Source organism: Acinetobacter sp. ANC 4470 (assembly GCF_002135335.1).
In the GTDB taxonomy this organism is placed as follows: Bacteria; Pseudomonadota; Gammaproteobacteria; order Pseudomonadales; family Moraxellaceae; genus Acinetobacter.
The window spans coordinates 1-115,343 of sequence record NZ_NEGC01000006.1; the positions used below are offsets into that span (position 1 = coordinate 1).

The following is a 115,343-nucleotide window of genomic DNA, read 5'->3' on the forward strand; positions in this document are numbered from 1 at the left end:
AGTGACTGCACTTAAATACAAAGATCGTGCAACGGATGTCGAACATAGCATTGAGCTTGCTGGAATCTTTGTACAAATTGGTTTGTTACCGAATACGGATTTCTTAAAAGCATCCAATGTTGAACTTTCCAACCGTGGTGAGATTGTGATTAATGATCGTAATGAAACCAATGTGAAAGGTGTATTTGCAGCAGGTGACTGTACCACAGTGCCATATAAACAAATCATCATTGCTACTGGTGAAGGCGCGAAAGCATCACTCTCAGCTTTTGATTACATCATCCGTTCGGGGATGTAATCGAATAAATTAAACCACTTCTATTGAATGATGATACAGAGGCTTCTATCTATTTGTAGATATAAGCCTCTTTTTTCAATCAGATTTTTTATCAAAGATTACATTTTATTAACAATTTTTTGATCTTTATTTAGGCTGTTTTCGATTATATTCGCACATATCCCATTTATGTGGATAAAACAATTAAAAGGAAATATGACAATGAATAAATTACTTGTTGCTTTAGGTCTTGCTGCTACCGTTGCTTTAGTTGGCTGTAATAAAGAAAAAGCGCCTGAAACGGGTGCAACAACTGGTGAACATCTTGAGAATGCTGCGACTCAGGCAAGTGAAGATATTAAAAATGCAACTGAAAATGCGGCTAATGCAACTGCTACTGCTGTAGATAATGCAGCGGATGCCACTGCTCAAGCAGCAGACAATGCTGCGGTACATGCCGAAAATGCAGCGCATGATGCTAAAGAGGCAGCTAAAGATGCCACAGCGGCAACAGCAGGTGCAGTTGAGCAAGGTGCTGCCGACGTAAAACAGAAAGCTCAGTAATCATCCGTTTTGAAAAAAGCTCCTAATTTGGAGCTTTTTTTATTTTGATCAACCTTGCTTTTTACGTTTCATTCCTTATATGTTTAAAGTGTTAAAACCCTCTAAGGGCATGTTTATATGTCATATTCCCAGCATAGTGAAAAACATTTTATCCACCGAACAGGATGGCTTCGTGCCGCAGTACTCGGTGCTAATGATGGGATCATTTCTGTCACCAGTCTAATAATAGGGATGGCTGCAAGTGGAGCATCAAGCCATACTTTACTCATTACCTGTATTGCAGGTCTTATCTCGGGTGCAAGTTCAATGGCAGCGGGTGAATATATTTCAGTAAAATCTCAAGTGGATATTGAACAAGCAGATTTAAAATTTGAAGCAAATGAACTAGAAAAGAACCCACATTTAGAACTCAAAGAATTAACACAGATCTATATTCTACGAGGTCTTTCCCCTGACCTTGCACAAGAAGTTGCCATTCAGTTAACAGCTAAAAATGCTTTAGATGCTCATGCACGTGATGAAATTGGTATTCATGAAAACACTTCAGCCAATCCATTACAGGCAGCGGGATCTTCTGCTTTGGCCTTTTCGCTAGGCGCTTTGTTTCCTATGGTTTCTATTTTGATTAGTCCAGATCAATATGTTCCAACAGTCGTCATGATTGTCGGGGTTTTATCCTTAGCTGGACTAGGTGCTTTATCTAGTTATTTTGCAGGTACATCTATGCTTAAAGGAAGTTTAAGAGTCACTGTTTGGGGAGTTATTGCGATGATTTTTTCTGCATGGATTGGTTCAATGTTTAACATCTAGCCCATGTAAATTTATTTATTTTTACTCATATAAAGAACCCTTGTTCTCACTTACACATACCCTATAGCTCATCTTTTCCTTTATCGGTAGCAACAGTAAAATATCAAAGGAAAAGCTTATCCGATCTTCTTCCCAAGTAAACACCCACAACCTAAAAACAAACAGGCTGTTTAGCAGACATTTTCAGTGATAGAACGCCCCTTAAAATAAGGAACTTTTTTGACTTATCACCTTAAATCTAATTTAAAGCTTCTTTTAAATTACAGCCAAAGCCCATAATTTCTTGTGCCTGACGGTACGATGTATAACGATTTAAAATAAAATCATAAAATTGATCTGCATTTGCAAAACTTTTTGCTAAATCTTCATTCTGTGCATAAGGTAATTGAAGTTGTCCTATCAAACTCAGATTTTGATATCCCAAATGATACATTTCAGTAAAATAACCATTCATCATTGCACAATAGGCTGTTTTAACAGGCTTTAAAGACGTTCGACTGACTGCATGTAAGTTCAAAGTCTTAAGCTGATGACTATCAAATACAGACTGATCTGAAAAGGCAATATTATGCATCTGCTTAAAAGTCTGATAATTGGCAGTTAACTGTTGGTTTAAAACATCAAAGCGCTGTTGCAAGCTTGCAACATCCTGAACTTGATACTTTTTAGGATCAATCTGTGTCGAATTTTGCTTAGATGATGAACAAGCTGAAAGCACTAAAGTTGAAATCAAAGTCGCTAAAATTAACGGCTTCAGCATAAATCGTCCAATAATCACTAAATACAGCGCAGTATTATGCCTGAAATATCCAGCTAAATTGATTTTTCATTTCATCGAATAGGTTGATTAAACTTATACAATTCCATATGAAATGTTATTTCAAGTTTCTTTATTCAAGAAAATCAAAAAACAATCAGTTTATTTCGTAAAGAAATAACGAATATTATTTGCTTAATTTTTAGGGCTTGGGCAAAGTACTTTGTACTCGTAGGAGCTAAATATGACTTTATTAGAACAACTTGATATTAAACATCCTATTTTCCTTGCCCCAATGGCTGGTGTTTCTACACCTCAATTGGCGGCAGAAGTCTCTAATCAAGGTGGTTTAGGTTCACTTGGCTTGGGTGCAAGTTCTGTTGCTGCAGCACGCCAACAGATTGTAGAGACTCAAGCGCTGACTCAACAACCCTTTCAAGTCAATTTCTTTTGCCACCAAAGCTCAGCTCTAGACCATAATGTTGCAAAGCAGTGGATTGAATATTTAACACCTCAATTTGAAAAATATAATGCAGTTCCCCCAACCGAATTAAAGTGTATCTATCCTAGTTTTTTAGATCATGATGATTATTTAAATTTAGTTTTAGAAACTAAACCTAAAGCGGTCAGTTTCCACTTCGGCATTCCATACCCACATCAAATTCAAGCATTAAAACAAGCTGGCATTGTGACCATGGTTTCAGCAACGAATCTAGCTGAAGCGCTTGAAATTGAAGCTGCTGGTATTGATATTATTATCGCTCAAGGTATTGAAGCTGGCGGGCATCGAGGCATTTTTAATCAAACCTTTGACAGTGCAGTACAAACCTCTGACTTAGTTCAATTACTAAAACAGTATTGCCGCTTACCTGTTATTGCGGCTGGTGGCATTATGAATGGACATCAAGCTCAGCGACTCATACAGTTAGGTGCAGAAGCGGTTCAACTGGGGACTGCTTTTGTACAATGTAAAAGTTCAAGTGCCAATGCTGCTTATCGAAAAGCGCTATTTAATACCCCTATTACTCAAATTACCGCAAGTATTTCAGGTCGTCCTGCACGAGGTTTAATTAATCATTGGCATACCCAAATTGATCGACCTGAACGACCTGATGTCGCTACCTATCCTTATTGCTATGACTTGGGTAAACAACTTAATACTGCGGCGTCTGCACAAGGGGATTATGGTTTTGCTGCATTTTGGGCAGGAACCAATGTCGCTCAAATTCGTGAGATAGAAGCTGCTGATTTAGTCAATCAACTGGTTCTGGAAATGAGTGAGACTTAAAACATAAGTTATAAAAAGCCTCTCAATTGAGTAATGCCAGTCAGTTAAGAAATTGACTGGCTTTTTTATTTTAAATTCATAATGTTATTCGATACGCGGAAACATCATCCGCAACTGTTCGAGGCAAAACTACTTTGAAAAAGTAAGGTTTCTGCGATGAATTAATCAATAAAAGGGATTTGACGAGTTTTGCGGATGACAAATGCTTTTGGTTCTTTTGACATATGAGAAACATTGTTTCGCAAGGAACAAATGAGCTCCAAGCATTTGATTTAAGACAATAAAAATCCGTTGTGAGTAACCAAAAAGCTAAGGAGTTAATTGTAAAACCCCTTAACTGATCAGCATTATCTCAATTGAGAGGGTTTTATTCGATACGCTTTATTTTGTTTCAAGTAAATTGATCTGTTCAACTTGAACATCACTCATGATTTCGCCTTGCGCCAAAAGATCATCAAAATAAGCTTCAACTACTTTGTACTGATCTGCGGTACTTTCGACTTTATACATATTTTGACGAAATTCATTACTTGAACGTAAACCTTTGGTATACCAAGCAATATGTTTACGTGAAATACGGCAACCCGAGTATTCACCGTAGAACTCATAGAGTTCAGATAAGTGCCCTAAAAGTACATCTTTAACTTCTTGAATATTTGGTGCAGCTAAATGTTGACCTGTTGCTAAATAGTGAGAAATTTCACGAAAAATCCACGGACGACCCTGTGCAGCCCGCCCAATCATAATGGCATCAGCGCCTGTGTAATCGAGCACATATTTTGCTTTTTCAGGACTGTCGATATCACCATTGGCAATCACAGGAATACTCAACATTTGTTTGACTTCTTTGATCAAACGATAACGTGCCGTATTTAAATACATGTCCTCACGAGTACGACCATGTAATGCCAATGCAGCTATACCTGCTTCTTCTGCACGTTTTGCAACACGCATAATGTTTTCATGGCCATTTAAATAACCCAATCGAGTTTTTAAGGTCACTGGAACATCAACCGCAGCAACAACTGTATCTAAAATACGGGCAACTAGATCTTCATCTTTTAACAAGGCTGAACCAGCCAATTTACTACATACTTTTTTAGCAGGACAGCCCATGTTGATATCAACAATTTGCGCGCCATTTGCCACTTGGAAACGTGCTGCCTCAGCAAGCTCAAACGGATCTGAACCTGCAATCTGTGCCGATATCGGAGCAAGCTCACCATCAAAATTAGCACGATATAAACTTTTTTTACTCATGCGTAAGGTCTGGTCTGATGTCATCATTTCACTGACTGCATGCCCAGCACCAAAATATTTACACAACGTCCGAAATGGACGGTCTGTAACCCCTGCCATCGGAGCGACAATCAAATTGTTTGACAGTTGATACGGACCAATATACATATAAATTCATCACTTTTTCGACCAACATAGTATACTGCATCTGCTGTATTGGCTCATCCTCTTGGAATATGTTTTCACCCCTATGAAGAAAAATATTTTTATCCCATCTCAACTTAAATCTTTGAGTGTACTTGTTTTATCACTTAGCTTAGCTGCATGTGGAGATAGTTCTTGGTGGTCAAAAAATAATGAACCAACCCTAGAATCAGACCAAATCACCCCTCTTATTCCACCACGTGTGAACAATCGTAGTTCGTGGGCTAAAGATATTTTTAGTATCACCGATCAGCTTGGCATCCCTCAAACCAAAAAAAATATTTGTAGTATTGTAGCCGTCGTAGATCAAGAATCTAACTTTGTAGCTGATCCACAAGTTCCCGGTTTAGGTGAAAAAGCAGTTAAAGAAGTTCAAGACCGTTTAGATGAAAAATTTAAAGATAAATTAGGCGATGGCTTAGGTGGAACAGTTGCCGGTTATTTTCAAGAAGTTTTAAAAAATCAACCGAGCCCTGAAGATAACTATTTAAGTCAAATGCGTCGGGTAAAAACTGAACGTGAACTGGATGAATTATATCGCGAAATTTTTGCTTATATGTCCAAGCATTATCATGTCAGTGCATTAACAGGTGCAGCAAAATTAGTTGGGCAAGACATTGGTGAAAAGTTAAATCCAATTACCACATTAGGTTCAATGCAAGTTCATATTGGGTACGCTAAAGAACATAAACGCCAAGGTGGCAATATTGCCGAACTACGGACTGACTTATATAGTCAATATGGCGGTTTATATTATGGTATTCATCGTTTAATGATGTACTCAGCAGAGTATGATAAAGCGATTTATCGTTTTGCAGACTATAACTCTGGTATGTATTCAAGTCGTAATGCAGCATTCCAAAGTATGCTCAATGATCTCACAGTCGCTGAATTAGACTTAGATGGAGACCTCTTGCTTTACAACAAAGAGGGTTCAATTCGCTCTGTCAGCAGTCAATCTGAACGTGAACTCATCAGTGTTTTCACAGCCAATAACATCTTGGTCACACCACGACAAATCCGTACTGACTTAAAAAAAGAAAAAGAGAAAAATTTTGAAAATACAGCGACCTATCGTGCTATAAGCAAGCTCTATCAAGAGAAAACGGGTAAAGAACCGTTTTATGCTATCATGCCTGAAGTTGTCATTTCTGGCCCTAAACTTAGCCGTGACTATAATACCAACTGGTTTGCAACACGCGTAAATGGAAGATATCAATCATGTATGCAACGAGCAAAAAGAATAAAAATTTAGCGCTCTTCGATTTTGATGGAACCCTGTGTGCAAAGGATAGTTTCACTGGGTTTATATTTTATGCGCTATCTAAACGGCATATCGTTAAACAAGGCATTAAGATCCTACCGTGGATCCAAGCTTATTATTTAAATGTCTACCCTGCATATGCCATGCGTTCTAAATTGTTTCGTGCAATGTTTACCCATGCGGATGCTCCAGAGTTACAACAACTTGCTCTAGAATATGCGACAAGCTTAATGTCTCAACTAAACCCATCCTTACTTAAACAACTTAAGCAGCATCAAGCTTTAGGTCATGATGTTGTGCTGGTTTCAGCATCGGTAGATATCTATCTCGAACCTATCTGTCGCTTATTAAATATTGATTTAATTTGTACCCAGACTGAACAAGTAAATAATCTATATACGGGACAATATACAACAGCAGATTGTAGTTCAGAACAAAAAAGACAACGTATTTTAGACAATTACCCTTTAGAGGATTACACAGTGGTTTATGCCTATGGCAATAGCCATGAAGATAAAGAAATGCTTGCTCTTGCAGATCATGCTTATATGATCGGTGTCAATAAAACGCTTCCGCTTTTACCGAACCGTATTCAAATTGCAATTTAACCTCAAAATATTCAATAGATTTCACTCTTTAATCTAAACAATGAATCAAACTATAAAAATTAAACAGAAATTCAAATTAAACTAATGTTTTATTGATAAAAAATATCATTCAATTAAAAAAATGCTGTGATATTATTCACACAAATAACAGATTTAGCGCATAACAAATAATAATTAAAGGTAAATGTATGATGAATTTATTTAATCCTCCAAAGCGCGTAAAAGATCTATCTATTCATTTTGGTGAAAATCCATTTGTATTGCTATCCTTGTTTTTCCGTCAGGCTAAAAATCAAAATTGGAATCAACAAGACATTACACACGTATTGGATAAAGCAAAAAAAGGCAATTACGCACATCTGGTTAAAACACTTCAGGCACATATTCACCATTAAGAAACCACTTCATTTAAAGTGGTTTCTTAGTTCAATATTTTATTTATTTCTTAAATGGAAATGCAAATTTTACAATCCGTTTAAGTACACTACCATACTGTTTCAATAGGCTGGCATTATTGTAGTTCAATCCATATTTTTCACATACAGCCTGTACCTTCGGAGCCATTTTACGATAGCGACGCGCTGGAATATCAGGATATAAATGATGTTCAATTTGATGACTTAAATGCCCCGTCAAAATATGAAATGCTTCTGAGCCCGTTAAGTTCGATGAACCACGAATCTGACGCATATACCAATGACCGCGACTTTCATTTTCCAGTACTGTTTTTGGGAACACTTCAACGTCTTTGGTAAAGTGACCACAAAAAATAATGCTAAATGTCCAAATATTACGCATACCATTCGCAACTAAGTTACCCGCTAAAACAGGCAAAGCCGCTGGACCTGCAATTAAGGGAAAAAACACATAATCTTTAAACAATTGCTTGGTTATTTTAGTCTGTAAGGGTTTCCACTCTTCTTTCAGTTCCTGTTTCGTTTTACGACCAAACCACACTTTACCAATTTCAAGGTTTTGAATTGCAACCCCCCATTGGAATAGCAAACAAAATGGAATGGCATAAATAGGTTGTAAAAGAAAGCCAGGTTTCCAACGCTGTTCAGGGAAAAGACGTAATAATCCATAACCAATGTCGTCATCCATACCTTTAATGTTGGTATAGGTATGATGTTTATAGTTATGGGTTTGACGCCAATTATCCGCTGTACCCACAATATCCCACTCATAAGTTGGACCATGAAATTTTGGATCATTCATCCAGTCATATTGACCATGCATAACATTATGACCCAACTCCATGTTTTCCATGATTTTAGAAAAACCAAGTAAAGCCGTACCTAAAAGCCATGCTGGCGGAAACCAACCTGCAAATAAACAGGCACGACCCGCGATTGATGAATAACGTACGGTTGAATAAACACGGCGAATATATTGAGCATCTTTTTCACCAATATCGTCCAAAACTTCTTGTTTAATTTCATCCAGCTCACGTGCTAAAGCATCTAATTGAGATTGAGTAAGCTCGCCATTTTTAGGATTTTTAAAATATTGCATTTTAACGGGCATATTCATAATATTTGACTCACTTATAAATCAATTACAAGATCAGACTGAGCTGAATTGATACATATTTTCAATACATTACCAGGTTCTGCATTTTGACTGCCATTCACCATATTTTTGGTTGAACCTTCAACTTTATTGCAGACACATTTATTACAAATACCCATACGACAACCATGGGTGGGTTTGATATTTTGCTGTTCTAAACTGGTTAAAATGGACTGACCTTTTGGAATGGCAATGACTTTTTTAGATTTCAACAAAGTCACATTTACAAAGCCAATATCAGAACTCTCTAACGGTGTCATACTAAAAGCTTCACTTTTAAAACTTTGAGCATGTACAAATAGTTGTTCGGCTTGAGTCACAAATCCAGATGGACCACAAGCATAGACCACGCTATTTTCGATATTTGAAATTAGTGCGGTATGCGTTACATTTAAACGCTCACCTGCACAATTTTCCTGAGTATAAAAAACTTGAAATGTGAAATTAGGATAATGTCTAGCAAGCTTCTCAAAATGTGCTTTAAAAGCAACATCGGTATATTCTCTGACCCAATACAATAATTTTATCGGTGCTTGAGCCATTCGATTGGTCTTTGATAATGCTTTGAGTAAACTGAACATTGGCGTAATACCACTACCCGCAGCCAGCAATACCATCGCTTGAGCCTGTACAGGTAACAGCATATCGCCATAAGGCTGACCGAATTCAAGCACATCGCCTACTTTCGATTGGTCAACTAACCAAGAACTGACTTTACCCTGATCGACTTTTTTAACAGTTAATAAAACATGTTGTGCATCTAATTGCATCAAACTGTAGCTACGTTCATAGCGAGTACCATTGACACTCACAAAGATTGGATGATGCTGCCCAGCTTGCCCTACATCGAAATGACGATTGAACTGAATGGTTAAACTCACTATATTTTGAGCAGAATTTTCTTTTTGCACAATTTTTCCCAATGCTTGATTGAGAGACCAAAGCGAGTTAAGTTTTTGCAACCAAAAATTAGCTGCATGCTGATCAATAACACTTTCAGCAAGTGAACCAAAGGGAGATTTCGTTTTTTCTAAAACATGCATAGTCAAATACCACGCGATTGAATTTGTATTATTATACACGTGTATATATATTTGTATATATACTCGTATTGTTTCTATTCGTTTCCCATGTGACCAAGCAACAGCTATAATGCCTGAGTGTCTCTAATCTCTTGAAAAATATGAACCAGTCTTCAATTAAAAAAAATGTTACTGCAATAATTGATGCACAAAATTTTACGCATGAGCCAGTTGTTGTCCGCACAGTCGGTCGAAAAGCAACCATTACTAAAGAAGAACTGTTTCAAGCTGCACTCAATTTAATTGGTCCGCAAAAAAGTATTTCATCCCTAAGCCTGCGTGAAGTTGCCCGAGAGGCTGGCATTGCGCCAAACAGTTTTTATCGACATTTCAAAGATATAGATGAACTTGCAATTGAATTGATTGATCGTTCAGGCAATGTATTACGCCAAATTTTACTTGAAGCTCGCTTAAAAGCCTCTAAACAAAACAGTATTATTCGCAGTTCTGTTGAAGTTTTTATTGAACAATTGGATGCAGATGAAGGCAATTTAAGCTTATTACTTCGCGAAGCCTATACGGGTTCAACCTCATATAAATTAGCCGTTGAACGCCAGTTAAATTATTTTCAACAAGAACTTAAAGATGATTTGATTCTGCTAGAACGCTTAAACAACAGTAAACTCTGCCACCCTGACTTGGTGGCAAAAGCAATTACTCAATTGGTGTTTAATATGGGCGCTAAACTCATCGATATCCCAATCAATGAGCGTAAAGAAATGGCAGAGCAAACCATGATCATGATTCGTATGATTTTAGAAGGTGCACGTCATTTGGATGAGGCCAAAATAAACTAATGACTTTATGCTTCAGGAGTTGTCATTTATTGAGTATCTTCCCTACTCCCTCAGCATAATTTTTCATTACTGTTTTTGCTGAGCAATGATCTGTTTAACCAATTCTGCGGTCTTTTCAGGCTGTTCGAGTGGAAACATATGCCCGCCTTGCATCAAACTATAATTAATCTGATAAGTCTTTTGTATGCCTTGTGGAAAACCTTGCTTGTAAAATGGACTCTTGTTTGCACTGATTAAATGTACAGGTACAACAGGTGCTTTTCTTGGCGTACGCCACCACCATGCCGGCACGGTTCGAAAAATTTCAGCTTCAATGACTTTGGGTACAGCTAAAGTTAAACCCCCACGCTCAGTATCTTCTTGTAAGCCATGGTTTAGAAAATCTTGAAAACAGGTTTCATCAAAATGTCGAAATAATTGATTATGCCGCATTGAGGTATATGCATGCGCATGATCTTTCCAATGATCTGTGCGTTTCAAGGTAATTCCTGCTGGTGTAAATTGATCAATGGCTTTTAGTTTTAATTTTTGTGCAACCTCAAACATGGCAGATTTAGAACCAATCACAAAAGGCGGATCCATAATCACCAATTGTGAAAATAGATCAGGACGTTTATAAGCGCTCATTAATGTTAATAATGAACCAAAGGAATGCCCAAGACCAACCACCTTTCTGCCCTGAAATAGTTGTTCAACATCATCAATAATTTGATTGACCAAATAACGCCAATCATGAGTAATCAGGTATTGTGGATTCATTCCAATCATGGGGATAGACTTTAAATCAAATTCATCCTGAAAATAAGTAAAGAATTTTTGATAACTTTGCGCAGGAATTCCATTGGCATGAGTAAAATGAATTTCTGTTTTCATAAATAATTCATCAGCCATTCAGCTGTGCTCTTTTTTAATAAAGTGATTCACCTAATTACTAGCTTACGTAAAAGTATGCGCAGATTAAATCAATAAATCATAAATAGGCTGACTTCAAAGTCAATTTTTCTCTCAATACATTATGCTTATAAAATGATTATTTTTGTGAAATAACCAAAGCTTGATTGGCTAGAAAAGTTGCACCACAGGTAGTTTTATCTCCAGCAAGTACAATTCCTCGCCTTCTTACCAGTGTTGACTGATCTGCGGCAATGGCAGACACCACAACTTGGCATTTAGGACAATAATGTTTCATGCCATGCAAATGTACTGCAACACCATTGATAATAAATGTGTTCTCACATTCAAATACAATGCCGCCATGCGTCGTTGAAGACCCCATGGTCACTAAAGATTTAGCCATAATTTTTCTTATATGTTTTAAAATTTATGTACTATTTTAACATAAGCTGAATTCTAAACTCTAGATACGCCTATGTTTGATGCAAAATATAAGACTATAAAAAAAGCACCCGAAGGTGCTTTTTCTTGCATTCAAACCTTAAGGTTTAACCACCACAAGCACTTGAATTGCTTCAGGTGTGACAGACAAGCCATCAAGCAAACTAATACCTTCTTTTTGTAATTTCTGTAAACGTGCAATTTCATCTTCACGAATACTTGGATTAAATTGCTTAAGGTAAGTTAAACGGTCAATTTCATATTGCCATTTATTGCCATACACTTCTTTGGCTTGTTGTTTAAAGCTTGGCAACGCGGCTTTGGCGATATCTAAAGCTTGTACATAACGCTGTTCAATCACATCACGACGCGCTTTCACCACTTGACGGCAGCTATTACTGTCCAAGTGATGTAAATAAGGCTTCAAAATATCGGGTGCAATCTTATTCGATAAATCCTGACCTTTTTCACTCAACAGAACACGAATAAGTTGTTGCGGTAAGCTTGAAGGTAAGTTCAAGGCTTTCGGTGCAACCACATCAACCTTAAACCACACTTCTAACAACACAGAACCTTGCGGTAATGCGGCAGATTTCAACACAGAAACGTTGGTACTACCAAAACCTTGTGTATTGATCATTTCCATCACGCTTTCCGTGAATGGATGCTCTAGGGTTAGATACTCTGCATCTTCACGAGTTTGTGCTTGGTCACGGTAGAAAGTGGCTGTCATGCCTTCTTCATCGAGCGTTAAACCTTGAACCTGCATTTGGTCGGTTGGTTTAATGATCACAGTACCATTACTTTGTTCATCAAAGTCAATATTGGTCGATGCCATGAAGCGCTTCATAAACATTGGCAACGTGGTGTTGTCATCATAATCTTCGAGCGCTTTCACAATTTCTTGTGCCACAATCGGACGGCAAGAGTTGTATTCCAGCAAACGGTCACGACCTTCTTGCAATTCAATTTCTAAAGCTTCGCGCTGAACACAGACTTCCTCTAGTAAATCTTCAAACTGTTGACCCAAATCAGTCAATAAACAATCTTTTAATTTAAGAATAAAGTTTTCTTGCAGCGTTTGCGCAGTCGGTGAAATATTGCTGAAAATATTTAAACCTTCGTTGTACCAACGGAACATACGCTCTTGCGCTGTACCGACTAAATATGGTACATGAATTTGAATACGGTTTTCTTGACCAATACGGTCTAAACGGCCAATACGTTGTTCTAAAATGTCTGGATTTGCAGGTAAGTCAAACAAAATCAGGTCAGAAGCAAACTGGAAGTTACGTCCTTCAGAACCAATTTCAGAACACAGTAAAATTTGTGCACCGTAAGAATCTTCAGCGAAATAAGCAGCAGCTTGGTCACGCTCAAGTAAGCTCATGCCTTCATGGAACATGGCTGTACGAATACCGGCATGTAAGCGCAGTACATTTTCTAAAGCTTCAACCACAGGTCCAGTACGAGCAATAAGCAATACTTTTTTGTGTTTCAGCCCAGTGCGGAGCATTTCCATCAACCACATAACACGTGGATCATGTTCCATCCAAGCACCATCAAGCTGTGCTTCTTCAGGCCACATTTGTTCACGTAGCTTACCATCTTTAGACCAGTGTGCTGGTGTAGGTAACGCAGCAGGTTGACAGTCACGACCAGGGAAACCCTGAATTGCTTCACGCGTATTACGGAATAAAATACGACCTGTACCATGACGGTCTAATAATTCGTGAATAGCACGGAAGCGTTGTTCTGGTTCATCCTGAATACTATGACCAAGCAAGCCTTCAATAGCAGATAAATGACCTTGTTCTAAAGGCATATCTGACATCAACACTTCTGCAATTTTTGCAGTGTGATGATATTGTGCTTCTTCATCCAAGAAACGCTCAAGTGAGCTAAAACGCTGTGGATCAAGTAAACGTAACCGTGCAAAATGGCTTTCTACACCTAATTGTTCAGGTGTTGCTGTGAGCAATAAAACACCCGGGGTTTTTTCAGCAAGTTCTTCAACAAGGTCGTAACGGTCATTACCACCTTCTTCTTCACTCCACATCAAATGATGTGCTTCATCGACCACAAGCAGGTCAAAACCAGCTTCTAGTGCCTGTTCACGTAAGTCATCGTGATCGACCATTAAATCTACACTGGCAATAATGCATTGCTCAGTCAAAAATGGATTTAAATCAGGATCATGTTCTTTAATCGATGCTGTACGGGTTAAATCAAACAAAGAGAACTGTAGATTAAAACGACGGCGCATTTCAATCATCCACTGATATTGCAGTGAATCTGGCACTAAAATCAGGATACGTTCTGAGCGACCTGTTTTAAGCTGCTGATGAATAATCAAGCCCGCTTCAATGGTTTTACCTAAACCTACTTCATCGGCAAGTAAAACACGGGGTGCAAAACGCTGCCCGACTTCATGGGCAATATAAAGTTGATGTGGAATTAGACCGACACGCGCACCGACCATGCCACGTAATGGACTTGCTTTCATATTGGCTTGCATAAGCAAAGCTTCAATACGAAGGTCATACCACTCTTTATAATCAATTTGACTGGCAAGCAAACGATCAAGTGGTTTAGACAGCTGAATATGAGCGCCCACACGGGTTTCATTTAATGATTTACGTTCTTCAGTACCATCTTCTAAAGTACGAATCACGTTATAACGAACCACACCATGACGATCTTCAAAAGACTCAACCAGCCACTTGGTGCCTTCTTGATCTTGTAATTCATCTTTAATGTTAAAAACAATACGCGATAAAGGTGCATTATTACGTGCGTACACACGCGTCTCATCACTTTTCGGGAATAAGATGCTAACCGATCGTTCATCTACATCAATAAGAACCCCTAAACCAAGCTCTGTTTCTGTATCTGATAACCAACGCTGACCAATAGCAAACTGATGCAATTTTTCCACCTTTATCTAAAAATGAGGACACTAATTTTAAGCTCAAATCCTGATTAGTATTTGAGCAAAAAAATAGGTCTTTAAGCAATATATTTTGACATAAAGCCCACTAAAAAGTGAGCAAATTTGATGACGATTAAAAAGTTTTCATCTTAAAAAGGAACAGGGTAATAAAACTCCACAAGTTCCTCTGTTTGAGGATGGTAAAAACCCAAGTGTTCAGCATGTAAGCACAGACGAGGAATCAACTGTTGCTGTTCCAGTGTCGCGTATAAAGTGTCACCCACGATAGGATGACCCAGATACTGCATATGTACACGAAGTTGATGTGAACGACCAGTAATTGGAGTCAGTTTGACACGCGTGACCGCCTGCCCTTGAATTTCAAAATTTTCAATAACTTGCCAATGCGTTAAGGCAGGCTTGTTATGATTCAGATCGGCAATATGTAATGGCGGATGTTCAGGGTCGTAAATCACGGGCACATCAACAGTACCTTCACCAACCAAATGACCAGCAACGACGGCTTGATATGTTTTTGATGTTTGACGTTCTTGGAACTGACGGGAAATGGTTTTTTGTCCCCATTTGGTCAAACCAAAAACCAAGATACCCGAGGTATCACGATCTAAACGGTGAATCAATAAGGTTTTAGGTTCTATTTTTAATAATCGGTTGATCACGCAATCTTGTAAATCTTCAGTTTTGCCGGGAACGGTGAGTACACCCGCAGGCTTATGGATCACCATAAAATCTTCATCACGATGTATCAGGTGTTCGGTTAGAAAATTACTCAATGTTCAATTCCAAGCTGATCGCGAAAACAAGGCAGCAATAATAGAAAGCTTGGCACAGAATTACAATGCTCAATGCTAGAATTGACGACGGTTTTTCCGATTTTGACTCAAAATTATTTCAATTGGCTGAAAAATAAAAACTCCCTGCTCAATTCAATTGTAAAAATCTGAATACCTCCTCATAAGAGAAACAATCAAGAAATCTTTACAATTGATATCTACACCCTCATCGTGTCCATGCTCAATATATCCATTACTCAGGCATATTCGCCAAAAAAGCCTGAATAGTATGTTGTGCAATTTCTGCATCTTGAAATGATTTCACTCCAGACACACCAACAGCTCCAACCAAGTGCCCTTCATACAAAATTGGTTCTCCGCCTTCCAACATTCCAGAAAAACTATCCATAGTCAAAAAACCCATCTGACCATTTTTAATAATATCTTCAAACAATTTTGATGGACGACGGCTTATCGCTGAACATTTGGCTTTTTCTAAACACAAGTTTGCTGTCATTGGCGATGCACCATCCATACGCTTCATGGCTAATAAAGTGCCTGTTTCGTCAACAATCGCAATACTGACATTAAATGCATGTGCGATTGCATATTGATGGGCTTGATTTAATAACAACTCTGCATCAACCAATGTTAAATAATGTTTAGTTTTCACACCTATCTCCTTATAAATAATATGAAAACAAAAAAGCCCTTAGCTTTTAAAAACTACAGGCTCATTTTAACGAACTTAACTTTATTTTCACTTCATTTCAGCAAAAGTTTCACGTGCTGCTTGAAGAGTAAATTCAATATCTTCATCAGAATGTGCACTTGAGATAAAACCTGCTTCAAATGCTGATGGTGCAAGATTTACCCCACGTTTCAACATACCATGGAAGAATTTACGGAACGCATTAACATCACATTTCAACATGGAATCAAAACTAGTGATGTCTGTCTGATCAGTAAAATACAAACCAAACATTCCACCCACTTGTTGAGTCTTAAATGGTATGCCTGCTTCATCCGCAGCAACTTGTAAACCAGCCAGTAGTTTTGCTAATTGCGCTGTTAAGTTTTCATAGAAACCTTCGGCACGTAAATGTTTAAACATTTCAATACCAGCACGCATCGCCAATGGATTACCTGACAATGTCCCCGCTTGATAAACTTTACCCAGTGGTGCAATGCATTCCATGACTGCACGTTTACCACCGAATGCACCGACAGGTAAGCCTGCACCAATAATTTTACCTAAAGTCGTCAGGTCAGGTGTTACGCCATAATGTGCCTGAGCACCACCTAGACCAACACGGAAACCCGTCATCACTTCATCAATAATAAACACAGAACCATGCTCATCACAGACATCACGAATCGCTTGTAAGAAGCCATCAATCGGTTTCACCAAATTCATGTTGCCTGCTACAGGTTCAACAATCACCCCCGCAATTTCATGACCAAATTTAGCAAAACATTCTTTAAGTGTCGCAATGTCATTGTATGGAAGTGTGAGCGTATGCTTAGCAAAATCAGCAGGAACACCAGCAGAAGTCGCTTCACCTTCACCACTGGTTAACATACCTGAACCCGCTTTGACCAAAAGTGAGTCTGAGTGACCGTGGTAACAACCTTCAAATTTTACAATCTTGTCACGACCGGTATAACCACGTGCGAGGCGAATGGCAGTCATGGTTGCTTCAGTCCCTGAATTGGTCATACGCACCAATTCAATCGACGGCATAATTTCACAAATAATATCTGCTAAAGTGGTTTCATGAACCGTTGGCGCACCAAAACTTAAACCGTCCACAGCAGCATCTTGAACTGCTTTAATGATCGCAGGATGTGCATGCCCTAAAATCATCGGTCCCCATGAACCGACGTAATCGACATAACGCTTACCATCAACATCGTATAAATACGCGCCTTTGGCTTTTTCGATAAATACAGGCGTACCACCCACCCCATTAAAAGCACGTACCGGTGAATTTACACCACCTGGGATATGTTTACTGGCTTGTTTAAACAATTGTTCTTGCTTTGGAGATAAGCTCATCAATCTACTCAACTTAAATTAAAACGATCAAAATCAAAAAAATTATGCAGTTTCTGCAAAAAGATGTGCCCAAGCTGCGACACGTGCAGGAATATCTTCAACTGATTGTCCCAATATATCACTAATGACTGCACATAAGTCTGCACCTGCCGCGATGACAGCATCAGAGTTTTCAACCGTCAATCCACCAATGGCACATATCGGTAAGTCAAACGCTTCAGAGGCTTGTTTTAAAGTTGCTAAGCCAATATGACCTGCTTCAGGTTTTGTTTCTGTGGCGTAAATTGCCCCAAATGCCACATATGTTGCACCGTCGGCAATGGCTTTTTGAGCCAGTTCAATTGAGTTTAAGCAAGTCCGACCAATAATCGCACCTTTCGGCAATCGTGCTGCAGCATCGACAATTTCACCATCCGACTGCCCCAAATGCACACCTAAACCAAATTGTTCTGCAAGCGCAAGATCATCATTAATCACAAATGGCACTGTATATTTTTCACATATTTTTTTAATTTGTTGTACTTCATTTGCTTGATCGACTTGCGCTACTTTTTTACGACGATATTGCAAAATAGCAACTTGATATGTTGCCAATGCGACTTCCAATTTTTCAAGGAGAATGTTTAAAGGATCATCATTGGTAATAAGATATAAACCGCGCATAAAAAAACTGCCAAAATTAAAACTGCCCTATTATATGCATAAGATTAACCAGATTCAGTGCATTTCAGGCAAATACCCATTGATTGCTAACGATATACTGATTAAAAACTTAGAGAGTTGTAATTAATCTCACATTTTCTATCATTCAGCGAAAAATACCTATTTTCAGGGATAGATCAAATACAAATCAAACGATTTAATACAACTACAGAACAACTATAAACAAAAAATAGTAACTTAAAACAACGGATTGACTTTCTAATTCTTTCTTGTAAAACGCGCTTGGGGTAGCGAATAAAGAATTAGAGAGTCAACTATTTTAGCTAGAACCTATTTCAATTCAATCTATTAACCCAATAAAAATATATTTTCCAACGATCAAACGCTGTAAATTTCCTATATAAACTCATCCATAAAAAAAGCCCAGAGAAAGGTCGCTCTAGGCTTGGAAAGCTTTAAAATTACATTTTTGTTTAATCTAAAAGATCAACAACTCAATATATAACCATTAATAGAATATTCATTCTATTTTTGCAAGCCCTAACCGGTTTAAATTTTTGATCAAAGTACTATTTGTATTTTCATATCATTATTATGCATGGCTAGATAATGATTTCACTCTCTCATTAGCTTGAAATTTTATCCAATGAGCGATCTTTTAAACTTAAATTTCCTCGTAACACATCGGAAAACATACGCCAATCCGAAATAAAACTATAGATCGGTTGTTTAAAACTAGCAGGTTTATTTTTCTCAAAAACGAAATGTCCTACCCATGCACAAGCATAGCCCGACAATAGACCATAAATAAAATATTTTGGCTTTCTTTGACGAATCGCTTTACTCAAAAAATATACACCAACACTACTTCCAAATACGTGTAAACGGCGACTCATGATATTTCGATGTTCGGTTAAATAAAATCGATAAAATTCATGATAATTTTGAATAGGCAGCTGAAATTCTGGTTGTGGATTAAATTCAAACTTGGGTTCTACCGGTGCATTCATTTTTATCATCCTGATTATTTTTCTTTACGTTAGCGTATTTCTTATACAAACAAAAGTATTACTAGTGATAACTTTTTGTTCATTTCAAATGCAATGACTAAAGAATCGCTTCGTCAAGTCTTACATGAAAAATCATTTTCGCTACAATTGAAAGCTTAAAATAAAGAATACAATTCAAGCGCTATTAAGAATCATTTTTCATAACGCATTTGTACCGTAAAGATGACGCTTTTTATATCTAACATAGCGTCAAAAAATTAGGATGAAAGATCATGGTCGAAGTTGAATTAAAATTTCAAATTCCGGAAGCACGACGTAATGCTTTACTCAAAGCATTAGATCCTAAAAAATCAGAAACCATTCAACTGAAAGCAAAATATTATGACACTGAAGATCGCTTGCTATCACAACATGGCGTTGCCTTAAGACAACGACTAGAAGGTACGCGTTGGATTCAAACCTTAAAGGCTGCTGGCAAAAGCCATTTACACCGCTTTGAGCACAATTATGACCTTGGTGAACTTGAACAAGCACCAGAGCTTGATTTAACTCTTTATAATAACGATGCTGAAGCACAGCAAATCCTCAGCCATGCATTAGGTAACTCACAAGCGCAACTTAAATTACAATTTGAGACGGACATTCAGCGCACTTTTCGCGTGCTTCAATTTGAAGAAACTGACATTGAGGTCAGTTTAGATATCGGTGAAGTACGCACTAATACTGAGCAGCGTGAAGTACATGAAGTTGAATTTGAGCTTAAAGTAGGTTCAATCCAATCACTCCTAGCCTTTAGTTTTGAATGGGTGAAAAAATACCAACTTTGGCTCGATGTTCGCAGTAAAGCTGAAATAGGCAATCTTTTAGCAACCCATCAGAAAGTCAGTCCAGCACAATCAGCAAAAGAATTTACTTTAAGTAAAAAAGACCCTGCCAATAAAAACTTACGACTGCTGATTGCACAACAATTACAACATTTACTGCCGAATATTGCGGCTATTTCAGCTATCGTGTCGGAAAAAGAACATGTGCAACAAGCCCAAATTGCCTTAGACCATTTGAATTTAACGTTATCTTTGTTTAAAGATTGGAATGAAGCTGTTTCAGATAAATGGGCTATGCAACTTGGTGCATTTAAACAGCAGTTTGATCATTTACAGCATTTGGAACATATGCAAACAACATTGGGAGCTTTCTTACAGAACCCCAACACCGCATCCAATCTCACTAAAGACATTTTGTATGCCAAAGAAAAATTGTCCAATTTAGTTCGCTCAACGCGAAACGTACATCATTATTTGGAACTTTTGATGTTCAGTTTAGAGCACGATGAAAAGCATCAAGCCCATGATTTAAAATGGTTTGCTCAAAATACATTGCAAAATCAATATAAGCAATTACAAGACAGTTTAGCCAGTGCCGATATTGCTGACTTTGAAAGTCTAGATAAATTATCCACTAAAATTCATGAGTTAAAATTTAGCTTCCCTATTTTAACCTCGATTTATGATGTTAAAAATTTGCAAAAATACAGCAAAGCGTTAAATGATGCTCAACTCGCCGCCAGTGAATATCAAATTTTGGCTTCTTCCGCAGCTTATATTCAACAAACTGAACTTGAAGCCAGTGACTGGTTTGTTTTGGGTTGGCTCACCGCGAAACAAGAGGTTTATGCGCAGCATTTACTTGAAGCTACCGAACAATTTCTCGTCAGTCGAAAATTCATTAAGTAAGCGATCAAAATCGTAAAATTAAAGCGTATTACCCCCTATTCGAATAATCCTCGATATTTGGGGCTATACGCTTGATCCACTTTTCAGCATAACACTACTACTATTTTCTTCAGTCTGACTTACAATCAAGATAGAACAACGTCGATGATAAAATGTCAGGAGTTTTGACATGCTAGAAATAGAATTAAAATTTCAGATTCCTTCGCAACATCAAAAAAAACTATACCAACTGTTTTTGGCTAAAAATGCGCAGCCACGCTCGCTATATGCACAATACTACGACACGCCCGAACGACATTTAGCCCAACAGCATATTTCACTGCGACAACGCCTTGAAGGCACACACTGGATACAAACCTTAAAAGCGTCGAGTGATCATCATTTAGAACGCTTTGAATTAGAAATTGATTTAGGAGCACTAAAACATCCAGTTTTAAATCTTGAAATTTATCAATCTCATCCACAGGCAAAAAAAGTGCTAGAGCATGCTTTAAGCAAACAAGCGAAAAACTTAAACATGCAATTTGAAACAGATGTAAATCGCCTTGTTTATATTGTGCATTATAATCATGCAGAAATTGAAGTCAGTTTGGATCGGGGTGAGATTCGTCACGATAAGCAAAAATTAGCCATTTATGAGCTTGAATTTGAACTTAAAAAAGGTGCTATATCAGACTTCATTCAATTTATCCAACCTTGGGTGAAACAATATGATTTATGGTTAGATGTAAGAAGTAAAGCACAGCGTGGTGATTTTCTAATCCAAAACTTAAAAACCACAACGGTGCAATTCGCAGCTCCACTTCAACTTAATTGGCAAGATTCTACCGATGCCGCATTAAAACAGATGGTAAATAATGCCTTACAACATCTATTACCGAATGCCACAGCCATTGCTTCTGAACACTATACCCATGAGCATGTGCACCAGACGCGCGTCGCAATTCGCCGCTTAAGAAGTGCTTTACGCATTTTTGGCGATTGGTCAAATGATGTTGATCCAAACTGGCAACAACAACTTGCGACGCTGTTTCGTCAACTGGGTTCAACGAGAGACCGTGATGCCTTAAATGAAGGACTCATCCCACAGTTACAACAAGCAGGTGCGCCGTTCACTCAGCTTCCACCTCTCACAGAAGAAAATAGTATTGCTATTGATGCGTCTTTACGTGCTTTAGATACTGTTCAGTTAATGTTAGCGTTACTGCAATTTGTTCATCAACCTGCTAAAAAGCAAAAAAAGACAGTCTTAAAAAAAGATATCGCAAAAAAACTCCAGAAATTGCATCAGAAAATTTGCAAAGATGCTAATCAATTTCTAGAGCTAGATATTCCGTCACGGCATCGTACCCGTAAACGAACCAAACGCTTACGTTACTGTGTCGAATTTATTGCTTCGCTCTATCCAAACAAAGCCGTTAAAAAATATCTCAAGGACTTAAAACCGCTACAAGAAAGCTTGGGACAATATAACGATTTAATTGTGGCTGAAACGATGTTTCAAAGTATTGTTAAACAAAAGCAAAAAGTGTGGTTTGTACTGGGTTGGATTGCCAATGAAAAAAAATACATCCTGCAACAAGCAGAGCAGCATTTAGCAATATTTTCCAAAACGGACACTTTTTGGTGATAAAGGAAAATTGAATATCACCATAATTTAGCGATATTTACCAAAAATTTTCCACGTATTATTATCAGCCAATGGGTCACTATAGCTATCATTACGCTGTTTACGTGGCTTATCTCGTGCATCGACCAATTCAAAATGAGGCTCTGTACTGAGTACAATTCCATTCACATAAAAACGAGTCCGTGTATATTCACTTTGCCCATGCTGAAACACATAGGTACGCAAGTCAATAAACTCACGGTGTGCAACTAATGCAGCGCTATCATCACTTTCTAACCAAGTGTGCATAGCCTGAATCTGTTCAGCTTCATATTGTCCACATTTATCTATCAAACTGGCAACACCACGAAAAGTCTTCGATTCTTTTGCACGGGTTTTATTAATCCGAATCCGATCTACATGGAAATAAAATAAAGGCAAGTTCAAATGACTGGGTAAATGAATCGCATCCACCAGCTCATCTTGCATAAAAGGTTGAAATAAATCCTGTGCCCTTTCAATGAGTCCTGTCCATGGTCGATAATATTCTTCGACTTCTGCCTTAGAACCATAATAAATAGGCAAGCCTTCAACATTGGCTAAATTTGCAGGTGGCCAAATATTTTGACGCAATAAGGCAATGTCACTTTTTAAACTTTGTACCGCAATGGCATCTTGCATTGAATCATCCATTTTTATACTTAGGCTATTTTTAGATTAAGCCAAAGGTTTAGTTTCTGCAAGCCTTTGCCTATAATATGGCATTAGATCGTTTTTGCAGGAAAAGTTCATGGTTCAAAAGATTGAAGCAACAGATGTAACCGAAGAAGAGGCATTAAATGCTGCTTTTTTTGAACGTGCTGATGAATTTATTAAACAAGCCAATGACTTTTGCCGTATTGAAAAAGGTTCGCAAGTCAAACCACCTGCAATACGTGGGCAAGTCAGTGCTGCAATGTTATTTGGTACGGCACGTTTTAATACGTGGGTCGCAGCCAATAACTTTAAAGATGGCAATGAAATGCGTGATGCCAAAGATCAAGTCATGTCTTACGTCATGCAACAGTTTCAAATGATGCTTGAAGATAACTATGATGAATATTGCGAACAGTTTGAAAACTATCTTCGCTTCCGTCATAACGAAGAATTTCATGCCAATAAGCATGACCATGATCATAAACATTGATCCTATGATTAAAAAGCCCGTCAGGGCTTTTTTTAGGTCTGTATTTTTTGGATAAAAGGTCATTCAAAGCGACCACACTTTACAGTATGTTAAATAGTAGAGACATGCTGAATTGGGGATAGAGATGCAACAACTGGATTTTGCAATAATTGACGCGCATATTCACCAATGGGATCCTTATAACACACCCCATTCAGCCGCTTTGGCGGTTAAGTTATTGGGTAAATATCCGTACTTACTGGATAAACTTGTCCGTTTGGTTAAATCGGATGACCTCATTGAAACGGTCGGGTTAACCCATCATATTACCGCACCTTACTTACCTGAAAATTATCTACAGGATATTGGGCATTACCCAGTCGAACAAGTCGTGCATGTTGAAGCCAGTTGGCATAAAAACAAAGGCAAAGGTGTTGTTGGCGAAACAAAATTCATTGAGTCTCTACCCTTTAACCCAGAAACAGTAAAATTGGGTGGCATTGTTGCAACAGCAGACCCACGAGACCGTAATTTTAAAAAGATATTACAATTACACCGCAAAGCCTCCCCACGCTTTAAAGGCATTCGTAAAATGGCCGCGGTGCATGAAGATAAAGACATCCATGCTTGGGCAGATGAACCACACTTATATCGTAATAAAAAATTTCTAAAAGGTTTCGAAGCCTTAGCACACTACAACTTAACATTTGATGCTTGGGTCTATTCAACCCAATTGAATGATGTGATTGCTTTAGCCAAACAATTTCCTGAAACATCCATTGTGCTTGACCATTTTGGTACGCCTACGGGACTTTTTGGTCAAGTCGGTACACTTACAGGACTGACCAAAATTGCTCGTAAAAATATTTTATTTCGTTGGCAGGAAGATATGGCTGAGCTTGCCTTATGTCCAAATGTCTATACCAAAATGTCAGGTTTATTTATGCCTGTATTAGGTCATCAATTTCATAAGCAAGGTCGCGTAGCCAGCAAACAAGAAGTTTATGATTTGGCTATGCCACTCATCACGCATGTGCTAAAAAGCTTTGGTACATATCGGGTCATGTTTGCGTCTAATTTTCCGATGGATCGGGTGAGTACATCCTTGGTGAATATTATTGATGCGTTTAGTGATGCCGTCATCGCCTATGATCCCAATGCGTTGCAACAAGTCTTTCATCACAATGCCAAACAGTTCTATCATTTATAAAAAAACCTCCCTTTGATAAAGAGAGGCTTAGAAGGATAAAGACCACACACTTTTAAAGTTTGATGGTCTTAACACAAAGGAAAGATGTAATTACTTTTGTGCTTTGCCATATTGGTCAGCCATGACTTCAACGAATTGATCTAGCTTCATATATTTTTTAATAACAGAATCTACATCAGCTTTAGTCAATTTTGCCAACGCTTGATCACGTTTTTCACGGAACAATAGATCTCGATGATGTTCGAGTTGTGGCATTAACATACGATGAATATTGCGTTCATCTTCTAAGGCGGTGACCCGTTTTTTAAGGATATTCGCTTTGGCAGCTTCCAACTCTTGCTCGGTTACGCCTTTGCTAAGCAAATCATTCAAAACTTTATGCACACCCTGTGAAACTTGCGCCGATTTGCCTGCTGTGTAATTGGCTTCAATGGTTAAAGCCCCTGAATCTATCCAACCATCTAAGTCTAAAGCACTGCCAAAACTATAAACCAAGGCATTTTTTTCACGTAATTCTTGTGCAAGGCGCGAAGAAAGTTGTGAGTCGCCCAAAATATAACCAAACACCATTAAGGCGGGCGTATCAGGATGATCCGCACCGACAGGGAAAGTCAAAATAGATTGATAATTACCAAATTCACGTTGTTCAGATAAAGTATGCACCTTCTGTGCAGGATAAGCTTGATAATCGGAACTAAGTCGTTGATATGGCAATTGTGCTTTCCAACCTCCAAATTCCTTTTGCAATATCCTGAGCATCACTTTGGCTTGGTAATCGCCAGTAATTGCAATTTGTGCATGATTACTGACAAAGAAGCTTTGATACAACTTCCTCACTTGCTCAACCGTCGCAGCTTTAATCTGTTGCTTAGAAAATTCAAGTTCAAAATGGTAACGCAAATCCCCAGGTTGATAGGTCTCTAACAAGCGTGTCATAGTCAGTGCAGCAACTGTTTCTGGCTCGGTATAGGGACGATCTAACACCGATAAACTTTGCGATTTAATCAAATCAAATTGTGATTGTTCAAATGTCGGATTTTTCAAAACTTCCAACATAAATTTGAAGTAATCCTCAAACTTTTCTTTTTTCGCAACAATTTGAATGGTAATACTATTGCCTGATGCATTTGCAGTCGCACCACCACCCGCTTCAATCGATTTATCGGCAATATCTTGCAAGCTATATTGATCTGAACCACGTAATAATAAATACGCCATCAAATCTAAAACTTCACCTTGATTGAACAATGATTTTTCAGTACCAAAATCAATCGAAATCGTGGCGTAGGTTTTATCATCACGTGTCGATGTCGGATATAAAGCGTACTGAATACCATTCTTCAATGTGCCACGTTGAATTTTCTTTTCCGTATTGACCAAGTACTGCTTAGAGGTTTTTACATATTCTGCAACTTCTTGTTGATAGACACGACTATCTTTCAAAGGTTCTGCTTGAATATCGGTTGGCGCTAAAGTTTTAGCGGGTTCAGATACTTGCTTTTGCTTTAAGGCTTTTTTCTGATCTTCCGGTGTTGGTTGAATATCACCAGAAATACGATGTTGTGGGACTAAAAACTGGGTTAAGGTTTGATTCACATCGGTCAGTTTAAGTTTTTTGATATTTTCCAAATCGGTAAAATACTGTGACCAATCGCCCTGATAAGACACATAATAATCACTCAAACGCCCACCCAATGCTGCGGCATTACTTAATACACTGTCTGACTGATTTTGAATCAGGTTTTTTACCCGATTAAGTTCAGTTTCATTGAAGGGTTGATTTTTTTCTATCCCCGAAATTAGCGCAGATTCAACTTTTTTAGCATCATGATTAGGTGCATAAATTGCACCCATAAAAACTAAATTAAAGTCTTGATCTAACCATGTGGTTGATTGAACTGCTGTACTTAAACCCGTTTCCACCATACTTTGGTAAAGGTGTCCACTCGGCTGCATGCTATATAAATAAGGTACTAAAACCAGTTCAGGTTTGATCTTTTCATTTTTACCATTCAAATAAATATTGAATTTCGCTAGATCACTGCCCTTTTGCACCAGAAAATTGCGCTGTTTGATTTTAGATGAATCAAGTACTGGAATTTTCGTCTGTGCTGGAACTTGTCGTGCTGCAATTGGACTAAAGTTTTGATCGATCTGTTTTAAAACTTCAGCTTTATCAAATTTACCTGAAACCACCATCACTGCATTGTTCGGTGCATACCATGTACGATAGAACTTATTCAACTCATCCATTTTAATCGATTGTAATTCGTTTAAATCACCAATCGGTAAACGTCCTAAATATTGATTGCCATAAGCTGACTTCCACATTTGATCCATCATCACAGAAAAAGGTTGATCCATACGAACTTCACGTTCACGTTTCACAATCGCAATCTCTGAAGGGACAAACTTTTCTTGCAGAACCAATTTATCCATCCGTTCAGCTTCAAGATGAATCACTTCATTAATCACATTCTGTTCTGGACGAATCACATTGGTATATTTGGTCGAATAATAGTCCGTACTGGCATTGGTCATTAAAGTGTATTGATCAAGACGGCGTTGAAATTCTTCACCTTGAATATTCTGTGTCCCTTTAAACGCTAAGTGTTCCAATAAATGAGCCAAACCACCTTTACCCTGCGGATCATTCAATGAACCGGTCAAATAAACCGTATTCATGAACACTTTATTTTCTTTATCATTTTGTGCAAGGATCACAAGAAAACCATTCTCTAATTTATATTCCTCAATCTTCTGTTGAGATTTAACCAAAATCGGTTGTGACCAAGCGGTGGCACCCAAGCCGACTAATAATAAGGAGATGGTAAGTTGCTTAAACCGCATTAACATAATTATTCCAATTTATTCAGTAATATGAATTTTTATACCCCTGCCATCTTAGGAAATGATTTTTAGTTTTAATAGTGGTGTTTTGAAAAAATAGCCGTTTATTTCAACGGCTTTGTCGTCAATATTTTAAAGATACAATTCTGCCTGCATATACAATTTTGCATAACCTGAAATTTCAATACGCTCATTTTCAAGCACGACACAATGCAACTCGCCTCCGCGCTGTGAAGCTTGATACGCTAAGATTTCATTCTTAGCTAGTTTTTCAGCCCAAAGTGGTGCAATTGCGGTGTGAATTGAACCTGTGACTGGATCTTCATTAATACCATTTGCTGGGGCAAAATAACGAGAAATGCAATCATATTTTCCAGCTTGCGCAGTTAAAGCCAAATCAACGGATGTTCCTTGCGCGGTAATGGCTGTTCGAATTTTTCCCAACTGTTTTAATAATTCTAAATTTGGGGTTTCATCCAAAACATCTTGTGGATTTTCATATTCCACAATATAAGCTTGACTATTCAAATACACATTTTTAAATGGCTTGCTTAAAGCTTGATCGAGTATTTCAGGATAGTCTGTGACTTTCTCTGCACGGCGAATTGGAAAATTCATTTTAATTTTGCCATCTTCTTCTTGGCTGACCACAAAAATGCCCAAATTTTTCACATGAAATTGAATCATTTTGGCCGAGGTAAAATCTTTAAATAACACAAAACTACTGGCCAAAGTCGCATGTCCACAAAAATCGACTTCTGTTGTTGGGGTAAACCAACGAATTTCATAATTTTCTGTATCAATGACTTTTACAAATGCCGTTTCAGACAAATTATTTTCCAAAGCCAAATTTTGCATCAATGCTTCATCTAACCATTGTTCGGTCACAATCACCGCTGCTGGATTGCCTTTAAATAACGCATTAGTAAAAGCATCGACCTGATACATTTTCATATTCATTTAACTCACTTTATTTTCTCATCATTTTACGCAACTCATCACCTCAAAATAGTGACAGATTTTAAAAAATAATTGATACAGATCCTTTTTTAATAAAAAAAGCCAATCACAATGTATCGGCTTTGCATAAATCCATTATATGGATAAGCTTATAAAAATTAATGATTTAAATTTCTTTTAAATCAGCTGAATCTTGTTCAAATATTGCTTTGTTTGTTTGACCTAACAACTGACTCGTGACCATACCTGCCGTCATAGATCCATCCACATTCAATGCCGTACGCCCCATATCAATTAACGGTTCAATTGAAATCAGCAATGCCACCAATGTGACGGGTAAACCAAGCATAGGCAACACAATCAGTGCCGCAAATGTTGCACCACCACCGACACCCGCAACGCCAACGGAACTTAAAGTCACCACACAAACTAAGGTAATCATCCAGATAGGATCAAAAGGATTAATCCCCACTGTTGGAGCAACCATCACCGCCAACATGGCAGGATATAAGCCTGCACAACCATTTTGCCCAATCGTTGTCCCAAAAGATGCGGAGAAACTCGCTATCGACTCTGGTACACCTAGGCGTCTGGTTTGAGCTTCAATATTTAAAGGAATACTTGCAGCACTTGAACGACTGGTAAATGCAAAGCTCAGCACTGGCCAAACCTTTTTAAAGAACTGAATCGGATTCACACCTGTAATCAATAGAATCACAGCATGTACCGTAAACATAATGGCTAAGCCAACATAGGATGCAACTAAGAAACCGCCTAAATTGAGAATATCTGCCATTTTAGAACTAACCACGACTTTTGCCATCAGTGCAAAAACACCATAAGGTGTCAAGGTCATAATTAAACGCACCAACTTCATGACCCAAGCTTGTAGGACCTGTATCGCAGCCAGCACTTTTTGACCTTTTTCAGGATCGGTTTTAATTAGGTTTAAACCTGCCATCCCTAAAAGCACTGCAAAAATAACCACACTAATAATTGAGGTCGGATGAGCACCTGTCAGCTCAGCAAATGGATTACTCGGAATAAAGGATAAAAATAAATCAGGTATATTTAAACCCGATACTTTATCTGCATAGTCCGTTTGAATCGTATTGAGTCGCTCTGTTTCAGCAGTCCCTTGAACCAAGCCAATCGCACTTAATCCAAATAGATGTGTCACCAAAATACCTACTGAAGCCGCAATTGCCGTGGTAAACAAGAGCGTTCCAATGGTGAAGAAACTAATTTTCCCCAATGATCCTGCATCATGTAATCGAATGACTGCCCCCAAAATAGAGACGAAAACCAAAGGCATAACGACCATTTGTAAAAGTTTTACATAACCATTACCAATCAAATTAAACCATTGAACAGTGTCCTTCAATACAGCAGAGTTTTCACCATAAATCAGGTGTAAAACCAAACCAAAAGCGACACCTAAACACAAAGCCACTAAAACTTTTTTCGCCAAGCTCCAGTCTGTTTTTCGTGTTCGGGTTAATAAAAGCAATAAGACAAAAAATGCGATAACATTCAATATCAAGGGTATATTCATATTTCTTCCCTTAGGATAATCTGCCTCTATTATAAAGCAAAACTTAATGCTGCTTTTAACACCTTAATGTTCTTCGTACATTTATTCTTCTCAATGAATTAAAAATTCAGCTTTTATGATGACATCTATTGCCTATACAGAGAATCAAACCAATTATGCTGCATCATGTATAACAATTAAAGCCATACGACTTTATACAGTTTGCATCGGATTATGAATGGACATCTTCAGTAGCCGAACTGAAATTTCACAGCTTTTATCCAGCTCTAAGCACGCTACTCAAACTGAGAAATTGGCTTAAATATTATGTTTTTGCACTCTACGACTAGAAAAAAATCGACTTTAGCGATAGCTTATTCATATCTATCTTACGGGTCTCGTTTCTCATGACTTTTCAAATTCATATGATTGATGTCAAAAATCAACTGCAAAACTATATTTGGTTATTAGAACATCGACCAAGTAAGGAAGTTATTGTAGTTGACCCAACCGAGGCGCATTTAGTAGAAGCTTACTGTGCTGAAAATGAATTAAAATTGACTCAAATTTGGCTCACGCATTGGCATAAAGACCATACTGCTGGCGTACCTGAGCTTTTACTTAATCGTAATATTCCAGTTTATGGCCCACGTGAAGAATTAAGTAAGGTTCCTTTCATTACTCATCCACTACAAGATCAAGCGCAAATTACATTCCATGATTTAGATATTGAAATCATTGCCGTACCCGGGCATACACTCGGTCATATTGTCTATTTTATTGAGGCTTTAGAGCTGGTTTTTTGCGGTGACACACTTTTCGCTATGGGATGTGGTCGTGTCTTTGAAGGCACATATGAGCAAATGTATCATTCGCTCAATCGTTTGGCTGCGCTACCTGCGCGCACAAAAGTTTACTGCACTCATGAATATACCCTTTCAAATGCAAAATTTGCACTACAAGTAGAACCAGACAATTTGGCTATTCAGCAGCGCTTTGATGAGGTTGAAGCTAAGCGTATGCTTGGTCAATGCACACTCCCCAGTACGATTGAATTAGAACTAGAAACCAATCCATTTTTAAGAGTCGAAAGTGTTGAAGAGTTCCAATGCATAAGACAGCAAAAAGATAACTTTTAATATTTGGTTTATAAAATTAGATGATAAGCACCTAGCTCAATTTGAATCAGCAATCTTGATGTCACAGCATGACAGCAATAAGAATTAAATCTTGTTGCTGTATCTTTTTGAATTTGATTCAATACATTTTGTTCAATGATTTCTGTGATCATCTCATCACCTAACAAAGGTATAAGCATTAAGCCAGCGATATCCTGTTCAAAACTTCATTTAAGATAGTTTAAGTTGCATCTAAGCCATGCACACAGCGACTCTATCAGGATAGTTTTTAGTACTTCTGCTGCAATTTAAAACAATGCTCAACTAAAGTCTGATAAAAACTTACTGAGTAGCGCTTTTAAAATTGTGTATAAATATTTCAAATTTTTAATAATACCTATATTCACAAATAAAATATTATAAATCAATAAAATACAACCAAACAAGCCAACTAAAAACACATTTTACATTCAAACTTCTCTGCACATTTTAGCGACTATTTGCTCTATTTTTGTACAAAAAACCAACCAAATAATATTTTTATAAAAAACAGTACAAATCTCCCCTTTAAAAAAAACCACTTCATCCCTATTAATTATGAAGTGCATACAGGGTATTTAATATATACAAGGAGTTCTCTCGTGAAGAAAGTTGTTAAAGCAAAAAATTTAATTGCATTTCGTATTTGGTTAGAAAAATTAGGCTATTCGGTAAAATCATTAACCGACAATCGCGGATTTACGTTTAGCTTTAAAAAAGAATATGGTCTTGTAACGTGTGACTTAGCGGGTAATTCACTTGCAATGCAACTGGGTGAAGAATTTGAGGACCACTTAAAAGCTTAAGGACTATTTCACTTTTAGATCGAGACAAAAAGAATAACGTATTGCAATATATTGAAAGCCCTGTTTAGGGCTTTTTATTCAACTTTTCATTATATACAGACAATAAAAAAGCAAGGTTATTTACCTTGCTTCCATATGATGGTGGGGACGGAGAGACTCGAACTCTCACACCTTGCGGCGCTGGAACCTAAATCCAGTGCGTCTACCAATTTCGCCACGTCCCCATCAGGGTACCAACTTATTTGTTGGATTTTAAAAAACTTGGCAGAGGATCAAGGACTCGAACCTTGACGAACGGTTTTGGAGACCGTCATGCTACCATTACACCAATCCTCTATAGCCTTATTATCAAACAAGTTTGATAATAATTGGTGGGGACGGAGAGACTCGAACTCTCACACCTTGCGGCGCTGGAACCTAAATCCAGTGCGTCTACCAATTTCGCCACGTCCCCAATGGCTGTGTATATTATAGAGATCGATTCCTCATGACAAGACCTTTTTATGAAAAATCCATTTGTTTGTTTAAATAAAAAACAAAAATAGTTTTTCTGTATTTTTCTTAAACAATTTCAGTCATTAAGCACTGTTTTATACTGTAAATATTGGCAAATCTATATTCTTTTTGTTTAGCCAACATTCCGCTCAAAAGCTTTTTAAAGAGTAAAAAATGTTTTGGAAGTTCAACCGTTAACCTTTGGCAGTGTAAATAAGCCCACTCTTGATAATTTTTTGCAGTCAGGCGCTGCCCTGTAAGCCATTCATAAATAATGATGCCGAGTGCATAAATATCTGTTTGAACGGTTTTTGCTTCACCATGAAACAGCTCAGGCGCCATATAACGTGGCGTTGCGGTTAAACTTTGCAATGCGATCTGTGAATTAATTTTTTGTACCTGTTCAAAATCAATCAAGCATACCCGCTGTTGCTCATGAACAAAATGCTCTCTTTTTAAATCAGCATGAATCCAACCCAATTGATGTAATTGATCAACAGCATCTAGTAACTGTAATAGTATTTTTTGGATCTCTTTAATTGACAGCCCCGAACAATCACGAAGCAACAAATCTGCATGTCTCACAATTAAGGCAGCTCTCCCCGACACTTGTTGCTCAGCCAAAATGTTAACGTCAGGCATAATTTGAAAGGGTAATAAAAAATCTGCAAAGCTTTGTTGTTCTATACATTGTTGATAAAAAGCCAATTCATTTAAAAATCCAGCTTCATAATATTGATTCACATTAGGTGTTTGTATTTTCAACCAATAATGTTGCTGCTCATATTCAAATGTATATAAGGCACGCCCAAAAGTTAAACTTTTAGGCTTGGTCTTTAAAATTAGATTCGAGCGATGAATATCTTCAACATTAAACTGCAATAAATTCTGCGGCTTTTTGCTCTGGATATTGTTGATAATTTAAAAGCTCCAAACAATGCTGAATGGTTTTACCTATGCGGGCATGCGTTTCAATGGATGACATTTTAGGCCATGTCGCCTGCTCACCCTCACGCTGTAATAATTTAAATAAATATGGCCGTGGGTTTTGCAACATATAAGTATAGTGTCGCGAACTATAATTACCCACAATATTCAAATCACCATAATAGCCTTGATCCACCACGCCATAGCCATGATCGAGCAAGCGTCGTATTGGTGGAATTCTTCCAACTCGACCACGCGCAAAGTCCATAATTCCTTTGGTAATGACCTTCCCCTGACGGCGAATAATCCGTTCTGGCCAACTTAACATATCTTTGCGATAGCGCTCTGCATCACTTTGCATAAACGGCACAATATGTGGATTCACCTGACTGGCAATGGTGTAATTTAAATTATACAAGCGTGCCATTTTCTCTTGAGGAAAATCACTGCGTACACTGCCATCTACCCAACGCGTGGATGCCATATATGGCGTTAATTCGCCATCGTAGCGTTTACTGGTGAGTCTAACTGGCGGAAATAATATCGGGACTGCACAGGAAGCTAAAACCGCACTCCAGACCAACAAATCTGGTGATGTATAGGCATTCATAATTCGCGCTTCTTGTGAAGCATCATAAGGTGCTACAGCCACATTGATATGCAAGCCAGAAATTTTAAATGCTTCCTCAAAGGTAATATCACCTAAATTTTCCACAAGGAATTTCTTTAGGTATTTCACATCGGCAAGACCACCATTACCTTTTAAAAGTTCACTAAATTTACGAAAATGAAAAGCTTCACTAAAAAAATTTTCACCATTTAGACGGGCAGAAACTTCTGAAGGTTTTGAAGTCCCTAGCATTGCCGTCATAATAGCCCCTGCACTTGAGCCCGATAATACCTTGGGCATTAAATCTTGCTCAAGCAAAGCCTTACATACGCCAGTATGGAACAAACCTAAGGTTGCTCCTCCTGAGAACATCAAGGCAGGTTGCCCATATGCTTTTTTACAATGCTGAAAAAAATCAATTTTTTCTGACGTTGACAAACACTGACAAGCACTTGAAGCAATATAAGCCAGACTTTCACTGACTTCTTCCACATAATCTTCAATAATTTTTTTAGTTCCCATATATGTCGCAGTAAACAACATGGGATGAGCAATATTCGCGATATCATAGGTTAAACCTTCACGTAATATATACATGAGATCACGGGTACGTTTTTGGCAACGATAGCGTTTTAATAAACTTAAGCGATGAGCAATAATTTCAGCATCAAAATAAGGTGAACAATTATCAAGCTTCCACTCTTGAGCGCCAGATTCTTCATCTATTTTTAGCGCAATACTTTTCCATTCTTCATATGATTCAACTGTTCCAAGCTGGCTTTTTAATTTTTTGATTCGATACGCTTGATGTGGATTAATATCTTGGGTGAAATCTTTAAATAACATACCTATCCCTCAAACACTTTCATTTTTATTCACTATCCATGATAGGGCATCAAGCATTACATTGACAGAAAACTCAATGGATTATCATGACAATAAGTGCCTATTCCATTGGCAAATCACAACTAATTGATATACAGTTCTTAAGCAAAACTATCTTTTTATCTTTCAAACGTACAAGCTGAACAATCATGGCAACAATTGATTTACCTGACCATATACTACAAGCTCTTTCTGCTGTACTCCAACAACTACAGCAGAATTTACCAGAACTGAAACAAGACACTGACTTTTCAGCATCTGCTTATAAATGGCAAGACAAACAATTGAAAGCCATTCAACAACCGAAGAAAATTTATTTAGATGATTTAAAAGGTATTGAAAAGCAAAAAGAAAAAGTAATCCAAAATACGTTACAATTTTTAAACGGCTTTCCTGCCAATGATGTTCTACTTACAGGCTCACGTGGTACAGGAAAATCATCGATTGTTCGTGCTTTACTGACCCAATATGAGTCTGAAGGTTTACGTTTAATTGAAATAGAACGTGATGATTTGTCTGATTTACCTGAAATTCAAAAACTGATTGCAGATCGTCCTGAAAAATTTATTGTCTATTGTGATGACTTGGCTTTTAACGCAGAAGATGAAAATTATCGCAGTTTAAAAAGTGTGCTAGATGGCTCCTTACAGTCAGGCTCAAGCAATTTCATCATTTATGCAACCAGTAACCGTCGTCATTTATTACCTGAATTTATGCACGAAAATACGCCTGTTACGCGTGTCGATGTTCCGCAATATACAGAGCTACATCCTCAAGAAGCAATTGAAGAAAAAATTTCATTGTCAGACCGTTTTGGTTTGTGGCTATCCTTTTATCCTATGGATCAAAATTTATATTTAGAGATTGTAGAAAGCTATCTCGCAAAAAATAATATTGCGTTAACCGAGGATATTCGCGCTGAAGCTTTAAGATGGAGTCAAGGTCGCGGTCAGCGCTCTGGACGTGCTGCGTATCAGTTTTCTAAACATTGGATTGGCTCGCAACGATTAGTAGCCTTTTAATTTCGCATGATTTCTGAAATAATGATCTAAAATCAAATATACAATCATTTTTAGATTGTTGTTTCAGTGTTCCTATTTGCAAAAATTCTAGATTTTTTATTGTTTAATTTTTTCTCTCTCAAAACATTGAATCCTTTTATTTGAGCGATATAAACCGCTATATATATTGCAATTTTGACATATCACAATGCTTTAAACTTTAGCTAACCTCTTTATGAATAGTGTTCATTATTCAGAGCAATCACACATTTTAAGGAATACCCCATGACCGATAATGAACAAGTTTCATTAACGCCTAAGTCTGATGCCAAACCATTTTCACGCAGCTTTGACTTTTCACTCGACTTTGAAAAAATTAATTTTAGAAAGCGTCCAACTTTATATCGCATTGGTCGTGGTGAAGAAGGTGTTTTATTGGTTGAACCATATAAATCTGAAATTTTACCCTTTTGGCAATTTGAAGATGAAGCACAAGCCACTGAAAGTAGTACAAAAATCTTTGCATTATTCTTAGATTATTTAGAGAAAAATGATTTTGTTGGCGCAGACATGGCAAGAAAGTTTTTGCTAATGGGTTATACGCGTGCGCGTCGTTATGCAAATCATAAAAAAGGCACGTTTAAAACCAGCCGAAAACAGAAAGGTGCGACACCCAAAGTTAAAGTATTACTCAATGATGCTGTTACAACTGAAAAACATCCACGTAACCATGCGGATGAAGTCAAAGCGACTGTGGCGAAAATTTTTAAAGATAAAAGTGATCAAGCAAAATTAAATCCAAAATATATTGAGCTTAAAGAACAATTCAATGCGTTGATCCGTCAAGACTAATTAAAGCATTCACTAAGCTCATTATTTAAAAAGAGTAATTTCTTATTTAGAAATTACTCTTTTTTATTGGACTGCTGTCATAAGTCATTTTTTGATCGACACAAATAGTTCGTAAAGCCAAAATTAAGAATAAATTTTAGCAGGCGTTGGATTCATGGGTGTGGCATGAATCCAACGCGTTTCCCATCCTTACACTACATTTTAAAGCAGTACTTAAAACTAGCTAGGGATGTCGTGTATGGGAAACTAAAGGTTTTTCTTGCGAACTCAAAATATATTTTGAGGCCCTCATTTTGACCTTTCAAAAGTAAAGATAACGCCTATATAAAGACATAAAAACTGAATCAATAAAATGAGGCAGTTCGGATTTAAAAAGTCGAATATTGAACATTTTTGATTTTAGATAGATAAAGATAAAAAAAGAGGCTTTCGCCTCTTTTCAAAATCCAAGATTTATCCCTGCTCAGGATTACTCAATTCCGTCATCGGCCAGCGCGGTGTCGTTGTTACCGACAAACCATCACATTGCCCTGCTTTTAAACGCTGATAACCTGCAAAGGCAATCATTGCCCCATTGTCGGTACATAATGCAGGCTCTGCATAGTAAACCGTCGCTTTAATTTTCGCTAAATCGGCTTCTAAACGTTCACGTAAACGCGAGTTGGCACTTACACCACCCGCAATCACCAAGCGTTTTAAACCCGTTTGCTTCAAAGCTTTAACCGATTTTTTAACCAAGGTATCAACCAAAGCTTCTTGAAAAGAAGCAGCAATATCTGCTTCGCGGTTTTGACCGGCAACTTTTTTCAATTGAATTGAAACCGCAGTTTTTAAACCACTAAATGAAAAATCCAGTCCTTGATGCAACATCGGACGTGGAAAAGCAAAAGCTGTCGCACTGCCTTGTAAGGCTAATTTAGAAATATTTGGTCCGCCTGGATATGCTAAGCCCATCATTTTTGCAACTTTGTCAAAAGCTTCGCCCGCAGCATCATCAATCGACTCACCAAGGAGTTCATATTGACCAATACCATGTGCTGCCATAAGCTGGGTATGCCCGCCAGAGACCAATAAAGCGACAAATGGAAATTCTGGTGGTGTTGCAGATAATAAAGGCGCCAACATATGACCTTCCATATGATGTACACCAATTGCGGGTTTATTTAATGCAAATGCTAAGGTACGACCAAATAATGCACCGGTCATTAATGCGCCCATTAAACCAGGACCACGAGTATAAGCAATCGCGTCAATGTCTGATTTTTGAATTTTACTTTCTTCAAGCAATTGATTAATCAAAGGAATAAGCTTGCGCACATGGTCACGTGAAGCCAACTCTGGCACAACCCCTCCATATTCTGCATGCAGTTTAATCTGGCTATATAGCACCTGTGCTCTTAAACCAACTTCACTGTCATAAAGTGCTAAACCTGTTTCATCACATGAAGTTTCTAAGCCAAGAACGATCATTAAACTGCCTTTTACCCATATCTAAATATTGCTAACGCTATTATAGACTTGTGATATGAGATGTAAATGAGTAAAATACTGTCCTTCACTTGTGATCTAGACAATCCAGTCTAGATCTTATCCATAACTTAATGAGGATTCTTCATGCCACAAGTTAAATTGAAAGAAGGCGAACCAGTAGACGTAGCTATCCGTCGTTTCAAACGTTCATGCGAAAAAGCGGGCGTTTTAGCTGATGTTCGTAAACGCGAATTCTATGAAAAACCAACTCAAGAACGTAAACGCAAAAAAGCTGCTGCAGTTAAACGCTACCAAAAGAAATTGGCGCGTGAATCTATACGTACTACTCGCCTTTACTAAAATTAATTTGTGATTGACTGCCTGGACTAAATAAATGACGACTTTAAAAAACCAAATAACTGAAGTTTTGAAAGCAACTATGCGTGCTAAAGAAATGTCTAAGTTAACGGTAATTCGTGGTCTACAGGCGGCAATTAAGCAAATTGAAATCGATGAACGTGTAGAGCTTGATGATAATCGGGTTCTTACGGTCATTGAAAAGCAAATCAAACAACGTAAAGAATCGATTAAAGCCTTTGAAGGTGCTAATCGACAAGACTTAGCTAGTAAAGAACAAGCCGAAATTGAGATTATTTCTCAATTTCTACCAGCAGCTATGACTGAGGAAGAACTTGATTCAATCATTGCACAGACTATTACTGCGCAAGAAGCTACTAGCATGAAAGATATGGGTAAGGTGATGAATTCTCTACGTCCGATCATAGCCGGACGTGCCGATCCTGCACAAGTTTCTGCAAAAATTAAAGCAAAACTTGCATAATCCCGCGCTTATCAAATTTATTCTTTAACGTTGAACTGCCTTTTCTGCAAAGACAGTTCAAAAGTTGTTATTTTCTATTTCAGATCACACTGAATATTATATTTTTTCAAAATTAACATCTCTTTCGATGACATTACCTGATCAATTACATCTTGCTTAGTCATTTGTCTAAATTGACGATCCAAAGATGCTCTATTTTGATCTGCTGCTTGATATAACTGCTCAATATAATTCCCAACAATTCCACAGAATTGTAGCTGTTGCTGCGGTGTGAAATTGCTCTGTCGAGCATCTAAACCACCAAAAAAACTCCTCGTTTCCTGCTTATATTGATTAGAAATTTTTTCCACCGTTTCTACATATTGCTCTACGCTTGCAAAGACACCACCAGATACAGAACACCCCAGCATAAATAAGCAAAATAATATTTTTTTCATAAATCAATCAATACGGTTAATCGTTAAAATAGAAACTCAAACTAAGATTATCATATACCTAGCAATTTTAGCGGTAGATTTCATTCATCTATATGCAAAAAAGAAGGCTTGTATTCTAAGTAAGCCTGCTCCACTGGTGCTGGCAACTGACCCTTCGTTACCGTTCCCAAGCGCAAACGTATAATATCAGGCAAATCTAGCCGATAAGAATAAATAGGACTACCACAATTTTGGCAAAACACGCGTGCCTTATTAGGACTATGAAAATATTCTTTTAGAAATTTAATACCACTGCTAATCTCGAATTTAGATTTATGCAATGGAGCATTCCAGCCAAATAGCGAACCTTGAGCACGTTGACAGTGCTTACAATAACAGATGATTGTTTTTTCAATATCTGCATGATAACGGTACGTCACTAGCCCACATAAGCATTGTCCTTCTATCATATCCAACCTCCTTATTTTTATTATCAGAACTGTAAAATAATGAGCTTGAATTAGATTTTTAACTGTCGCTCTTTTTGCATTTCATTAATTCGCATTTTTAATTTTGCAGACAATACTTCATTATTTTTAACCAAGCGCTGTGCATGCAATAATGACTTAATTGCATTTTCTTCCCAACCCGACCAATACTCAACTTCTGCACGATAACGTAATACATTCACTGTTCTAAAAGGTGACTGTTGATCAATATTTGCAGCTTGCTGCATCAAACGCCAAGCAGCAATGTCTCGCGGGTTCTTATTGTTAAAACGCTGAATTAAGCTTAAAGCCTGCCCAGATTCCTTTTGACGAATTAACACCTCAGCCAGTTTAAACGCTAAAGCCCTATTCTCAGGCATAATTCGTGCGGTTGATTGAATCGCTTTATATGCTTCATCTACTTTATTCTGCCCTAAATAAATATCCGTTTGAATAAGAATCATCAAATTATTTAAACGCTGATGCATCTTTGCCTGATCTAAAGCTTGCTGAGCTAAAACATAGTCGCCCTGTTTTAAATAAAATGTAGATAAGGCCAACTGCCCTGCAAAATTTTTACGACTTGCCAAAATCTGTAATTGTTGTTCCGTTGCCTGATTAGAGATCACCATACTGTACCATTTCAGTATTTCAAAATCTTCATCATGCAAATTCAATTTCACTTGAGGCAATTGATTTGCCCGTAAGCGTGCTTCACTCATACGCTCCGTACTCAGTGGGTGCGTTAACCAAAAATCAGGTAAGAAAGATACTTTACTCGTCGCACGATGCATCACCTCGAAAAAGTCAGCCATACTTTGTGGGTTATAACCCGCCGAATACATATATTGCATACCAATACGATCGGCTTCACGCTCTTGGTTACGACTATAATTCAGTTGCTTATCCATTAATGCAGCTTGTGTTCCCAACATCACGGCTGTACCAACATCACCATCCGCTTGCGAAGCAACCAAAGCCCCCACTAAAAGCCCAGCTAAAGTCAATAAACCTTGCCCCTTAAATGCTTCCTGTGATCGACTGTAATGACGTTGTGACACATGTGCCACCTCGTGTGCCATTACACCAGCCACTTCATCCATATTTCGAGCAGAGGTAATTAAGCCTGCATTAAGGGCAAATAACCCACCAGGAACAGCAAAAGCATTAATTTGAGCATCGTTAATGATCACCAAGCCGATGGGCTGCCCCAGCTGCGTTTGACTTAAAATATGTGAAAACACATTGAATAACTGGTCTTCCAACCAAGGGTTTTGCATCACTGGCATTTGTTTTTGCACTTCGCGAAAGACTTTTTCCCCAATCATTTTTTCTTTTTGCTGGTCAATTAAACCGATCCCACTGCCAATTTCAGGAACACTAAACTGTGGCATGGAATTTACATTAGCACTGTGAGTTGCCCCCATTGCTGAAATCAAAACTGTACTACAAGCCAATAAAAACCGTTTCAATGTATATTCTCAAACTGCTTTTTTTCAATTTATCAGACTATAGCATTGAAAATTGGAGGCATTTGCAATGAAGTGTTATCAAATTTTAAGAAAATAAAGGATTCACGATATAAGGCGGGATTCGCCCTTCAAGTGCATCCACCACATTACGATAGGCCAACTCAGCCATTTCTTTACGCGTCTCTGCGGTGGCAGAACCGACATGAGGTAAAGTCACCACATTATCTAAATTAAAAAGCTCTGATTCTTGTAAAGGCTCTTTCAAATAGACATCAAGTCCCGCAGCAAAAATTTTACCTGCCTTTAAAGTATCAATAAGCGCCTGTTGATCCACCACAGAACCACGAGCAATATTGACAAAAACAGCATGTGGTTGCATTTTATCAAACTCAGATTGACCGATTAATGCTTTAGATTCTGCATTTAAATCAACAGCCACAACCACAAAATCAGACTGTTGCAATAACTCATTCAAACCGCAATATTTTGCATTTAAGGGCTGTGCTAATTCTAATTTTTCACGACGATTATGGTAAAGAATATTCATATTAAAACCATAAAAACCACGACGTGCGACAGCAACACCAATATTACCTAGACCAATAATACCTAATGTTTTACCAAAAATATCTCGTCCAAATTGGGCTTCACCTACAGTACGTTTCCAACACCCTTGTTTGGTCCATTGATCTAAATGCGGCACTTTTCGAGCAGCACTCATCAGTAATGTAAATGCTAAATCAGCCGTGGTTTCGGTCAACACATCTGGTGTATTGGCTAACCAAATTTTTTTCTGATTCAGATAATCCAAATCATAATTGTCATAACCAACACTGACACTGGAAATAATTTTAAGCTGTTGTGCCATCGCCAAATTACTTTCATTCAGTAAACGCCCCGCACCAATCATAGCATCCGCATCTTTAACTTGTTCGCGTATTTGCTCATTCACATCACCCTGTTTCGGGTTAATCACCACCACACGATACTGAGCTTGTAAGCGTTGAAGTACAACTTCATCTAACTGGCTAAAAACAACAACTTTTTTATTCATGTTCCATCCGTGCTTTGATTACTTTTTTTGCATAAATTGCCATAGCCGTTTTTTCAATAATGGCTGATCTAGCATTTCTTGCAAGCCAGCCAAATTTATACTTTTAGCGTCAGTCAAATAAGGGAATTGTCCGATTAAAATAATATTTTTATCTGTACTAATCGCATCTAAAAAGCCTTGCACATAACTGCCTACACCATGACTATCTTGAAAATTCATCAAAGGAAATGGCCACTGTAACTCATAATATTCAGCCTGAAGTGCCTGCTGAATATTATTCCAAAGCTGCTGTTGTTCAGCTATCATTTCCGTGGCATCAACGACAATGATACAATCAGGCAAACCCAAAGCTTGTAATTGAAAAGGCGCTATCGGTAGGGTCGAACGTTCTTCAATAGCCAAAGGTGTAACTTCAGCTGGCACTTCTTTGAGCACCGAAGTTGGTATGATTAAAGGCTCTGTCCGCCCAAGTACTTTAACCTGCTCAACCAGAGGCTCGATTGGTATTTTAGGCTGAGATTTCGCAATGACAATTTCGGTCAAATATTCAGGTGTAGCCTGATCTCGCCAAATCGATGAAGATGGCATATTCTGACATACAGCATCCCTAGGAATCCAAATATCAATTCCTAATGTTGCCAGTGTGTCACGCTGATGCCCTATCATCTTTTTTCATCACCAATTTAATGCTTGGTATTCTAACGATAATATCTATATTTTGCTGTGCTTTTATTGAATCATTTATAATTTTATCTCACTCTACTTATACAATCATCAAACTATTCTTCTTCTGCATTTGTTCAACAATCTCACTGGTTCCGAAGCCAAAACGCCAATACAGTAATTGTAATACGTCTAATTCGTCTTGGGTAATAATACGATCATTCCACAAACAGAGCTCCGCAATCCCCAAGATACTTAAACGATCACGCAATAACAAACCAGCGATATCATTCAAAGTTTCAGCCAAATCAATTGGCTCATCTGAAATTTCTGTATACATTTCCAATTCTTTCGCATTAAGCACACGCTTTAGAATTTTTTCACGCACATCGAGTTGATTGAGGCTATTAATCTGCTGCACATGCAATAAGGCATCAATCAAACGAACAATATCGGGCTTTACCTCTCCCAAAGACGTTGGCATATGCAATGGTAGAAGATTCAATTCAAATTTTACATATTCAAGTAGCAATTCATCCAATAGCCCAATTTCACCATCTTCTTGAATAATTCGAGCCAATTTCGTTAAAAATTGCCGCGCAATTGTGGCTGGCATACTACCAATATTTTTACACGCATCATAAAAAATAGAAATATGCACACGCCCATCTAAATTCAGCAAAGAATCAACAATTGCACGACTCACCTCTGCTTCTGCTGGAATAAATTCACGATATTGACGAATCATTAAAATCGCCACCATGACTTCGCGCGAACCCGTTGCAGTCTGTAAAGCTCTTAATATCAACTCTGGACGCTGCATATTATTTCTTATTTCTGGATTTAAAGGCTTAATGGCATCCTTAATAGCAAAACTGATCGGTGATAAACGCAATAGTGGCAATGGTTGTGGCGAACTCCATGGCAGATATATTTCACTATTCATTTCCTCTAAGGATCGAAATAAACTGAATAATGGCTGATTACGTAGTTTCTTTAAATTTTCCAGTTGTAAATCTTGCACTAAACCTGGATTCAGCTCATAAATACGCTGTTCAATCGCTGGATGAATATTCATCCAATTTTGTGGGCTTAGAGAGTTTGCAAAACACATATGTGAAATAGATTCAGCATATTCGCTATGAATTTGCGAGCCTGAATGATGCACATAAATTCTTAATAGCGTCTGAACATTGGCATCATTTTGAATAAGACGCTTGGTTTTTTGATCATTCTTAAAGGTTCGACCACCCAAAGATATGTATTTGATAAAACGGGTAATCAAAATCCCAAGACTACCAATCAACCAAATAACACCACCCATTGCAACAAAGAAAGTCGCAAATTCATGTGTGTGGGCTTGACCATGTTTAGTAAAACCCAGTTTGGCAATTTTACTGCCCCACTGGCTAAAAGTCGTTAAACTGCTGTAGAGAATTTTTAATCGTGTATTTTCTGCGGTTTCACCCGATAAAATTTTATTAAATTCATGGCTTAATAACCCATAAAGTTCTAATTCATCTAAATTTTGTAAAGCGCCCCAAGTCAAAATAATGACAATATCTCGCGGATAAAATCCAGCAGTCAGTGCATTTACACCAACTTCATCAGGCAGCACATAAATAGTCGGTGTCTCAATTAAAAAGGTATTTGCCAATTGCTCCGTTATTCTTAAAGCAACACTTTCTTCAGGAATACTTTCAATTAAACTGAGCCGACGAGCACCCAACTGTTTTGCAAGCGAATGCCCACCTGAACGAAATACATAAAACTCGTAAAGCACAGAAATGGTCATTACGCTAAGCAACAACACAATTAAATAAGGACTTAAAGCATGCCAAAAGATGGACTGAGTTGAATCAAGATAAAATACCAACAAGCCCAAAATCGTATTTAAAATAAATAGCGTTAGCAGTACCGCAAGGATACAAATACTTGCAGACCAAACCATATTTTTATTTTTAATGAAAGAATAACCCACGCTCTTCAGTGTAAAGATCCTTTATTACATTATCTTTATTGAACCATCATAGATGAAAAAAGCGGGAATTTCCCGCTTTTCATAGAATTAAAGAAAAATTTTATTCCTCTTTAATTCCAGTCAGGTCAACTGATGCGGCATCGATATTGACATCAATATAGCCACCTACAACTTTTTTAGCAGAATCATTGCGCTTACGCTCAAGCTCATCTAAATAAGCCTCATCGATTCCACCCGCAACATAGACACCATCAAATACAGAGCAATCAAATTCCTGTAATGCTGGCACTTTACTGGTACGTACTGCACCTTTTAAATCTTCCAAATCTTGGAAAATCAAACGGTCAGCACCAATAATTTCGCGAATTTCTTCAACGCTACGACCAGATGCAATCAACTCATCTTTCGCAGGCATATCAATACCATATACGTTTGGATATTTCACCATAGGCGCAGCTGAAGCAAAGAATACTTTTTTCGCACCAGCATCACGTGCCATTTGAATAATTTCATTACAAGTCGTACCACGAACAATCGAGTCATCTACCAGCAATACATTTTTGCCTTTAAACTCAAGTTCAACTGGGTTTAATTTTTGACGGACTGATTTTTCACGCTGCTTCTGACCCGGCATAATGAAGGTACGCCCGATATAACGGTTCTTCATAAAGCCTTCACGGAACTTCACACCAAGAATATTGGCAAGCTCTAGCGCTGAAGTACGCGATGTATCTGGAATTGGAATCACAACATCAATATCGTGTTCCTCACCCCATTCACGTGAAATTTTATAGGCAAGTTTTTCACCCATTTTTAAACGTGCTTTGTACACCGAAATACCGTCAATTATCGCATCTGGACGCGCAAAATAAACGTATTCAAAAATACACGGACGATATTCTGGATTTATCGCACATTGCTGGGTAAACATTTCACCTTCTGATGAAATAAAGATTGCTTCACCCGGCTCAATATCACGTTCAACTTTAAAACCCAAAGCCGTAATTGCAACAGATTCAGAGGCAATAATGTATTCCATGCCCTGTTCAGTTTCGCGTGAACCATAAATCAATGGACGAATACCATTTGGGTCACGAAAGCCAACCAAGCCATGTCCAGTGATCATTGCCACAACACCATAAGCACCTTTACAGCGATCATGGACACGTGAAACCGCTTCAAAAATATCTTCTGGCGTTGGATTTAGCTTGCCATTTTTTTGCATTTCATGTGCAAATACATTTAACAATACTTCTGAGTCTGAGTCCGTATTCATATGACGAAGATCTGTTTTAAACAAATCATCGTGAATTTCTTCGGCATTGGTCAAGTTACCATTGTGTGCCAAAGTAATCCCATAAGGTGAGTTCACATAAAATGGCTGTGCCTCTGCACTGCTTGATGAACCTGCTGTTGGATAACGCACATGACCAATACCATAATTACCTAGCAATGCACGCATATGACGCGTATGAAAGACATCTCGCACCATACCGTTGTCTTTACGTAAGAACAACCGCCCTTCATGACAAGTTACTATTCCGGCTGCATCCTGACCACGATGCTGTAACATCGTTAATGCATCAAACAACATTTGGTTAACAGGTGACTTACCAGCTATACCAACTACTCCACACATAGCAACCTCGCAAAAAAGCTAGGATTAATAAAAAGGATTATTTGTTGATTCATCTGTACGCGCTGCATGCTTCTGCGTTTTATCAGATGATAAGCCTGAAGATTTTACTGCATCTTCAGACTGGATATGATCAAGCGCGTCATGTGCCGCTTCTTTTGAAATTTTGGTTGCCCATGGTGCATAAGGCATAAGGAGTTGTACAAGTTTAGATTGTTTCCAATGTGGAGAACTTTCCACCCAAGGACCAATCCCCTGCATAGTAATCAGTACAACCAATAAACCTTTTAAAGAACCAAAAGCACCACCAGCCAAACGGTTTAATGGTCCTAGTTTCAGGCTCTTTAATATTTTGTTCAGTAATGCAGTCATAATCCAAGTTAAAACCACAATCACCAATACAATAAATGCAAATGCTGCTATTTTTTGTACCACTGGATCTTGACTCAATGAGACCATCGAAGGTGCTAGGATGACTGCATATTTTGCACCAATAATAAGTGCAAAAATCCATCCTACCAAGTTCGCAAAGGCTGTAACCAATCCTTGTCGCAAACCGTTTAGCCCTCCAATGAGCAAAATAATGAGTACAAAGATATCCAGTGCATTCATGATGGTTTTAGAGCATCAACACAATCTTTAATCAATGCTGGACCTGTATATATGAGACCACTATAAATTTGTACAAGGTTTGCACCTGCATTTTGTTTAGCCAAAGCTTGTTCGCCCGACAAAATACCACCAACACCAATCAATGGAATTTGACCATCTAAAGCTTTTGCAAATGCTGCCAAACATGCAGTACTTTTCTCAAACACTGGCGCGCCAGATAAGCCACCTGCCTCGTCCGCATATTTAAGATTTTCCACGCCTTCACGTGACAAAGTCGTATTGGTCACAATCAAACCATCAATTTTAAATTGCAGCAGTTGCTTTGCAATAAATTCGATATCTTCAGAGGTTAAATCTGGGGCAACCTTAAGAACAAGTGGTACGTAATGTTGATGCTCTTCTGCCAATTCAAGCTGACGCTTTCTTAGCGTCTCTAACAATTCTGTCAGTGCATCACCACTTTGCAAGCTACGCAAATTTTTGGTATTTGGTGATGAAATATTCACTGTTATATAAGAGGCGTAGTTATAAACTTTTTCAAGACAAATAAGATAATCATCGACTGCATTTTCAACTGGGGTATCGGCATTTTTACCAATATTAATTCCCAAAATTCCTTTGAATTTCGCAGCTTTGACATTTTCAACCAGTTTATCCACCCCATCATTATTAAACCCCATACGGTTAATAATAGCTTTGGCTTCAACTAAACGGAATAAACGAGGATGCGGATTACCCGCTTGTGGACGTGGTGTAATGGTTCCAATTTCAATAAAACCAAAGCCTAGTCCAGCTAAGGCATCAATATAAGCGCCATTTTTGTCTAAACCTGCCGCCAAACCAACTGGATTCGGAAATTGAATTCCCATACAAGTAACTGGTTTAGAGGCTATGCTTTGACGCATCATGCCCATACGATGAGCTGATTTCAATAACGATAGTGTTAGCTCATGTGCACGCTCTGGTGCTAAAGAAAACAACAAAGGGCGAGCAAGAGAATATAACATATCTGTAAAAGTCTACTGCTTTTTAAGTCGCCATATTATAGGCATAGCCTATAGAAAACACCATGCTTAACGAGTCTTTATTTTCACCCATTATTGCACTGTCGCTGTTAATTTAATCTGCCCCGCCTCTGAAATTAACTCTAGTTTTTCAAGACTTAGTCCCATTTGTGCCAATTGTGTTAAAAAATTGGCTAAGATTGCGTAATTTGCATGTGTGGCTACAATCTGAATTTGCTCACCTGCCTGTTGTGATGCAACCGATAGCCCTTGCTGCTGAGCAACACGCTGAACCTTATCTGATGCGCTTAATTGAAAATCATCGGCAGGCTTCATGGTCACTGCATTACTTTGCATCCAAACCATCATGTCTTTTAAATCATCGACACGGTTTTGCTGTTTTTCTGCGGCTGCATGCATATACCAAAGTGCAGAACCCACCGCTGCAATTACCACCACAATGGTGGTAAAAACCACCATATAGCGTTCACGCACAGACAGGCGTTCGAGATAATCGTTGATTTTTTCCATTGATTGTTCAATGGAGTTATGTATTTTTTCTGCTGTTTTCATTATTGTATTTTCACCAATCCAATGACACCTGTGCCATTCGGCTGAATATTCCCTAATTCAACCTTAAAGCCTTGTTGGTTGAGCTGTTGAGTCAAACCTTGCAATGTGGCAGTAGAATTGGCTTTCAATTCCATATTTAAAATAGAGGTCTCATAGTTGACACGATTAGCAACAATTTGATTTTGCATGAGGACTGGACCAACACGGCTTAATAACTGTAAGGATTGCGTATTTGCACCTTTGTTTAAGCGCACATGACTTTCAAACTGACTTTTTAAGTTTTGCTCAGTCACACGGCTACTTTGCCCAAACCAGTTTTTATATTGATCAATGGCTTGCAGCGCAGTCTGATCTGCAACTTTTTTATACTTATACCAACGTGTCGCATCATAGCCAAACTGAACCACCAGTGCAGCAATCAATACAGCCGCACATGCCTTCCAATAGCCCGATATACCTACCGCATTTTTTGCTTTAGGCAGAATATTAAAGGGATGACTCTTGGTTTTTTTTAATATCGGCACTTCATAATGAAAAGCTTCAATCTGATCAGAGGTAACCACAGCTTCAAGGCTCTGCATTTGCTCAGCTGTAAAATTACTAATCTTATAATGCTGCCCTTGAGCCTGATAATCTAAAAATAAAGCCAAATCATCAATTGAATTTCCCATAAATTCATTTTCACGTGCCAGCAAACGCCCTGATACATTGGCAATGACTGTTTGTCCTACGTCAGGGATCGGCAAAATCAAAAAGTCTGGCAATAAGGAAGTAACCTTAACCGGAATTAAGGTCAAAGCATGTTGTAGCGTCTCAACCGTCGTATTTGCAACACCCAAAATAATAAGCTGATCTGGATTTTGAAAATGATGCAATACTTTCATTGAATCAATCGACAAAACCACAAATTCTTCAAGTAAATACTTAACCCCATCCACACCTATTTTTTTATATTGTGGCTTGGCAAAAGTTTGTTGCAACATTTGCACATCACGGCTTGGAAAAAACGCGACCGCTTCTTCGCCATGATAGGCTTGAGTCTCTTGAATTAAATGCTCAAGACTAGAGGCTTGATACCAGCGCTCTCCAGTTGACCATTGCCAAACCCCATTGGCTTCAGGCATCCATAAATACAACATTAATATTTTTCTGCCGTTTTAATTAATATTTTACGTGTTTGGAATAAAACTTTTTAACTGTGTAGATAACCCCGTTGCAATGACTGCTTGCTCATAAATACGCGCTTCAGCCAAAGCATAGGGATGAAAAGGCTCCGCGGTCAATAATGATGAAATATGCGCCACCACATTCATATGACAAACCACAACAATAGACTCATAAGGCAATTGAGACAACCATTCAACCGCCAATTTTGCATCATCTTCAGGCTTAATTTTATCGCACAGCATTACAGGCACATGATTAAAATACTGTTGCAGATGTGCCAAGGTTTCTTGTGCACGCAATAAAGGACTGACCACAAATACATCGGGCTGAACCACATCCTTTAAATACTCTGCAACTTGCTGTGCTTGTCTGCGCCCTCGCTCAGTTAATGGACGTTTATCATCATTCCCATTGACCGCTGGAGAGGCTTCACCATGACGGACTAAAGTGAGTTGCATTAAAATTTCCTTATTTTCAATATGCAGCGATTATACCTAAGCTTTATGACAGCGCGAATTTATTCAATTATATTGAAAATTACACTTCATTATGCGGTAAAACAAATTCTACATCGCTACGATGCCCATTTTTCATTAATGACAGCGCAATAGTTAAAGGTGGCGCACCTTCAAAAATCACATTATACAAAGCACTGGTAATGGGCATGTAAACATCTAATTCTTCCGAACGGCTTCGCACCTGCACAATGGTATTAATGCCCTCTGCCGTTTGACCCAATTCAGTGGTTGCTTGTTCCAATGTTTTACCCGAACCCAGCGCAAAACCTACTTGATAGTTACGACTTAAAGGACTGCTACAGGTCGCAAATAAGTCACCGACACCTGATAAACCTAGGAATGTCAGCGGATTGGCACCCAATTTAACCGCAAAACGACTCATTTCAGCCAGTGCTCGAGTTAAAATCATACTTTTAGTGTTTTCACCGACTTTATAAGCAGCTGCCATGCCCATTGCAACAGCATAGATATTCTTTAAAGCACCGCCAAGTTCCACACCATGCACATCATCACTTGCAAACACACGGAATAATGCACTGTGTAAAGCTTGTTGCACTGCATAACGAACCAGTTCCGACTGACTTGCAATCACAGTTCCTGCTGGCTGTCCCGCCATAATTTCTTTGGCTAAATTTGGTCCCGAAAGCACACCATACGGCACTTCAGGTAATTCTTCACGAATGATGTCACTCATAAAGCTGAAAGTTTTAGCCTCAATCCCTTTGGTTAAAGATATAACGGCCTGAGAAGTAATGAATGGTTTAATTTGTTTAAGTACATTACGAAAAGAATGACTTGGAATCGCCACTAAAATAATATCGCGATTACAAATTGCCGTTTCTAAATCTGTCACCGCTTTCAAACTAGACTCTAACGTAAAATCGGCTAAATAGCGTGTATTCACATGAGTTTGGTTAATTTCTGCCGCTGCCGCTTCATCCCGAATCCAGATCATGGTGTCGCAACCATTTCGAGCTGCAGTATTGGCCATTGCAGTACCGAAACTACCACCACCCAAAACCGTTACACGTAACGCAGTTTTTTGATCGACTGAAACAGGCTCAACAAGATCTGAAAATTTTAACTCTGACATTATTTTTATATCTCAACTCATTATTCAATAAAGTTATTTATTCCAATAACTAACATAATCTTGTGTATCTATTTCTGCACGTGCTGGAATAGCTTTGACTGCTGTTCCAATATAAATAATGCCAGAAATTAAATCATCTTTAGCAAGACCTAAAAATTGCTTAAATAAATCCGACTCAACCACAGCACCACTACGCCAAATTGTTGAAAAACCTTGAACTTGCAGCGACAATAAAAAGTTTTGTACCGCCGCACCCGTACTTAAGGTTTGTTCAAAATCAGGAACTTTTGGATGCGGCTGAAACTGAGTCAACGCCAAAACCAAAAGTGGTGCACGAAATGGATGATTTTTAACACGCTCTAACTGCGTCTGATCGGCCTCACCCAAATCTGCCAAAGCTTTAGATAACAACTCACCAAAAGCGCCTCGCTGATCACTAGAGATAACTATGAAACGAGTCGGCTTTAGACGATGATGATCTGGCGCTGTGAATGCCGCTTGAAAAGCTTGCTCTAACTGCTCTGCATTCGGTGCAGGTTCGACCAAATGACCAATCGACTGACGTTGATGAATATTATGATGAACCGTATCTACCACTGAATCCGTCATTGGTTTCTATATCTATGTACTAAAATATTTCAATAAGATTAGCATACTCTGATTCAGATTCTCTAGAGTGATGCGTCAATGTGCTGCACTCAATTCCAATCTTGCCGATCAATCAGTCACAGAGTGACCATATAAAACTGCATATTTCATACAAGTCTTTCAAAAACCATCTAAAAAGTTATGCTCAAATAGCTGTTATTCTTTTGAAAACAAATAAAGGGGAAAAAGATGAATAAACTTTTCGCGCTATGCTCTACAGTTACCACCACTCTTGTATTAACAGCCTGCGCATCAAACCCAACCACATCATTAGCAATTCAAAAAGAAAATAATCAATATGAAGTCACCGGTGTAGGGAAAAGTAATTTAATTGCCAAAAACAATGCGATTGCTGCCGCAAATAAGACCTGTGGTAAAAAAGCTACAACTGTCATTATTGATGAAAAAACTGAATATAACGGTGCGTTAAAAGGTATTGTCGATGAACAAACAGGACAAATGATTCAAGCAGCAGCAAGCGTGATTGGTACTTTAGCGGGGAAAAATGGCAATCTTGCTCGAGATGAGGATTATCAAACTACGCTCACCTTTAACTGTCGAGCAAACTAAATAATTTGGTGATCATTTAATCACAGCAATAAATTTATGATATTTAACTTATTTCAAAAAAACCGCTCTAAATAAGCGGTTTTTTTACAGTTTATGTGATTTGGTTTTTAAATTAACAATAACCATCTAAACGTGTTAAAGGTAATTTTTGACCAATGGCTTTCTCAATTTCTGGAAGATAGAACGCATCATCTTCAGATAAGAAACTAATACTCACACCACTTGAACCCGCACGACCTGTACGACCGATACGGTGTACATAATCATCAGACTGTTCTGGCAAAGTAAAGTTAATTACATGTGAAACGCCGTCTACATGAATACCACGACCCGCAACATCTGTTGCAATCATAATATTATGCTGACCATTTTTAAATTGATCTAACATTTTCAAACGTTTGTCTTGGGCAATTTCGCCAGACAACATTACTACCTTATAACCATCTCTTTTCAAATGATCATAAAGTTTACGCACTTGATCACGACGATTAGCGAAAATCATCACTTTTTCAATCGGCTCATCGCGCAAAATTTCTTGCAATAATTTGTACTTGTCTGTTTTTGCAACCATATAAACGCGCTGTTCAACATCCGCATTAGTTTTCTTTTCTGGCTCAATTTCCACAGTCACTGGTTCACATAACCATTGTTGTGCCAAATTTAAAACATCATAACTAAAGGTTGCCGAAAACATCAGCGTTTGACGCTGTTCTTTACGTGGTGAATAACGAACAATTCGTTTTACCGACGGGATGAAACCCATATCCAATAAACGGTCTGCTTCATCAATGACTAAAAATTCAATTTGGTCCAACCAAACTTCTTTTTGCTCAACGAAATCAATTAAACGGCCTGGTGTTGCCACAATAATATCGACAAATTGCTTATTAAGTTGTGCTTTTTGCTTATCAAAATCTACACCACCCAACAAAGTGACTAAATGTAAATCTGTAAATTTGGTTAAATCTTTAGCATCACTTTCAATTTGCAAAGCCAACTCACGCGTTGGTGCAAGAATGAGTGCACGTGCCTCACCGCGAAAACGCTGTTCTTTAATCGGATTATTAAGTAAATCATTAATTACACTGACGAGAAAAGCAGCTGTTTTACCTGTACCCGTCTGCGCACGACCAATCGCATCATGTCCAGCCAAAGTGAATTTTAAAACCTTTTCCTGAATGGGCGTCATTTCTTTAAAACCTAAAGCATCAATAGCTTGTTTAAGTTTTGGATGTAAATTTAAGGTTTCAAAACCAGATGACATAAAAATGTGCTCTAACTTAATAATCAGGAAAAATAGAAGCCTATTATAAACAAAAACGCCCCAAATTACATTGGGGCGTTCTCATGAATAATCAGGCGATTAGTCTAAAGGTTGTACTTCTTCAGCTTGGAAGCCTTTTTGACCTTTAACTACGCTGAATTCAACGCGTTGACCGTCACGAAGTGAACGGTGACCATCACCTTGGATAGCGCGGAAATGAACGAATACGTCGTCGCCGCCGTTACGTTGAATAAAGCCGAAGCCTTTAGTGTCGTTGAACCATTTAACTACGCCTTGTTCACGAGCTGTCATAAGTTAATCCTCATTGTATTTATAGAAGGACCACCCGGTGTTGCAAACAGCAGAGTAAACAAGGTTTAAAAATAATTATTATTTCTAAGCTTGTAATCATTCTGTATTACTATTAACAAAATCCCGGTTACATCCATTACTGTGTTCAATTTTAAGACAAATTTAAGTGTTGTCATTATTTTGAATACGCAAAGAGCTTAACACGGGTTTCTAACAATTCATACTGTTTTTTTGATTAATCTGCGTTATTAATTTAGCTATTTTTTTACTCATTATTTCCTGCTTTTATAAAAGTATCTTTATGTTGTGATTCAATAATTTTATTTTTGTTTGCAGGTAAATTTGCTAACATTTCAGAAATGTTTTACCGGATATAAATAAGATGAATGATCTAGCGAATCCAGCGATGATTATAGATGCAATGGGGAAACCCTGCCCCATGCCATTATTGATGCTTAAACGGGCACTTAAGCATCAATCAGATCATCTATTTTTGCTAAAATCTTCAGATCCACATAGTCAACAAGATGTCATACGCTACTGTCAGATGCATCAACTTAAATGCGGCATGACAAAAATTTCTGATTCTGAGTACCACTACTTAATTGAATCTTAATTATTTTCAATTAAACTATAGCTTTTCAAATTTGTATAAAAAATTACATTTTTCTACCCAATTTTCATTAATTCAAGTAAATATTGGATTAAAATAAAATTTAAATGGTTATGTCATCCAGCTCTAAAGGAGAACACATGAGTGACAGCAGCAATCAATTGATGCCCCTGTCATTATCGGCGCCAGGGGTAAATCTCGGTGCTTATATCAGTACTGTCAATCAGATTCCTATTTTAACGGCTGAACAAGAAAAAGCGTTAGCTGAACGATATTATTACGAGCAAGATTTAGACGCGGCAAAAATGCTGGTGATGTCTCACTTACGTTTTGTCGTTCATATTGCGCGTAGTTATGCAGGCTATGGCTTGCCTCAGGGCGACTTAATTCAAGAAGGTAACCTAGGCTTAATGAAAGCAGTTAAACGCTTTGACCCTAATATGGGTGTCCGTTTAGTCTCTTTTGCCGTGCATTGGATTAAAGCTGAAATTCATGAATATGTGATTCGTAACTGGCGTATTGTTAAAATTGCAACGACCAAAGCTCAGCGCAAACTTTTCTTCAATTTGCGCAGCTTAAAAAAATCAACCAAAAAGCTTACCCTTGAAGAAGCAAAATCTATTGCCAATGAGCTGAATGTAACACCAGAACAAGTCTTGGAAATGGAAGGTCGGCTCACTGCCTATGATGCTGCATTTGAAGCACAAGGTGATGATGACGATGAAGGTTCAACACATGTTGCGCCAGCATTGTATTTAGAAGATAACCGCTACGATCCTGCGCGTCTTGCCGAAGAGGAAGATTACGAAGAACAAAGTAGCTCTGCCCTTCATAGTGCAATGGATCAACTTGATGATCGTTCGCGCAATATTTTACAGCGTCGTTGGTTAGATGATGAAAAATCGACCTTACATGAATTGGCCGCTGAATATAATGTCTCTGCTGAACGCATTCGTCAGTTAGAAAAAAATGCAATGGAAAAAATTAAAGTCGCAATGTCTTCTAATTAAGCGTTTGGGCTGATTTTATTCCATTATTAAAGAAAGGGCTGCGTGCCCTTTTTTTATATTGAGCGATGAGCATTGTTGCTTTTCGCCTTTCGTGTAAAGCCGAAAATATGTTAAGATTAGGCGCAAATTTACTCATATGACAATTGCTTATGTGGATTGCAATTTCAGCCCTTAACTTAGCACTTGCTGTCATGCTTGGCGCATTTGGTGCTCATGGCCTAAAAGCACACGCTAATGAAGCTCAGCTTGCATGGTGGCACACAGCAACGGATTATTTTTTCTATCATGCGCTTGGGCTTTTGGCACTTGCCATTTTAACCAAAGTTACTCCTCAGCTTCCTATTAAAGCCAGCTTCTTCCTCATTCAGATTGGTATTATATTTTTCTGTGGTTCTTTATATGTCATGGCGTTAGGCTTACCTCGTATTTTAGGTGCCATTACACCAATTGGTGGTGCATTCATGATTGCAGGTTGGCTTTTACTTGCTTGGAATGCATTTAAATACGCAAAATAGAGTAAAAAATAGGGAAATCAGTATGCATATTTATTTAAATGGCGAATCAAAAAATACGTCATGTACCAATTTATTAGAATTGGTTCAAGAATTAGCATTGGAAGGCAAACGCTTTGCTGTAGAACAGAATGAAATGATCATCTCTAAAAGTAAATTGGCACAAACGCTGATTTGTGCTGAAGATCATATCGAAATTATTCATGCCGTCGGTGGCGGCTAATTCGGAGCTCCCATGGAAGATACCCCACTTATAATTGGTTCGCGTACATTTAATTCGCGCTTATTGGTCGGTACAGGAAAATATAAAGATTTGACTGAAACTGGTCTAGCGATTCAAGCCAGTGGCGCAGAGATTGTCACTGTTGCAATTCGCCGAGTGAACATTGGACAGCATCCTGATCAACCGAATTTACTTTCTGTTGTCCCTCCTGAAAAATATACCATTCTGCCGAATACAGCAGGTTGTTTTGATGCTAATAGTGCCGTGCGTACCTGCATGCTCGCACGTGAGTTATTAGATGGTCATAATCTGGTTAAACTTGAGGTATTAGGTGATGAAAAAACCTTATACCCGAATATCACAGAAACCTTAAAAGCAGCGCGTACGTTGATTGATGATGGTTTCGAGATTATGGTCTATACCTCTGACGACCCGATTGTGGCACAAGAACTTGAAAGTATGGGTTGTGTAGCCATTATGCCTTTAGGGAGCTTAATTGGTTCTGGGTTAGGCATTTTAAATCCACACACCATTTCAATCATCAAAGAAAATGCCAAAGTCCCTGTACTGGTTGATGCAGGTGTAGGTACAGCCAGTGATGCAGCGATTGCGATGGAACTGGGTTGTGACGGCGTACTGATGAACACTGCTATTGCCGCAGCACAAAATCCAATTTTAATGGCATCTGCGATGAAAAAAGCAGTTGAAGCAGGTCGTGAAGCTTATCTAGCAGGTCGTATGCCTCGTAAACGTATGGCAAATGCCAGTTCGCCAGAAACAGGCTATTTCTTTAAATAATGACCTGATCTGTTCTAAGCAATAAAAAGGATTCTTCGGAGTCCTTTTTATTAATTTCAATATTTGGATTCGCTCGATCAACACATTTAAATAAACTCAGCAATCTTTACATTTTACCATCTATAACCATATAAAAATAAGAGGAATTTAACCCCATGCTAAAACGCATCAAACCTTTACTCATACTCAACACCCTATTTTTCATAACACTAACAAGCAATGCTTGGGCAAAAGCAGAGACAGAAACTACCCTCAAAGTAAGTTATCAGTCCTTTATTCCAAAAAACTGGAAAATTTTGGAAAAAGTACGAGGCGATTTAAACCAAGATGATCAAGCGGATATTGCTCTGATTATTGAAGACACCAATCCAGACAATTTCGTTGCAAATGCAGGCTTAGGCAGTGATGTACTGAATGTAAACGAACGGAAACTTTTGGTTTTATTTAAACAGCCAAGTGGCTATCAGCTCATTGCGAGTAATCATTCACTGCCGACTGAAGGTGATGCAGAATCCCCTTGTCTTGCTGACCCGCTCGGTGAATCTGAAGTTTTGAGCATACAAAAAGGTGTGCTCAAAATTCATCTGCACTATTGGCTAAGCTGCGGTTCGTTGTATGTGACCAATCATATTTATGCCTTTCGATACCAAGAGCACGCATTTAAGCTGATTGGCTATGATATGAATAATTTCCATCGTGCATCAGGCGACATCACGGCGCGAAGTCTTAACTTTATGACAGACAAAGTGAAAACCACAACAGGTGAAAATGAGTTTGCTGAAAGCACTCAACCTGTCAAAGCTCAATGGTCGACATTAAAACATCGCTATGCATTGAAACTCGAACAGGTTCAATTTAATGAGCCACATGAGTTTGAATAAATGAGTCATTTAAGACCACTTCAAACCGACATATGAAACTTAGAGTGCTTCTAAAATACGAATTTGAACACTAGCAACTGCACCTTCGGTTGCTTTGGCATGTTGTTGCATATTGACACTGTGCATATGCGTCTCTAAGTGCGGCATGCTCTCCCACTTCTCATACATCATGATTGAAAATGGCACTTTGGTCTGCAATGCACTATCAATTGCAGAGTGATCAATATGCACATCATAGAGATGGCAACCCGGCTCTTGTAATACCTGTTCACGGATGTTGTGAAATGAATCAAGTACCGTTTTGAAATCTTGTTCAGTATGACAAATAATTTCAGCAATCACAGTTAACATGGTCACGTCTCCCAATTAAGCAAAAACTTGCGTTAAATGTTCACGGTACTGCGCCATATAGGCTTCAACTTCAGGTGCTTTAATCACATCATTGACAATAAAAGTTTCTAAGCTCCGCATACCCAGAAACTGATTTGCCTTATGAAAGGGTAAATAAACTCCATCTACGCCAACGCCATGAAAAAATTGATCTTCTTCATTAAATGCTTCCATAGGTGCGTTCCATGTGAGAGATAACATATATTTTTTATCGTGAATGAGACCACCAGAACCATATTTTTTTGATGCATCTGTACGTGATCTGCCATCACTTGCATATAAAGTTCCATGCCCTTCTGTAAAGATATCATCGATATATTTTTTCACCGTCCAAGGTGCGCCCATCCACCAACCAGGCATTTGATAAATCACCACATCTGCCCATACATATTTTTGTATTTCTGCCTGAATCTCATAGTCACTATCTGCACGTGAAATTTGAACGGTATGACCAAGTTCGCAAAGTACCTTATTTGCTAACTCCGTCAAAGTGTCATTTAACTCTCCATTAGAATGTGCAAATTGTTTAGCGCCATTGATAATCAGGATATTACTCATTACTTAACCTTGAAGGATTCATTTTCAGCAGCCAATATACTTGAGATTTTTATTGATAAAAATTCATCAAATTGCAAAATATTATTGATAAAAAATCAATAATAAGGAAAATTTATTTTTAAAATTATTCTTGGTTAATCTAAAATTCCACCTCAATAAGCGGAAATAGTTTTGCAAGATACAGTACACATCACAATCCAATTCAATAGACATAAAAAAAGCACCCGCAGGCACTTTTAAATGGAATCTAGTTCACTCAAGCAATCAAACCTTCATCACGCATTGCAATTTGTACTGATTGGCGTTGAGCCACTTTATTACGTAATGCAATAATATTTGTATAAGGCGTTAAATCGTGTTTGATGCCATTTGACCAATTTGTCAGTACAAATAAATAGGCATCTGCTGGGCCAAAATTATCATCCACCAAATAATCGTTATCAGATTCACCCATTGTTTTATCAATATACGTTAATAAACGATCAATTTCCGCATATGCTTTTTCTTTCGCTTCAGTAGATAACGGCGCTCCAAAGAATACGGCGTAAGCATCGTGTAATTCAGAATTTAAATAACCAAGCCATTCAAGTACTTTGGCACGCCCTAAACCAGATGGCGGAATTAAATCTTGCTTTGGATCATGCTGAGCTAGGAAAGGTAAAATTGCCACATTTTCAGTTAGAATTAAGCCTGGATTAATTTCTAAAGCAGGAACATAGCCCTTAGCGTTAATGGCGTAATAATCAGCACCTTTTTCTGTTTTATGTGTTTTTAAATCTACCCGCTCTAAATCAAAATCGACATTAATTTCATTTAAAATAATATGAGCAGCCAAAGAGCATGCACCCGGAGAATAATAAAGCTTCATATCTAATCCTTGTTATTTAACTATTAACTGTTTTAAATCTCTTATAACAAACTTTCAAGTGATCGAACCTGTAAATTGCAAAAAAGCATAAATGAATAAAAAATATTTACCTTTTGAATATTGTCCAAAATCAAGCTTTTTTCAAGTCAATCTAATGTGCTTTTTTTTATAAAGATGTTTTAACATACCCAACTTTAAAGTTTGATGAAAATTAACATTGTGATTAGCCTGAAAAAAGAAGAATGGTTTTCCAATATCCGTACCGATGTTTTAGCAGGCTTAGTGGTTGGCTTAGCGCTGATTCCTGAATCAATCGCTTTTTCAGCCATAGCTGGGGTTGATCCACAAGTCGGTTTGTATGCCTCATTTTGTATAGCTGTCACCATTGCATTTTTTGGTGGACGATCTGCCATGATTTCTGCTGCCACTGGTGCTATGGCTTTACTGATGATCACCCTTGTGAAAGATCATGGTCTGCAATATTTATTAGCAGCTACAGTGCTTACAGGAATTATTCAGGTCATTGCAGGTTACTTTAAAGTCGCAAAGTTGATGCGCTTTATTTCTCAATCCGTAGTTTATGGCTTTGTGAATGCCCTCGCGATTTTGATTTTTGCAGCTCAACTTCCTGAGCTAAATAAAATGGATAGCTTAGGCTATTTATTTGTTGGGCTAGGTTTAGCTGTCGTTTATTTATTTCCTTATATTCCCAAAATTGGTAAATTAATTCCCTCACCGCTGATTTGTATTATTGTTTTAAGTCTCGTTGCACTTTTTTTAGGTGCAGATATGCGTACAGTCAGTGATTTAGGTCACTTCCCAGACACCTTACCTATTTTCCTGATTCCTGACATTCCACTGAACTTTGAAACGCTAAGTATTATTTTCCCTTATTCTATGACTTTAGCCACGGTTGGTTTACTGGAAACCATGATGACCACGACCATTGTGAATGAAGTTACAGGAACTGAAGGTGATCGTCACCAAGAATGTCGTGGTCAGGGTTATGCCAATATTGTCAGCGGTTTTATGGGCGGTATGGCAGGTTGTGCCATGATTGGTCAATCGATTATTAATGTCTCGTCAGGTGCACGTACTCGGTTATCCACCTTAACTGCTGGGGTATTTTTACTCTGTCTGGTGGTTTTTCTTAAAGATTGGTTGGCATACATCCCAATGGCTGCTTTGGTGGCTATTATGATTATGGTGGCATTTACCACATTTAACTGGAATTCAGTGCGCAATTTTAGTAAGCATCCCAAACAAAGTAATCTTGTTATGCTTACTGTGGTGATTGTGGTTTTAGCAACACATAACCTTGCGCTTGGCGTATTACTTGGTGTGTTACTTTCAGCACTATTTTTAATCAACAAATTAGAGCGTGAAGTCAAAGTTCAATCTGAGCTGATCAACAATACTCGTCACTACAGCATTTCAGGGCAAATTTTCTTTAGCAGTTCTGATAAATTTTTCCAGTTTTTTGACTTTAAAGAAAATATTTCTAAAGTTGAAATTGATTTAACCCATGCACATATCTGGGATATTACTTCAGTCAATATGCTTAATAATGTGGTGCAAAAATTTAAAGAGCACAATATTGAAGTTAATATTATTGGCTTAAATGAAGCCAGTAGCACATTGGTAGATCGTTATAGTTCTAATTAATTTTAAATGTTCTTCAAAGCGCCTAATTAGGCGCTTTTTTATTTATTCACTATTTATTTATCAATTAAATTGAATTGAACCCAGTAAAAAATTTGACTTACACCCCTTAAGACTTAAAATACCGCATTCAATTTTTTACATTTGCCAAAGTTATGTCGAACGATCAATTAGACCAGCAAGTCGTAGAGCTGGATAACCTGAATGAACATCGTGAAATTGTTACTTTTATGCGTCGTTCATCTCCGCTGAATACCTCTCAACGTACTGCGCTTGAACAATATGGTCACTTAATTTTGGAATACCCTGTTGGCGATTTACGTCAACATTTTGAACACCCAGAACGCCCTTTAACTGTTGAAATTGGCTTTGGTATGGGACGTTCTTTGGTACTTATGGCAAAAGCTAATCCTGAACGTAACTATGTCGGTATTGAAGTTCATATCCCTGGTATCGCGCAATGTGTATACGAAGCAAGCGTGGCAGAATTAACCAACTTACGTTTACTGGATGCAGATGCGATTCAAGTACTTCGTGAAATGCCAGACAATAGCATTAATGCAGTACAGCTTTATTTTCCAGATCCTTGGCAAAAGAAACGTCATTTCAAACGTCGTTTTGTTTCTCATGATCGTATGCCATTGGTTGAACAAAAACTGGAAATGGGCGGTACATTCCACTCTGCCACAGATTGGGAACCGTATGCTGAATGGATGCTAGACGTTTTAGACAATCGTCCAAATCTTGAAAATATGGCAGGTCAAGGCAATAGCTACCCTCGCCCTGACTGGCGTCCACAAACCAAATTTGAACGTCGTGGTTTAGAGGAAGGTCATAAAATTAATGATTTTCTATTTAAGAAAATAAAGTAAATTTAAAATATAAATTAAAAATGGCTCATTCAGATATGAGCCATTTTTAATTTAAGGTCTTAAATTTTCAATGCCATAAAACCTTGATAAGATAAAATTTGGGTAAAACGCTGTACAGAAGCAAAACCAGCCAAGCTAAGCTGTGCAAATGTTTCTTGTTCCAATAGCGGATAAAAGTCATCTGCTAAACGACTTAACATTGCTGCCGATTGCACTGTATTCAAACCATTTCCTTCACAGACATTTTTTAGTGTTTCACGCTCTTTATCGGTATTCATTTCAGTCAAATCAAATCCAATAAATACCCCCTGCTGCTTTAAACGCGAATAAATTGCTTTTAAGAAATCGGGTTTATGAGCATAGGGAACAAAATGTGTAACAAGAATGGAAAGTGCTGCATCATAAATTGGATCTGTTTTTAACTGATCAACATCCGCTAATGCAAACTCAACCCGATGCAGTGCATCTAACGGCTGAATATATTGTTTGGCTTTATCCAACATGGTAGCTGATAAATCAGTCGCAGTAAAAGTCCAACTCGGAAACAATTGCAGTAAATAACCCAGTTCGTAACCTGTGCCACATCCCACAATCAGCACATGAGCATGTTCACTGACATAGGTTTTTAGCAATGCTTGAATCTGTTGATGCACCACTTCGTAGCCTGGGATGAGCTTACGAATGTGTACATCATAGCCATCGACCACATATTGACTGTTAAAATCCTTTGCCATTACTTTGTGATCCCTTTTCTATCAATTATTTCAATATATTCTTCTGAGTTAAAATTAAGATTTTGATTGATGTGATTGTAAAATTTGCTGACTCATTAAGGTATAAATACTTTTTAAATCATCACGCTGTCTATCATGTAACATCTGTTCGTGCATCTTTAGAATATTTTGATCGCCACGCATGGCTGGCCCTGTTTGCATTAATTTTGGATCATTATGTAAGGCTTTATTGGCGGTTTCTAAAATCAGCGGATACAGTAATGAAAAATCTACTTGCTGCGCATCCACAATTTGTTTCGCCATGTCGTAACAATAATTGGTAAAATTACAGGCAAATACAGCAGCCAAATGTAAGCTTAAACGTTGAGCTGAAGTATATGAATAAACACGTGTACTTAACTGATTGGCTAGTTCCTCTAATAACGCCAAATCATCTTCAAACTTTGCTTCTACAAAAATAGGCGTATCTAACCATGGAATGTCCCGATCCAAACTAAAAGTTTGCAACGGATAAAATACACCTGCTCGTACATGGATACATGCCAAGACCTCAATATCTGTACTGCCTGAAGTATGCACAATCAGAATATTAGGTAATTGTTGATGAATATTTGCAATAACCGAAGCAATCGCTTGATCACTTACCGCAATAATCACTAAATCAATTTCTGGATTAAGTTCTTCAATATTTATTGTTGCAGTTGCATTCACTTGCGCTGCTAAAGTTTGTGCAGTTGCTAAAGTTCGACTATAAATTTGAACGATTCTATGATGTTGGTTTAATACATGAGCAAGATGATGCGCAACTCGCCCTGCACCAATAAAACTAATTCGCATATGCTTTCACACTTTACTATTCACCACAGCATGCCAATAAAAAAAGAACGAATCAATTCGTCCTTTTAATTAATAGCATGTGTATCGGTCAGTTTTAATTAAAAACGTTATTTAAATAGACAATACGTTCTGTGGTTTTTTGATTAAAACATTTGGTGTATTGATGTATTGCATAACCCAAAAGTTATCAATTTAGCGATAGTTCTAATAAAAATCTCTGCTTTTACACAGAAATTTTTATTAGATTCATAGATGATTACTGTTTTTTAATTCCATTTTCATTCACTTCACGTACCACACCTGTTTCAGTATTTAATACGTCAAATTCAATACGGCGATTTTTGAACTGACCATCAGGTGTTGAATTATCCGCGACTGGCTGTTCTTGACCATAACCGACCGCTTGTAACTGTGCAGGATCAACACCCTGTTTCACTAAATAATCTACAACAGATTGTGCACGTTTTTGTGATAAGGCCTTATTCGTTGCAGCATTACCTACAGCATCAGTAAAACCTTTAACTGTTAATTTTACATGTGATGCACGTTTCATCAACCCAGCAGCCTGATCCAAAATTGTTTTATTTGCGTCAGGAATATTGGCACTTGCTGTGTCAAAATTAATAATTTGCATATTGAGTGCTGTTGCAACATCTAAGGCACGAATATTGTCTGGATTAATTCCTGCCAAAGCTTTTTCTGCATTGCTATTGCCAGAAGAGATCGCTGCACTTGTATCTACTGGCGTAGTCATAGCTGCTTGTGCCACCACAGTCATATTTTTAACAAGAGGCTGGATTTTAGCCACTAGTTGCTGTGCATCAGCAGGATTCGCTGTTTGAATTGAAAGTTGATTGCCTATCCATGTTAATGAAGCATTAGGTACTCCTTTTACTAATTTTAGTACACTTGGAATGGCATCCTGATCAATAAATTCCGTATGGTAATTAGCATTGGTTTCTACTCCGCACCCCGTATTATGATTAAAAATTTGTTTAATATTTTTTTGTAATATATCTATATAACTCGCATTACCAGAATACAGCTGGCAAGTGGTTAAATCTCCTGTTGAACCTGTACTAAGTTGCAATTTAGCTGGTTCACTGGCGGCTTGTGTAGAAACAGGAGTAGATACTGGTTCTTTTTTAGTAGAGCAAGCTTTAAACATTAGTGCAAGTAAAGCCGCCAATATAATAAAAGCAATTAATGGTAAAAGGAAACCTGATTTTTTTTTCTCTTCAACCGCTCTGTAGGGTTCAATTTTGGGTGTTTGATGTAGAGAATGTCCAGATGCTGCTGCTGTACTTATTCCTAAAGCACTCAGTAATGCCCCCGCCCAATGAGGTAAGACACTCGATATAGCTGGCCAATGTGTTTCTATAAGATGTGTAATGGCGCTTGGTTCAGCAGAACCCGCTTGCGTTTCTAATACTCCAAGCGTTGGAGCAATGGAACGGTTTAAAGTAGATTCAATCGTTTCGGTGGGTACTACTCCTGAAATTTGTTCTAAAAATTCATATTTTAAAGCAGGGCTGTTTGTAAAAATGTCTGATAATCTTGGATTTAATTGACTTTGTAAATTCGCAATAAGATCAGGTTTAGATTTTAAAATAGACAATAAAATTGGAAAAAAACTACTTAATGCCTGACTTTTTTCACTGAGATGTTCTGTTTCACCTTCAAGGACAACCGCAGATACCTTCTGCTTGAGTAAATCAATTAAATTAATATTCATTCATTATTCCTCTTATTCTCGTTTTATCATATGCGCTTTTTAGTTTATCTGTTCGTTTTTTAAACAATGTAAATAATTGTATTATTTGGAATACAATTGTTTTTCAACAACAAAAAAAAGCCAGCCGAAGCTGACTTTTATAATTTTTGGAAAAAAATAAACTCAATTAAGCAGCAAAAGTTTTAATCACTTTACCTACAACTTTTTTGTTAATGAGCGGTGTATTTTTCCCTTGTGAAAGGATCGATTCTTTAGAAACTGTCCATTCAAGCTGCGGATCAATTAAAACCCAACCTGATTCTTCAACCCAGCGATCGACCATATCGGCAACTTTTGCGGGTGCAAGGGTAACTTTTTCTACCCATTCTAAAGGCTCAAATAAACCTTCATTAATTAGCTGAATACCAAAAGCAACATAGGTATCAAAAGCAGTCATACCCGGCTCTGTTTCAGCAAATGGTGCTAATTTTGCCGAACTACTGAGTGGTTCATGATGAGTACAAATCGCATCGATTACCCCCTCTTTCACACCTTGACGTAATAACTGCTTATCTTTTTCCGCACGTAATGGTGGGCGTACATGAGCCAAAGAATTGAAACCATCGGTTAAACTTTCGGTTAAATGCAGTTGGTGCATTGCAACATCAGCAGTGACTGGTAGGCCTTTGGCTTTGGCAATTTTAATTAATTCGACCGATGCACCACATGACAACAAACCAAAATGAGCACGAACTTTAGTAACCTCAATCATCAATAGGTACTTTGCAATCGCCACTGTTTCAGCCAAGGCTGGAATCATGGGTAAACCTTGACGTGACGCAACAAAGCCCTCATGCACACAACCATCTTTGGCAATTTGGTGTTCTTCTGCATAGAACACCACCGTCATACCTAAACCAGCTGCGTATTCAAGCGTTCGAATCACGACATCATCATCCGCAAAGGGAGCATTGGCATTAGACACGGCGGTACAACCACCTTTTTTCAAGCCAGCCATATTTGCAGGTTGTTTACCATTTAACCCCTGCGTCTGTGCACCAATGACTTGTAAATAAATCCCACCATCTAACATGGCTTTTTCCACTAAGCCATGAATCAACGCACCATTATCTTGTACGATTGGTTTTGAATCTGGTGGGGTAAAGATATGTAAAATACCATTTTTACGTGCTGCATTACCTTCAGACTTTAACGTACCGTGCTGTTGCTGACCCGGTTCACGCATACGCGCACACAAATCCACCATAGTTGGCATTAACCACTTGCCTTGTCCATCAATGCTTTCGCTCACATTATCTGTTGCCGTAATGCGTTTACCATGTTCTAAATAAACTGTTTCTACACTATCCGTTTGCTTGATTGGATCGAGGACACGGACATTTTCAATTTTTACAATACTCATGACTTTTCCTTATCCCACAATCGCTTCAATTAAACCTTTTTCCTGCAACTGACCTTGCATAGACAGCGCAAGTACCGCCATACGTACAGCAATACCATTGGTCACCTGCTGTAAAATAACCGCTTGTGGCCCATCCGCAATACTGGAATCAATTTCTACACCACGGTTCATTGGCCCTGGATGCATCACGATGCAATCCGGTTTCGCCATTGCCAGACGTTCTTTATTCAAGCCATACATTTTATAAAATTCAGCTTGCGAAGCGAGTGCAGGTGAATCAATACGTTCATTTTGAATACGTAACGTAATAATCACATCGCAATCTTTAATGCCATCTTCCATTTTATTAAATAGACGGACATCCTCACCATATTCATCAAAACCATATGGAAGCAAAGTATTTGGTGCAATCACGCGAATGTCTTTACAACCCAAAGTTTGCAATGCCACCACATCTGAACGCGCTACACGTGAATGTTTAATGTCGCCAATAATGGCAACACTTAAAGCTTCGAATGGCTTTTTCGTTTCACGGCGAATCGTCAACATATCCAACATGGCTTGAGTTGGATGCGCATGACGACCATCCCCCGCATTAATAATGGCAACATGTGGCGAGACCGTTTGTGCAATAAAATGTGCCGCACCTGAAGACGAATGACGAACCACGAAAATATCCGCCGCCATCGCCTCTAAATTCCACAGCGTATCGCGTAAAGTTTCACCCTTAGATGTACTTGAGCGAGCAATATCAATATTCAAAACGTTTGCCGACAAACGCTTTGCTGCTGCTTCAAAAGTTGTACGTGTACGTGTTGAATTTTCAAAAAATAGGTTCATGACTGTACGACCTTCCAAAAGAGGAGTCGTAATCAATTGATTTTGTTCATTGAAAAAAGCATTAGCGGTATCTAGAATTTTTGTCAGGGTTTCTTTGGAAAGACCTTCAATGGTCAAGAAATGCTTAAGATTACCCTGTTGATTGAGTTGAATCTGGCTCGGAGTATGCAATGCTGCCAAGTGCATGAGAGATTCCCTTGCGGTTAAGTTGAACTATTATACAGATATTATTCTTCATAATCCGAGACCAATGCGCACGATCAAGAAATTTTTAGTCAATTTAAATTTTTGATCTCACTTCTATTATTAAGCAAAATGCTTTCAACATCGCTCAAATGAACTTTCTATTAAGTACCAATCACATCAAAACATTAAAAATTTTAAACTGTGTATTTGAGCTCTCCTTTGAATCATTTTGCTCTAGCTATGCAGAGAAATTACGATTGTTCAAGCAATCACGGCTTCTCATCTAAAAAACAGGCTCTAAATTAATGCGATGATTTAGAGCCTGTTTCATTAGCGCAATGCACCAATATAATGATGTGAAACTTGTGCTTTATAAATTTCGTCTTCTGTAACTTCAACTTCATTTTGAACAATTTTAGCTATTTCTTCCTGAATGACCGCAAAACTAGGCTCACGTTCAGCAATAATTAAAGCATTTAAACGTGCTGCATGTCGGCCTAACTCAGCATCATTTTCAGCCTGTGCCAGCTCCACAACATATTGTGCATAATCCTTATTCTGTACCAGATACATGACATCAATGATCCGCCCAGCCACACGTCTCAATCGAGCATAAATGAGTGTTGCAACTGAAAATGCATCGCCATTTTCCTTAAAACCTTTGTAAACCAAATCTGTCATGAATGCCCCCATCAAATCAATTTTAAACAACGATTTCAGCCAAAATACCAGACTGATCACCAATCAATATATTGTTTAGCAAAATGCATACCAAATATGAGCTCTTAATAGATAAAAAGTCGACATTTTTGCCTCAGACTCAGGCTTTACCATAATTTAAAAACTTTTAAGCCCTAAAATACGTTAAAATATTAGATTGCTTAGCTGCTTTTGGAAATTTGCATGAATTCGAAACTACGTCTTTCTACATACTGGGTTACCTGTGCAGATGGACTTGAAACCTTACTCCAAGAAGAATTGGAAGGTTTAGGTGTTCAAAATATTGAACGCTTTCCAGGACGTTTAGTTTTCCAAGGCACGCTAGAAAATGCATATCGTATTTGTATCTGGTCGCGTTTAGCGTCTCGTGTACTCACACCTATTCATACCCATGAATTGGACTTCACGCATGATGCACGTGATGTGGCAGAAGAGCTGTATGAAGGTGCAATGAACTTTGACTGGTCACTCATTTTTGCACCACAAAGTACATTTGCCATTCGTTTACACGTAGAACGCGACATTAAAGTCAATAGTCAATTCGCGACCTTACGTGTAAAAGACGGTGTGGTCGATTCCTTTATGGAAGCTGTGGGCAAACGCCCAAGTGTTGATATTAAACAGCCAGAAATCACCTTGTACGTGCTTGCGGGTAAAACTGAGCACACTTACTGCCTAGATTTATCAGGTGATTCTTTACATAAACGTGGCTATCGTCACTTTATGACCGATGCACCAATTAAAGAAAACCTTGCAGCAGCAATTTTACAAAAAGCCAAATTACTCCAATGTAATCCAGACATTATTTTAGACCCAATGTGTGGTTCAGGCACATTCATCATTGAAGCACTGATGATGTTGACTGATCGTGCACCCGGTTTAGTACGTCGCTTTGGCTTCAATGGTTGGAATGGTCATAACCATGATTTATGGATGTCGATTAAAGCTGAAGCAACAGAACGTCACCAAGCTGCATTAGAAAAACCTCTACCTCAGTTCTATGCTTATGATGCTGACTGGGAAGCGGTAAAAGCGACCAAGCAAAATATTATTGCCGCAGGTTTTGAGTCATTACTTGATCACATCAAAATTGAAGAACGCACCCTGTCTGACTGGCCTGATTTTGCGGCAATAGGTAAAAAAGCATTTATCGTGACTAACCCTCCTTATGGCGAGCGTTTAGGCGAAAAAGCTTCAAATCGTGCTTTGTACCTAGGTCTATCTGCCCTATTGCAAAAACACTTCCCAAATCAAACAGCAGCCGTGATTGCCTCTCAAATTGAGCAAGCTGACGTTTTAGCCTTTAATGATCCGCAAACCTTACGTTTAATGAATGGTAAATTGCCAATTTACATTCGCTCAGGTCAAATTAAACCCGCTACGGCAACTCAACCTTTCCTTGCTGTTTGGCAGCCACAACAATTTGAAAAAATTGAAGGTGCTGAAGACTTTACCAATCGTTTGCAAAAAAATATACAAGCATTGAAAAAGTGGGCAGTCAAAGAAAATATCTATTGCTTACGTTTATATGATGCCGATCTACCTGACTTTAATGTTGCAGTGGATTTATACGGTGATCGTTTACACGTCCAAGAATATGCACCACCAAAAATCATTGATCCTGAAAAAGCAAAAAAACGTTTTAATTTAGCGCTTGCTTCTATTCGTGCAGTAACAGGTTTAGGTCGCGATGCGATCTTCATTAAAACCCGCGCGCGTCAGGAAGGTAAAACACAGTATGAAAAACAAAGTACTGCATCTAAGCGTTTTATTGTGCAAGAAGGCAAAGCAAAATTCTTAATCAACTTAACGGATTATTTAGATACAGGCTTATTCCTTGATCATCGTCAAATGCGTTTACGTATTGCGGCTGAAGCAAAAGGCAAGCATTTCTTAAACCTGTATAGCTACACCTCTACTGCCAGTGTTCATGCTGCTTTAGGTGGTGCTGCAAGTACCACAAGTGTCGATTTATCGAATACTTATTTGAATTGGTCTAAAGAAAACTTTGTACTCAATGGCTTAACTGTTGATCATGCCGATCAACAACATCAGTTTTTCTCGAGTGACTGTTTTGAATGGTTAAAAGAAGGTCATGAACAATATGACTTGATCTTCATTGACCCACCAACTTTCTCTAACTCGAAAAAGTTCCACGGTACTTTTGACGTGCAACGTGACCATCTGTCATTACTCAAACGCGCAATGAATCGTTTAACGACTGAAGGTACTTTATACTTTTCAAACAACTATCGTGGTTTTGAAATGGATGATGAAATTTTGGCATTCTTTGATGTTGAAGAAATTACCAGTGAAACCATTGGTACTGACTTCAAACGAAATACCAAAATTCACCGTGCATGGAAAATTACACATCCAAAAAGCTAATGCACTGGAGATGAAATATGACCTAGCATTTCATCTCTGCTGAGATTTACTTTGGAAAGTTTTCAGTCATAAAAATGGGACGTATATCGTCCCATTTTTAATGCGCTACATCATCACACAACATTATTCAGTCAGGAACGTTTTCTGCCCATATTTGTATTCAACTGACATTTTCAAAATATCGCCATCACGTTTTAACTGCCCAGATTGCTGCATAGTAGACAACATATTTTCGATATTTTGATCAGACATTGCAGCCCCTCCCTTTTGCATATAATTATTCATTACACTCGACATCATATTTTTATCAAACTGAACATCTGCTTTGTATTCCATTAAACTTGGCATTATTTTTACCATACCCATCATGGTAGATTGATGACTCGGCATAATACGTCCCGTCATACTCGCCTGAGCAACCCCTTCCCCTATAGCAAACTGATTATCTTTTGATTCAAAACGGAAACCTTCATTGATCACAGCCAATAAAGCAGGTTCTATATCTTTCACCAGTGATTCTTTGGCCAAACAACTGTTTTCACTTTTCGCCAAGATATCAAAAAAATTCTGTAATTTTTGTCGATTCAAATCAATCACATTAAAATTCAACTGTACTTTCTGCATTGCTGGCACAAAAGGCATTTTCATTTCATCTAGCCGCAGCAACATTTCAGTGTTTAGAACCCGATCCGTCAACTCGCTTTGAGTTTCTATACTAAAATTCTTAAGTTCAGCATTAGTTGGTTTATTTACATCTCGATCTGACATTTTCAGCAAATCCATCTGAATTTTGGTTTTCCCCGCCTCTAGATACTCACCATTTAGTCCTTGGTTGGTTTCTAGCTTTAACCCAGCCATTTGGAAATGCGAGTTTGTATCTGTTACGGTCAAATTTGGAATTTCAAGTTGTAAATCCAGTATCTTCAACTGTTGGTCTATAGGTTTTGCACGAAATTTTAATTTTATCGGATCTAATCTAGACTGTATTTGGGCTTCATTACGTGTAATTACTGGCGTAGTCAACGTTGCATTCATGTTTCCTAACCAATTGACTGTCGTTTGTACTTTAAGAGGTTCCTTCAACAATGACTGAAGTGCCCCCGGCGCTTGAGTAATTTTAATATCTGAATGAATCGCGTATCCATTCCAACTGCGTTTAATATTATCCTGACCACTCAATTGGATCACTTCTTTCGGTTTACATGGATCAAGTATTAATTCGGCGGTCCAGTTAGCACTACCTTTTAAAGACCCCATGTGAAATTGTTGATATTCTAAACTTAAATTATTTGATTGCTTGCTGCCCTGCTGATAATAAGTTTTCAAACTTTTATCCGCATAAAGATTACCTGCTACTGCGACCACAGTAAGCGTAAGTACGCTCCCAATACCCCACTTTAATTTAGTCATTTTTTCTATCTCAAGTTGCTTATTTGTTATTAAAATTAATTATAAAGAGAACCCTCAAATAAAGATAATCATTTTGCAAATAAAGCACTTAAGTGATATTTTCATCACAAAAATGTGAAAACTTACGTCACATTTTGACTTTAAAATGTCATTTCTAACATTTCTATTCCTCAATAAAAAACCTAGCCGAAGCTAGGTTTTTTATTTTGCGATTGAAAATCGGGTTAAATTTTTAACTCAATTTCATTTTCTCAAACTCAAGATGACCATTTTCACCTTTAATCAAAATAGTATCGCCTGGAAGAAACTCACCACTCAATATTTTTTGTGCCAATGAGTTTTCAACTCGTTGTTGAATTGCACGTTTCAGTGGTCGAGCACCATAGATCGGGTCAAAACCAGCATCTATTAATTGATCAAAAGCACTATCATCTATAGAAAGACTCATGTCTTTTTCGCTTAAACGTGCACGTAAACGATCCAACTGAATATCTGCAATACCTCGAATTTGCTCTTTTTTCAATGAATGGAAAACAACCAATTCATCAATACGGTTAATGAATTCTGGACGGAAATGTTGCGATACTGCATTCATCACCACCGTACGAACTTCTTCCTCCGTAGCACCACCACCTAACTCACGCACATCTTGTGAACCTAGGTTCGAGGTCAACACGATGACTGTATTTTTAAAATCAACGACACGCCCCTGAGAGTCCGTTAAACGGCCATCATCAAGCACCTGTAATAAGATGTTAAATACGTCAGGATGTGCTTTTTCCACTTCATCAAATAGCACTACACTATAGGGTTTACGTCGCACAGCTTCGGTTAAAATACCACCTTCTTCATATCCGACATAGCCAGGAGGTGCACCGACCAAGCGGCTCACAGAATGTTTTTCCATGAATTCACTCATATCGATACGAACCATAGCATCGTCACTATCAAACAAAAAGTTAGCCAAAGCTTTGGTCAATTCAGTTTTACCGACACCTGTTGGTCCAAGGAATAAAAATGAACCACTAGGTCGATTCGGGTCAGATAAGCCTGCACGTGAACGACGAACTGCATTCGATACAGCAACAACCGCTTCATCTTGTCCAACCACACGGTTATGTAAAAAATCTTCCATATGCAAAAGTTTCTCACGTTCACCTTGCAACATTTTTGTGACAGGAATACCCGTTGCAGCGCTGACCACTTCTGCAATTTCATTCTCGGTCACTTTGGTACGAATCAATTTCGGCTCTTCACTACTTTCTTCAGCCACTTCTTCCGCTGCAAGGCGTTTTTGCAATTCAGGAATCACACCATATTGCAAACGGCTTGCTTCAGCCAAATCACCTTCACGCTGTGCTTTTTCAAAAGCAGTTCTGGCTTTATCTAACTCAACTTGAGCTTGATTCGTCCCTTCGACTAAGGTTTTTTCAGCACGCCACACTTCTTCTAAATTGTTATATTCTCGTTGAACTTCTTCAATTTGCTTTTCCAAATATTCAACTTCAACTTTACTGACTGAATCTGCATCTTGTTTCACCGCTTCCAATTGCATTTTCAACTGAATCAGACGTCGATCTAAACGGTCTAATGGCTCAGGTTTCGAGTCAATTTCCATTTTAATCCGTGATGCAGCTTCATCAATCAAATCAATGGCTTTATCTGGTAATTGGCGGTCTGTAATATAACGATGCGACATTTTAGCAGCAGCAATAATCGCCGAATCGAGAATCTGCACACCATGATGTGTTGCATATTTCTCTTTTAAACCACGTAAAATTGCGATGGTGTCTTCAACACTTGGTTCATCGACCAAGACTTTTTGGAAACGACGTTCCAGTGCTGCATCTTTTTCAATATATTGGCGATATTCATCTAAAGTGGTTGCACCGACACAGCGAAGCTCACCACGCGCCAATGCGGGTTTTAACATATTACCTGCATCCATCGCGCCATCGCCCTTACCAGCACCAACAAGCGTATGTAACTCATCAATAAATAAGATGATCTCACCATCATATTTAGCGAGGTCTTTTAGAAGCGCTTTTAAGCGCTCTTCAAACTCACCACGATATTTCGCACCTGCCAGTAACGAACCTAAATCTAAAGATAAAACACGTTTACCTTTCAAGCCCTCAGGCACCTCACCATTAACTATACGTTGTGCCAAGCCTTCTACAATCGCAGTTTTACCAACCCCTGGTTCACCAATAAGCACAGGGTTATTTTTAGTACGACGTGACAAAACTTGAATCGTGCGACGAATTTCTTCGTCTCGCCCAATGACAGGATCAAGTTTGCCAGACATGGCACGCTCAGTTAAATCAATCGTATATTTATTCAAAGAATCTCGTTGATCTTCGTGGTTATTTGCCATAACTTTGTCACCACCTCGTATATTTTCAATTGCTTTACGCAGCTTATCTATCGTTACACCAACACTATGCAGCAGTGTTTTCGTTGCACCTGTTTCAGCGAGCGCCAAAATCACCCAATCTGTAGATAAAAATTCATCCCCTGCTTTTTGTGCAAAACTATCTGCTAGATTCAATGCACGTACAGCTTCTGGATTTAAATTGATATCACCCGTTGGGTTCGCAATCGTTGCTGCATCCTTTAATGCCTGCTGTAACTTTGTTTGAAGGTCGCGTAAATTTGCACCTGCCTGTTGCAGCAAACTGATGTTCGCTGGTTCTTCCAACAAGGCGGATAAAATGTGAATACCTTCAATAGCAGTGTGATCTTTACCCATAGCTAAAGATTGGGCATCTGATAAGGCTTGCTGTAAGCGATTGGTAAATTTTTCAAAACGCATTCTTATTTTCCTCACAACAGATTTTGTACTTGGATAATAGATGGGAATGGTTTGATATTTTTCAACAATTTTATTAAAAAATATTTTTAATTTTCAATAATTAAAGTAATTAAGACAAAAAATAAAACTCAGTTATAATATGGGTCTATATCGCAGGTTTTTCAAGTTCAATTTAATATCTTATGTATCAAATTCTATTCAAAATATATTATCTGACTACGTTTTTAGCCACTGCATAAAACACCATGCATTTGTGCTTGATGGTTTAAAAATTTTATACATCAGATTTATTTGAGCAATGATAATTTTAGTGCAGTTTCAGACAAGAAATTTGATGCATAACAAGTAAATGAGGCTGCTTAACTTTGTTTTTTAAGTTCTGAATTTGGATTGAACTAGGACAATTTTATCAATTTATTGTAAATTTTTAATTTAAAAAAGGTACAACTTATATAATTCTTAGATTTATAAAATGGCAACTCACCTATGAATTGCCATCAATTTTTCATTACTTATTCAGCTTCAATAATTTCAAAATCATGAGTAATTTCAACACCACCATCTGATAACATTTTACTTGCTGAACAGTATTTTTCAGCAGAAAGTTCAACCGCTTTAGCCACCTGTTTTTCTTTTACCGCCTTACCCGTTACGACAAAATGTAAATGGATTTTGGTAAAGACAGCAGGAATACTATCCGCACGATCCGCTTTCAACTGACATACAACCCCTGTCACATCTTGGCGTGATTTCTTTAAGATAGTCACAATATCAAAGGAAGCACACCCACCAAGTCCCATTAATATAAGCTCCATAGGACGTGGACCACGGTTTTCACCACCATATGCCTCAGCCCCATCCATGACAACTTGGTGACCACTCTCTGATTTGGCTTCAAAAGCAACATTCTCTAGCCAATGAACACTTGTTTGCATTGCAACTACCCGAAAAAAGCTATAAATTTACGACGTACCTGTACACTAACATAAATTGAGTTGATACGGAATTTCATCTCTTCTATGTGACAAGTTCAATTTAGGTCTTGTGCGATCTATTTCTTATCCATATTCGGAACCGTTAGGCATGACTGCAAACTTTTCACAACTTAGCACTGATGCGCTTTCTCCTGGTCAGTTACCAGAGTCAGTAAAAGCATTATTAAAACGTGCATATATTAACCGCTATCCAAAACGTACTGCGATTATCGATGCAGGCACTGAATCCAAATCTCTTTATTTGATTTTAAAAGGTTCGGTATCCATTATTTTACGCGAAGATGATGAACGTGAAATTGTAGTTGCGTATTTGAATGCCGGTGACTTTTTTGGGGAAATGGGTTTATTTGAAGCAAATCCACAACGTACTGCAGAAGTTCGTACACGCGACGTATGTGAAATTGCTGAAATTACCTATGAAAATTTTCATGAATTAAGCAAACAATATCCAGACCTTAGCTACGCTGTATTTGCTCAATTGGTGCGCCGTTTAAAAAACACCACACGTAAAGTCACTGACCTTGCATTTATCGATGTATCGGGTCGTATTGCACGTTGTTTGATTGATCTTTCTTCACAACCTGAAGCCATGATTCTCCCAAATGGTCGCCAGATCCGCATTACCCGTCAAGAAATTGGCCGTATTGTGGGTTGTTCGCGTGAAATGGTTGGACGTGTTTTAAAAACACTTGAAGAACAAGGCATGATCGAAACAGATGGTAAAGCCATTCTTATTTTTGATGTTGTACCTGAGGAAGCTAATACTTCTTTAGATAAGGATGATGACGAAGAATAAGTTTTTTTGTTCTGCTACATTCAATAAAAAAGCAAATCTTATGGTTTGCTTTTTTTATGCTTTAATTTTTTATTCTTTTGTAAATATTATGACAAATTTAAAACTATTCATGATTTAACGCTTATCGCTAAATCAGTTAGCCTGATCCCCGATTTCAAATTTCATGCTAAAAATTAAAGGATAAACCTTGATGCAACTTAAACCTTTAGCCAATACAGGCATTTTAGTTCCTGAAATCTGTTTGGGAACCATGACTTTTGGTGAGCAAAATACACAAGCAGAAGCCTTCCAACAACTTGAGTATGCTTTAGATCAAGGTCTCTTTTTTTGGGATACCGCTGAAATGTATCCCGTGCCACCAAAACCCGAAACCCAAGGGGCAACTGAAACAATATTGGGCAATTGGATTGCACAACGCGGTAATCGAGATCAACTATTTATTGCCTCAAAAATAGCAGGTCCCTCACAAGGGGGTAGCCACATCCGTGATGGGCAAACGCGCTTTACAGCAGCAGAAATTGCTTCTGCTATTGATGGCTCGCTACAACGCCTGCAAAGCGATTATATCGACCTCTATCAACTGCATTGGCCACAACGACCAACCAACTTCTTTGGTAAACTCGGTTATGGCAATAGTGAAGCACAGCAAAATAACGAAATTACAGCTTTAGAAGAAACCCTAGTTGCTTTAAGTGATGAAATTAAAAAAGGGCGTATCCGTTATATTGGACTGTCCAATGAAACTCCATGGGGAACCATGAAACTTTTAAACTTGGCAGAAAAGTTAGGTTTACAAAAGTTTGTCAGTGTACAAAATCCTTATAGCCTATTAAACCGTAGCTATGAAATTGGCATGTCAGAAATTGCCCATTATGAAAATGTAGGATTACTAGCCTACTCTCCTTTGGCTTTTGGCTATTTGACGGGTAAATTCCGTCATGGCGCGCGTCCTGCCAATGCACGAGTCACACTATTCTCTCGTTTTAGCCGCTATAGCAACTCAGAAAGTGAATGGGCAACTGAACAATATGCTCAACTTGCAGAGCAACATGACTTAACACTCACACAACTTGCACTGGCATTTATCAAGCAACAGTTCTTTGTGACTAGTACTATTATCGATGCAACAAATTTAGAGCAACTAAAAGAAAATATCCAAGCTTTTAACATTGATTTATCGGCAGAAATTTTGCAAGGCATTGAGGAGATCCATCGTCAACAGCCCAATCCTGCGCCATAAGCATAAATCTCCTTCTCCCTGTGGGATGAGGAATATATTCCGTAAGGGGATGAGGATATAAAAATTAAAAAAGGATGCTTATCGCATCCTTTTTTGAACCTAACAACTTATCTTAACGCTTGTTATAAAGCGCTTGAGCAGCAGGTATATTTTTACGCATTACCTCAATACGTTGGCTATTTGAAGGATGAGTAGACAAGAAGGATGAACCACCTGCACCATCCAATTTATTCATTTTTTCCCAAAGGCTAATTGCTGCCTGTGGGTTATAACCTGCACGTGCCATAAGCATCAATCCACCTTGGTCAGCACGGCTTTCAAGACTACGCGAATAAGGTAAACCTACGCCCACTTGCGCGCCTAACTGAGCAGCAGCAGCCCCCAATTGACCAACATTACTACCCGCAGCACTTAAACCAATGTTTAGCGCTAAATCAGTTAGGGCTTGCGCGCCAATTTTATTTTTAGAATGTTCCTCTAAAGCATGCACCATCTCATGCCCCATAACTGCCGCAATTTCTGCATCGGTAAGGTTTAGCTTATTGACAATACCGGTATAGAACACGACTTTACCACCTGGTGCTACATACGCATTTACCTGATCAGATTTTAAAACTGCCAATTGCCAATTAAACTTCTGACCCGTTTGGTTAATTTGATCTGCATACGGTTTTAAACGCAAAAATACAGTATTAATACGTTTATACGTTGTTGATGAAGTGTCTAAGGTTTTATTTGTGCTTGCTTCTTGCACTGTTTTATTAAAGCCTTGTGCCGCAGTCACATTTAATGTAGATGAATCCGCCCCTGCCATTTCTGCTACCGTCGTACAACCTGACAAAGTGATCACACTTGCTGCACACAAACTTAAAATAAACTTGCTATTCATTATAATAATCTCCGCCTTAAAATAGATATCCGTTTTAACGCGATTATATGGAATTATGGATCAGCTTTAAATTATTATTCAATCCATATTCATATCATTTATGTAACCGTACTTATTTAAGAAATTGAAAACTAAGCCAATAAATCAGACACAAAGCATTCAAAACCAAATACACTTGGCAAAGTGGTTTGATTTTTTGCTCAAGCTGATCATTTTTTCTTTTAAAAAATAAAAATGCGTTTTGAATTAAAATTAGTGGTACTAAAATACAAGCAATAATAACGCTTAAACCAATAAATACCCCATAAATAATATTAGGATCTTGAGTCTGTACTTGAATAATCAGCATCGCAATGGTCGGCGCTCCACCCATTGCAAAAAGTAAGGAATAAAAAATCGTTCCTGAAATATTTTTATGCATCCGTACAACCTGCTATTCATCTTATGTTTTGTATTTTAGCAACTGCTAATGATTTAAACAGTATTCTCTGATGCAACTTTAGTCTTGCAGAGATTTATGCAAATATATATCCACTTATCACCTTGTTAAAAATAGTGAATATAAAAAAGCCTTACATATTGCAAGGCTTTTTTACCATCGTCCTATTTGCTTAAATTAAGCAGTAAAAGGATGACGTAATACGATGGTTTCTTCGCGATCTGGACCCGTTGAAACGATGTCGATTGGACATTCAATTAACTGCTCAATGCGTTTTACATAAGCAATTGCATTTGCTGGCAATTGTTCCATGCTTTTCGCACCGAAAGTCGATTCAGACCAGCCAGGCAAGGTTTCGTAGATTGGTTTTAACGCTTCAAATGCCAGTGCATCAGAAGAACCAACACAACCAGAATCCGCAGCTTCATAACCGATACAGATTTTTATTTCTTCTAAACCATCAAGCACGTCAAGTTTAGTTAAGCAAATACCAGAAAGTGAGTTTACATCTACAGAGCGACGTAAAATTTCTGCATCAAACCAACCACAACGGCGTTGACGACCAGTAGACGCACCAAATTCAGAACCTTTAGTTCCGAGGTGTTTACCAATTGCATCACCTACGTCATTTGCAGCATCATAAACCAACTCTGTTGGGAATGGACCTGCGCCTACACGTGTTGTGTATGCTTTCGTGATACCAAGCACATAGTCAAGGTGTAATGGACCTAAACCTGAACCTGAGCTTACGCCACCAGCAGTTGTGTTTGAAGATGTTACATACGGATATGTACCATGGTCGACATCAAGAAGTGAGCCTTGAGCGCCCTCAAACATGATATTTTCACCGTTTTTACGGTAGTTATGCAATTCAGTTGTTACATCCACAACAAGTGGAGCTACAACTTCACGCCATTGGTCGCAAAGCGCAAGTACATCTTCAAGATTAACTGCTTCTACACCGTAGAATTGAGTTAATTGGAAGTTATGATATTCAAGTAGCTCTTCAAGTTGAGCTTTAAGATGTTCACCACCACGTACTAAGTCAGCAACACGAATTGCACGGCGTGCAACTTTATCTTCATACGCTGGACCAATACCACGACCAGTCGTACCAATTTTCGCATTACCACGTTTTTTCTCACGTGCTTGGTCAAGTGCAATATGGTTCGGAAGAATTAAAGGACAGTTTGGAGAGATACGTAAACGTTCTTTAACAGGCACGCCTTCTTTTTCAAGAATAGCCATTTCTTCAATTAGTGCAGCAGGTGAAAGCACAACACCATTACCAATTAAGCAAAGTACGTTTTCACGTAAAATACCAGATGGAATGAGGTGTAATACAGTTTTCTTACCACCAACCACGAGTGTATGACCAGCGTTATGTCCGCCTTGGTAACGAACTACCGCAGCCGCTTGATCTGTGAGCAGGTCGACAATCTTACCTTTACCTTCGTCGCCCCATTGGGTACCAAGTACCACAACATTTTTGCCCATAATAGCCTCATTGCATCATGCTGTTAAAATTGAAAACTTGAATTAGTCACTTGAAACTAATTCACGTCATTAAATCTTTTCGACTTTCCACTCACCTACCACATTCACCAATTGATGAGTTGCATGTGGTACTGAGTTTAAACTGTCATTTCCAAGTAACTGAATTACACCAAAGCCTTGTGTACGTGCATTCGAAATTGCTTCAAGCAAATCGGGCGCTGTACCCTTCGGTGCAACAACTACATTTAAATCTGTAAATTGACCTGCGCTTAAAGCATATAAGTCACAACTAAAACCTGTTGCAGGACGGGCACGACCAAAATGCTGACCAATGCCGTCATAACGACCACCTTGTGCTAGTGGAGCAGCGCGGTTTGGTGCATACACTGCATACATTAAACCAGTGTGATAATGATATGAACGCAACTCTACAACATCAATACCAATGTGCAGATTTGGCCAACGTGATTGAATTTCGATTTGCGTCGTTTTCAATACATCAAATGCGTGCTTAAAGGCTTCATCCGCTAATATTTCAGCACTTAAATGTGTCTGTAACGCATCTAAATCACTTGAATAACGACCAAGCGTATAAAAATCTGAACCAAATTTTAATTCTTGAGTAAATTCTGCAAGCTCAGGCAGTGCTTTACGCTGATACAAATCCGAAAGATGACTTTCAACAGCCTTAGTCAAACCCGCATGTTTAACTAAACTACGGAATAATCCAACGTGCCCTAAATCTAAATGAATACCTGCTGCCAAGCCTGCTTTTTCAAGCAAGCTCAACATGACATCAACCATTTCTACATCAGCATCTATGCTGTCTGAACCAAATAGTTCTGCACCCAATTGTAATGGTGAACGTGTGGTATTAAACCCTTGTGGTTTAGTATGTAAAACCGTTCCTGCATAGCAGTAACGAGCCACACCTTCTACTGGATGTACATGCGCATCAATACGAGCCACTTGTGGTGTCATATCGGCACGCACACCAAGTAAACGACCAGAAAGCTGATCGATCACTTTAAAAGTAGCTAAGTCTAAATCTTGATTCGATTCTGAAAGAGAAGATAGAGATTCGATGTATTCAATAAATGGCGTGTACACCAATTGATAACCTCGAGATGCGAGGAAATCTAGTGCATCACGACGCAAAGTTTCAATCACTTGCGCCTGTTCTGGTAATACATCAGCTACACCATCAGGTAATAACCATGTCTCTGAAATGGGCATGTTGTAAACCTAAATTCTGTCAGCGCGGAACGAATCCGCATAAAAAAATCGGGAGCACACCCGATTTCTCCTAGTCTAGCACGATAGTTTTAGCTGTGCACCTGACTTTTTCAGAAAAAATGGCGAATACTTATTGTTTAATCAACATGAAATTATTCAAATTTATGAAACAATCAATCACTAGAAAATTCAACATCTAGGCAAAAACACAATCATACAAAAAGCAAGTTATCCGTCTAAAGGTAAGGCTGTTGTTTGCTTAATTTTTTGTAAAGGAATCTCAGTTTTGACATTTTGGATTCCTGCAATTTTATTTAAATGATGAATTTGAAACTGACGATAAGCAGCTAGGTCAGCAACTACAATCCTTAAAAAGAAATCACAATCTCCTGCCATAAGCTGACACTCAACTACCTCAGGCATATCATGCACAGCATCTACAAACTGGTTTACAGTTTCTGCATCTTGTCCTTTCAACCAAATTCGTGCAAAAACAGTTAACGCAAGATTGACTTTTGTCGGATCAACCAAAGCCACGTATTTTTCAATAATGCCATCATCTTCTAACTGTTTAACGCGCCGTAAACATGGCGATGCCGACAAACCAACAATTTGAGCCAATTCATTATTTTGTAGCTTACCGTTGTGCTGCAAGGCTTTTAGTATGCGCTTATCAATATGATCCATCACCAACCACCAGAGCACTAAATTTCAATTAAATATAATTTAACGCTATTTAATACTATTTAAAACCAAAATCAAGCTAATTTAAGTGAAAAATACCCCATAAATTATCATAAAATATTTTTCTAAATTTAATTCATCCTGTCAGGCCAAACCTTATGTTTACGTTAAAAAATATCACTCAAGATCTAACGTACTCACAGGACTTCACTGAATTTAAACGTGGCGTAAAAATATCAATCCCGATGCTGTTAGGGATTATTCCCTTTGCTTTAGTGCTAGGCGCACAAGCCACGCAAAAAGGCTTTTCTTTTATTGAAGTGCCTTTATTTACAGGGTTAAATTTTGCAGGTGGTTCAGAATTTGCCATTTTAGAATTGTGGACCAATCCACCCAATATTTTAATGCTGATGTTCATTACTTTTTTAGTCAATAGTCGCCATTTACTTATGGGTGCAAGCCTAGTGCCCTACCTCAGACATTTACCCAATAAACAGGTTTTCCCCGCTTTATTTTTTATGTGTGATGAAAGTTGGGCTGTTGCCTTGGCGGATGCACAAAAAAGACAAGCTCAGACTGGCATCAATCATGCCTTTAATCTGTCTTTTTACGCAGGTCTTTGTTTTGCTCTTTACCTTATGTGGGTTGGATTCACTGCATTAGGCAGCGCAATTGGACCCATTTTAGGCGATGCCTCACGTTTTGGCTTTGACATGGCATTTCCCGCAGTATTCTTAGTATTATTACGCGGTATGTGGAAAGGTTTACACGCAGCGCGACCATGGTTGGTCAGTTTAGTCACGGCTGCACTGGCATATTTATATTTACCCCAAGGCTGGCATGTCCCGATTGGAGCGATCACTGGTATTGCTTCTGCTTATTGGTTGTTAGGAGATAAAGCGTGATTCATTCAGCGACCCTCATTGCCATTTTATGCATTGCAATCACCACCTATTTAACACGTGTTTTAGGTTATGTCTTACTTAAAAATAAAACCCTCACACCTCGCCAGAAACAAATCTTAGAAGTGGTTCCCGGCTGTGTACTTATATCAGTGATTGCGCCTTATTTTGTCAAAGACAACCCTGCCGACTTACTGGCGATTGTGATTACACTGCTTGCCGCTTCACGCTTTTCTTTATTACCCACAGTGTTGATTAGCATGGGATCAGCAGCAGTTTTAAGATTTCTGCTTATTTAAGGTGATTTAAATCGTAAAAATTGCAATTAGAGTGATGATCTATCAGACGAATTAACTGCCTTTGCCAACACCCCAACCAGTTCAGCATTTTGTAACTCAACCTGACTTAATCTAGCCGTGGTTTTATCTAACATTTCTTGCTGAAGATGCATTTTTTTGGCCAAATCCTGCATAATTTCCAAGGTCTTTTTTAAGTTTTCTTCTAAGTGAATGACTTTTTCTTCAAGTTTTTGATTAAGTTCAGTTTCACTCAATACATCAGTTTGATTCTTTATTTGTACCCAAATCAAAAAAATCACGGCTATAGCTAAAAGCAGAATAAAACCCCATATAAATATCAACATAGTATTCATTTCTCTTATTTAGTTGTTATTCACTATCATAACCAAATTAATGATCTAAAATTTAAAAAATTCGTTTAAGTTCAGCAACTATTTTGATTTACTCAGAATGCCTAACTAACAAATGAGATACCCCACAAATTTATAAAAAAATGCTTCCCAAACAACCTCGATCAATTGTATTTTTACCCACCAACAACACTATATAAATTGTCAGTTATGACAATTAAAAAATAATCATTACTTACCAAGAATTCATACTGCCAATATCTCGGGGTCTACACTTACCATGGAACTTCACAGCAACTTATACTTTAAGCATCCTAACCCAGAAATCATGAATAAATTAGATCGCCTCTTTCAAGAACATCAGGGCAATACTGAAATATTCAAACAAATTGCACTCACCATCAATCCAACCGAAGGTGAAGAACTTGCTCAAGACATCATTGATCAAGTGGATCAGGTTGAATATGATTTAGGGCCAGAATCACTGTACCGTTTTGAAGGGTTTTCGGTTGCCCACTTTGTGCATGGTTCATCGGGCGATGAATTTATGGAAGCCATTTTAAACTTTTTAAAAAGTTTAGTTCCTGACATTCATACACAAGCTTGGGGTTGTGGTGATGATGACCCTTGGGAATTTTGGTTTAAATTTGAAGGCAATGAACTTATTCGTGAAGATGATGAGCCCCTCAATGACCCCGAGGAAGATCAACACATCAAATCTTCAATATATGCATGGTGGCACAAAGGCATGCCAGAAGAGATCAAGGAAGGTTTCTTAAATGATCCAAATTACATCAGTGAAGAAGAATAATCTCGCTTCGACAAAGACAGGTTGAACATTGACCTGTCTTTATTCTTATATAGTTGCTATGTAAAGGATTCACATAAATCAAGTAAGCGATTAGCATAACCCCATTCGTTGTCATACCACGCAAAAACTTTAGCCTGATGTCCAACCACCATGGTTTGATTCAAATCCACCACCAAAGAATAGGGCGAATGATTAAAGTCTGACGAAACCAGTGGCTCATCTGTCACATCCATAATTTCAGCATAATCATGACGTGCAGCCTTAACCAACACTTCATTAAGTTTATGCGCTGTGATATGCGATTGCGAAATAAAAGTTAAGTCGATGGCTGCCACATTAATGGTCGGTACACGAATGGAATAACCATCCATACGATCTGCCATTTTTGGCATCACCTGTTTTAGAGCACCCAAGGCTGACGATGTCGTAGGAATAATATTTTGCCCCGAAGCACGCGCACGACGTAAATCACGATGAGCATGATCTAGTACGGATTGATCTGCTGTGACGGCATGAATTTCGGTCATTAAAGCGGTATCAATGCCAAAAGCATCATCAATGATTTTGACTAGAGGAACCAATGCTTGTGTGGTACACGATACACTAGAAATAATTTGATCGGTGCTTTTCACTTCATGATGGTTGACACCATAGACAATCGCGGCATCCACACTATCAAAGGGAGCCGCACCAATAATGACCCGCTTCGCCCCTGCTGTAATATGTTTTGTGGCAGCTTCACGAGAGCGAAATAAACCCGTACATTCAAGTACAACATCAATATTTAAATCATTCCAAGGCAATAATTCTGGATTTTCTTGGCAAAAGACTTTTACTTTTAACTGCGCCAAACCCGCTGAAATATGCAAAAAAATCTGTTCATTTTCCCATAACACTTCAACTTTACCTTGAAAGCGCCCATGGGTTGTATCGTATTTAAATAAATGAATTAAAGTCTCTACATCTGCAATATCATTAATCGCCACAATGTCAAAATGAAAATCTTTAGGATTTTCAAACCAAGCACGTAATACATTGCGACCAATTCGCCCGAAACCATTAATGGCTACTCGTTGCATTAGATATCCTTAACTCTTGGGTAGATGTAAACACTTGTATATGTTAATGGATTTCGACTGAATATCGATACCATTTCTTCACATCTGCTGATGAATATTATGCGTCAATAACACTGACTTTACTTTTTCGCATCATTTTCCCACAAATCAGTATCAGAGAAAGTAAGCTAAAAATATTGACCAAGCTGCGCATTAAATTTTGACGATAACGGCTCTAGATCAATTAACCCTTAGATTTACATCAAAAAGCTCAGGACAACGATTCTATAGAATTGTCATTAATTCACCTTAAAGTGATTGGTGCATACAGCTTTTTCCGTTATAATTTGGCGTTTTAAAATTTTAAACCCAGTGTACTGAGGCAGCTATTCTTAAAAATGGATCTGCTCGGTTATGCTACTCGCCAATACGAAATATATGGAGTGACTTGGTTGTGAGTACTCGTTTTATGACATCAGCTGAAATTCGTGAAGCATTTTTGCGTTACTTTGAATCGCAAGGGCATACACGTGTCGCGTCGAGTTCACTAGTACCCGCCAACGACCCGACTTTACTGTTCACCAATGCAGGGATGAACCAGTTTAAAGACTGCTTCCTTGGTTTGGAAAAACGTGATTATGTTCGTGCAACATCTTCACAAAAATGTGTACGTGCCGGTGGTAAACACAACGACTTAGACAACGTCGGTTATACAGCACGTCACCATACCTTCTTCGAAATGTTAGGCAACTTTTCTTTTGGCGATTACTTTAAACGTGATGCGATCAAATTTGCATGGGAATTCCTTACCGGTGACGAATGGTTAGCATTACCTAAAGATAAATTATACGCTACCGTTTACCACACCGATGACGAAGCATTTGACATCTGGAACAAAGAAATTGGTTTAGATGCCAGCCGTATTATCCGTATTGGTGATAACAAAGGCGGTCAATACGCATCAGACAACTTCTGGGCGATGGGTGATACAGGTCCTTGTGGCCCTTGTTCTGAAATTTTCTTTGATCATGGCGATCACATCTGGGGTGGCTTACCGGGCACACCTGAAGAAGATGGCGACCGTTTCATTGAAATCTGGAACAACGTATTCATGCAGTTCAATCGTACTGCTGATGGCGTATTACATGCATTACCTGCTCCTTCTGTAGATACAGGTATGGGCTTAGAACGTATTTCTGCGGTTTTACAGCATGTAAACTCAAATTATGAAATCGATCTGTTCCAAAACTTGCTTAAATTTGCTGCGCAAATTATTGAGCTTGATACTACTGCAATTGACGCTGAAGCTGTGGCAAACAACAAACCTGTTGACTACCCTGCGTCTTTAAAAGTGGTTGCTGACCATGCGCGTTCATGTTGCTTCCTGATTGCTGATGGCGTAAATCCATCCAATGAAGGTCGTGGCTATGTGCTACGTCGTATTATTCGTCGTGCAGTACGTCATGGCAATAAACTCGGTGCGACAGGTTCATTCTTCTATAAAATGCTTCAACCACTTGTTGATGTGATGGGTGTTGCTTATCCAGAACTAGCAGCAAACCAAGCCCGTATTGAAGCTTTATTATTAAAAGAAGAAGAACAATTCGCTAAAACACTTGAGCAAGGTTTGAAATTGCTTGAAGGCGAACTTGCAAACCTAAAAGGCTCAGTCATTCCAGGTGCAGTTGTATTTAAACTTTACGATACTTATGGCTTCCCTGCTGACTTAACAGCTGATATTGCACGTGAACGTGATTTAACGATTGACGAAGCTGGCTTTGAAGTTGAAATGACTGCACAACGTCAACGCGCACGTGATGCGGGTAAATTTGCAATCGACTACAACAGCATTGTGAATGTTGAAGGCGAAACTCAATTTGACGGTTATGATGCAACCCAAGGTCAAGGTCAAATTATCGCGATCTATAAAGATGGCGAGCAAGTTGATGAAGTGAATGAAGGCGACGAAGCACTGATCGTACTAAACCAAACGCCTTTCTATGCAGAAAGCGGTGGTCAAATCGGTGATACTGGCCTGTTCAAAAACGAGACAGGTATTTTTGAAGTTCAAGATACCAAAAAATCTGGTGGTGCTTTTGTCCATCAAGGTATTGTGACTGTAGGTAGCTTAAAAGCAACTCAGTCTGTTGAAGCAATTGTAAAAGCCGATATTCGTGCTGCAACTGCACGTAACCACTCTGCAACTCACCTTTTACATTCAGCCCTTCGTCAAGTACTTGGTGCTCATGTACAGCAAAAAGGTTCATTGGTTGCCAGCGATATCTTACGTTTCGACTTTGCCAACGACCAACCCGTGACATTTGAACAACTACAACAGGTTGAACGTATTGTAAACCGTGAAGTAATTGCCAACACAGCCGTTTCTACTGAACTTTTAGACATTGAATCTGCCCAAGAAAAAGGCGCAATGATGTTGTTCGGTGAAAAATATGGTGACGAAGTACGTGTACTTTCTATGGGTTCAATGATTGAAGACAAAAACTTCTCAATCGAACTCTGTGGCGGTATTCATGTCAAACGTACTGGTGATATCGGTCTGTTTAAAATTACTTCTGAAAGTGGTGTTGCGGCAGGTATACGTCGTATCGAAGCGATTACTGGTACAAAAGCAATTGAAGCGGCTCAAAAAGTAGATGCAGACATTTTGCATATCAATAGCTTATTGAAAGCGCAAAAAGATCAAACTGTTGAAAAAGTTGAAGCAGTTGTTGAAACAGCACATCAATTGCAAAAGCAAATTGAACAACTCAACCAAAAATTAGCGAACTTCCAAGCAACAGAACTTTTAAGCCAAGTTCAAACTATTGCTGGTCGTTCGACTTTAATCACCACAGTGCAAGGTATGGATGCGAAATCACTACGTAACTTGCATGATGGGGTTAAATCTAAATTAGACAATGCAGTGATTGTACTTGCTGGCGTTGAAGGCGATAAAGTTAGCCTTCTTGCTTCGGTAGCAAAAGACTTCACTGCAAACATTAAAGCAGGTGACATTATCAAACACTTAGCCACTGAACTTGGTGGTAAAGGTGGTGGTAAACCTGACTTGGCACAAGGTGGCGCGCCACTTAACGAGAAGTTTGCACCAGTGATGGCCGGTTTAACGGCTTGGCTTGAAGCAAAATAAGACTTCACTTTTTGTGTAACTGATCCTGAAAAGGTAATTCAGGATCATGGCTTTTATGGAACAACTATGGCATTAATCGTTCAAAAATATGGCGGTACCTCAATGGGTACTCCCGAGCGCATTTTAAATGTTGCTCGTCGTGTAAAGCGTTGGCATGACCACGGTCACAAGGTTGTAGTGGTTGTCTCAGCCATGAGTGGCGAAACCAATCGCCTACTTGCTTTAGCGAAAGCCATTACCGAAACCCCTGATCCACGTGAACTCGACCAAATGGTCTCTACAGGGGAACAGGTAACGATTTCCATGTTAGCGATGGCACTCAACTCCATTGGGGTTGAAGCTAAGTCTCTAACAGGCCGCCAAGTTGGCATTAAAACAGACAGTGCATTCACCAAGGCTCGTATTGGAGCTATCGATACTGATGTTTTAACTGATAATTTAAATGCAGGACGTGTACTTGTTGTAGCTGGTTTCCAAGGTTTTGATGATCTTGGTAACACCACTACTCTGGGTCGTGGTGGTTCAGATACTTCTGGTGTTGCCATTGCTGCTGCACTTAAAGCAGATGAATGCCAAATCTATACAGACGTAGACGGTGTCTATACTACTGATCCACGTGTTGCACCTAAAGCGAAAAAGATAGATCGTATTTCTTTTGAAGAAATGCTTGAAATGGCATCTTTGGGTTCTAAAGTTCTTCAAATTCGTTCAGTTGAATTTGCAGGGAAGTATCAAGTGCCTTTGCGTGTATTATCAAGCTTTGATAATGACAATGATGGCGCATTTGACGAAGACTTTAAACAAAACGTCGGCACTCTTATTACTACTGAATTGGAAGACAACATGGAACAGCCAATTATCTCTGGTATCGCATTTAACCGTGACGAAGCAAAATTAACGATTCTAGGTGTACCTGATGAACCAGGTATTGCATCTAAAATTTTATGCCCGATTGGTGATGCCAACATTGAAGTGGATATGATTATCCAAAATGTTGAAGAAGATGGTACAACTGACTTCACCTTCACAGTAAACCGTGGTGAATTAAACAAAGCCAAAGCTATTCTTGAAAATACTGCACAAAAAATTGGTGCACGTGAAGTTGCAACCCGTTCAGACATCGTTAAAGTGTCAATCGTGGGTGTAGGCATGCGTTCACATGCTGGTGTTGCAAGCAAAATGTTCACTGCCCTAGCTGAAGAAGGCATCAATATTTTGATGATTTCGACTTCTGAAATTAAGATTTCAGTGATCATTGAAGAAAACTATTTAGAACTTGCAGTTCGTACACTACACACTGCTTTCGGTTTAGACCGTGAACATGGTGAATCAAGCGTACGCGCATAATTCATATCCAATAAAAGTGTCATTGTTAGACAGTTTTTTAAAAACAATACAAAAAAGCAGAGCCACTATAGTTTTTCTTACAGTGGCTCTGTTATATTAACCCTGAGGTTTTAAGAAAATTTTAACAAAACTGCATCTTAGGTAATGTTCCTTACATTGCTTTGTTAAAGTTTTCTTTTGATATTTAAGGTTGTGTTTTTTTCATTTTAGATCAATTGCAGGTTTAGCATTTTGCAAGGAGATAAACATGCTGATTCTGACTAGACGTGTCGGAGAAACATTAATGATTGGGGACCAAGTCAGTGTAACTGTACTTGGGGTTAAAGGAAATCAAGTTCGTATTGGTGTAAATGCTCCAAAAGAAGTATCAGTTCACCGTGAAGAGATTTACCAACGTATTCAACATGAACGCGCTATGCACGAACATCTTCAACATCTCGATCAAGATTATCAACCTTCGTTTGAAGAAGATAATTTCACACAGAATACCCAGAATAACTTTAATCGTTAAACATTAAATGTTTTTCTCCTAAAGCGGCTTTTCTAAGCCGCTTTAAATTTATCTAAAGCTTAGTTTTGTTCAAGCAAAGCTAATGCTTTTTTTACAGGTGCGTAACTACGACGGTGTTGATCAATCACACCATGTTCTGCAATCGCTTCAAAATGTGCTTTGGTTGGATAACCTTTGTGTTTAGCAAATCCAAACTGTGGATATTGCACATCAAGCTCAACCATATCGCGATCTCGCGTTACTTTCGCCAAAATACTGGCAGCTGAAATTTCCGCATGCAAGGCATCCCCGCCAACGATCGCATCACAGCTCATCATCAAGCCTTGTGGAACTTTATTTCCGTCCACTAATACATGCTCAGGTGAAATATTTAAAGCTTCCACAGCACGACGCATAGCCAATAATGATGCTTGAAGAATATTAATTTCATCAATTTCTGCATGACTTGCTTCAGCAATTGCCCAAGCCAATGCTTTTTCTTGTATTTCTACAAATAATTTTTCACGTTTTTTTTCAGAGAGTTTTTTAGAATCATTCAAACCTTCAATTGGGTTATTCGGATCTAAAATAACTGCAGCAGCAACAACAGAACCAACGAGTGGGCCACGCCCCGCTTCATCTACACCAGCAATTTTCATCACTTCATCTACCTAGAAAAAAAGAGGCTGAACACGTCAGCCTCATTATGAGAGTCTGTTGATATTTCACAGATGCTTGCGACATAAGCCGTATACGGTGCAAGATGTTTAGACGCTACAAAGGGCATGTTTCGCGAAATTTAGTATTCTAAATGAGTAAAACATAACGCAGTAGCGGCAAAAATGTCCCTGTCCTCGTACTTCGCCTTGCGCTACGACCAAAGCAGCGCTTTAGTCTTGCTCAGGGTTATCACTAAAATGTCCCCAAACTTCGTTATGAAATTTAACAAGGGGGTCGCCATTGTCTGCATTTCATGCCTTGTTTGCATTATTTTAGCGAATAACGCAATACATGGCTGAAATATCAACAGACCCTTCTTTATTGACAATTATTGCACTGCTTCAGCGACGCATGCATTAATGGTTTTAGTAACAGCATTTACAACAATCGTGTTACGTGCTGCTGGATCAATGGCTGCTGCTGCCAAATCTACAGCTGTTACGCTTTGTGGCGCTTTTTCACTTACACAGCCACAAATTTCAGACTGAATATTTTGTTTTTGAGTTGCTGTCATCAATTTCGCTGCAGTTTGCCATGCAGCAGTATTATTTAACTCTGTTGTACATTTTGCATTAATGGCAATTTTAAGTGCAGTATTGCCAAGTTGCTGAGTTGTAGATTGCATGCCTGTTGTTGTGTTAGTTGAAACACAAGCAGTTAAAGCCAAAGCGAGAGGTGCAAGTACAGCAATTAATTTTTTCACAGGAAATATCCTTGGTTATAAAATAGATTGCGCGTATTTTGCCGAATCTTGGATACAGAAGAAATGTATATTTCATTGCAATTTCACATGACGACATCATGTGGTTAAAAACCATACCGCTTTCAGCGTTGCAAGAATTATACGCTTTGTTCTATATTCAAGGTTTTTAAATGACTGTAATTTGATTAGCATAACTAAACTAAAAATCACATGTTGGTACAACATGCAAAGTACTTCACAACACTATACCCGCACAGCACAAATACTCCATTGGCTGATGGCCATCATTTTCATTGCAGCATGGTTGATTGGTTTTTATAGTGGAAATTTCTTAAGTTATGATGTTGATGGTAGCTTTAAAGGTCAAGTGATTAGCTTACATAAAAACATCGCAACAACCATTATATTCCTCGTGTTAATTCGACTGTTTTGGCGCTATACCCATCCTGCTCCGCAGCTCCCAGATACTATGTCACCCACGATGAAAGTCTTAGCACATCTTGGACATTTAGCCTTATATTTAATGTTGCTGGCATTACCCATTACAGGTTGTTTGTTTAGCTGGAGTGCTGGACACCCCGCACCTGTTTTATATTTATTTGAAATACCCCGTCTGGTTCAAGACGATCCTGACATTTTAGCGATCGTGAAGCCAGTCCATATTTATTTATCTTGGTTTGCTGGCTTTCTAGTCATTGGTCATATCACCGCAGCGTTAAAACATCATTTTATCGACAAAGATAATATTTTACGTAGTATGACTCGACAAGATAAATAAGACATTAAAGTCCAACATAAAAAAAGCCACATCAGCTATACACCAATGTGGCTTTTTTACAGCTCAAACTTAGTTCAGTGCTTCTTGAGCACACCCTTTAACACTATTTAATACCGCTTGTTTAATCAGACTATTTTTCGCAGATTCACTGACTGATGCCAAAGCCAAGTCTTTGGCTGAAATGTTGTTGAGTGCATGATCACTCACACAAGCACAGATTTGTTTTTGTAAACCCGTTTGGCGTTCTGCACTCATAAAAAATGCAGCCGATTGCCAAATTTTTGAATCATTTAATTCACTTTTACAACCTTGCTCTAATACAGGCTTCAACATTTTCTGTGTTAAAGAATGATTCTGATTAGTTGCAAAAACCGACATCGAACCAATCACCAAACCAGCAACCAATATCCAACAAAGACTCTTTTTCACCATAGAACCTAATTTTTAACCTTAATACTTTAACGGATCAACCTATTAATCCGTTAAATGAACCAGTGTATTTAAGATCTGATCAATCACACCAAAGCATCAATTTGCTGTGTCCACTTTTGTTTTTCAGCTTCAGAAATAAAAGAGGCTTCAAACGAATTTTTAGCCAAGTGTTTGAGTTCGTCATTAGACAAGTCTAAAGCTTCAGCAATGGCAATGAAATTATCATTCATGTATCCACCAAAATAAGATGGATCATCTGAATTCACCGTGACATGCACACCTTTTTGCAATAAACGACGGATATTGTGCTGCGCCATATCATCAACCACGCAGAGCTTTAAATTGCTTAAAGGACACACCGTTAAAGGCATTTTTTCGCGAATTAAACGCTGCATCAATTCAGGGTCTTCTTCTGAACGCACACCATGGTCAATACGGTTTACTTTTAGTAAATCCAAGGCTTGCCAAACATATTCAGCTGGACCTTCTTCACCCGCATGTGCCACTACCAAGAAACCTACTTCACGGGCTTTAGCAAAAACACGTTCAAACTTAGCAGGTGGATGCCCCACTTCACTCGAATCCAAACCTACCGCAATAATTTGATCTTTAAATGGTAGCGCTTGCTCTAAAGTATTAAATGCTGCTTCTTCACTTAAATGACGTAAGAAACACATGATTAAGTGTGAGCTAATGCCAAATTTAGCTTTTGCGTCATCACAAGCACGTTGTAAACCATTTAATACGGTTGCAAATGCCACACCACGATCGGTATGCGTTTGTGGATCAAAGAACATTTCAGTGTGCGTCACATGATCAGCATGACATTTTTCAAAATATGCCCATGCTAAATCATAAAAATCTTGTTCGAGTACTAAAACATTCGCACCCGCATAATAAATATCGAGAAAAGACTGTAGGTTATGAAAATTATAAGCCTGTTTTACTTCTTCAACCGATTTGTAAGGAATATCAATTTGATTGCGCTGAGCTATTTCAAACATTAACTCGGGTTCAAATGTCCCTTCAATATGTACATGTAATTCTGCTTTTGGCAAAGCACGGATGAGCTCAAGTCTATTCATACCCTAATCCTTAAAAATAAAAAAAGGTGCAAACTTAAGTTTACACCCTGAGACATGTTGAACATTCATAAATAAAAGTTCAACACGCTGTACTGTGAATTTGGAAAATTAACCACCAAATAATACAAATTTTAATGCCCAAAGTGCGGCAATGATCCACACCATATAAGGTACAGTTTTCGCTTTACCAGTGAATAATTTGATTAGTGCATAGCTAATGAAACCCATCGCAATACCATCTGCAATTGAATATGTGAATGGCATAAATACGATGGTTAAAAAGGCAGGAACGGCTTCAGTGATATCATCCCATTCGATATGAACAATACCTTGAATCATTAATACACCTACAAACAACAATGCAGGCGCTGTAGCAAAACTTGGCACCGATTGCGCAAGTGGCGCTAAAAAGAGGCACAATAAGAACAAAATGCCCACAACTACAGCCGTTAAACCTGTACGACCACCCGCAGCAACACCCGCAGATGATTCAATATAAGGTGTAGTTGAAGATGTACCCAAAGCCGCACCAGCAACAATTGCAGTTGAGTCTGCAAAAAGTGCTTTTTTCAAACGAGGCAATTTACCATCTTTCAATAAACCAGCACGATGCGATACACCAACCAATGTTCCCGTTGAGTCAAACAAATCGACCAAGAAGAAAACAAAGATTACACCCACTAAACTTGCAGTGAATAAACCTTTAAAATCCATTTGCATAAATGTTGGCGCAATGGATGGCACTTGACCTATAAAACCTTGGAATTGGTTATAGCCCAATACGGTTGAAATAGCCGTAACTGCCAAAATACTAATAATAATTGCACCACGCACCTTAAATTGATGCATGACTACAACCATTAAGAAACCCAGCAATGCAAGAATAACCGAAGGTTGTTTTAAATCACCCAAACCCACTAAAGTCGCAGGGTTAGCAACAATAATACCGGCATTTTTTAGTGCAACCAAAGCAAGAAAAAGACCAATACCACCACCAATTGCCAGTTTTAATGACATTGGGATAGCATTAACAATTGCCTCTCGAATTTTAAACATGCTAATGACAATAAATACCAAACCTGATACAAACACAGCTGCAAGTGCTGTTTGCCAAGGCACGCCCATACCCATACATACAGAATAAGTAAAGTAAGCATTTAGCCCCATACCAGGTGCTAATGCAATTGGATAATTTGCAATAAGCCCCATTACCAAACAACCAATTGCGGCTGCAAGACAAGTTGCTACAAACACAGCCCCATGATCCATCCCCGTTTCGGATAAAATCATTGGATTAACAATAATGATGTAACACATTGTTAGGAAAGTAGTTACACCAGCAAGAACTTCGGTGCGAAAATTGGTTTTGTTTTCGCTCAACTTAAATAAGCGTTCAAGCATATTCTCTGAAGATGGACTAGGAGTCGTCATGACTTCACCCCTGTAAGTAAACTTTATGCTATCAGCACGCTATAAAATTAATGATCCGCATAACACAAATCATCATTAATTTTATAGATGTCTAAGCAATGGATATGCCAATATTTCCATTCAAAAATAAGTATATTGAACAATTCCTCATTACAGCCCAAATAGCCAAATGACAAAAATTGTAAACAAAAAAGCCGCATAACTTTTATGCAGCTCACTTAATTCAAAAAAATCAAATACTTGTTTAATAAACAATATGATTCAAATATGGTCATGGCAAATTATAACACAATGATTTTTTATTGTTTCTAAAATTTATTTTTAACTAAAATTCAATAAGATATTAATTTAATCGGCTAAGGTCATAATCTCATATTATTTCTTTGACTGAACAATAAACCGAGCTAAAGGCTCTGTGGTTACGTCTTCAATTTCAGCATTTTGGATAATAAGATTAGGATTAGAATCTATTACATTTAGTGACTGATGAGCATCATAAATCAACTGATTAACTTCATTCTTTTTTTTACGTTCAGCATCCTGATAAACATAATATCCTAATAGCACTACGATAAGAATAAAGATGGGAATGAGTAATTTTTTCATAACAAAATTTTATTATTTTAAAAACTTTTAATTATATTAATAAATAATAGCACAAAAAAAATGATACACAACATATTTTTTAAAATATTTTAACGCTTATTAAAGCTAACAATATAATTATATTATCATTATCAAACTAAGTGGTTATTTAGCAAATCCCCCTTAGTCATCTCTACACACTCAAAACATGATTCTTGGCTGAAATCATTTTCAAGCAATTCATAAACTTTATACCCCACACGAAGAGAAAATCCTGAGCAATGTCAGGATTTTTCTGTCTTTAAAAGACCAACTTAAAGCACTTTTTCATCACGCTTAAAGACCAACTCACCCCGAAGTGAACTATCAGCATCAAAATAATAACCATCGGTATTGAATGATTTTAAGTCCTCAACTTTATTTAATTGATTTTCAATAATATATCGAGCCATCAAGCCGCGTGCTTTTTTAGCATAAAAACTAATGACTTTATATTTACCATTTTTTTGATCTAAAAACACAGGCTTAATGATTTCAGCTTTAAGTTTACGTTCAATGACGGATTTATAGTATTCATCTGAAGCAATATTGACCAATAATTCTGAATTGGCTTGATCCAAATCATCATTTATTAAATTGGTAATTTTATCTCCCCAGAATTCATATAAGTTATGACCACGTGAATTGTGTAATTTTGTGCCCATTTCTAAGCGATACGGCATCATCAAATCCAAAGGTCGTAATACACCATATAATCCAGATAACATCCTTAAATGTTGTTGCGCATATTCAAGTTTTTGATCATTTAGATTGTAAGCATCTAAACCTGTATAAACATCACCTTTAAATGCAAATAAAGCCTGGCGTGCATTCGAAAAATTAAACTCTAATTGCCAATCATTGAAACGGTCTACATTCAAGTTGGCAATTTTTTCGCTCACGCTCATTAAATTAACAATATCCGTAGCAGACAGTTTACGACTTAGGTCTATAAGTTGTTGTGAATGTTCCAGCAATCTTGGTAAAGTATGTGCATCGGTAGGAAGTGCAGATTCATAATCTAAAGTCTTAGCAGGAGAAATTAAGGCGAGCATGGACAACCTGATCAAAAAATAATTAAACAAACTATAACAGTAGACTTATTTTATTTCCAATTTGTGTTTTTACTGAACATTATCGGTAAAATACCCCATTCTCCTGTTATTAGTCATTTGTAATATGTCCGAGCAAATTTTCATTCAAGGTCCTGCAGGTCAAATTGAACTTTTTGTTGATTATCCACAAGGTGAAGTGAAAGGATTCGCGGTTGTATGCCACCCTCATCCATTGCAAGGTGGTACCCCACAACATAAAGTTCCAACGCTTCTTGCTCAAATGTTTCTTGAGCGCGGTTGTATTGTATACCGTCCTAGCTTCCGTGGTTCAGGTCAAAGCATTGGTGTGCATGATGAAGGCTTTGGTGAAACGGATGATACTCTAGAAGTAATTAAACAGATGCGTTCCAAACATATTAGCCTGCCTTTTTATGCTGGCGGCTTTAGTTTTGGAGCACATGTGATGGCTAAAAGTTATCATGCACTACCTGACGAAATAAAACCTAAGCAATTGATTTTATGTGGCTTACCAACTGCCACTGTTGCGGGTTTGCGTCATTATGTTACCCCCGAAATTAAGGGTGATATTTTATTTATTCATGGTGAAGGTGATGAAGTCACTTTATTGTCAGACTTAATTACTTGGGCAAAACCCCAACGTCACCTATTGACTATCTTGCCTAATGCAAACCATTTCTTTACTGGCTATTTAAAACAATTGCGTATTGCGATTTCTCGTTTTCTAATTTCACCTTCTTAAATTAACACTTGAAGTACAACACCTAGCTACTTGGCTAATACCTGACTCGGACTCTTAAATCCGAGTCTTTTTTTGAGCGATAGTTCAATCTATGTGCGATCCTTACAATCTATGATCAGGGTCATGTTAAAAATCGCTGCCTTTGGCAAGGTACTATCACACTAAGCCATGAGTCTTTTCATTGCTTAGTCTTTGCCATACGCTGTATGAGTTGCACGAAATAACAAATGCTATAGATCCCCCCTTTCCAAAATGAATCATTTTGCACTTCATTTGAGAATCTAAGAACTATATAATCAAATACTTAGCCAAGTATGGCTTTAGATGTTCGGAAACATTTTTAATAGTTAGAGGGATATTATGAAAACTATTTTTGGGATAATTTGCATCGCTTTGTTCAGCTCCTCAGCCATTGCACAAAATATTGTAGGCACATGGCGTTATATGGACGATAAAACAGGTGAAGCGAAGGGATTAGTCAAAATTGAGCAACAAGCCAATGGCACATACGCAGGTACAGCACTAAAAGCAACGCCACGTGCTGGCTATATACCGAAAGAGTTTTGTACGAATTGCCCTGCACCCTATACCAACAAGCCAATCATCGGTATGCAGGTTATTTCTGGATTACAAACTAAAGATCAAATTAATTACACAGATGGGAAAATTATTGATCCTGTTTCAGGAAAAGTTTACCGTCTTAAAGGCAGAATCAGCACAAATGGCAAAAAATTATTTCTTCGCGGATATATGGGGGTATCAGCTGTAGGTCGCAACCAGACTTGGCTACGTGTGGAATAAAATACAGGGCTTGAGCTACGAACACAGCATTGCTTTGTTCACAGCTCAAGCCCTTTCTGCAAGGTCAATAGCCCCTTATCATTCCAAATTCAGAAATAGTAAATTTCGGTGTCAGCAATATCTGCTCTTCCAAACTTCAAACTTACCCTTTTTGGCTAAAGATAGCCCTTCCATTCAAACTTACTAAAAGCTTCATCTTCTTTTAATGTATTTTCAACCGCTTGCGCCAATTGATTCAACAGGCTCTGCTCTGTAATGCGATCTAACCAGTCCTGATCTTCATCTGGATGCGACGTAATTTCACAGATCAAATGACCATCCCGATCATGGCTTTGACAGGTAATGGATAGCGGCAAGGAATGATTATCGACACTGACTGCTATATGATCACCACTTTGTGACAAGGTCTGAAAACCATATTCACCCAATTCTTTAGCCAAAAGATCTGCAACATATTGCTGAGTCACATGACAATCATTTGTCTGCGACGAAGCATGATTATGTTTTTCACAATTTGCTGTAAATTGTAATTTTCTCATCTGTGCATCCCAAGGCATTCTTGTTATATGGTTTTAGAATAAGCAATAAAAACAAAACAGCCAAGCAAAAGCTTGGCTGTTGTCTAACAAATCTACAAAATCAGACTAATTATTCACTGACTTGAATAGCCAATCCAGCTTGATTGGCAAGTTCAGTGAAGGTAGGAAAACTGGTTGCCACAGTTTCAGTACCAATAATTTTAATTTCGCCTGAAGTACGCAGACCCGCCATACTAAAACTCATCGCAATACGGTGATCATGATGCGATTCAATTTCGCCACCAGTGAAGATTGTAGACCAATCGTCTGATTGCCCTTTACCTTCAATGATGATGCCATCATCCGTTGGAGTACAGTCAATACCCATGGTTTTTAAACCATCGGCCATAACTTGAATACGATCAGACTCTTTTACGCGAAGTTCAGCAGCACCGGTTAAAATCGTTTGACCTTCAGCACATGCTGCAGCAATAAAGAGCGCTGGAAATTCATCAATTGCCAATGGCACTTGATCTTCAGGCATATGAATGCCTTTAAGCGTACGACTACCACGAATACGAATGTCTGCAATGGGTTCACCACCTGCAATACGTTCGTTTTCAACGGTCAAGTCCGCACCCATTTGTTTTAAAATTTCAATCACACCCGTACGCGTTGGGTTAATCCCAACCGCTTCGAGTGTTACATCCGAACCTTCAGTAATGGCTGCCCCCACCATAAAGAATGCCGCAGATGAAATATCTGATGGCACCTGAATTTCAGTCGCAATGAGCTTACCGCCACCTTGTAATGAAATGCGGTTACCTTCAGTTTTTACTTCATAACCGAATGCACGCAACATACGTTCTGTATGATCACGCGTTGGTTCAGGTTCTGTTACTGAAGTTTCACCACTCGCCCAAAGACCCGCCAATAAAATACCTGATTTGACTTGCGCAGATGCCATAGGCAAATCGTAATGAATCCCTTGAAGGTTTTGATTCCCTGTAATAGATACTGGTGGCGTACCACGTTCACCTGTGGTTTGAATCTGAGCACCCATTTCACGTAAAGGTTTGGCAATACGTTCCATTGGACGCTTAGACAGTGATGCATCACCTGTCATTACAGAATCAAACTTTTGCGCAGACAACATACCTGAAAGTAGACGCATTGATGTACCCGAATTGCCCATATACAAGGCACTTGCAGGTGCTTTCAAACCATTAATACCGACACCATGAATGGTGACTTCACCATTTTTTGGCCCTTCAATACTCACGCCCATATCACGGAAAGCTTGCAAAGTTGCCAGTGCATCTTCTCCTTCCAAGAAACCTGTAACATGGGTCGTGCCTTCTGCAATCGCACCAAACATGATGGAGCGGTGTGACACAGATTTGTCACCAGGCACAGTAAATTTACCTTGGAAATTCTGAGAACCTGGCAAAATGGTAAATTGTTGTGTCACTTTATTTTTCTCCATCAAGGGTTTTTTGGCGAGCATGTGATTGAAGTGTTGTCGTGCAGCCTGCGCATGCCCCAACACCCCCATTAATGCTTGTGAGTTTTCATCTTCAATCAGTTTACGTAATATTGCGAGTTGCTTTTCAAAACCATCAACTGCATTTAAAATTGCTTTTTTATTGGCAAAGAAGATGTCATGCCACATTTGCGGATCACTTGCAGCTATGCGTGAGAAGTCACGAAAACCACCTGCCGCATAACGAAATATATCCAAGTTATCTTCACGATTAGCAAGCTGCTCAACCAAGTTAAATGCCATGAGATGTGGAAGATGACTGGTATGTGCTAACACTTCATCGTGTTTATCGACATCCATACAAATCACTTCAGCTTTAGCGGCTTGCCACAGTTGAATCAGTTTTTCCACCGCCCAGTCTGCACTGGTCGGTAAAGGTGTCAAAATCACTTTATGATTGGCAAACAAATCAACCTTACCGGCATGTACGCCTGTGTGTTCAGCCCCTGCAATCGGATGTCCCGGGACAAAGCCTTCTGGCAAGTTTTCACCATATACAGCCTTTGCAGCATCAACAACATTACCTTTGGTACTACCGACATCGGTAATGATGGTCGCAGCAGAAAGATAAGGCTTGATCATTTCCAGCACTTTTTCTGTCGCACGAACAGGTAAGGCTAAAACAACAAGATCGGCACCTTGAACGGCATCAATAGGATTGCTATAACCAGCTTCAATTAAACCGAGCGCTTTCGCATCATCCAAAGTTTTCTGCGAACGTGTTGATGCCACGATTTGATCTGCTAATTTCTCAGCAATGATCACACGTGCCAAACTTGAACCAATCAGTCCAAGCCCAATAAATGCAACTTTTTTAAATAATTTTTGTGACATGACGAAAACCAATCACCTGACTACAACACAGCAATAGGATATGAACCTAATACTCGAACTTCTTTCACCAACGGACGAATTTCCTCAATTGCCGCTTTGACGTTATCCTGCTCCACATGACCTTCTAAATCGATAAAGAACACATAAGCCCATTTTTCAGGTAAAGCAGGACGCGTTTCAATACTGGTTAAACTAATATGATGTTTTGCAAAAGGTGCAAGAATTTCAAGCAATGCACCTGCACGGTCATGTGCTGAAATCAGTAATGAAGTTTTATCATTGCCGCTTTGCGGTACTTTTTCACGACCAATCACCAAGAAACGTGTGGTATTTTCTGGGTTATCTTCAATATTGCCATGTAAAATTTCAAGGTCATAAATATTCGCAGCAACATCAGATGCAATGGCTGCCGAATGCCATTCAGTACGAATACGACGTGCCGCTTCAGCATTTGAACTTAAAGCCACACGCTCTACACCAGGATAATGTGCATCTAACCATTTGCGACATTGCGCCAAAGTTTGTTGATGTGCATAAATTTGTTTAATGCTGTCTTTACGGGTATTTGCAGAGACTAAAAATTGGTGATGAATACGCAATTCAACTTCACCAATTACATTTAAATGCGATGATTTAAAACAATCTAAAGTATGGTTTACCACCCCTTCAGAAGAGTTTTCCACCGGCACTAAACCATAATGTGCACTACCCGCTTCCACTTCACGGAACACTTCATCAATGGTTGGCAGTGGTCGAACTATAGCGTCCTGACCAAAGTGCTTCAGCACAGCTGAATGCGTATAAGTTCCGACTGGACCTAAAAATGCAATACTTTGTGGTGCTTCAAGTGCCAGACAAGCCGACATGATTTCGCGGAATAGACGCGCCATAGTCACATCAGATAATGGCCCCTCATTACGCTCCATAACATTACGTAAAACTTGCGCTTCACGTTCAGGACGGTAAAACATTGGATTCTCTTCAGAAGCAAACTTTGCTTTTGCTACTGCTTCAGCTAGTTTCGCTCGACGGTTGATAAGCTGTTGAATCTGCTGATCAACTGAGTCAATATCCTCACGAATCTGAGTAAGGTCAAGAGAAGTCTTTCCGTTTTGATCGTCGTTGATCATTGTTATGTCGCCCTTCAAAACATTATGTAAACAGTATAACAATAGTTAGCTTTCAAATGTTACGCAATAAGACTTTGATTGATTCAGCCTTAAAAACATACAGTTGATTTAATCAACAATTTTATTGTCTATGATTTTGCAATAAATTCTTAAAATTAATAACCTTTTGCCACTTTGCCATTAATTACACTACAGCTGTAAATTTTTAATTCAGCATGATCAATATCGACTTTATGTCATTTTGTTTAATATATTTATCTTGATTTGCAAATAACATCATATTTTACAACACTTAATATCGATATTTCCCCATCCTTATTTTTTGCTCTTTATTTGGATCATTGGCAGATTTAATCATTGCTAAAAACAAGCATTTACTTGATGTTTGAACACAAATGTCTGGACTGACATAAAAAACCAAAACGAAGTTAGAATATGTATATTAAGGATAATCAATGAGTCATTACGCACAGCGCCCATGGGAAAAAAATCTGCCACTTTCATTACATGGCTATCAACTTAAACCTGATCAAATTAAAGCAAACTTAGCAGAATTACTAACTGATACCACGGCTCAATTTTCACAATCGCCTGCATTTAGCGTGGTATTGCCTACAGGCTTAAGTAAAACCTTAACCTTTCAAGAAGTTGATGATTTATCAACCATATTTGCCAATTACTTACAACATCATCTCAAACTTAAAAAAGGTGATGTTGTAGGTTTACAAATGCCAAATTCTTTGCAATATCCAATTGCTGTATTTGCTTGTTGGAAAGTTGGATTAATCATTACCAATATTAATCCACTGTATACACCACGTGAACTTGAGTACCAATTGGGCGACAGTACGGCAAAAGCATTAATTGTTTCAGACTTATTTTTAGCGACTTTTGAACGTGTAATTCAAAACAACCTTCAATTTAAATCACTGGCACTCGTAACTGCCAGTTTAAGTGAGTTTTTTGATGAGCCTTATCACGGTATGATTGCACAAAAAATGCAGGCAGATGCCGAGGCACAAGGTCGCTCACTCAAACCAAGCATCGACTATGTGACCTTTACAGATGCTTTAGAAATTGGCAAAACTTTAGAACAATACACCTCTATTCAACATGATATTGCCCTATATCAATATACAGGTGGAACAACGGGTCGTAGTAAAGGTGCCGTGATCAGTCATCAAAATAACGGGCGATTATTTACGTGCCCATGAATCTGAATTTAACAACAACGACTGTATTTTAACGGCTATTCCGCTGTACCATATTTTTGCCTTTAGCGTAAATTTCCTCATGTTCTTTGAAGGTGGCTCTCATAATCTACTGATTCCTTCTCCACGACCAGTGAGCAATTTAAAACCTGCTTTTGAAAAATTCAAAGTCACTTGGTTAACTGGGGTCGATACACTGTATGCAGGCTTATTGGCGGAAAGTTGGTTTACTGAAAACCCACCAAAACTCACCTGTACCATTTCTGGCGGTACTGCATTGCGCCCAACAACGGCAGAAAATTGGAAAGCTAAAATCGGCACGATTATTGAAGGTTTTGGTATGACAGAAACCAGTTGTGCTGCACTACTTCACCCACCAATTGATGAGATTCGTCAGGGTTCTGTTGGTTTTCCATTACCCGGTTCTGACATTAAAATTATCAATGACCAAGGTCACGAAGTTCCATTAGATGAAGCTGGTGAACTCTGTGTAAAAGGACCTCAAATTGTCTTAGGCTATTTAAATCGCCCAACAGAAACGGCCGAAACTTTTATCGATGGTTGGTTACATACAGGTGATATTGCTAAAGTGGATGAAGATGGCTTTTGTTATATTTTAGATCGCAAAAAAGACATGGTCATTGTTTCAGGTTTTAATGTTTACCCCAATGAAATTGAAGCGATTCTAGCTGAACATCCAGATATCATTGAAGCCGCTGTCATTGGTGTACCCGATGATCAAACTGGAGAGTCGGTTAAAGCATTTATTGCCTCTAGTAATAGCAGTCTTTCTATCAGTGACATCTTAAAACATTGCAAAGACAACCTAACTGCGTACAAAGTCCCAAAATCGATTGAAATATTGAATGAGTTACCAAAATCAACTGTCGGAAAAATTTTACGTGCTGAACTTCGCCAAATGAAAAGTTAAAAATATTCTGATTATTTTCAATTCATTACAATATCGGATTCAGCCCCAGAGCCTTATCTTTGGGGCTTTTTCTTTTACAAGAGTCATTTACCAAAATCCATCACAAAAATTTAATGATTCCTCTATATTCATCTAATAAAGCAATTCGGAGAATAATAATGTCAAAAAGAATCGCCGTTTTAGTGACCCATGACTTTGAAGATATTGAATACTCGGAACCAGTACAAGCCTTTCGAGCTGCACGTCATAGTATTTTAAATATTGAAAATAGAGCAGGTAACATTGTCTATGGTAAAAAGCGCAAATCTGCGGTCACCATCGATCACAGTATAGACAGTGTTTCTGTGCATGATTTTGATGCCCTACTTATTCCCGGAGGACATTCTCCAAATCAATTGTGTCTTGATCATCGTTTTGTCGATTTTGTCCGTAATTTTGCCAATGCCCAAAAACCGATTATGAGTATTTGTCACGGTCCCCAACTTCTAATTGCTGCCAAAGTAGTCAAAGGTCGGTTAATGACGACCATTAAAACCATCGCAACAGATCTGATTAATGCTGGTGCTGTATATTATGATGTTGGTGTAGTAAATGATAATAATCTGTATATTTCTTCTCGTTCTCCTGACGATTTACCAGCCTTTATTAAAGAAAGTTTAATCGTATTGAGTCAGTAAAAAAGAGCCTTTCGGCTCTTTTTGTTTAAACATAAACAACCAGCTATTAGCGCCCTAAAATACTACGTGCCACTATTTCTTTCATAATTTCATTGGTGCCACCGTAAATACGTTGAATACGCGCATCGACAAAGAAACGTGAAATTGGATATTCACTCATATAGCCATAACCACCAAAAAGCTGTAACAAGTTATCGGCAATTTTCATTTGCATATCAGTACTAAAGCTTTTTAATGCTGCGGCAGTTTCAACATCTAATTTACCTTGCATATACAATTCGACATTTTGATTATAAAAAGCTGCTGTCGCTTGTTCATCTATTTTTGCTTGAGCCAAAACAAATCGTGTATTTTGAAATTGACTAATCGGTTGACCAAATGCTTGGCGCTCTTTTACATAAGCAACTGTGACATCAATTGAACCACGAATAGCACCAATAGCTGTAGAGGCAATAGCAGTACGTTCCCGTGGTAATTCTTGCATTAAATAAGCAAAACCTTGCCCTGCCTGACCCAATAGTTGATCTTTAGGCACTTTAATATTATCGAAGAACAATTCTGAAGTGTCTTGTGAATGTAACCCTATTTTATTCAGATTAGTTCCCTTTTTAAAACCTTCTAAATGAGTATCCAACAACATTAAAGACACGCCTTTTGCTCGTGCTTGAGGATCGGTTTTCACCGCCAACACCACCAAGTCGGCATGCTGACCATTTGAAATAAAGGTTTTTGAACCATTTAAAAGATAGTGATCGCCCTGTAAAATCGCATTCGTTCGCATGGCTTGTAAGTCTGAACCAGCACCCGGTTCAGTCATGCCAATTGCACCGACGACGTCACCAGCAACCATCTTTGGCAACCAATATTGTTTTTGTTGTTCTGTGCCAATATGCAAAATATACGGTGCTGCAATTTCAGAATGACATGAAATACCCGTTGATAATGCGCTAAACCCTGCACGAGCTGACTCTTCCACCAACATGAGTGAATAATCAATCGGAACGCCATAGCCACCATATTCTTCAGGTACATCAACACATAAGAAACCATTTACCCCCAATAAGCTCCAAACAGAACGCGGCATAATGCCTTCATGTTCCCATTGCTCATAATGAGGTGCAATATGCTCACTCATAAAGCGTTTAAAATTATCGCGAAACAGTTCTAGATCAGCATCATAAGCCAGCATATATCATCCTTATTTTCAGTTTTAGTTTTCAACTCCCTGCCATGCTAGTGATTTTATCGCCGGCTGTCATGTCCCATTCCTGTCATTTTTATGACTTTTATGGTCAATAAAAAAGGAAGCCGAAGCTTCCTTTTTTCACTCATGCTGATTATGCATGGGTTTGGTTGTTTTCTTCTGACATTAAGCGGTCCACTTCTTCTGGATTGGCTAAAGCATAATCTAATTGCTTTTCATCCAATTGTCCGACCCATTTCGCCACAACAATCGTTGCCAATGAGTTACCCACAAGATTGGTTAACGCACGTGCTTCTGACATGAAACGGTCAATACCCAAAATCAATGCCAAGCCTGCCACTGGAATATGCCCTACCGCCGATAGCGTTGCCGCCATGACAATAAAACCTGAACCTGTTACACCAGCAGCACCTTTAGAGGAGATTAACAACACCACCAAAAGGGTAATTTGATGCTCAATATCCAAAGGTGTATTGGTCGCCTGCGCAATAAAAATGGCAGCCATCGTAAGATAAATAGATGTACCATCTAGGTTAAATGAATAACCTGTAGGAATAACCAAACCAACAACTGATTTTTCACAACCCGCAATTTCAAGCTTCTTCAACATCCGCGGAAGCACTGATTCCGAAGATGAAGTGCCCAAGACAATAAGAAGTTCTTCACGAATCATCCGAATCATTTTCAAAATATTAAAACCACAAACCCGAGCGATTGTGCCTAATACAATAAAAATAAACAGTAAACATGTGATGTAGAAGCAGATAATCAATTGCGCTAATTGCGCAAGACTACCAATACCATATTTACCAATGGTAAATGCCATCGCACCAAATGCGCCGATTGGTGCCAACTTCATTATCATATTTACGATATTAAAGAAAACATGGGAAATTTGATCGATAAATTTTAATACAGGTTTACCAGCATCACCCAGTTTATGCAGCGCAAAACCGAACAGAAGAGCGAACAGTAAGACTTGAAGAATTTCACCTTCAGCAAATGCACCTACAACGGTATTCGGAATGATATTCATAAAGAAATCAAGCGTTGATTGTGATTGACCTGATTCTACATATTTAGAAATACCAGATATATCCAAAGATGCAGGATCAATATTCATGCCCACACCCGGTTTTGCAATATTAATTACAAGTAAACCGACAAGTAAGGCAATCGTAGATACGATTTCAAAATAAAGTAAAGCAATACCACCTGTTTTACCCACAGACTTCATGCTTTCCATGCCAGCGATACCACTAACCACAGTACAGAAAATTACAGGTGCAATAATCATTTTGATTAGGCGAATAAATCCATCACCCAACGGTTTTAATTGCTCGCCTAAACCAGGCACATGTTTTTCAACACCATTGACTAGCTGTGTACCACTTGGGAAAAAGTGACCTATTAACACGCCCGCAATAATGGCAATAATCACTTGAAAATAAAGTGATTTATATAAAGGTTTTTTAGCCATAATCATAACTTCTTCATATATTTCCGCACGCAGAAATATCAATTTTCTCTTGCCTATTCTTACGAATATACAACCCTAAATCTTTTTACAAGGTGCAAAAAGACAATGAGTTCTTGTGAAAAACTCGACTTAAGATGAAAACAAAAAAAGATTCACAAATGAAATAGTCTATTTCACAAATAATATGTAAGAGAAATATATTAAGTGCAAAAAATTAGACTAAGGAGATCATGAAAATTTAAATAAATTCTATAAGAGGAAAGTGTACTTGAATTTAGATCAAAAAATTGTTAATGCGCATCCTTTTCGATTGTTTTTCACACAAAATCCATTCAGACATTAGTCTAATATAGATATTATTTTTTTCTTCATTTTATTTTTATGTCATAGTGTGGACATTCATTTTCATACGAAATACTCTGGTACGCACGCATGAACAATAAAAGAAACCTCTACAAAGATTTTGAACATCCCTTTGCACAATTTGTTCGTATTGTCGGTAAAGGGAAAAATGGTGCGCGATCGCTCAGTTTTGATGAAGCTTACCAAGCTTTTAGTATGATCTTGAAAGGTGAAGTTTTAGATGTTCAGCTCGGTGCTTTCTTAATGCTACTACGTGTTAAAGAAGAATCTGTAGATGAGCTGACAGGATTTGTACAAGCAACACGTGATCAACTTAATTTTAAACATTTAGATGTGGATTTAGATTGGTCATCTTATGCAGGTAAGCGAAAACACTATCCTTGGTTTTTATTGGCTGCACTCACTCTTGCCCAAAATAGCTATAAGGTGGTCATGCATGGTGCATCTGGGCATACCATTAACCGTCTATATACCGAACAGGTATTAGAATATCTCGGTTATGCTATTTGCCAAAATGACACCGATGTGGAACAACAATTACAACAAACCAATTTTGCCTATATTCCTCTAGAAGTTATTTCACCAATCTTGAGTGATTTAATTGCACTACGCAATGTCATGGGCTTGCGTTCTCCAATTCATACTTTAGCTCGCCTAATTAATCCATTTAATGCAAAAGCAACCATGCAAGCGATTTTCCACCCAGCTTATCGTAGTTCGCACCAGCAAACGGCTTTTAAATTAGGTTATAAAAATAGTGCTGTCATTAAAGGTGAAGGTGGCGAATTTGAACGCAACCCTGATGCTAAAACTTTAATTTGTGGCATTAAAGATGGTGAGATGTACGAACACGAATTACCAAAATTGACCACAAACCGTAGTCCCATTGAGGAAGAGCTGGATTTAGCAGTGTTTAAAGCAGTTTGGGAAGGCAAGCAACGTCATGAATATGCTGAAATTGCAGTTCCCGAAACCATAGGCATTGCGTTATATACCATGGGAGTTTGTGACTCTTATGATGAAGCAATGTCAAAAGCCAAAGAACTTTGGCAAAGCCGAAAAGTTGTTTAATAGGCTAAAAGATCAGGCTCTGCGGAGTCTTACCTGTTATTAGCAAATATCTGGAGCTCGTTGTGTTACTTTTAAAAAAGTAACCAAAAAATTTTCCATTCGCAAAACTCGGCAAATACCACCAAGTGTCATCTCTCTCGCAAAAACAGGACGATATTAATATCGTCCTGCCTCGAACAGTTGCGAATGGCTTTTACGTGTAGCCATAATTACAACTTCAATTTAAGGTTAAGCGACTAAAACAACTTATCATTAAACAAAACGAATTGGTTGAAATTCAGGTTCAGGAACATGTGAATCACATTCATCCCCTTCCTCTTTATGAGCTTTATCAATATAACCACTACGTTCTTTTTCAGGTAAATTTTGAGCTTCCCACGCAATAACAGCTTGCATGCAAATTTGACGCTGTTCTGTGGTTAAAGCAATACCATTTGGCCATTTACCAATTTCTACTGCTGTTTTTAAACGCGAAACAATTTCAGGATCGAGTATAGCCAGCATTTGTTCAATATTCATCAGTTAATCCTGCTGTTGTAAAGAGTCAAAATCTTGATTCCAACCAAGTTTGGTACGACATGCCATATAAAAGTCATATCCTGGTGGGTGAAGTAAATTCAATTTAAATGGATGTTTACGAATATGTAAACTATCACCAACACTCAGCGAAACACTATGTTGACCATCGGCACTGACCATGGGTAACACACGATTTTCGCGAATCATAATCTTAATTTCACTATGCCCACCGACCACAATAGGACGTGAAGACAACGTATGCGGATGCATAGGCACTAAAGAAATGGCATCCATACTTGGATGAACAATCGGCCCACCACCAGATAAAGCATATGCTGTAGAACCCGTTGGTGTAGAAACAATTAAACCATCACTATGCTGGCGATAAACATATTGACCGTCAATATTCAATTCGAAATCAATCATATGAACCGACCGACCTGAATGTAAAACCACATCATTCAAGGCAATCGCATCATAAATATTTTCACCTTTAGAACGGATTTCCATTTCCAATAAAAAACGGCGGTCTAACTGAAATTCACCTTTAAGTACTTGATCAAGTTTAAAAATAACCTCAGTCGGCTTAATATCGGTTAAAAAGCCCAAACGACCCCGGTTTATGCCAATGACTGGCGTATTATGTTTTACCAAAGCACGTGCAGCATGGAGTAAAGAACCATCACCACCGACCACAATCACCAAATCAACCACTTCGCCCAGTAAACTACGGCTCACTGTTTGCGTATTACGACCATAAGGAACCAATGCTGCTGTTTCTGAATCAAAAACAGGATGAAGCCCTAAACGTAAAATATGGTCATGAATGAGACTTAAAGTTTCAACGACGGAGGATTTATCCGGACGCCCTATTAATCCAATGTTCCGAAAATTTTTATGTGAAATTTGCACCTAAGTCATCGCTCCGCTACGATTCCTGCATATCATAGCATTAACGCTATTCATTTTAAAAAACTTTAAACTTTGAACGCACAGGCTATATAAATTTATCAATCTAAAATAAACCATTTTCTTAGCGCATAGCTATACCTAAAGCTAACTTTATATAAGCTATAACAATATTAGATTTTCATGATACACATCACGTTTATCAATCAACTCTTAGCTATGTCATCATTCGTAATACCTCACTTTGGGCAAAAGCAATTACAACCAATCCAATATATTAAAAGACAAGCTAATTTGTAAAATAACATCTTTTATAAAATCAATAACTCATTACCTATAAACTTACTTTTTCAGCATTATATTTTGTCGTCATTCACAGATTAATTATTGCAAAAAACTGAAAAGCTTCGCATCATTAGCATAATTTATTTGGATCTTATAATCATTAATGAAGTCTGAACGCGGTATCGGTTTACTGGCCCTTATTTTCTCAATATTAGTCATTGGTGTTTTTTTAGTTTTTAGCATCTACTTAATACGAATGGACAATATTGTACGAGATAAATTTGAAGGACAACGCTGGGATATTCCTGCAAAAGTTTTTGCGCGTCCTTTAGAGGTTTATACCAATGCGTCCATAAATCAAACAGACTTCACCCAAGAATTAAAATTACTGGGTTATAAAAGTTCAGATAGTTATACCAAATCAGGAAGTTATGTTACGTCAGGTGATGAACTTTATGTGCATACCCGAGGTTTTGACTTTGGTGACAGTGTTGAACCAGAACAAGTTTTAAAAGTCACTTTTGCCAACAATCAAATTGGTGAGGTCAGTGCAACCAAACCCTCTTCTACTGGGATTGCACGTTTAGAGCCTTTATTGATTGGGGGAATTTACCCTCAACATAATGAAGATCGTGTTCTCATTAAGCTTAAAAATGTACCTAAACCATTAATTGAAGCCCTCATCGCCACTGAAGATCGTAATTTCTATCATCATCATGGTATTTCAGTTCGTGGTACGGCACGTGCTTTGGTCAGTAATGTAACTGGAGGTAAGCGTCAAGGTGGTTCGACGCTGACTCAGCAGTTGGTTAAAAACTTCTATTTAAGCCCAGAAAAAACTTTAAAACGTAAGGTCAATGAAGCCTTAATGGCGCTGTTAATTGAACTGCATTACGATAAAGATGAAATTTTAGAAGCCTATTTAAATGAAGTAAATTTGGGACAAAATGGTAATTATTCGATTAATGGTTACGGTCTCGCTTCACAATTTTACTTTGGTTTACCTTTAAGTGAATTAAGTATTGCTCAACAAGCGTATTTAGTCGGTTTAGTGCAAGGTCCGACGCTGTTTAACCCATGGAGAAACCCTGAAGCTGCCAAAAAGCGTCGTGATATTGTACTCAATAATATGTTGGTCATGGGCTATCTAACTCAACAACAACTTGAGCAAGAAGTTGCACGACCATTAAACGTTATTGCAAAACCAACTTTAGGTCCTGCACGTTTTCCAGATTTTCTTGATATTGTGCGTCGTCAATTACGTACTGAATATCAAGAAGGTGATTTAACCAATCAGGGATTGAAAATTTTCACCACGCTTGATCCGATTGCACAAACTCAGGTTCAAGAAGCCTTTAAAGCCTCTGTTTTACGTTTAGCCAGTGCTAATCCTAAGAATCTAAAAGATTTGCAAGGGGCTGTTTTAATCTCTCACCCTGAAAATGGTGAGTTAGTTGCAGCCGTCGGTTCTACTCAAGACTTTACTGGTTTTAACCGTGCTTTAGATGCCAAGCGTCAAGTCGGTTCTTTACTTAAACCAGTCATTTATTTAAGTGCTATTGAATCTGGACGTTACAATTGGGCAAGTCCAATTGAAGACAGCACTATTAGCATCTTAAGTGCAGGAAAAACATGGACACCTAAAAATTATAGTGGTGGTGGACATGGTGTGGTTCCTATGGCAGAAGCTTTGGCAAACTCATACAACCTTTCAGCGGTGCGTTTAGGACAAGAGTTTGGACTTTCAACATTTAGTAATCATCTGAAAAAATTTGGTGTGACGTCAGAAATTCCAAATTATCCATCTATTTTC

At 38.2% G+C, this 115,343-nt stretch carries 113 protein-coding genes and 3 tRNA genes (1 of these 116 running past the window's edge); 44 read left to right on the top strand and 72 right to left on the bottom strand.

Translation table 11 applies throughout. The features are described from left to right. The 3 genes from B9T25_RS09835 to B9T25_RS09845 form a co-directional block, all read left to right on the top strand. Positions 1-298 (top strand): FAD-dependent oxidoreductase (locus B9T25_RS09835; protein WP_171262758.1); only part of this gene is annotated, 298 nt, incomplete at its 5' end. Between the two features lie 201 nt (positions 299-499). Further along, positions 500-841 (top strand): hypothetical protein, encoded by a 342-nt coding sequence (locus B9T25_RS09840; protein ID WP_086188257.1) that lies wholly within the window; start codon positions 500-502, stop codon positions 839-841. Between the two features lie 117 nt (positions 842-958). Then, positions 959-1,651 (top strand): VIT1/CCC1 transporter family protein, encoded by a 693-nt coding sequence (locus B9T25_RS09845; protein ID WP_086188258.1) that lies wholly within the window; start codon positions 959-961, stop codon positions 1,649-1,651. 238 nt (positions 1,652-1,889) lie between these two features. Here B9T25_RS09845 and B9T25_RS09850 read toward each other — a convergent pair whose 3' ends face one another. Continuing rightward, entirely contained in the window at positions 1,890-2,411 is a 522-nt protein-coding gene (locus tag B9T25_RS09850) for a hypothetical protein (protein WP_086188259.1), read from the bottom strand. Between the two features lie 241 nt (positions 2,412-2,652). Between B9T25_RS09850 and B9T25_RS09855 the strand changes: the two genes are divergently transcribed. After that, on the top strand, positions 2,653-3,696 hold the full coding sequence (locus tag B9T25_RS09855; RefSeq protein ID WP_086188260.1) for an NAD(P)H-dependent flavin oxidoreductase: 1,044 nt from the start codon (positions 2,653-2,655) through the stop codon (positions 3,694-3,696). A 381-nt stretch (positions 3,697-4,077) separates the two neighbouring features. Here B9T25_RS09855 and dusB read toward each other — a convergent pair whose 3' ends face one another. Beyond that, a complete protein-coding gene (dusB, locus tag B9T25_RS09860; protein WP_086188261.1) occupies positions 4,078-5,103 on the bottom strand; it encodes a tRNA dihydrouridine synthase DusB in 1,026 nt (341 codons plus the stop codon). Positions 5,104-5,185: 82 nt separating this feature from the next. Here dusB and B9T25_RS09870 point away from each other — a divergent pair, with 82 nt between their 5' ends. The 3 genes from B9T25_RS09870 (at position 5,186) to B9T25_RS09880 (ending at position 7,406) form a co-directional block, all read left to right on the top strand. Beyond that, positions 5,186-6,394: a DUF1615 family protein gene (locus tag B9T25_RS09870; protein WP_086188263.1), complete on the top strand. Its 1,209-nt coding sequence runs from the start codon at positions 5,186-5,188 to the stop codon at positions 6,392-6,394. Further along, on the top strand, positions 6,361-7,011 hold the full coding sequence (locus B9T25_RS09875; protein WP_086188264.1) for an HAD-IB family hydrolase: 651 nt from the start codon (positions 6,361-6,363) through the stop codon (positions 7,009-7,011). Before B9T25_RS09870 ends, B9T25_RS09875 begins: the two co-directional genes overlap by 34 nt. Before the next feature lie 188 nt (positions 7,012-7,199). Then, entirely contained in the window at positions 7,200-7,406 is a 207-nt protein-coding gene (locus B9T25_RS09880; RefSeq protein WP_228146875.1) for a hypothetical protein, read from the top strand. Positions 7,407-7,449: 43 nt separating this feature from the next. Here B9T25_RS09880 and B9T25_RS09885 read toward each other — a convergent pair whose 3' ends face one another. Both B9T25_RS09885 and B9T25_RS09890 read right to left on the bottom strand, forming a co-directional pair. Next, complete coding sequence (locus B9T25_RS09885) at positions 7,450-8,544, bottom strand: fatty acid desaturase family protein (protein ID WP_086188265.1); 1,095 nt, start codon at positions 8,542-8,544, stop codon at positions 7,450-7,452. Positions 8,545-8,558: 14 nt separating this feature from the next. Continuing rightward, positions 8,559-9,626: a flavin reductase family protein gene (locus tag B9T25_RS09890; RefSeq protein ID WP_086188266.1), complete on the bottom strand. Its 1,068-nt coding sequence runs from the start codon at positions 9,624-9,626 to the stop codon at positions 8,559-8,561. Positions 9,627-9,766: 140 nt separating this feature from the next. Here B9T25_RS09890 and fabR point away from each other — a divergent pair, with 140 nt between their 5' ends. Continuing rightward, positions 9,767-10,462, top strand: a complete 696-nt coding sequence (gene fabR, locus B9T25_RS09895) for an HTH-type transcriptional repressor FabR (RefSeq protein WP_228146876.1) — start codon at positions 9,767-9,769, stop codon at positions 10,460-10,462. A gap of 66 nt (positions 10,463-10,528) precedes the next feature. Here fabR and B9T25_RS09900 read toward each other — a convergent pair whose 3' ends face one another. The 8 genes from B9T25_RS09900 to B9T25_RS09935 all read right to left on the bottom strand — a co-directional run bounded on the left by B9T25_RS09900 (position 10,529) and on the right by B9T25_RS09935 (position 19,255). Continuing rightward, positions 10,529-11,335 carry an alpha/beta fold hydrolase gene (locus B9T25_RS09900; RefSeq protein WP_086188460.1) on the bottom strand — a complete coding sequence of 269 codons (807 nt, stop codon included), beginning with the start codon at positions 11,333-11,335 and terminating at the stop codon, positions 10,529-10,531. A gap of 157 nt (positions 11,336-11,492) precedes the next feature. Further along, the gene (locus tag B9T25_RS09905; protein ID WP_086188267.1) at positions 11,493-11,759 is read right to left on the bottom strand and encodes a PAAR domain-containing protein; all 267 of its coding nucleotides are present in this window, start codon (positions 11,757-11,759) and stop codon (positions 11,493-11,495) included. 138 nt (positions 11,760-11,897) lie between these two features. Next, positions 11,898-14,735 (bottom strand): RNA polymerase-associated protein RapA, encoded by a 2,838-nt coding sequence (gene rapA / locus B9T25_RS09910; protein WP_086188268.1) that lies wholly within the window; start codon positions 14,733-14,735, stop codon positions 11,898-11,900. 143 nt (positions 14,736-14,878) lie between these two features. Beyond that, positions 14,879-15,523, bottom strand: a complete 645-nt coding sequence (locus B9T25_RS09915; protein ID WP_086188269.1) for an RluA family pseudouridine synthase — start codon at positions 15,521-15,523, stop codon at positions 14,879-14,881. Between the two features lie 253 nt (positions 15,524-15,776). Next, complete coding sequence (locus B9T25_RS09920) at positions 15,777-16,196, bottom strand: GlcG/HbpS family heme-binding protein (RefSeq protein ID WP_086188270.1); 420 nt, start codon at positions 16,194-16,196, stop codon at positions 15,777-15,779. A gap of 87 nt (positions 16,197-16,283) precedes the next feature. Then, on the bottom strand, positions 16,284-17,582 hold the full coding sequence (hemL, locus tag B9T25_RS09925; RefSeq protein ID WP_086188271.1) for a glutamate-1-semialdehyde 2,1-aminomutase: 1,299 nt from the start codon (positions 17,580-17,582) through the stop codon (positions 16,284-16,286). Positions 17,583-17,624: 42 nt separating this feature from the next. Beyond that, the gene (gene thiE, locus B9T25_RS09930; protein ID WP_086188272.1) at positions 17,625-18,245 is read right to left on the bottom strand and encodes a thiamine phosphate synthase; all 621 of its coding nucleotides are present in this window, start codon (positions 18,243-18,245) and stop codon (positions 17,625-17,627) included. Between the two features lie 626 nt (positions 18,246-18,871). Beyond that, positions 18,872-19,255, bottom strand: coding sequence for a DUF962 domain-containing protein (locus B9T25_RS09935; RefSeq protein ID WP_086188273.1), 384 nt, complete (start codon positions 19,253-19,255; stop codon positions 18,872-18,874). Positions 19,256-19,527: 272 nt separating this feature from the next. Between B9T25_RS09935 and B9T25_RS09940 the strand changes: the two genes are divergently transcribed. Then, the gene (locus B9T25_RS09940) at positions 19,528-20,988 is read left to right on the top strand and encodes an inorganic triphosphatase (protein ID WP_086188274.1); all 1,461 of its coding nucleotides are present in this window, start codon (positions 19,528-19,530) and stop codon (positions 20,986-20,988) included. 169 nt (positions 20,989-21,157) lie between these two features. Further along, positions 21,158-22,618, top strand: coding sequence for a CYTH and CHAD domain-containing protein (locus B9T25_RS09945; RefSeq protein WP_086188275.1), 1,461 nt, complete (start codon positions 21,158-21,160; stop codon positions 22,616-22,618). A 27-nt stretch (positions 22,619-22,645) separates the two neighbouring features. On the opposite strand, the gene B9T25_RS09950 is transcribed toward B9T25_RS09945, so the two are convergent. After that, positions 22,646-23,278 carry a hypothetical protein gene (locus B9T25_RS09950; RefSeq protein WP_086188276.1) on the bottom strand — a complete coding sequence of 211 codons (633 nt, stop codon included), beginning with the start codon at positions 23,276-23,278 and terminating at the stop codon, positions 22,646-22,648. 109 nt (positions 23,279-23,387) lie between these two features. Between B9T25_RS09950 and B9T25_RS09955 the strand changes: the two genes are divergently transcribed. Both B9T25_RS09955 and B9T25_RS09960 read left to right on the top strand, forming a co-directional pair. Continuing rightward, the gene (locus tag B9T25_RS09955) at positions 23,388-23,783 is read left to right on the top strand and encodes a DUF3144 domain-containing protein (RefSeq protein WP_086188277.1); all 396 of its coding nucleotides are present in this window, start codon (positions 23,388-23,390) and stop codon (positions 23,781-23,783) included. Positions 23,784-23,907: 124 nt separating this feature from the next. Beyond that, on the top strand, positions 23,908-24,972 hold the full coding sequence (locus tag B9T25_RS09960; RefSeq protein WP_086188278.1) for an amidohydrolase family protein: 1,065 nt from the start codon (positions 23,908-23,910) through the stop codon (positions 24,970-24,972). 90 nt (positions 24,973-25,062) lie between these two features. Here B9T25_RS09960 and B9T25_RS09965 read toward each other — a convergent pair whose 3' ends face one another. From B9T25_RS09965 to B9T25_RS09975, 3 genes are all read right to left on the bottom strand, one after another. Beyond that, positions 25,063-27,828, bottom strand: coding sequence for a M16 family metallopeptidase (locus B9T25_RS09965; protein WP_086188279.1), 2,766 nt, complete (start codon positions 27,826-27,828; stop codon positions 25,063-25,065). A 126-nt stretch (positions 27,829-27,954) separates the two neighbouring features. Beyond that, positions 27,955-28,776, bottom strand: coding sequence for a PhzF family phenazine biosynthesis protein (locus tag B9T25_RS09970; RefSeq protein ID WP_086188461.1), 822 nt, complete (start codon positions 28,774-28,776; stop codon positions 27,955-27,957). A gap of 172 nt (positions 28,777-28,948) precedes the next feature. Continuing rightward, entirely contained in the window at positions 28,949-30,337 is a 1,389-nt protein-coding gene (locus B9T25_RS09975; RefSeq protein ID WP_086188280.1) for an L-cystine transporter, read from the bottom strand. 386 nt (positions 30,338-30,723) lie between these two features. On the opposite strand from B9T25_RS09975, the gene gloB reads away from it, so the two are divergent. Further along, on the top strand, positions 30,724-31,455 hold the full coding sequence (gene gloB, locus B9T25_RS09980) for a hydroxyacylglutathione hydrolase (RefSeq protein ID WP_086188281.1): 732 nt from the start codon (positions 30,724-30,726) through the stop codon (positions 31,453-31,455). 8 nt (positions 31,456-31,463) lie between these two features. Here gloB and B9T25_RS14560 read toward each other — a convergent pair whose 3' ends face one another. Further along, entirely contained in the window at positions 31,464-31,607 is a 144-nt protein-coding gene (locus B9T25_RS14560; RefSeq protein WP_171262759.1) for a hypothetical protein, read from the bottom strand. A gap of 468 nt (positions 31,608-32,075) precedes the next feature. Here B9T25_RS14560 and B9T25_RS09985 point away from each other — a divergent pair, with 468 nt between their 5' ends. Continuing rightward, the gene (locus tag B9T25_RS09985) at positions 32,076-32,279 is read left to right on the top strand and encodes a hypothetical protein (protein ID WP_004648669.1); all 204 of its coding nucleotides are present in this window, start codon (positions 32,076-32,078) and stop codon (positions 32,277-32,279) included. 139 nt (positions 32,280-32,418) lie between these two features. Here the strand turns inward: B9T25_RS09985 and B9T25_RS09990 are convergent. The 5 genes from B9T25_RS09990 to B9T25_RS10010 form a co-directional block, all read right to left on the bottom strand. After that, positions 32,419-32,503, bottom strand: a tRNA-Leu gene (locus tag B9T25_RS09990). Positions 32,504-32,541: 38 nt separating this feature from the next. Then, a tRNA-Trp gene (locus tag B9T25_RS09995) sits at positions 32,542-32,615 on the bottom strand. Positions 32,616-32,648: 33 nt separating this feature from the next. Beyond that, positions 32,649-32,733 (bottom strand) — tRNA-Leu (locus tag B9T25_RS10000). A 107-nt stretch (positions 32,734-32,840) separates the two neighbouring features. Then, the gene (locus tag B9T25_RS10005; RefSeq protein WP_228146877.1) at positions 32,841-33,656 is read right to left on the bottom strand and encodes a serine/threonine protein kinase; all 816 of its coding nucleotides are present in this window, start codon (positions 33,654-33,656) and stop codon (positions 32,841-32,843) included. Further along, positions 33,646-35,157: a DUF3336 domain-containing protein gene (locus B9T25_RS10010; protein ID WP_086188283.1), complete on the bottom strand. Its 1,512-nt coding sequence runs from the start codon at positions 35,155-35,157 to the stop codon at positions 33,646-33,648. Before B9T25_RS10010 ends, B9T25_RS10005 begins: the two co-directional genes overlap by 11 nt. A gap of 188 nt (positions 35,158-35,345) precedes the next feature. Here B9T25_RS10010 and B9T25_RS10015 point away from each other — a divergent pair, with 188 nt between their 5' ends. Both B9T25_RS10015 and B9T25_RS10020 read left to right on the top strand, forming a co-directional pair. Further along, positions 35,346-36,218 (top strand): ATP-binding protein, encoded by an 873-nt coding sequence (locus B9T25_RS10015; protein ID WP_086188284.1) that lies wholly within the window; start codon positions 35,346-35,348, stop codon positions 36,216-36,218. 264 nt (positions 36,219-36,482) lie between these two features. Beyond that, entirely contained in the window at positions 36,483-37,049 is a 567-nt protein-coding gene (locus tag B9T25_RS10020; protein ID WP_086188285.1) for a DUF4385 domain-containing protein, read from the top strand. Positions 37,050-37,502: 453 nt separating this feature from the next. On the opposite strand, the gene tsaD is transcribed toward B9T25_RS10020, so the two are convergent. Next, a complete protein-coding gene (tsaD, locus tag B9T25_RS10025) occupies positions 37,503-38,519 on the bottom strand; it encodes a tRNA (adenosine(37)-N6)-threonylcarbamoyltransferase complex transferase subunit TsaD (RefSeq protein ID WP_086188286.1) in 1,017 nt (338 codons plus the stop codon). A gap of 144 nt (positions 38,520-38,663) precedes the next feature. Between tsaD and rpsU the strand changes: the two genes are divergently transcribed. Together rpsU and B9T25_RS10035 are read left to right on the top strand one after the other, a co-directional pair. Next, positions 38,664-38,879, top strand: coding sequence for a 30S ribosomal protein S21 (rpsU, locus tag B9T25_RS10030; RefSeq protein ID WP_054581683.1), 216 nt, complete (start codon positions 38,664-38,666; stop codon positions 38,877-38,879). 34 nt (positions 38,880-38,913) lie between these two features. Beyond that, positions 38,914-39,360, top strand: a complete 447-nt coding sequence (locus B9T25_RS10035; RefSeq protein WP_086188287.1) for a GatB/YqeY domain-containing protein — start codon at positions 38,914-38,916, stop codon at positions 39,358-39,360. Positions 39,361-39,434: 74 nt separating this feature from the next. On the opposite strand, the gene B9T25_RS10040 is transcribed toward B9T25_RS10035, so the two are convergent. The 14 genes from B9T25_RS10040 to B9T25_RS10105 form a co-directional block, all read right to left on the bottom strand. Next, positions 39,435-39,797, bottom strand: a complete 363-nt coding sequence (locus tag B9T25_RS10040; RefSeq protein ID WP_086188288.1) for a hypothetical protein — start codon at positions 39,795-39,797, stop codon at positions 39,435-39,437. 80 nt (positions 39,798-39,877) lie between these two features. Then, positions 39,878-40,246 (bottom strand): GFA family protein, encoded by a 369-nt coding sequence (locus B9T25_RS10045; protein WP_086188289.1) that lies wholly within the window; start codon positions 40,244-40,246, stop codon positions 39,878-39,880. A gap of 50 nt (positions 40,247-40,296) precedes the next feature. Beyond that, positions 40,297-41,736: a M48 family metalloprotease gene (locus B9T25_RS10050; protein WP_086188290.1), complete on the bottom strand. Its 1,440-nt coding sequence runs from the start codon at positions 41,734-41,736 to the stop codon at positions 40,297-40,299. Positions 41,737-41,821: 85 nt separating this feature from the next. After that, complete coding sequence (locus B9T25_RS10055) at positions 41,822-42,790, bottom strand: 2-hydroxyacid dehydrogenase (protein ID WP_086188291.1); 969 nt, start codon at positions 42,788-42,790, stop codon at positions 41,822-41,824. A gap of 18 nt (positions 42,791-42,808) precedes the next feature. Next, positions 42,809-43,456, bottom strand: a complete 648-nt coding sequence (locus B9T25_RS10060; RefSeq protein ID WP_086188292.1) for a hypothetical protein — start codon at positions 43,454-43,456, stop codon at positions 42,809-42,811. Positions 43,457-43,553: 97 nt separating this feature from the next. Next, positions 43,554-45,404: a M48 family metalloprotease gene (locus tag B9T25_RS10065; RefSeq protein WP_416202364.1), complete on the bottom strand. Its 1,851-nt coding sequence runs from the start codon at positions 45,402-45,404 to the stop codon at positions 43,554-43,556. Between the two features lie 130 nt (positions 45,405-45,534). Continuing rightward, positions 45,535-47,073, bottom strand: coding sequence for an amidophosphoribosyltransferase (gene purF, locus B9T25_RS10070; RefSeq protein WP_086188294.1), 1,539 nt, complete (start codon positions 47,071-47,073; stop codon positions 45,535-45,537). Positions 47,074-47,097: 24 nt separating this feature from the next. Continuing rightward, the gene (locus B9T25_RS10075) at positions 47,098-47,682 is read right to left on the bottom strand and encodes a CvpA family protein (RefSeq protein WP_086188295.1); all 585 of its coding nucleotides are present in this window, start codon (positions 47,680-47,682) and stop codon (positions 47,098-47,100) included. Continuing rightward, positions 47,679-48,689, bottom strand: a complete 1,011-nt coding sequence (locus B9T25_RS10080) for a quinone-dependent dihydroorotate dehydrogenase (protein ID WP_086188296.1) — start codon at positions 48,687-48,689, stop codon at positions 47,679-47,681. Before B9T25_RS10080 ends, B9T25_RS10075 begins: the two co-directional genes overlap by 4 nt. Before the next feature lie 90 nt (positions 48,690-48,779). Beyond that, positions 48,780-49,259 carry a type II secretion system protein GspM gene (gene gspM, locus B9T25_RS10085; protein ID WP_086188297.1) on the bottom strand — a complete coding sequence of 160 codons (480 nt, stop codon included), beginning with the start codon at positions 49,257-49,259 and terminating at the stop codon, positions 48,780-48,782. Next, positions 49,259-50,398, bottom strand: a complete 1,140-nt coding sequence (gene gspL / locus B9T25_RS10090; RefSeq protein ID WP_086188298.1) for a type II secretion system protein GspL — start codon at positions 50,396-50,398, stop codon at positions 49,259-49,261. The genes gspM and gspL overlap by 1 nt, the downstream gene beginning before the upstream one ends. Positions 50,399-50,428: 30 nt before the next feature. After that, the gene (sixA, locus tag B9T25_RS10095) at positions 50,429-50,884 is read right to left on the bottom strand and encodes a phosphohistidine phosphatase SixA (protein ID WP_086188299.1); all 456 of its coding nucleotides are present in this window, start codon (positions 50,882-50,884) and stop codon (positions 50,429-50,431) included. 79 nt (positions 50,885-50,963) lie between these two features. Next, on the bottom strand, positions 50,964-52,037 hold the full coding sequence (locus B9T25_RS10100; RefSeq protein ID WP_086188300.1) for an NAD(P)H-dependent glycerol-3-phosphate dehydrogenase: 1,074 nt from the start codon (positions 52,035-52,037) through the stop codon (positions 50,964-50,966). A gap of 33 nt (positions 52,038-52,070) precedes the next feature. Next, a complete protein-coding gene (locus B9T25_RS10105) occupies positions 52,071-52,646 on the bottom strand; it encodes a nitroreductase (protein WP_086188301.1) in 576 nt (191 codons plus the stop codon). A 228-nt stretch (positions 52,647-52,874) separates the two neighbouring features. Here B9T25_RS10105 and B9T25_RS10110 point away from each other — a divergent pair, with 228 nt between their 5' ends. Continuing rightward, positions 52,875-53,255 carry a hypothetical protein gene (locus B9T25_RS10110; RefSeq protein ID WP_086188302.1) on the top strand — a complete coding sequence of 127 codons (381 nt, stop codon included), beginning with the start codon at positions 52,875-52,877 and terminating at the stop codon, positions 53,253-53,255. Between the two features lie 112 nt (positions 53,256-53,367). Here B9T25_RS10110 and rhlB read toward each other — a convergent pair whose 3' ends face one another. Together rhlB and B9T25_RS10120 are read right to left on the bottom strand one after the other, a co-directional pair. Then, positions 53,368-54,519 carry an ATP-dependent RNA helicase RhlB gene (gene rhlB, locus B9T25_RS10115; RefSeq protein ID WP_086188303.1) on the bottom strand — a complete coding sequence of 384 codons (1,152 nt, stop codon included), beginning with the start codon at positions 54,517-54,519 and terminating at the stop codon, positions 53,368-53,370. A gap of 99 nt (positions 54,520-54,618) precedes the next feature. After that, complete coding sequence (locus tag B9T25_RS10120) at positions 54,619-54,831, bottom strand: cold-shock protein (RefSeq protein ID WP_004648643.1); 213 nt, start codon at positions 54,829-54,831, stop codon at positions 54,619-54,621. 382 nt (positions 54,832-55,213) lie between these two features. On the opposite strand from B9T25_RS10120, the gene B9T25_RS10125 reads away from it, so the two are divergent. The 6 genes from B9T25_RS10125 (at position 55,214) to B9T25_RS10150 (ending at position 58,868) form a co-directional block, all read left to right on the top strand. After that, the gene (locus tag B9T25_RS10125; protein ID WP_086188304.1) at positions 55,214-55,447 is read left to right on the top strand and encodes a sulfurtransferase TusA family protein; all 234 of its coding nucleotides are present in this window, start codon (positions 55,214-55,216) and stop codon (positions 55,445-55,447) included. A gap of 137 nt (positions 55,448-55,584) precedes the next feature. Further along, the gene (gene rpoH / locus B9T25_RS10130; RefSeq protein ID WP_086188305.1) at positions 55,585-56,454 is read left to right on the top strand and encodes an RNA polymerase sigma factor RpoH; all 870 of its coding nucleotides are present in this window, start codon (positions 55,585-55,587) and stop codon (positions 56,452-56,454) included. 149 nt (positions 56,455-56,603) lie between these two features. Beyond that, complete coding sequence (locus B9T25_RS10135) at positions 56,604-56,969, top strand: DUF423 domain-containing protein (RefSeq protein ID WP_086188306.1); 366 nt, start codon at positions 56,604-56,606, stop codon at positions 56,967-56,969. A gap of 22 nt (positions 56,970-56,991) precedes the next feature. After that, on the top strand, positions 56,992-57,189 hold the full coding sequence (gene thiS / locus B9T25_RS10140) for a sulfur carrier protein ThiS (protein WP_004648637.1): 198 nt from the start codon (positions 56,992-56,994) through the stop codon (positions 57,187-57,189). 12 nt (positions 57,190-57,201) lie between these two features. Further along, positions 57,202-57,987, top strand: coding sequence for a thiazole synthase (locus B9T25_RS10145; protein WP_086188307.1), 786 nt, complete (start codon positions 57,202-57,204; stop codon positions 57,985-57,987). A 155-nt stretch (positions 57,988-58,142) separates the two neighbouring features. Further along, positions 58,143-58,868: a hypothetical protein gene (locus tag B9T25_RS10150; RefSeq protein WP_086188308.1), complete on the top strand. Its 726-nt coding sequence runs from the start codon at positions 58,143-58,145 to the stop codon at positions 58,866-58,868. A gap of 39 nt (positions 58,869-58,907) precedes the next feature. On the opposite strand, the gene B9T25_RS10155 is transcribed toward B9T25_RS10150, so the two are convergent. From B9T25_RS10155 to B9T25_RS10165, 3 genes are all read right to left on the bottom strand, one after another. Further along, entirely contained in the window at positions 58,908-59,219 is a 312-nt protein-coding gene (locus tag B9T25_RS10155; protein ID WP_086188309.1) for a putative quinol monooxygenase, read from the bottom strand. Between the two features lie 15 nt (positions 59,220-59,234). Continuing rightward, positions 59,235-59,816, bottom strand: coding sequence for an NAD(P)H-dependent oxidoreductase (locus tag B9T25_RS10160; protein ID WP_086188310.1), 582 nt, complete (start codon positions 59,814-59,816; stop codon positions 59,235-59,237). Positions 59,817-60,072: 256 nt separating this feature from the next. Next, entirely contained in the window at positions 60,073-60,684 is a 612-nt protein-coding gene (locus B9T25_RS10165) for a glutathione binding-like protein (protein WP_086188311.1), read from the bottom strand. Between the two features lie 219 nt (positions 60,685-60,903). Here B9T25_RS10165 and B9T25_RS10170 point away from each other — a divergent pair, with 219 nt between their 5' ends. Continuing rightward, positions 60,904-62,349 carry a SulP family inorganic anion transporter gene (locus B9T25_RS10170; protein WP_086188462.1) on the top strand — a complete coding sequence of 482 codons (1,446 nt, stop codon included), beginning with the start codon at positions 60,904-60,906 and terminating at the stop codon, positions 62,347-62,349. A 152-nt stretch (positions 62,350-62,501) separates the two neighbouring features. Then, the gene (trmB, locus tag B9T25_RS10175; protein ID WP_086188312.1) at positions 62,502-63,218 is read left to right on the top strand and encodes a tRNA (guanosine(46)-N7)-methyltransferase TrmB; all 717 of its coding nucleotides are present in this window, start codon (positions 62,502-62,504) and stop codon (positions 63,216-63,218) included. A gap of 59 nt (positions 63,219-63,277) precedes the next feature. Here trmB and B9T25_RS10180 read toward each other — a convergent pair whose 3' ends face one another. From B9T25_RS10180 to B9T25_RS10205, 6 genes are all read right to left on the bottom strand, one after another. Beyond that, a complete protein-coding gene (locus tag B9T25_RS10180; protein WP_086188313.1) occupies positions 63,278-63,952 on the bottom strand; it encodes a class I SAM-dependent methyltransferase in 675 nt (224 codons plus the stop codon). A 54-nt stretch (positions 63,953-64,006) separates the two neighbouring features. Beyond that, on the bottom strand, positions 64,007-64,789 hold the full coding sequence (locus tag B9T25_RS10185) for a Rossmann-like and DUF2520 domain-containing protein (protein ID WP_086188314.1): 783 nt from the start codon (positions 64,787-64,789) through the stop codon (positions 64,007-64,009). Between the two features lie 256 nt (positions 64,790-65,045). Beyond that, positions 65,046-66,524: an OmpA family protein gene (locus B9T25_RS10190; RefSeq protein ID WP_086188315.1), complete on the bottom strand. Its 1,479-nt coding sequence runs from the start codon at positions 66,522-66,524 to the stop codon at positions 65,046-65,048. A gap of 166 nt (positions 66,525-66,690) precedes the next feature. Further along, positions 66,691-67,926: a dihydroorotase gene (locus tag B9T25_RS10195; protein WP_086188316.1), complete on the bottom strand. Its 1,236-nt coding sequence runs from the start codon at positions 67,924-67,926 to the stop codon at positions 66,691-66,693. A 9-nt stretch (positions 67,927-67,935) separates the two neighbouring features. Beyond that, on the bottom strand, positions 67,936-68,952 hold the full coding sequence (locus B9T25_RS10200; RefSeq protein WP_086188317.1) for an aspartate carbamoyltransferase catalytic subunit: 1,017 nt from the start codon (positions 68,950-68,952) through the stop codon (positions 67,936-67,938). A 330-nt stretch (positions 68,953-69,282) separates the two neighbouring features. Continuing rightward, positions 69,283-69,633, bottom strand: coding sequence for a hypothetical protein (locus B9T25_RS10205; protein ID WP_086188318.1), 351 nt, complete (start codon positions 69,631-69,633; stop codon positions 69,283-69,285). Between the two features lie 222 nt (positions 69,634-69,855). Between B9T25_RS10205 and rlmKL the strand changes: the two genes are divergently transcribed. Further along, positions 69,856-72,060 carry a bifunctional 23S rRNA (guanine(2069)-N(7))-methyltransferase RlmK/23S rRNA (guanine(2445)-N(2))-methyltransferase RlmL gene (gene rlmKL, locus B9T25_RS10210; RefSeq protein ID WP_086188319.1) on the top strand — a complete coding sequence of 735 codons (2,205 nt, stop codon included), beginning with the start codon at positions 69,856-69,858 and terminating at the stop codon, positions 72,058-72,060. Positions 72,061-72,183: 123 nt separating this feature from the next. Here rlmKL and B9T25_RS10215 read toward each other — a convergent pair whose 3' ends face one another. From B9T25_RS10215 to B9T25_RS10225, 3 genes are all read right to left on the bottom strand, one after another. Next, complete coding sequence (locus B9T25_RS10215; protein ID WP_086188320.1) at positions 72,184-73,470, bottom strand: DUF945 family protein; 1,287 nt, start codon at positions 73,468-73,470, stop codon at positions 72,184-72,186. A 232-nt stretch (positions 73,471-73,702) separates the two neighbouring features. Beyond that, positions 73,703-76,285 carry an ATP-dependent chaperone ClpB gene (clpB, locus tag B9T25_RS10220; protein ID WP_086188321.1) on the bottom strand — a complete coding sequence of 861 codons (2,583 nt, stop codon included), beginning with the start codon at positions 76,283-76,285 and terminating at the stop codon, positions 73,703-73,705. A gap of 512 nt (positions 76,286-76,797) precedes the next feature. Next, positions 76,798-77,220: an OsmC family protein gene (locus B9T25_RS10225; RefSeq protein WP_086188322.1), complete on the bottom strand. Its 423-nt coding sequence runs from the start codon at positions 77,218-77,220 to the stop codon at positions 76,798-76,800. Positions 77,221-77,368: 148 nt separating this feature from the next. Between B9T25_RS10225 and crp the strand changes: the two genes are divergently transcribed. Continuing rightward, complete coding sequence (gene crp / locus B9T25_RS10230; RefSeq protein ID WP_086188323.1) at positions 77,369-78,076, top strand: cAMP-activated global transcriptional regulator CRP; 708 nt, start codon at positions 77,369-77,371, stop codon at positions 78,074-78,076. A gap of 190 nt (positions 78,077-78,266) precedes the next feature. After that, positions 78,267-79,316 (top strand): NADP(H)-dependent aldo-keto reductase, encoded by a 1,050-nt coding sequence (locus B9T25_RS10235; RefSeq protein WP_086188324.1) that lies wholly within the window; start codon positions 78,267-78,269, stop codon positions 79,314-79,316. 112 nt (positions 79,317-79,428) lie between these two features. On the opposite strand, the gene B9T25_RS10240 is transcribed toward B9T25_RS10235, so the two are convergent. From B9T25_RS10240 to B9T25_RS10260, 5 genes are all read right to left on the bottom strand, one after another. After that, positions 79,429-80,205, bottom strand: a complete 777-nt coding sequence (locus B9T25_RS10240) for a M48 family metallopeptidase (RefSeq protein ID WP_086188325.1) — start codon at positions 80,203-80,205, stop codon at positions 79,429-79,431. A gap of 112 nt (positions 80,206-80,317) precedes the next feature. Further along, on the bottom strand, positions 80,318-80,626 hold the full coding sequence (locus tag B9T25_RS10245; RefSeq protein ID WP_086188326.1) for a hypothetical protein: 309 nt from the start codon (positions 80,624-80,626) through the stop codon (positions 80,318-80,320). Positions 80,627-80,821: 195 nt separating this feature from the next. Next, positions 80,822-82,141, bottom strand: coding sequence for an adenylosuccinate synthase (locus B9T25_RS10250; RefSeq protein WP_086188327.1), 1,320 nt, complete (start codon positions 82,139-82,141; stop codon positions 80,822-80,824). Positions 82,142-82,210: 69 nt separating this feature from the next. Further along, on the bottom strand, positions 82,211-83,377 hold the full coding sequence (locus B9T25_RS10255; protein ID WP_086188328.1) for an ATP phosphoribosyltransferase regulatory subunit: 1,167 nt from the start codon (positions 83,375-83,377) through the stop codon (positions 82,211-82,213). Positions 83,378-83,605: 228 nt separating this feature from the next. After that, on the bottom strand, positions 83,606-84,064 hold the full coding sequence (locus B9T25_RS10260) for an Lrp/AsnC family transcriptional regulator (RefSeq protein WP_086188329.1): 459 nt from the start codon (positions 84,062-84,064) through the stop codon (positions 83,606-83,608). Between the two features lie 155 nt (positions 84,065-84,219). Here B9T25_RS10260 and B9T25_RS10265 point away from each other — a divergent pair, with 155 nt between their 5' ends. Together B9T25_RS10265 and B9T25_RS10270 are read left to right on the top strand one after the other, a co-directional pair. Next, positions 84,220-84,966: an AzlC family ABC transporter permease gene (locus B9T25_RS10265; protein ID WP_086188330.1), complete on the top strand. Its 747-nt coding sequence runs from the start codon at positions 84,220-84,222 to the stop codon at positions 84,964-84,966. Further along, the gene (locus B9T25_RS10270; protein WP_086188331.1) at positions 84,963-85,262 is read left to right on the top strand and encodes an AzlD family protein; all 300 of its coding nucleotides are present in this window, start codon (positions 84,963-84,965) and stop codon (positions 85,260-85,262) included. The genes B9T25_RS10265 and B9T25_RS10270 overlap by 4 nt, the downstream gene beginning before the upstream one ends. Positions 85,263-85,288: 26 nt before the next feature. Here the strand turns inward: B9T25_RS10270 and B9T25_RS10275 are convergent, their stop codons facing one another. Then, complete coding sequence (locus B9T25_RS10275) at positions 85,289-85,606, bottom strand: hypothetical protein (RefSeq protein WP_171262765.1); 318 nt, start codon at positions 85,604-85,606, stop codon at positions 85,289-85,291. A gap of 286 nt (positions 85,607-85,892) precedes the next feature. Between B9T25_RS10275 and B9T25_RS10280 the strand changes: the two genes are divergently transcribed. Further along, positions 85,893-86,423 carry a hypothetical protein gene (locus tag B9T25_RS10280; RefSeq protein WP_086188332.1) on the top strand — a complete coding sequence of 177 codons (531 nt, stop codon included), beginning with the start codon at positions 85,893-85,895 and terminating at the stop codon, positions 86,421-86,423. 56 nt (positions 86,424-86,479) lie between these two features. Here the strand turns inward: B9T25_RS10280 and B9T25_RS10285 are convergent, their stop codons facing one another. Next, entirely contained in the window at positions 86,480-87,502 is a 1,023-nt protein-coding gene (locus tag B9T25_RS10285) for a type I glyceraldehyde-3-phosphate dehydrogenase (RefSeq protein WP_086188333.1), read from the bottom strand. A 433-nt stretch (positions 87,503-87,935) separates the two neighbouring features. Here B9T25_RS10285 and alaS point away from each other — a divergent pair, with 433 nt between their 5' ends. From alaS to csrA, 3 genes are all read left to right on the top strand, one after another. Continuing rightward, positions 87,936-90,629, top strand: a complete 2,694-nt coding sequence (gene alaS / locus B9T25_RS10290) for an alanine--tRNA ligase (protein WP_171262760.1) — start codon at positions 87,936-87,938, stop codon at positions 90,627-90,629. 66 nt (positions 90,630-90,695) lie between these two features. Continuing rightward, positions 90,696-91,976, top strand: coding sequence for an aspartate kinase (locus tag B9T25_RS10295; RefSeq protein WP_086188335.1), 1,281 nt, complete (start codon positions 90,696-90,698; stop codon positions 91,974-91,976). 247 nt (positions 91,977-92,223) lie between these two features. Beyond that, positions 92,224-92,487 carry a carbon storage regulator CsrA gene (gene csrA, locus B9T25_RS10300; protein ID WP_004648598.1) on the top strand — a complete coding sequence of 88 codons (264 nt, stop codon included), beginning with the start codon at positions 92,224-92,226 and terminating at the stop codon, positions 92,485-92,487. 59 nt (positions 92,488-92,546) lie between these two features. Here csrA and rnhB read toward each other — a convergent pair whose 3' ends face one another. Both rnhB and B9T25_RS10310 read right to left on the bottom strand, forming a co-directional pair. Next, a complete protein-coding gene (gene rnhB, locus B9T25_RS10305; RefSeq protein ID WP_086188336.1) occupies positions 92,547-93,125 on the bottom strand; it encodes a ribonuclease HII in 579 nt (192 codons plus the stop codon). 389 nt (positions 93,126-93,514) lie between these two features. Continuing rightward, positions 93,515-93,889 (bottom strand): hypothetical protein, encoded by a 375-nt coding sequence (locus B9T25_RS10310; protein ID WP_086188337.1) that lies wholly within the window; start codon positions 93,887-93,889, stop codon positions 93,515-93,517. A gap of 223 nt (positions 93,890-94,112) precedes the next feature. On the opposite strand from B9T25_RS10310, the gene B9T25_RS10315 reads away from it, so the two are divergent. Further along, the gene (locus B9T25_RS10315) at positions 94,113-94,667 is read left to right on the top strand and encodes a cytochrome b (RefSeq protein ID WP_086188338.1); all 555 of its coding nucleotides are present in this window, start codon (positions 94,113-94,115) and stop codon (positions 94,665-94,667) included. A gap of 69 nt (positions 94,668-94,736) precedes the next feature. Here the strand turns inward: B9T25_RS10315 and B9T25_RS10320 are convergent, their stop codons facing one another. The 5 genes from B9T25_RS10320 to yaaA all read right to left on the bottom strand — a co-directional run bounded on the left by B9T25_RS10320 (position 94,737) and on the right by yaaA (position 99,294). Continuing rightward, a complete protein-coding gene (locus tag B9T25_RS10320) occupies positions 94,737-95,099 on the bottom strand; it encodes a hypothetical protein (RefSeq protein WP_086188339.1) in 363 nt (120 codons plus the stop codon). Between the two features lie 83 nt (positions 95,100-95,182). Then, positions 95,183-96,184: an adenosine deaminase gene (locus tag B9T25_RS10325; RefSeq protein WP_086188340.1), complete on the bottom strand. Its 1,002-nt coding sequence runs from the start codon at positions 96,182-96,184 to the stop codon at positions 95,183-95,185. Between the two features lie 108 nt (positions 96,185-96,292). Beyond that, on the bottom strand, positions 96,293-97,615 hold the full coding sequence (locus B9T25_RS10330) for an NCS2 family permease (protein WP_086188341.1): 1,323 nt from the start codon (positions 97,613-97,615) through the stop codon (positions 96,293-96,295). Positions 97,616-97,990: 375 nt separating this feature from the next. Next, the gene (locus B9T25_RS10335) at positions 97,991-98,221 is read right to left on the bottom strand and encodes a hypothetical protein (protein WP_086188342.1); all 231 of its coding nucleotides are present in this window, start codon (positions 98,219-98,221) and stop codon (positions 97,991-97,993) included. Positions 98,222-98,514: 293 nt separating this feature from the next. Further along, positions 98,515-99,294: a peroxide stress protein YaaA gene (yaaA, locus tag B9T25_RS10340; RefSeq protein WP_086188343.1), complete on the bottom strand. Its 780-nt coding sequence runs from the start codon at positions 99,292-99,294 to the stop codon at positions 98,515-98,517. A 124-nt stretch (positions 99,295-99,418) separates the two neighbouring features. Here yaaA and B9T25_RS10345 point away from each other — a divergent pair, with 124 nt between their 5' ends. Continuing rightward, on the top strand, positions 99,419-100,054 hold the full coding sequence (locus B9T25_RS10345) for an alpha/beta hydrolase (protein WP_086188344.1): 636 nt from the start codon (positions 99,419-99,421) through the stop codon (positions 100,052-100,054). Between the two features lie 360 nt (positions 100,055-100,414). Beyond that, a complete protein-coding gene (locus B9T25_RS10350; protein WP_086188345.1) occupies positions 100,415-100,855 on the top strand; it encodes a DUF2147 domain-containing protein in 441 nt (146 codons plus the stop codon). A gap of 155 nt (positions 100,856-101,010) precedes the next feature. Here the strand turns inward: B9T25_RS10350 and B9T25_RS10355 are convergent, their stop codons facing one another. The 3 genes from B9T25_RS10355 to pheA form a co-directional block, all read right to left on the bottom strand. Next, a complete protein-coding gene (locus tag B9T25_RS10355; protein WP_086188346.1) occupies positions 101,011-101,394 on the bottom strand; it encodes a hypothetical protein in 384 nt (127 codons plus the stop codon). 109 nt (positions 101,395-101,503) lie between these two features. Continuing rightward, positions 101,504-103,750, bottom strand: a complete 2,247-nt coding sequence (locus tag B9T25_RS10360; protein ID WP_086188347.1) for a bifunctional prephenate dehydrogenase/3-phosphoshikimate 1-carboxyvinyltransferase — start codon at positions 103,748-103,750, stop codon at positions 101,504-101,506. 20 nt (positions 103,751-103,770) lie between these two features. After that, a complete protein-coding gene (gene pheA / locus B9T25_RS10365; RefSeq protein ID WP_086188348.1) occupies positions 103,771-104,880 on the bottom strand; it encodes a prephenate dehydratase in 1,110 nt (369 codons plus the stop codon). 455 nt (positions 104,881-105,335) lie between these two features. Between pheA and B9T25_RS14785 the strand changes: the two genes are divergently transcribed. The 3 genes from B9T25_RS14785 to B9T25_RS10375 all read left to right on the top strand — a co-directional run bounded on the left by B9T25_RS14785 (position 105,336) and on the right by B9T25_RS10375 (position 107,699). After that, positions 105,336-106,094, top strand: a complete 759-nt coding sequence (locus B9T25_RS14785) for an AMP-binding protein (RefSeq protein WP_265733492.1) — start codon at positions 105,336-105,338, stop codon at positions 106,092-106,094. 52 nt (positions 106,095-106,146) lie between these two features. Continuing rightward, on the top strand, positions 106,147-107,022 hold the full coding sequence (locus tag B9T25_RS14790) for an AMP-binding protein (protein ID WP_265733493.1): 876 nt from the start codon (positions 106,147-106,149) through the stop codon (positions 107,020-107,022). 158 nt (positions 107,023-107,180) lie between these two features. Beyond that, complete coding sequence (locus B9T25_RS10375) at positions 107,181-107,699, top strand: type 1 glutamine amidotransferase domain-containing protein (RefSeq protein ID WP_086188349.1); 519 nt, start codon at positions 107,181-107,183, stop codon at positions 107,697-107,699. 46 nt (positions 107,700-107,745) lie between these two features. On the opposite strand, the gene B9T25_RS10380 is transcribed toward B9T25_RS10375, so the two are convergent. Together B9T25_RS10380 and B9T25_RS10385 are read right to left on the bottom strand one after the other, a co-directional pair. Then, complete coding sequence (locus B9T25_RS10380) at positions 107,746-108,888, bottom strand: acyl-CoA dehydrogenase family protein (RefSeq protein ID WP_086188350.1); 1,143 nt, start codon at positions 108,886-108,888, stop codon at positions 107,746-107,748. A gap of 148 nt (positions 108,889-109,036) precedes the next feature. Next, entirely contained in the window at positions 109,037-110,383 is a 1,347-nt protein-coding gene (locus B9T25_RS10385; protein ID WP_086188464.1) for a dicarboxylate/amino acid:cation symporter, read from the bottom strand. A 432-nt stretch (positions 110,384-110,815) separates the two neighbouring features. Here B9T25_RS10385 and B9T25_RS10390 point away from each other — a divergent pair, with 432 nt between their 5' ends. Further along, the gene (locus B9T25_RS10390; RefSeq protein ID WP_086188351.1) at positions 110,816-111,817 is read left to right on the top strand and encodes a glycosyl transferase family protein; all 1,002 of its coding nucleotides are present in this window, start codon (positions 110,816-110,818) and stop codon (positions 111,815-111,817) included. Between the two features lie 252 nt (positions 111,818-112,069). Here B9T25_RS10390 and B9T25_RS10395 read toward each other — a convergent pair whose 3' ends face one another. Together B9T25_RS10395 and B9T25_RS10400 are read right to left on the bottom strand one after the other, a co-directional pair. Continuing rightward, positions 112,070-112,336: a YeaC family protein gene (locus tag B9T25_RS10395; protein WP_086188352.1), complete on the bottom strand. Its 267-nt coding sequence runs from the start codon at positions 112,334-112,336 to the stop codon at positions 112,070-112,072. A gap of 3 nt (positions 112,337-112,339) precedes the next feature. Beyond that, complete coding sequence (locus B9T25_RS10400) at positions 112,340-113,248, bottom strand: NAD(+) kinase (protein ID WP_086188353.1); 909 nt, start codon at positions 113,246-113,248, stop codon at positions 112,340-112,342. Between the two features lie 445 nt (positions 113,249-113,693). Between B9T25_RS10400 and mrcB the strand changes: the two genes are divergently transcribed. Next, positions 113,694-115,343, top strand: the 5' portion of a protein-coding gene (gene mrcB, locus B9T25_RS10405) for a penicillin-binding protein 1B (protein ID WP_086188354.1). The gene runs 747 nt beyond the window's last position; only the first 1,650 of its 2,397 coding nucleotides appear in the window; the start codon lies at positions 113,694-113,696; its stop codon lies beyond the right edge, outside the window.

Excerpts from the sequence above, each read along its gene's own strand:
- B9T25_RS10105 (WP_086188301.1), bottom strand. The coding sequence starts at position 52,646 with ATGACGGATTCAGTGGTAGATACGGTTCATCATAATATTCATCAACGT.
- B9T25_RS10280 (WP_086188332.1), top strand. The coding sequence starts at position 85,893 with ATGGAACTTCACAGCAACTTATACTTTAAGCATCCTAACCCAGAAATC.
- B9T25_RS10285 (WP_086188333.1), bottom strand. The coding sequence starts at position 87,502 with ATGCAACGAGTAGCCATTAATGGTTTCGGGCGAATTGGTCGCAATGTA.
- B9T25_RS09975 (WP_086188280.1), bottom strand. The coding sequence starts at position 30,337 with ATGAATATACCCTTGATATTGAATGTTATCGCATTTTTTGTCTTATTG.
- B9T25_RS09855 (WP_086188260.1), top strand. The coding sequence starts at position 2,653 with ATGACTTTATTAGAACAACTTGATATTAAACATCCTATTTTCCTTGCC.
- gloB (WP_086188281.1), top strand. The coding sequence starts at position 30,724 with ATGACTTTTCAAATTCATATGATTGATGTCAAAAATCAACTGCAAAAC.
- B9T25_RS10195 (WP_086188316.1), bottom strand. The coding sequence starts at position 67,926 with ATGAGTATTGTAAAAATTGAAAATGTCCGTGTCCTCGATCCAATCAAG.
- B9T25_RS09870 (WP_086188263.1), top strand. The coding sequence starts at position 5,186 with ATGAAGAAAAATATTTTTATCCCATCTCAACTTAAATCTTTGAGTGTA.
- B9T25_RS10190 (WP_086188315.1), bottom strand. The coding sequence starts at position 66,524 with ATGAATATTAATTTAATTGATTTACTCAAGCAGAAGGTATCTGCGGTT.
- B9T25_RS10235 (WP_086188324.1), top strand. The coding sequence starts at position 78,267 with ATGCAACTTAAACCTTTAGCCAATACAGGCATTTTAGTTCCTGAAATC.
- B9T25_RS10120 (WP_004648643.1), bottom strand. The coding sequence starts at position 54,831 with ATGACAGCTCGTGAACAAGGCGTAGTTAAATGGTTCAACGACACTAAA.
- fabR (WP_228146876.1), top strand. The coding sequence starts at position 9,767 with ATGAACCAGTCTTCAATTAAAAAAAATGTTACTGCAATAATTGATGCA.
- rlmKL (WP_086188319.1), top strand. The coding sequence starts at position 69,856 with ATGAATTCGAAACTACGTCTTTCTACATACTGGGTTACCTGTGCAGAT.
- B9T25_RS09905 (WP_086188267.1), bottom strand. The coding sequence starts at position 11,759 with ATGGCTAAATCTTTAGTGACCATGGGGTCTTCAACGACGCATGGCGGC.
- B9T25_RS10390 (WP_086188351.1), top strand. The coding sequence starts at position 110,816 with ATGAACAATAAAAGAAACCTCTACAAAGATTTTGAACATCCCTTTGCA.
- B9T25_RS10330 (WP_086188341.1), bottom strand. The coding sequence starts at position 97,615 with ATGACGACTCCTAGTCCATCTTCAGAGAATATGCTTGAACGCTTATTT.
- B9T25_RS10260 (WP_086188329.1), bottom strand. The coding sequence starts at position 84,064 with ATGGATCATATTGATAAGCGCATACTAAAAGCCTTGCAGCACAACGGT.
- B9T25_RS10200 (WP_086188317.1), bottom strand. The coding sequence starts at position 68,952 with ATGCACTTGGCAGCATTGCATACTCCGAGCCAGATTCAACTCAATCAA.
- B9T25_RS10075 (WP_086188295.1), bottom strand. The coding sequence starts at position 47,682 with ATGAATGCACTGGATATCTTTGTACTCATTATTTTGCTCATTGGAGGG.
- B9T25_RS10255 (WP_086188328.1), bottom strand. The coding sequence starts at position 83,377 with ATGCCCATTTCAGAGACATGGTTATTACCTGATGGTGTAGCTGATGTA.
- purF (WP_086188294.1), bottom strand. The coding sequence starts at position 47,073 with ATGTGTGGAGTAGTTGGTATAGCTGGTAAGTCACCTGTTAACCAAATG.
- B9T25_RS10315 (WP_086188338.1), top strand. The coding sequence starts at position 94,113 with ATGCAAAGTACTTCACAACACTATACCCGCACAGCACAAATACTCCAT.
- B9T25_RS09935 (WP_086188273.1), bottom strand. The coding sequence starts at position 19,255 with ATGAATGCACCGGTAGAACCCAAGTTTGAATTTAATCCACAACCAGAA.
- B9T25_RS10035 (WP_086188287.1), top strand. The coding sequence starts at position 38,914 with ATGACGACTTTAAAAAACCAAATAACTGAAGTTTTGAAAGCAACTATG.
- B9T25_RS10100 (WP_086188300.1), bottom strand. The coding sequence starts at position 52,037 with ATGTCAGAGTTAAAATTTTCAGATCTTGTTGAGCCTGTTTCAGTCGAT.
- B9T25_RS09945 (WP_086188275.1), top strand. The coding sequence starts at position 21,158 with ATGCTAGAAATAGAATTAAAATTTCAGATTCCTTCGCAACATCAAAAA.
- B9T25_RS09840 (WP_086188257.1), top strand. The coding sequence starts at position 500 with ATGAATAAATTACTTGTTGCTTTAGGTCTTGCTGCTACCGTTGCTTTA.
- B9T25_RS10080 (WP_086188296.1), bottom strand. The coding sequence starts at position 48,689 with ATGTTATATTCTCTTGCTCGCCCTTTGTTGTTTTCTTTAGCACCAGAG.
- B9T25_RS10395 (WP_086188352.1), bottom strand. The coding sequence starts at position 112,336 with ATGAATATTGAACAAATGCTGGCTATACTCGATCCTGAAATTGTTTCG.
- B9T25_RS10125 (WP_086188304.1), top strand. The coding sequence starts at position 55,214 with ATGAATGATCTAGCGAATCCAGCGATGATTATAGATGCAATGGGGAAA.
- rpsU (WP_054581683.1), top strand. The coding sequence starts at position 38,664 with ATGCCACAAGTTAAATTGAAAGAAGGCGAACCAGTAGACGTAGCTATC.
- yaaA (WP_086188343.1), bottom strand. The coding sequence starts at position 99,294 with ATGCTCGCCTTAATTTCTCCTGCTAAGACTTTAGATTATGAATCTGCA.
- B9T25_RS10245 (WP_086188326.1), bottom strand. The coding sequence starts at position 80,626 with ATGCATAAAAATATTTCAGGAACGATTTTTTATTCCTTACTTTTTGCA.
- B9T25_RS10020 (WP_086188285.1), top strand. The coding sequence starts at position 36,483 with ATGACCGATAATGAACAAGTTTCATTAACGCCTAAGTCTGATGCCAAA.
- B9T25_RS10135 (WP_086188306.1), top strand. The coding sequence starts at position 56,604 with ATGTGGATTGCAATTTCAGCCCTTAACTTAGCACTTGCTGTCATGCTT.
- B9T25_RS10350 (WP_086188345.1), top strand. The coding sequence starts at position 100,415 with ATGAAAACTATTTTTGGGATAATTTGCATCGCTTTGTTCAGCTCCTCA.
- B9T25_RS10215 (WP_086188320.1), bottom strand. The coding sequence starts at position 73,470 with ATGACTAAATTAAAGTGGGGTATTGGGAGCGTACTTACGCTTACTGTG.
- B9T25_RS10185 (WP_086188314.1), bottom strand. The coding sequence starts at position 64,789 with ATGCGAATTAGTTTTATTGGTGCAGGGCGAGTTGCGCATCATCTTGCT.
- trmB (WP_086188312.1), top strand. The coding sequence starts at position 62,502 with ATGTCGAACGATCAATTAGACCAGCAAGTCGTAGAGCTGGATAACCTG.
- B9T25_RS09960 (WP_086188278.1), top strand. The coding sequence starts at position 23,908 with ATGCAACAACTGGATTTTGCAATAATTGACGCGCATATTCACCAATGG.
- B9T25_RS10160 (WP_086188310.1), bottom strand. The coding sequence starts at position 59,816 with ATGAGTAATATCCTGATTATCAATGGCGCTAAACAATTTGCACATTCT.
- B9T25_RS10010 (WP_086188283.1), bottom strand. The coding sequence starts at position 35,157 with ATGTTATTTAAAGATTTCACCCAAGATATTAATCCACATCAAGCGTAT.
- gspL (WP_086188298.1), bottom strand. The coding sequence starts at position 50,398 with ATGTTGTATTTATGGATGCCTGAAGCCAATGGGGTTTGGCAATGGTCA.
- B9T25_RS09940 (WP_086188274.1), top strand. The coding sequence starts at position 19,528 with ATGGTCGAAGTTGAATTAAAATTTCAAATTCCGGAAGCACGACGTAAT.
- B9T25_RS10155 (WP_086188309.1), bottom strand. The coding sequence starts at position 59,219 with ATGTTAACTGTGATTGCTGAAATTATTTGTCATACTGAACAAGATTTC.
- B9T25_RS10335 (WP_086188342.1), bottom strand. The coding sequence starts at position 98,221 with ATGAAAAAATTACTCATTCCCATCTTTATTCTTATCGTAGTGCTATTA.
- B9T25_RS10240 (WP_086188325.1), bottom strand. The coding sequence starts at position 80,205 with ATGAATAGCAAGTTTATTTTAAGTTTGTGTGCAGCAAGTGTGATCACT.
- B9T25_RS10055 (WP_086188291.1), bottom strand. The coding sequence starts at position 42,790 with ATGAATAAAAAAGTTGTTGTTTTTAGCCAGTTAGATGAAGTTGTACTT.
- B9T25_RS09875 (WP_086188264.1), top strand. The coding sequence starts at position 6,361 with ATGTATGCAACGAGCAAAAAGAATAAAAATTTAGCGCTCTTCGATTTT.
- B9T25_RS10325 (WP_086188340.1), bottom strand. The coding sequence starts at position 96,184 with ATGAATAGACTTGAGCTCATCCGTGCTTTGCCAAAAGCAGAATTACAT.
- B9T25_RS09890 (WP_086188266.1), bottom strand. The coding sequence starts at position 9,626 with ATGCATGTTTTAGAAAAAACGAAATCTCCCTTTGGTTCACTTGCTGAA.
- crp (WP_086188323.1), top strand. The coding sequence starts at position 77,369 with ATGACTGCAAACTTTTCACAACTTAGCACTGATGCGCTTTCTCCTGGT.
- tsaD (WP_086188286.1), bottom strand. The coding sequence starts at position 38,519 with ATGATCGTTCTTGGCTTAGAAACTTCATGTGATGAAACAGGTTTAGCA.
- B9T25_RS14560 (WP_171262759.1), bottom strand. The coding sequence starts at position 31,607 with ATGATCACAGAAATCATTGAACAAAATGTATTGAATCAAATTCAAAAA.
- B9T25_RS09900 (WP_086188460.1), bottom strand. The coding sequence starts at position 11,335 with ATGAAAACAGAAATTCATTTTACTCATGCCAATGGAATTCCTGCGCAA.
- B9T25_RS09850 (WP_086188259.1), bottom strand. The coding sequence starts at position 2,411 with ATGCTGAAGCCGTTAATTTTAGCGACTTTGATTTCAACTTTAGTGCTT.
- B9T25_RS10060 (WP_086188292.1), bottom strand. The coding sequence starts at position 43,456 with ATGATAGGGCATCAGCGTGACACACTGGCAACATTAGGAATTGATATT.
- thiE (WP_086188272.1), bottom strand. The coding sequence starts at position 18,245 with ATGCGCGGTTTATATCTTATTACCAATGATGATCCTTTAAACATTCTC.
- B9T25_RS10250 (WP_086188327.1), bottom strand. The coding sequence starts at position 82,141 with ATGGGCAAAAATGTTGTGGTACTTGGTACCCAATGGGGCGACGAAGGT.
- B9T25_RS10110 (WP_086188302.1), top strand. The coding sequence starts at position 52,875 with ATGAATAAACTTTTCGCGCTATGCTCTACAGTTACCACCACTCTTGTA.
- thiS (WP_004648637.1), top strand. The coding sequence starts at position 56,992 with ATGCATATTTATTTAAATGGCGAATCAAAAAATACGTCATGTACCAAT.
- rpoH (WP_086188305.1), top strand. The coding sequence starts at position 55,585 with ATGAGTGACAGCAGCAATCAATTGATGCCCCTGTCATTATCGGCGCCA.
- pheA (WP_086188348.1), bottom strand. The coding sequence starts at position 104,880 with ATGATCAACGACGATCAAAACGGAAAGACTTCTCTTGACCTTACTCAG.
- B9T25_RS09880 (WP_228146875.1), top strand. The coding sequence starts at position 7,200 with ATGATGAATTTATTTAATCCTCCAAAGCGCGTAAAAGATCTATCTATT.
- B9T25_RS10045 (WP_086188289.1), bottom strand. The coding sequence starts at position 40,246 with ATGATAGAAGGACAATGCTTATGTGGGCTAGTGACGTACCGTTATCAT.
- B9T25_RS10165 (WP_086188311.1), bottom strand. The coding sequence starts at position 60,684 with ATGAAGCTTTATTATTCTCCGGGTGCATGCTCTTTGGCTGCTCATATT.
- B9T25_RS10375 (WP_086188349.1), top strand. The coding sequence starts at position 107,181 with ATGTCAAAAAGAATCGCCGTTTTAGTGACCCATGACTTTGAAGATATT.
- B9T25_RS10150 (WP_086188308.1), top strand. The coding sequence starts at position 58,143 with ATGCTAAAACGCATCAAACCTTTACTCATACTCAACACCCTATTTTTC.
- B9T25_RS10265 (WP_086188330.1), top strand. The coding sequence starts at position 84,220 with ATGTTTACGTTAAAAAATATCACTCAAGATCTAACGTACTCACAGGAC.
- rnhB (WP_086188336.1), bottom strand. The coding sequence starts at position 93,125 with ATGAAAATTGCTGGTGTAGATGAAGCGGGGCGTGGCCCACTCGTTGGT.
- B9T25_RS10355 (WP_086188346.1), bottom strand. The coding sequence starts at position 101,394 with ATGAGAAAATTACAATTTACAGCAAATTGTGAAAAACATAATCATGCT.
- gspM (WP_086188297.1), bottom strand. The coding sequence starts at position 49,259 with ATGAAAACAGCAGAAAAAATACATAACTCCATTGAACAATCAATGGAA.
- B9T25_RS10380 (WP_086188350.1), bottom strand. The coding sequence starts at position 108,888 with ATGCTGGCTTATGATGCTGATCTAGAACTGTTTCGCGATAATTTTAAA.
- B9T25_RS10145 (WP_086188307.1), top strand. The coding sequence starts at position 57,202 with ATGGAAGATACCCCACTTATAATTGGTTCGCGTACATTTAATTCGCGC.
- B9T25_RS10295 (WP_086188335.1), top strand. The coding sequence starts at position 90,696 with ATGGCATTAATCGTTCAAAAATATGGCGGTACCTCAATGGGTACTCCC.
- B9T25_RS09885 (WP_086188265.1), bottom strand. The coding sequence starts at position 8,544 with ATGAATATGCCCGTTAAAATGCAATATTTTAAAAATCCTAAAAATGGC.
- sixA (WP_086188299.1), bottom strand. The coding sequence starts at position 50,884 with ATGCAACTCACTTTAGTCCGTCATGGTGAAGCCTCTCCAGCGGTCAAT.
- B9T25_RS14785 (WP_265733492.1), top strand. The coding sequence starts at position 105,336 with ATGAGTCATTACGCACAGCGCCCATGGGAAAAAAATCTGCCACTTTCA.
- clpB (WP_086188321.1), bottom strand. The coding sequence starts at position 76,285 with ATGCGTTTTGAAAAATTTACCAATCGCTTACAGCAAGCCTTATCAGAT.
- B9T25_RS10180 (WP_086188313.1), bottom strand. The coding sequence starts at position 63,952 with ATGGCAAAGGATTTTAACAGTCAATATGTGGTCGATGGCTATGATGTA.
- B9T25_RS09955 (WP_086188277.1), top strand. The coding sequence starts at position 23,388 with ATGGTTCAAAAGATTGAAGCAACAGATGTAACCGAAGAAGAGGCATTA.
- B9T25_RS10345 (WP_086188344.1), top strand. The coding sequence starts at position 99,419 with ATGTCCGAGCAAATTTTCATTCAAGGTCCTGCAGGTCAAATTGAACTT.
- rhlB (WP_086188303.1), bottom strand. The coding sequence starts at position 54,519 with ATGTCATCTGGTTTTGAAACCTTAAATTTACATCCAAAACTTAAACAA.
- B9T25_RS10225 (WP_086188322.1), bottom strand. The coding sequence starts at position 77,220 with ATGCAAACAAGTGTTCATTGGCTAGAGAATGTTGCTTTTGAAGCCAAA.
- B9T25_RS10360 (WP_086188347.1), bottom strand. The coding sequence starts at position 103,750 with ATGTCACAAAAATTATTTAAAAAAGTTGCATTTATTGGGCTTGGACTG.
- B9T25_RS10385 (WP_086188464.1), bottom strand. The coding sequence starts at position 110,383 with ATGGCTAAAAAACCTTTATATAAATCACTTTATTTTCAAGTGATTATT.
- B9T25_RS09970 (WP_086188461.1), bottom strand. The coding sequence starts at position 28,776 with ATGAAAATGTATCAGGTCGATGCTTTTACTAATGCGTTATTTAAAGGC.
- B9T25_RS09845 (WP_086188258.1), top strand. The coding sequence starts at position 959 with ATGTCATATTCCCAGCATAGTGAAAAACATTTTATCCACCGAACAGGA.
- B9T25_RS10065 (WP_416202364.1), bottom strand. The coding sequence starts at position 45,404 with ATGGTTTGGTCTGCAAGTATTTGTATCCTTGCGGTACTGCTAACGCTA.
- B9T25_RS09965 (WP_086188279.1), bottom strand. The coding sequence starts at position 27,828 with ATGTTAATGCGGTTTAAGCAACTTACCATCTCCTTATTATTAGTCGGC.
- B9T25_RS10320 (WP_086188339.1), bottom strand. The coding sequence starts at position 95,099 with ATGGTGAAAAAGAGTCTTTGTTGGATATTGGTTGCTGGTTTGGTGATT.
- csrA (WP_004648598.1), top strand. The coding sequence starts at position 92,224 with ATGCTGATTCTGACTAGACGTGTCGGAGAAACATTAATGATTGGGGAC.
- hemL (WP_086188271.1), bottom strand. The coding sequence starts at position 17,582 with ATGAGCTTATCTCCAAAGCAAGAACAATTGTTTAAACAAGCCAGTAAA.
- B9T25_RS10040 (WP_086188288.1), bottom strand. The coding sequence starts at position 39,797 with ATGAAAAAAATATTATTTTGCTTATTTATGCTGGGGTGTTCTGTATCT.
- B9T25_RS10275 (WP_171262765.1), bottom strand. The coding sequence starts at position 85,606 with ATGTTGATATTTATATGGGGTTTTATTCTGCTTTTAGCTATAGCCGTG.
- B9T25_RS10015 (WP_086188284.1), top strand. The coding sequence starts at position 35,346 with ATGGCAACAATTGATTTACCTGACCATATACTACAAGCTCTTTCTGCT.
- dusB (WP_086188261.1), bottom strand. The coding sequence starts at position 5,103 with ATGTATATTGGTCCGTATCAACTGTCAAACAATTTGATTGTCGCTCCG.
- B9T25_RS10205 (WP_086188318.1), bottom strand. The coding sequence starts at position 69,633 with ATGACAGATTTGGTTTACAAAGGTTTTAAGGAAAATGGCGATGCATTT.
- B9T25_RS09950 (WP_086188276.1), bottom strand. The coding sequence starts at position 23,278 with ATGCAAGATGCCATTGCGGTACAAAGTTTAAAAAGTGACATTGCCTTA.